A 115,343-nucleotide genomic window follows, 5' to 3' on the forward strand; every position below is an offset into this window, starting at 1 on the left:
CTGATGGGATTGCCGGCCAGACCAACCCGTGATAGGGAGAGCTTAATATCCGTGACCAGTTCCGCCACGCACTGCCGTACATTGGCATGATGGCGGCGATAGTCGCTGAAAAGCGCCTGATCCAGCCTGTCCCCTGTGCCAAGAACAACGGCCTTAACTGTGGTGGAACCGATGTCCAAACCCACACGCAGGAGATCCCGCGGTCCTGTGCCCTTATATCGACCCGCTATGTCGACGCCATCAGACATGAAACAACCTCAATCCGTGAGACCGCCGCATGATGGGGTTGAAAAGCAGACACCACATCATATCCGGCTTGCTTTATTTATGCTACCGCCAGAGCGTGAATAACTTTTGCAATATCGGGGAATCAAGACTGTCACCTTTGACACAGTCGCCAACAAAACTGCTGCCGGTACAGGCAAACCATAGACTAGTGCAGCTGCATCAAAGCGTTGGTTGCAACCTTTGCCCTCCACGCTTTCGCCTCAGTCCCAGCCTCCTTGCGAGTGGGAAAATGCCGCTGTGCCCTCGGCGAAATCGACTCAGGAGCAGCCGGCAGAGGGCCTGTAGAGGACTTGCAGAGTATATGGAATTGTCCCCGTATTGAGAGACCCTGAAAGAACGTTTCCTTCTCCGACCAACCCGAATACCGCCTTGTACAGGCTATGCCAGATGAGTTGGTCGGGCTGGCGGAATCGAAGGTCAGGAGGCATCAGGTGCGAGCATACATGGGTTCGAGCATGCAGGGATCAATGGGCGCACCTGCTGGACCAGCATCGTCAGGACTGGCCCCCAAACCCTTGGATCAGCTGCCCCGTTTGGCACGCGATACCACCGAGGAAGACCCCTGGCCGGTCAGCGTACTCAGCCAGAAGTACCACGACGCAGTGGCCCGCTGGCCCGGAGCCTGGGTGGAGGGACAGATCGTGGAGATCAACACCCGCCGGACTGGTTCCGCCTATCTGACCCTGCGCGACAACTTCGAGGATATCTCCATCAACGTCATGGGCTTTCGAGCATTCGCCGCCCAGGCCCGAGAATTCCGCCAGGGCGACCGGGTGGTGGTCCACGGAAGGCCTGACCTCTGGATCAAACAGACCCGTCTGAGTTTCATGGCCGACCGGATCAAGCGTGTAGGCACCGGCGATCTCAAAGAGCAGATCGACCAGCTTAGGCGCAAGCTCAAGGGCGAGGGCCTCTTTGACACGGAAAACAAGGTTCCCCTGCCCGAGTTCCCCCGACGTATCGGCCTGATCTGCGCACCCAAGGCCAGAGCCGAGGGGGATGTAATCACCAACGCCCGTCTTCGCTGGCCCACCATTGAATTCTCCGTTGTACATGCCCACGTCCAGGGTCCCCAGTGCCCGCCCGAGGCGGTCGAGGCCATCCAAAAGCTGGATGCTGATCCAGCTGTGGATGTGATCATCGTAGCCAGGGGCGGCGGCAGCTTCGAGGATCTGCTCGGATTTTCGGACGAATCGGTAGTCCGGGCCACGGCGGCATGCGTCACCCCAATCGTCTCGGCCATCGGCCACGAGGACGACTGGACCCTTATCGATCTGGCGGCGGATCTGCGCGCCTCCACCCCTACTGATGCAGCCAAGCGGGTGGTGCCCGACCTGGTCGAGCAGGAGGGAATCATCCAGGAGGCCCGAATGCGCATAAACGCGCGTATCGAAAATATGGTCCAAGGCGAGACGCGTTTGATTGAGGGATATGCCAACCGCCCCAGCCTGACCAAACCGCAGACCATGCTGGACAAGCCCCAGCGGTTGGTTGACGAATCCTTGGTTCGCCTGGACATTGCCCTGCGGCGGATCGTGGACGATGCCTCCTTGACCGTGGAGAAGCTCCAGTCCTCGCTGACCGCTCTTTCCCCCCAATCCACGCTGGACCGCGGATACGCAGTCGTGCAGGCCCTGGACGGGAAGGTGATTATCAGCCCCCAGCAGGTTCAGGCCGATCAGGATCTGACTTTGACCGTCAAAGAGGGCCGGATCGAGACCAGGGTCGTCAACGGGCAGTGACCGATTCCACGAGGTCAGTCACATATAATCGTCCGCAATAATCATCCACAGTATTGAGGAATTTGATCAACTCACCAGATAAGAAGAGGAGCAGGCATGAGCGACACCGACGCAGCGCAGACCAAGGAGCAGAGCGAGGAACAGCCGGTACTGGCTTCGGCCCTGAGCCAGAAGGAACGCGATACCATCGCCAAACTGCCTTATGAGCAGGCCCGAGACCAGCTGATCCAGGCGGTTCAAGCTCTGGAGGCCGGCGGCCTGGACCTGGATGCCTCCATGCGTCAATGGGAAATCGGCGAGGCTTTGGCCAAGCGAGCCCAGGAGCTGCTAGGCCAGGTGCGAGCCAAGCTCGATGCCGCCCAGCAGGAGCAGGCCAGCGCCGGAGCCCAGGCTGGCACACAATCCAACTTGGATGCCTGAAGTTCCCTACTCCACCATCACCGTGGCCAGCAGGGCTGCATGATCCGAACCTGCAATAGGTACGGCCTGCAGCTGATTAGCTCTGATGTCACGGTCCACCACAACATGATCGATGGCCGCCAACCTGGGCAATGGGGCCCTGTCAGCCGGCCAGGTCATGCTCATGCCATGCCCGGCCTGACGTGCCCCATCGCTGAACCGCTCCCCCAACATGTCTCGGAAGACCGCATGGTCATAAGTTGCGTTGAAGTCTCCCATCAGCACGTATCGGGTGTGCTCGTGGTTTCGCAGCTTCCCCAGGTCGGACACGCTGCGCCGCCAGGCATTCCAACTGCCAGGTTGGGGCGAGGTGGTATGGACCGAGACGAATCTGATGCTGGTCTTGCCCCTGCCGAAGTCAATACTGGCCGCCGGCATCATGGAGGAGCGAGATCCCACGTCGTCCTTTGAGGGCGACTGCATTGGCGCGGCCGTCCAAAGACCGTTGGCGTATTCCTTCGAAGATGTGGAAAGCTGCTCGTGGGGCAGATAGCGGTCGATGCCGGCCTTGTGAAGACGGTCCACAAAATCCTTGCTGACCTCTTGCAGAGCCAGCACCTCAACCCGGTTGTCGCCGACAGTCTTGACTACCTGATCGGCATCGGCCTGTCCTTTGTAGACGTTCAGCGTCATCACTCGGGCCACATCGTCGTACCGGTCGGGATGCTCAAGAGCTGCGAGCTGATCAGCTTGGCCATTGAGCTCGTGTCCTTCTTGGTAGAAGGGATACTGCCAGTAGACATTCAAGGCCAAGGCGGCGATAAGCACCAAAGCCGTGAACCATCGTGAAGACATCAGAGCCAGGAGCAGGGCCAGCAGACCCAAGAGAATGAACCAGGGCGTCAGAGCGGCCAGATCCGGCAGGTATGGGATCGACGACAGCCATGCCGGACAGGCACGCGCCGCCAGAGCCAGCAAGCTGGCCAACGCCAGCAGCCTGGCCACCCACCCAAAGACGTGCCTCACCAGGAAGGACTGTCTGAATCTCGCCATGGTCTCCTCCAGAAAATCATCGCCGACCCGGTCCCCTTCCAAGGAACACACAGTCAGCTCGACCATTGAGCAATTGTAAACCACGACCATATGGCGGACAGGTATATGAACCTAACTTCTCCAGAAAGGGAACGGTGCTAGCCCGCACAGCAGCGACCTGCCCAAGTCCCACTTCGTGGTAGAGTAGTTTCCGTTGCCCCGGTAGCTCAGGGGATAGAGCACTTCTCTCCTAAAGAAGGTGTCGTGCGTTCGAATCGCATCCGGGGCACCCTAAAGGTTCAGGCATAAAGAAGTACTTGGCCTTGCTCTCCGCAACCATTTCCCAACCCTATGGCTTTCCATACTCTGGCACATCGCCAACGGGTATCCCCCGCTACTAGCTTCCACACATGTACATTGGAGGAGGTTTCGGTACCGTTAGGCGAGCTTATACGCGGTCCGGCTGATACAGCTGCCGGGTATGCTTCGAAGTCAGAGCAGTCGATGAGGTCATGTCTGACTAACACCATGTGCTAATTACTGTGCTCGTTTGACCATTACCAACCCAAGGCGAGAGGACGTTACAGGTCAGGGACGTCCATCTGAGGATGGCATATCATCCCTGTTATCCCAATGCTCAGCCTGCAATACATGCTGCCTGTTCCACTTGGCCAAGTGGCGAATGATCGTCTGATCGCTGTTGAGATAATAAGCGGCCAGCTCCCGGTTGAACCAGGTCCTGTCCTTATCACTGGTGGGCACAGTGAGCGGATGCCGGTCGCCATGCGCGATCAGCAGCCCATTGCCAGCGAGCAGCGCAGTCCTCTTATTGCCGTCGCCAAATGGCTGCATCTTGGCCAGTCCGGCAAAAAGACGCACCGCATCTTCCAGGATGTCTTCTCCAGTTGCTCCCCCAACGGTGCTTTTTATCAGGGATGCAATGGTGGCAGAATCAGGCACGGGTGGCTCGTACCTCCCCAACGGGGTGCTGACCATGACGGGGGTGCGTTCGTCGCGCAGCTTGCCTGGTTCCATGGCAGCAGTCCTTGTCAACTGCGCGTTGATGGACTTCACGTAGACCAGGTCGATCGGCTCGCGAGCATAGTCGTAGTGCAGGGTGTAGTCCGCGGCCTGCCGCAAATCTAGCAGAAGATTGTAGTCGGCCTTGGAATTGACGACCTGGGGATTGCCGGTGCGCAGGAACTCCTCAGTGGCCATGAAAGTCGACTGCAGCCCATCAAAGGTGCGGCCCATGGAGTACAGGAGCCCGGCAAGTTGTTTGGTGCTCAGCGATCCGTACTCGCACATGTGCGTTTCCTTCCGTTCCTGTTCTGCTTAAATTCTCTCATGCCAGCCGTATTCTGCATCAGCTGTTCTCGCCCGGCTTCCGACCGACCAGCCGCAAAGAGCTCAACTCCAGTGGGCATATCCTCAATGCGGCGGCGACACTTACTATGTCCAGGAACCAGTCGCTCGAACATGTTTGCCGGATTCTTGCTCATGGTATTCAAGTGTTCCTCTTTCCTGTTGCGTCGTGCTGCTTATCGAGCATCCCATTTTCAGGTGTCACGTATACAAGACAAGGAAACCGAAAAGTTCATTGTCGAGAGGGCTTACATCCCCCTTCCCGTGCCTGGACTTGTAGCACTCTGTGTCCTGCACAACGCTTTCAAAAGAATCCAGGGGGGGGGGGGGGCTTGCATGGCGTAGTAGCCGATAGGATGTTGGATCCCATAGCTCATGACACAGCACCGATAGGCTTATTGGCACCATGGCAGAACCTGATATTTGGACCATAACGCAATCGATAATCGGAAAAGACTTAACTCAAAGTTAAAAATACGATTTGAGTATGCGAATCGCTCCTAGGCACCCCGTATTTGCCAACACAGCGGATATTGAGGATAATAAAAAAGTTGCATATTCGCGCATGACTAACAAATCTGCACAAATCTGCACTCGAAAACCTGTTTTGAATATCGACCGGCTGGATCATTGTCGATAAGCCTCTTTCGAAAGGAACACCATGTCTCATCAAATGCACCAGAACGAGGATGTAGAGGATAATCTCCTCAACTGGAATGACAGGGCAGTTGTGCATGCCAACGGCGGCTATGGAGACCTTGACGCATTTGCGGATGACCCATCGGCCCTGTCGTCAGTAACCCTGCGAGATCTCGAGGTCTTGAAGCCCCATCTGCCAGAACACGGCATCAAAGGGTTGCACCTTTTGCATCTGCAATGCCATATAGGCTCTGATACCATCTCATGGTGGCGTTTGGGAGCACGAGACGTATATGGACTGGATTTCTCTCCCACCTCGCTGGATTATGCCAGGAAGCTATCTGAACGGGCCGGAGCATCCATAACCTATGTTCAAAGCGATGCTCGATGCGCTGCCGATGCCATGCCTAATCAGAAAGGCTCGTTCGATGTAATCGTCACCAGCTGCGGAACCATCACCTGGCTTCCCGATCTGAAAGACTGGGCTCGTTCAATCGCCTCCCTGCTAACAGACGGAGGAATATTCATGATCCGCGACAACCATCCCCTGCTTTTCGCCTTGAACAACGAGGGCTTGTCGATAGTTCAAGATTATTTTGGCGGAACAGAAACGACTTATGAGACGGATCAAAGCTACACGTCAGCAACCGACTCGCTCGAGGATGGGACAAAACCCCAAATTACCCATACCACCAATCACAATTGGGCTCATGACTTCCAGGAAATAAGCAGTGCTCTTCTGGATGCCGGACTGACTATAGAGGCCATCGGCGAGCATAATGTGGACGACTGGCAGTCACTGCCAATGCTTGAGTACAGCCCAGAACTGCAGGGATGGATCATGCCCCACAATCAGCCTCAAATCCCCCTGACCTTCTCGATGGTAGCCAGAAAGAAAGCCTAACCCAGCAAGTACGAGCGTGGTTTTGCTGAGACATGGCCTTACTTGGCCCGGCGGCCTGCCCGGCAGATTGGCTGCTGTTAATTCCGTTGCAGCATAAATTGCGCAACGGAATTAACAGCAGCATTCCATACCGAATTACGATAACGCATTATCGTTCACTTTCAACCTGCCTATGTCGAGGGACAGATCCGTGGAAGGCCGGGCTGTAAGAATGGGTAAAACGCGCATTTTAGAAATGCGATTATACAGGTAAGCTGCTGGAGCCAACAGCCCAATGACTCCCGTCAGTCACCCGCCCTGCTTGAGTCTGCGATACTTCATGGGCGTCATGCCCGTGCTCTTCTTAAAAGAGGCACACAGTGAGGATTCGGATGTGAAACCGCACTGCTGACCAATCTGTCGTATGGACATTCCGGTGTTTACCAGCAAATACTGCACCGCGTGGATACGGGAATCCACCAGGTAGGCATGCGGCGTGATGCCGGTTTCCTGCTTGAACAATCGAATGAAGTGGTACTCGCTCAGAAAGACTCGTTTGGCCAGCTCGGAGACGGTGAGCGGCTCATACAAGTGGGAGGACACATAGGCGATCGTGTCCTCAACCACCTCCTCCTGTTTTCGTTTGAAGGAGCGCGGCTGCTGATCGGCAAACTCGGTAAGCAGGTCGGTGATGTATTTGGACATCCTCGCTTCCGAATAACCGTTTTCCGACGTCATCAAAGAGGTAATGGTCCGCATTTGTTCCAAGGCGTAGGTCTCGGAGGAGAGCATGAAGACATTGCCCAGCTTCCTGATGATGTAGTCGTAGTAGGGCCGAGCCATGACACCGTCGAAGTGGAGCCATTGAGCGGTCGTTGGGACATCGGTACCATACGCATGGTGCGCATAGCAATTGACCAACGCAAACCGGCCCTCCTCAGCTACGAACGAGCCTTCAGGCAGATCCAGCGTCAGCCTGCCGTTATCGATATGAATGATCAGATAACTGTCAAAGGACCGACGCTCCAGCCTATAACCGGGTTCATAGGAGAATTTGCCCACCCGTAGCGGATAGAAAAAGGTCGTTCGCGCAATAGCCGAAGGGGTATGAATCAAAAAGTCAGAAGCATTGACATCGATGCCGTGTTCAGCAGGCTTCGCCACGATGCACCCTCCTTTCCGCACGAATCACGACAGTTGCTCCTGACGACCTCTAAACGAACTCAGGACTAAGCAAACAACCGTTGGCTTCGACCTTACGCATGAAGCCAGGAGACAATACATACATCAGCCTTGGAGCTTTATCCTTGCCGATACGGCAATGCCGTTGTCTCATACTCAAACAATACAAGGCAATGGCAAAGCTCCCATTTACTTTAAGAAGATCAGTGTACGTTGAAGCCCTGTTGCTGATTACATTCCTTAAGGTGCTTCTGCCAGGCATCCACACCTTGTTTCAGAGTGATCTTCTTGCCGGTGTAGGCAGAACCGATGTCATCAGCGAATACGGTCAGCGCATAGACCTCGAAGGGCACAGTGGCGTGACCAGCGATCACATCGCTTGCCGCCCTGGCACCGGCCCGACGACGGCCGTTGAAATACTGATCATTTGGGTAACGGTGCTGAATGCAGCATGGATCCTACAAGCCTGCCACCGCTCAAATAAGGAGCAACAGCTATCGAGACTTAAAAACTGCAAATGAATTGCACTTGACCTCCGTCCGCAGAAGTTACCACCCGACAGAATTTCGCAAATCTCAGGAACAAACGCAAGGATTCCGAGGGCTACGTCGACAACCTATACACGCTTGTCGATACCCGGGAGATTATTCATTATGTAGCCAACAATCTGACCGAGAAGAACATTTGAGCTCGTTGGCGCCCTGGAGATTCTGCTGATTTTGGCCATTCTGCGCCACTCTCAGAAACCGCAGCGTGCTTGAGGGATGGCGGCCTTCAGTCCACGTCCAGGAAAACCCTCATCTCGTTTTCGCCACGGTTGGACCAGGCGAAATAGGGAATCAGGGTGGCTGTGGTCGGCATACGACGGACCGGTTGCCATTGACGGTAGAGCGGAGCAGTATCAGCTCCCTCTGCAGGCTCCCGCCAGGCGGGCACCTGCAGTCTGACCATGCTGCGGCTGACTGTGTCGACATGGCCTTCGGCCTGAGGATCGTCAAGATATGCCCCAGCCTGGAAGATGAAGGGCTCGACCTTCACACGGCTTGCATCACCCGACAAGGCGCTGCCGTCCAGATGCAACAGGTGCAGGTTGGCCCCATTGTCCCTTTCCTCGGCGCAGTAGACCATAGGTCCCCTGGTCACCGCCACCTTGCCCGCATCCTGACTGACCAGAGGATTGGCGGCAGCGACACGCACTGGCATGTCGAAGTCGATGTCGATCCAATCGCCCTGCTTCCAGGGACCGGAAAGATAGAGGTACCCCTGTTCCACACGTCGACTGATGACAGCCGAGGAACCTTGGCCTGTGTGAACCGTCACCGCATCGGCGGCTGCATCGCCGCCAGCCCAGGAAGGCAGACGGAGAGCCAGGGTGGTCTGGCCATCACCGGAAGCCTCGACCTTTAGGCGGATTCGGCCCTTCCAAGGCAGTTCCGATTGCACCCGTAGTTCGATTGACCCCTCTCCCAGGTCCGCCTGGATCCTACCTCCGATGTAGAGGTGCACAAAGAGCGTGGACCCATCCTCGGCCAAGGTGTATGCGTAATCCTGCACCGATTCGACCAGCCGTGCCAGGTTGGGCGGGCAGCAGGCGCAACCGAACCACCGTTTGCGCACGATGGGCACGTAGCTGTAGCGGGGATTCTTGTTCCGCTTGGTCTGCGGCCTGACCTCGAGGGGATTGCCATAGAAGAAGCTCTTGCCATCCATGGCCATGCCGTCAAGCACTGTGTTATAGAGGGCCAGCTCCATCACGTCGGCATATTCGGACCTGGGATCCAACTGCAGCATTCTCCGCGCAAAGAAGACCATGGCCACAGAGGCGCAGGTCTCACAATATCCGGTGTCGTTGGGCAGGTCATAGGCATAGGAGTGCGATTCGGCATCAGCATCGGCGCCCACCCCTCCCGTGACGTAGAGTTTCTTGTCAACGATGTCACGCCAGAGGGCATGCACCGCCTCATTCAGTGCAGGATCCTCGGTCAGCCGGGCCACATCGGCAGCTCCGGCGTACAGATACCCGGCCCTGACCGCATGACCCACGGCTTGACGTTGCTGAGCCACCGGCTCATGGGCCTGGTAGTAGGCATAGGGTGCTGGCCTGCTGTCGTCGACAGTGAAGTCGGCATGCTCATAGGCTGCCCTCTGCCGATCCTCCTGCTCGAAATAGAGGGGGCTTGTTCCCCGCTGATTAACAAAGTAGGCCGCCAGATCCAAATATCGCTTGATTCCGGTGGTCTCGTACAGGCGGATCAGAGCCATCTCGGCAATCTCATGACCCGGATAGCCATGTAGCTGATTGTCGCCCGGCCCGAAGGTCGCGGCTACATAGTCGGCGAACCGCTCGGCCGCATGCAAAAGCTTGGTCTTGCCCGTGCCCTGGTAATAAGCGATGGCGCCTTCAATCAGATGGCCCAGGCAGTAGAGCTCATGATGATCCTTGAGATTGGTGAAGTGCCGGTTCATCCCGTTGAGGATGTAGTAGGTATCCAGGTATCCGCTGTCCAGCTGGGCCGCACAGACGATGTCGATGGCCCCGTCGGCCAGCCGCTCCAGCTCGGCATCCGGATGATGCGCCAGCGAGTACCCCACGGCCTCCACCCATTTGGAGAAGTCGGTGTCCTGGAAAACGTAACCATAGAACTTGTCCGGATCGGGATGATCCGGGTCTTCCGGCAGGCAGTGGAATCCCTGATTGGTGTAAGTCGGCGGCTGGAAGTCTCCGCTCCCCTCCTGCCCATTCAGCCTCTTGTTGAGCGCGGCGGCGGCGCGGAAGTTGTGCATACAGTAGCTGGGCGAAGCACCAGGCACCTGGTCGTTGAGCGCCCTCCATTGGTAGGGCAGGACCGCTGTTCTAACCAGCTCCTGTTCGGCCGACCAGAAGGGGTCGTCGACACTGGCCTGGCTGATCTCAATAGGCCGGCTCATATTGAATTGCTGACTCATGCTGCCATCTGCCTTTCTATGTGACGGCTGAAGACGGTCAGCACCAGCGCAACGGCCACCAAGGCCACCGCAACGATGGGGAAGAGATAGACCTGCTGGTCGGCCGTCTGGAAGAATTTGAAGAAGATGATGGCAATGGCATTGCCGATGGCTGCAGTCTGGTTCCATGCCGTCTGTAGCTGGGTCTCATAGGATTCAGGAGAAAGTCCCGAGACCAGTGAACTGCCGATCGGACCCACAAGCTGGTCAGACAGGGCCATGAAGGCGTAGTAGATGAGCACCCACCAAAGGGAGTAGCCGGAGGATCCGCTTCCGCCCAGAATCAGAGAGGGTATGGTCAGCGTGAAGAAGGCCAGAGCCGTGACCAGCAACCCCATACCATACTTATAGGTGGTCCGGATTGCTCCGGCACGAGTCTTGGTCCACAGGAAGATGAAGATGGGGCCGGCTATCAGATCCATGACCATGTAGATGACCTGGAGTGAACCCGGGGCGATGGTGATGCCGAAGATCACCCGGTTGACCTTCTTGTCCAGGAAGATGGCAATGGCGCTGGTCAGCAGGGTGGCGCCCAGGGCCATGACAATCTGAGCGAAGAAGAACCAGAGAAAGGCCCGAAGGTGGGTGTGATCACGGACAGTCAGGTCCTTTTTGGTGAACAGGTTGACCAGGAAGCAGATGGGTACTACGAAGGCGAAGGTGGTGACGGCGTTGATGATGGCATTCAGGTTGAAATGCTTGGTCAGCACCAGGGCGGCGATGACCAGAGCCAGCACAACCAACCCGATGACCAGACCCTTGAGTATCCGCTGGCGCTCCCGGGCTGACAGGGGCTTGATGGGAGCCTCACCCAGGGGTCCGAAGAACCGATACTGGGTGAAGAAGATGGCCGCGCCGTATAGCAGTGCGAAGACCCCTGCCACAGCGAAGCCGATATGGTAGTTGCTCAGACCGATCTGGCCAACCACGACCGGGGTGATGATCCCAGCCACCGTGTTGGCGAACTGATGGATGGTGAAGGCCGCGTCGCGCCTGCGAGCGTCCTCCTTGCGGTAGAGCTGCCCGGTCAGGGAGGCGTTGGACATCCCCATGATGGGCATGGACAGCAGCACCAGGGCGATGTAGGCCATGGTCTGCCCGAAGACCTGACTGGTCGGCGGTATGGCCAGGATGAAGAAGGCTATGGCCTTGAGCAGGTTGCCTAGGATCAGTGCCTTACGCATTCCCAGGACCCTGTCGGACAGCCAGCTACCCACGATATTGAGCAGTCCGTTGGCCGCACCCATGGCCGCGATCATCAGAGCCGCATCCCCCTGGGAGAACCCCAGCCCCTTGGAGAAGGGGGTGTAGAGGTAGTAGATCATCAGGGCGTAGAAGGCGCCCCAGGCGGCAGAGTTGCAGAAATTGCCCAGAGCCAGGGTCCCGATGGCACGAGGGTGCCCAAAGAAGCCCTTGTCGTCCCTGACCTCTTCCAAGGTGCTCTCCGTGTGTTTCATGATTGCATCGCTCCCGGAATGGTGGTGAATTTATAGAAAAGGTGGATGATTTTGAGGTATAGATTCTTTACAGCCACCTGGGTCACCAACCCCTGCGCTGGTATGGTCCGGTCTGCCACAGTCGTTCCGTCTCCTTCTGACGTGCCTAGGCCCCACTGCCTATGCTGATTTCAATGGTAACGGCGGTGCATTTCATGACTGGTGGCCTAGAATTCACAATACGTGGAGCATTTTTACCGATTCTTCCCGATGAGAGGTCGACTTTCATGACATTGTTCTATGACCAGGACAGCCAGCCCCAGCCCGAGCTGGTCTCTGCCGGCACCTTCATCGGAGACCCGGGCTGGCAACACAGCAGACGTATCATCAGCACCTTCGAAATCATCTGCAACATCCAAGGCATGTTGCCCCTGCAGATTGGCGATACCCGTTACATGGTCGGGCCCGGCACCTTCCTGATCGTCCCGCCCGACCTGGAGCATAGGGGATTCCGCACCATCACCGAGAGCCTGAAGTTTGATTGGATGCATTTCAGTCTGCCCGGCCTGACCCCGGTCGAGGGCACTGGCGATGACCCCATTGTTGATGAGACTTCGAGCATCCTTCTGCCTGCCTACAGTGAGAACCTGCTCATGGATCGAATCACCGTCATCACCAACCAGTTGCTGGACGTCTGCCAGATGCACGGCGACCAACGCTATCTGAACGCCATCCTGGCCTGCGTGCTCTACGAGGTGACTATGCAGACCAGGCAGCTGCTGCACACCCAATCCATGAATCTGCACGAGCTGCAGCCGGTGCGCGACTGGATCCGCATCCACGCTCTGGGACCCATCAGCCTGGGGCAGATCGCCGACTACTTCAACTACAACAAGAGCTACCTGTCTCGCAAATACCGGCAGAAGTTCGGCATCACCATTTCCCAGGAGATCGAACGCTTCCGCATGGAGGCGGCCAAGTCGCTGCTGGTGGAGACCGACGACACAGTGGAAAGCATCGGGGCCATCGTCGGTTACAAGGACGACAAATACTTCATGAAGGTGTTCAAACGCAGCACCGGCATCAGCCCTACCCGCTACCGCAGAACCTTTCACCAACGCCACTTCAACTCCCACTGAAGCCGACCACAGGGTTGAGCGAAGGGAACAATAGGTGGTTTTTATTGACTCAATCCTCCCCGCCAAAGAGGTTTCGCCCATAAGTCCCATAGGATGAAAACAACAAGGTGATTCCGCAATGAAGGGAGATCCCCAATGCCTCATACCAATCCACCCCGGGTGATTTTCAGCCAGATGATCGATTCTCGACGCATCGAACTCTACTGGGATCAGGAGGTGAAAGGAGCCGCCGATCCCCGGCATTTCCGCCTTTTCCTGAACGGGCATCCTCTGCCGCTGATGGAGAGGACCGACGTGGAGTGGAACCTGCTCAACGTCTATGAACCCATCAAGAAGCGGTCTACGCTGATCACCAGGGAGCCCTTGGATTTCACTGTCCTGGGACGCCTGACCATACGTGCGGACGCGGCCATCGTCAACAGACAAGGCCAGCACGCCGACCCGGAGGTCGAGATCGTGGTCAACAACTGGCACTATCAGTACACCCAGTTCACCAACTGCCGCTGTGGCATCCCCATCGAATCATCGGACGACGTCAAGCACCACACCCGGCTGCTGGCGGCCGACCTGATCGACACCATGCTGTCCGCATCCCCGCAGGTAGCACAGACCATGATCACCGAAGGCGCCAGGGTCGCCATCTACGGGCTGCACGAGGACGTCTATGACATACCCGAACATCGCGGCGGCGCCCAGATCATGGATCGGCCTGTGGAAGGCTACGGAGGCATGATCGGCGACCCGATCACCTCCATCTCCGCCGCCAACATCGAACGCATCACCGAGGGCGTGCACCAGACCCGCTACCCTAATGAGTCCATACTGGCCCATGAATTCGGCCACGCCATCCACCTGCTTGGCATCAACAGGCTGGAGGATCAGAGCCTGGCTCACCGAATCCAAGCCGCTTACAGCCATGCACAGGAGACGGGTCTCTGGCCCCACACCTACTTGATGGGCAACATCGAGGAGTACTTCGCCACCCTGACCTCCATGTGGTTCAACGTCATGGCCGAGAGCGCCGACGACAACTGGGACGGCGTCCGAGGCCCGCTCAACACCAGGAACGAGCTGCGCGAATACGACCCGACCGGCTACGCCCTGCTTGCGGACATCTATCCGCAGACCGCACTGCCCTACCCCTGGAACACCAACCCGGTCAACCATGACTACAGCGGGCATATGGACCAGCTGCCCTGAGAGCACCCGCTGTGACTTCGGGCCTGCTAACAGTGAGGATCGCTCGTGATGTTAACCCGATTAACAGGAAGGAAGAGTGGCGGCTAACCAGGTAAATATGGCCAGCATTCGACCGCGAATGATACAAATCGGCAAATATCGAGTCAGCAAGTATTTTGTATACTTGGAGAAAGAGATAAACTTGCCTCAGCCAATAACCGCTCTTCTGAGTTATGAGACTTAAATCAATCTAATTAACAATGTTGTGAACCCTCCACCACCTACGTAAGGAGAACCGATGAAGGAGACAAAGGCTTTTGGACAGACAGACTTTGATCCGGCAGAGGCGCATGAGCGGGATTCCCGGGTACGCGTGGGACGGATCACGACATTGCCAGCCCAATTCCGCAGCAAAGCAAGAACAGCTGGGGCTATCTGGAAAAAACAAATAATTGCCCTCGTAGCAGTATTGATGAGTGTGGCCCTGTTCTCGGGTTGCCAGGGATCGAATAGGTCAGAGCCATCAGTAAAACAGGTCTCCAATTATCTTTCATCGTTGACAAAGTACAACGTTTCTGGTGACGGCAGTGTCAAAACCATCTCTGCAAACAAATCGGGAACCCTGTATGTACTGGCACAGCGAGCCGACCTCAAGCGGACTGATGCCGCGCAATGCAAGGTGAACGGGCAAGCCATGCAGCGTTCTTCTTCTGACATAAATTACCCAGCAGGTGACGGAAAGAATTTCTTCCCATTCGCACAAATCGAGATCGCGCAAGGCAACCCACACAAGCTCTCTTGCAACCAACCGAGTGGGACCAAATTGATTGCGTTGCTCGACCCGCATATCCGAAACTTATAGAGGCCAGACCAGCGATGCAATCGAGCTGCAGGAAGTTTACCGAAAGCAGCTACGTATAAAACAGCAAACGTGCGTCCCATTCCGCCAGCTGTCCGGAGCCTCCGAGGTCGTGGAACAGTAAGCAACGAAACCTCATATTCAACAACCTTCACAACCCAAACATTGTCGTTAAGAAGCCGCCGTCCAGTCATAACCTGGGTGTTATAAAGCCGGGTGTGATAAAGTTGTTTCAGATTGTCGGGACTGTACCTGGCCTACGGCTGGCCTGAAAGATGGGGGTATCCGATAGCTTGGCCGCTGTTCCTGGGGGAAGGGGATCGTAATTAGCATGCGTCAGCATTCGCACACAATAGGTAGACCAGCTATGGCCGTCAGTATTCTGCTCGCCATAATCCTGCCCGCAGGCCTTATCGCAGGCAGTTTTGCCTCAGCTGACACTGCTGCAAACGAACCTAGTGCGGCCGACACTGCCGCGCCAGCCGCACTAGCAGGCACCGGGGGGGGGGGGTCGTCAGACCCCTCGCGTAGCTAAGCAAAATTCCGGCATTTCCTCCAGCAAGGCAACATCGCTCAGCACACCGACAACACCTGAATCTCCACTAGCTTCACCATCTCCGCTAGCCACATCCTCCCCTCTACCCACTTCTTCTCCTCTTCATTCCACGCCAGGAAAAACAGGCACCGAAGGCAGCTCCCACCATAACCTCCAACAAACGCGCTCAAACACCCAATACACCGTTACTTTCAGCAACCCCCTAGGCACCGATACAACCCAGACAATCACAGACGGCGAGCGCGCAATACGGCCGGCCGACCCGACCAAGGACGGCTACCTTTTCGACGGATGGTTCATCGGCAATACCTCCGTCGCTTATGACTTCAACCAGCCGGTCACCGACAATCTCACCCTCACCGCCAAGTGGACCAAAGGCTCTGAAACCTGGAGCATCAGCCCTGATCACGGGCCCGAAACCGGCAATACCAAGGCCACTATTACGCCGCCTACAAGGCAAGACATCAGATTCAGCCAAATCCAAGCAGGCAACAGCCACTCTCTGGCCATAGGCTCGGACGGGAACCTCTACAGCTGGGGCAGCAACCAGAATGGGCAGCTGGGCCGCAACATCGGATCGGCCACATACGATGCCAAGCCAGGCCTGGTGGCTAAACCCGCAGGAGCATCAGACGACTTTACCTGGGTGCAGGCCAGCGCAGGATACGATCATTCCCTGGCCATAGGCTCGGACGGGAACCTCTACAGCTGGGGCATCAACAGCTTCGGTCAGCTGGGCCGCAGTATTGATTCAGCCTACGATGCCCAGCCAGGTCTTGTCGCCAAACCCGCAGGAACTCCAACAACCTTTACCTGGTCGCAGATCAGCGCCGGCGGTGAATTCTCTCTGGCGATCGGTTCCAACGGCGTTTTGTACAGCTGGGGATGCAACCAATGGGGACAGCTGGGAATCGGCATCCGAGACTCGCAGACCCATATCACGCCAAGCCCAATCAAGAATCCATCAACAGCAACAATCACATGGAGCAAGGTCAGCGCAGGGTACGACCATGCATTGGCCATAGGTTCAGATCGCAGCGTCTACAGCTGGGGTGGCAACAACCATGGACAATTGGGCAACGGCGACTCAAGCTCCTACTGGAGCACTACACTCGTAAAACCTCAACTGCCCGATACCGTCACCATTACCCAGATCAGCGCAAAAAGCGACTCCTCCCTCGCTCTCACCTCTGATGGCACCCTGTACGCCTGGGGATGGAACGACAATGGACAGATAGGACGAGGGGCTACCGGATCCAGCGCCTTCTATGTCAATCCAGACAAGCTCACCGTGAGCGGAGTCAGCTTTACGCAGGCCGGCGCCGGAAGAGGAACCACCCTGGCATTGGGATCCGATGGCAAGCTCTACGGCTGGGGAAAGTATGGGGGAACGCCCATAACCGGCACTCCCAGCCAGGTCAGCTTCACACAGGTCAGCGCTGGCGACGATTATCTTTTGGTCTTAGGCTCGGATGGCAACCTCTACAGCTGGGGCAACAACAAGTACGGCCAATTAGGACTCACTGACAGTGTCGACACATCAACAGGTATCCGAACCCCAAAGCTCACACCCTTCCCTGAAGCAGCCACTCTCAGCTCAGTCGACTTCGGCGGAACGGCGGGAACGAATCTAGCTGCGAACACGGACGGCACTTGGAGCGTCACCACACCCAAGCATGCAAGAGGCAAGACGGATGTCACCGTCTCCTGGAGCATGAACGGCCAGCAGCCCGATGTGCACCTGACCTACCGATACTTTGGTATTTACAATATCGCGTTCTCTTCCGATGGCGGCTCCTGCCCAGCACCCTCAGGCATGCCCAAAGATCAGTCCGCAACTGAGGGCGAGCAGGTCAAGCGCCCGTATCCTGACCCGCAGGCGGCCGGCTGCCTGTTCGACGGCTGGTTCGTCAAGGACGCCAACGGCGATTCCAATGTGGCTTATGATTTTAGCCAACCCGTCACCAAGAATGTCGCACTGGTCGCGCATTGGAGCCTAGCCGACACTCGTGGCTGGTCAATCAACCCGGACAAGGGCAACGTGCTGGGCGGCCAGCAGGTGACCATCACGCATCCCAAAACCAGCCGTGGCATCCGCTTCAACCAGATCAGCGCCGGCGGATCCAAAAACAGGGAAATGCGCGGCTTCTCGGTGGGCGTGGCCAGCGACGGGAACGCCTACGCCTGGGGCAACAACAATTACGGGCAACTGGGAACCGGCGACAACAAGCAGCAGGACAGACCAACCGAGGTCCTCAAGCCAGAGGGTGTACAAGAAGGCTTCACATACACGCAGATTTCGTCAGCGGGAGCGCACACTCTGGCCATCGGTTCCAATGGCATCCTCTACAGCTGGGGGCGCAACGATTTCGGCCAGCTGGGCAACGGCAGCACGGACACGAGCGTCCACGCCAAGCCGGAAGCCGTCATCAACCCCATCACGGGCCAGCCGTTCCAGGCCGTCCAGGTCAGCGCCGGAGCCTGCGACTCGGTCGCCATCGATACCACGGGCAAGGTCTACAGCTGGGGAAGCGAAACCACAACCCTCGGCGATAGCGTCAGTACTGCAAATTCCGTTGCCAAAGCGAAGCCCACCCTAGTGGCCGATCCGGGCGGTACCGATCAGGGTCTGCATGCGGTCCAGGTCAGCGCCAACTGGAGCTTCATCATGGCCTTGAACGCGGATGGCAACATATACGCCTGGGGATACAACAACTGGGGGCAGTTCGGCAACGGGTCCTCGACCAACAGCACTTGGACCACTTACTCCTCCACCCCTACATTGGTGCGCGATCCCACGGATACCAGCAAAGGACTGCAGGCCACCCGGATCAGCGCGGGCGCATGGCATGCCTTGGCCATAGGTCAGGATGGCACGGTATGGGCATGGGGAATGGACAACAACGGCCAGCTTGGTTTCAGCACGGACTATCAAATATTGCCCAAGCAGGTACCCAATCTCAAGGCCCAGCAGGTCAGCGCAAGCACATGGAATTCCTTGGCAATAGGTCTGGACGGCACAGCCTGGGGTTGGGGCAACAACGCCAATGGCCAGCTCGGCGACGGCACCACCAGTAAGCGGACCACGCCACGGCCGGTCTTAGCCCCTGCAAATCAGAGCGGCTCCGGCACTGGGTTCGCATCCGTACGCATCAGTGCAGGATGGGGCCATTCCGTGGCCATCGGCCAGGACGGCAAAGCCTACGCCTGGGGCAACAACGCATCCGGCCAGCTCGGCACCGAGCAGAGCCTGACACAGAGCCGCACCCCTACCCTAGTAGCCTTCAATCCGACGTTGCTAATCACCGGTGTCAAGTTCGACAAGACAGTGGTGAACCCCCTGCAGCAGAATTCTGACGGGTCCGTCTCTTTCGCTACGCCTGTCCATAATCCTGGGCTGGCCGATGTGGTCGTGGACTGGACGCTGGGCGGTGTCAGCCAGCCCCAGACGCATTTGGCCTACACCTATGAAGGCGTCCTGCCCCTGACGGGCGGCAACGGCAGCATGATCCTCCTGCTCGCCGCCGGGCTGCTCGCCGCAGCCGGCGCAGCTGCAGCCGGACGCCACCGGCGTGAATCACACAGCCTGCAGGCCTAGAATCTTCACCCGAGTAAGCGGCTGGACTAAACCCCAAGTTAGCCCAGCCGAAGGGTGGCCCCGCCAATCCCCCAACACAACGGAGCCACCCATCCCCACTTTCATGCAATTTCTTAGAAGGATGCAGGAGTCCCGGAAAGCAGGTCCATAAAGCATCGACAGGTTGATGCTTACACCCATGCTGGCCTGCTGTGGTAGCCTGTCTTACGTGAGTCGGGATTGTGCCCGGCATGCGGCTTTCAGCTAGGACAGAGAGCGTCCTAGACATGTGTCGCGATTCTTGGGGAAAGGGTGTCCCACTTATCATGCGTCGGAATACGAACACGCCAAGCCGTCCAGTAGCGGCCATCAGCCTTCTGCTCGCCCTCATCCTGCCCGCCAGCCTGATTACCGGCGGCCTAGCCGCTGCCGACACGACAACCAGCCAGCCTGTCATAGCTACCGCGCCGACCATGACAGGAAACAACGAGAGAGGTAATCGTCAGACCTCTCGCGTAGCTAAGCAAAATTCTGTTATTTCTCCCAGTAGTGCAATATCAACAACACCCCAGTCGTCCCTACCCGCACCCTCGCCCCTGAACACAGCCTCCCCGCTGACACCCACGCCCTCACCCCTAACCACGTCTTCACCGCCGAAAGCTACAACATCCAAACCTGGTAAAAGCGACAACAATACGCATCAGACGCGATCGACACAACACACCGTCACCTTTAAAGATGACAGCACAACCCTGAGCAAACAGTCCATTGCCGACGGCACCCGGGCCAGCCGACCCCCCAAGGATCCAACCAGGGACAGCTACCTGTTCGATGGCTGGTTCATCAAAAATGACAAAGGCGACTCCAACGTGGCCTACGATTTCAGCCAGCCCGTCACCACAGACTTCACCCTGACCGCCCACTGGACCAGGGGAACCAGCACCTGGAGCATCTCCCCCACCTCAGGGCCAGCCGCGGGAGGCGACAAAACCACCCTGACCCCGCCCCCGGCACGTGGCATCAGGCTCAGCCAGGCCGATGCAGGAGACGTTCACTCCGGAGCCGTGGGATCGGACGGCAATATCTACACCTGGGGAGACAACCAGAAAAACTAGTTGGGCCGCACAGTCACCAGCAACACCCCAGCCAACAGGCCCAACAAGGTAGAGACCCCAGCAAACATCACCTTCACCCAAGACAGCGCAGGCTACGGATTCTCCGTAGCCCTGGGCTCCGACGGCAACCTATACAGCTGGGGAGACAATGGCCTAGGCCAGTTGGGCCGCACAGTCACCAGCAACACCCCAGCCAACAGGCCCAACAAGGTAGAGACCCCGGCAGGCATCACCTTCACAAGCGTCAGTGCAGGCCGCTCATACGCAGTGGCCGTAAGCTCCGAGGGCAACCTATACAGCTGGGGAGATAACAGTGCCGGCAGACTGGGCCGGGACACCACAGGCACATCCGACCCCAAACCCAGCAAGGTGCAGACGACCCCAGCAGGCATCACCTTCACCAGTGTCAGCGCAGGCTGGGGCCACACGGCTGCTTTGGACAGTCAAGGCAACATATACACCTGGGGCGACAACACACACGGTGAGCTTGGCCGCAGCACCGCCGGCAGCACCCAGGGCAACTACCCCGGCAAAGTCGACACCCCTACAGGCATCACCTTCACCCAAGCCAGCGCCGGAGGAAGCCACTCCGTGGCCGTAAGCGACGATGGTAGCCTCTACACATGGGGCAACAGCGACAACGGACGCCTCGGCCGCGACACCAACAACACTCCCGCAGGCAAGCCCGGAAAAGCCGACAACCCTACAGGCATTACCTTCACCCAAGCCAGCGCAGGAGGCTGGCACACCGCCGCAGTAAGCTCGGACGGCAACCTCTACACCTGGGGAGACAGTGACCATGGGCGCCTGGGACGCGACACCAGCAAAACCCCGGCAGACAAGCCCGGAAAAGCCGACAACCCTACAGGCATCACTTTCACCCAAGCCAGCGCAGGAGCATGGTACTGCCTTGCCCAAGGATCGGACGGCAACCTCTATAGCTGGGGAGACAACACCAACGGACAACTGGGACGCGACACTAGCAGCACACAGGACGCCAGCCTGGTCAAAGTCGCTTTCCCGGAGAATCCTAGGCCCGTCAGCGTCAGTTTCGGCGGGGCGGCGGGCACGAGTCTGGTGGGCAACAAGGACGGCACCTGGAGCGTGACCACGCCCCAGCATGCAGCAGGCAAGACTGATGTGACCGTCTCCTGGAGCATGAACGGCCGGCAGCCCGACGCGCACCTGAGCTACACCTACATCAACCCCCACACGGTCACCTTCGACAGCGCCGGCGGCCAGCCGACCCCAGGCCAGCAGCAAATCACCGAGGGCAGGCAGGCCGCACGCCCGACCGCAGACCCGGCCAGGGACGGCTGCCTGTTCGACGGCTGGTTCCTCAAGGACGCTAAGGGCGGTTCCAAGGTGGCGTATGATTTCAGCCAGCCGGTCACCGCGGACATCACCCTGGTCGCGCATTGGAGCCCTGAGAAAGACTCCGGCTGGTCGATCAGCCCGGGCAAGGGCAATGTGCTGGGCGGCCAGCGGGCGACCATCACCCCGCCCAGGCTGGGCCGTGGTATCCGCTTCAACCAGGTCAGCGCCGGCGGCTACCAGATGAGTGATGCGGCAGGCTTCTCCGTGGGCGTGGCCAGCGACGGGAACGCCTACGCCTGGGGCAGCAACCAGCACGGGCAGCTGGGCATCGGCAACAAAGTGCAGCAGAGCAAGCCGGTCAGGGTCCCCCTGCCGGACGGCGTGGCCTCCGGGTTCACCTACACGCAGGCCGCGGCGGGGGGCTTCCATGTGCTGGCCGTCGGCAGCGACGGCATCGTCTACAGGTGGGGCGCCAACGACCACGGCCAGCTGGGCGACGGCACCACCGTCGAGCGTTCCAAGCCGCAGCCCGTGCCGGACCCGAACGACACAAGCCAGCCCTTCAAGGCCGTCCAGGTGAGCGCCGGCGCCTACGACTCGGCGGCCATCAGCCCGGACGGGCGCGTCTACACCTGGGGCAGCGAGGGCAACAGCCGCGACGGCAACTTCAACCCCAGCTTCACCCAGCCGCGGAAGACGCCGACCCCGGCAGCCGCCCCCGACGGATCCGGCCAGGGGCTGCAGGCGGTGCGGGTCAGCCTGGGCTGGAGCTTCATCATGGCCCTGGACGAGGACGGCAACGTATACGCCTGGGGATACAACAACTACGGCCAGCTCGGCAACAACAGCACCAGCAGCGCCTACACAGCCACGCCCGCCAGGGTGCGCGACCCGAACAGCCCCAATGACCCCGGCAAAGGGCTGCAGGCCACGCAGATCAGCGCAGGCACGGACCATGGCCTCGCCATCGACAGGAACGGGACCGTCCTGAGCTGGGGGCACAACAACTCCGGCCAGCTCGGCAACGGCTCCACCTACGACAAGCTCGTCCCCGAACCGGTCAAGAACCCGGGTGGAAGAGGCAGTTTCACCGCCGTCGGCATCAGCACAGGAGTCATATACTCCCTGGCCGTCGACAGCTCCGGCAACACCTGGGCATGGGGATACAACGCCTACGGCCAATTAGGCAACGGCGACGTCTTTGCCCTGCTCACGCCGACAAGCGTGCGAAGCCCCGACCCGTCCGCCGGCGCCAGCGCATCCCTGCAGGCCACGCGGGTCAGCGCGGCGCAATACCATTCCCTGGCCATCGGCCAGGACGGCAACGCCTACGCCTGGGGCGACAACCGCTTAGGCCAGCTCGGCAACGGAAGTCTGACGCAGAGCCGCACCCCGACCCTGGTCGCCTTCAACCCGGCACTGCTGATCACCGGCGTCAAGTTCGACAAGACAGTCGTGGACCCCCTGGTGCAGAACCCCGACGGGTCCGTCACCCTGGCCACCCCCGCCCATAATCCTGGACTGGCCGATGTGGTCGTGGACTGGACCCTGGGCGGCACCAAACAGGAACCCGCACACCTGGCCTACACCTACGAAGGCGTCCTGCCCCTGACGGGCGGCAACGGCAGCATGATCCTCCTGCTCGCCGCCGGGCTGCTCGCCACGGCCGGCGCCGTCGCAGCCGGACGCCACCGGCACGAAACCCGCATCCAGCACGCCTAGAATCTTCACACGAGTAAGCAGCCAGGCCGCATCCCAAGACGGCCCGGCCGACCAGGGTGGCCCCGACAATCCCCCAACACAACGGAGCCACCCACCTTTTTCATACCGTCCCTAGCTCGCTGTTTTCTCCTGCCCAGTTATAGATAAGCAATAAAAGAGCCTTGACGAGTTCATCAGATCATCAAGTCCTTTTTAGGCTTATTACCCGTATGGATAGCTCACAATGGAGTTTTGCAAAGCTGAGAGCTTTCCCTCACAAACACTCGCGCACTCGCGACAACAGTCTTCTACCGAGCTCGCCACTGTCATTGCCTCAACTGGATCCTAAAAGCTGGTGTTCGCCAAATTGTAAGCCCTCAGTGCAGGACCAGAACGACAGCGAACCCGAGGCAGAGTGGAGCGCACAAAATCGTGCCCCGGTGGGCAGAAAGAGTGTCTGGCCCACACTTGAACAACAAGCCCGCTACATTGAAGTTCCCCACCGTCCGCAGAGCAAAGACCGCCCCGGCTATCTAGGGCAGAGCCCTTGACAACCGGAGTCCAGACTTTTAAACGTTTCCGCAAGATAAGGACGATCAGAATCATAAAACCCCGGATTGCCATCAAGACTTCAAGAAATTCAGCTTCTGATTCGTGCGCGAGGATTAATCGAACAACATAGGCCAGTAATTGTGTTTGCATTCAGGCAAGATCCGATTACTAAACAGCTTGCTACCAAGCTTCCAGTACCTGTAAAAGCAGGCGGTGACTGCGAAGAACACGGTGTCAATAGCACCCAACAAGCCGGCACCGGTAGACATAAATCACCTATCATTTCTTCGTCGAAGAGTAGTTATCGGATTCCCAACACTGCCAACGAAAATCATAGTACTCACTGCAATAATGAGGGAAAACACACTCTCCCTAACGTCTATTGGCAAAGTGTCTGCGAGCGCGCCGAGACCGCCCCGACAGAGATCAGAAACACTTTGCCGATAAATGCCGCTGATAATTACTGCAGATAAATCAGCATTGATGGACCATACTGCGCGAGAGAATGCACAGATCCTCAACAGATCCTTATTAAAGGATGCAATCTCTACTCGGTTTCATATTCATAATCACCACCAAGAGCTGATGCCGCAGTCACGATGATGCGAGATTAATTGTTAACGATGTTATTATAGTTTACATTGTTAATTAGCAACAATCATCAGGAGGTATACCTTGCATCCTGCAAGAAACAATTCAGGGGAATACACCCTGTCCTGTCAACAGGTGCGCAAATCATTCGGGACCAGGCAGGTGCTCAAGGGTGTGGATCTTCAGGTCAGACGCGGAAGCATTCTGGGTCTGCTGGGTCGGAACGGAGCAGGCAAATCAACCCTGATCTCGGCCTTGACCGGACTGGGCCAGCCGGACTCGGGCCACATCACAGTCGAGGGGCACAACCCCTATCGAACGCCCTCACGCATCTTCGGCCGAGTCATCGGACTCGCGCCCCAGGACCTGGGCATCTATCCCCACCTCAGCGTCCGAGACAACCTGCGCGGCATGGCCTGCCTGCAAGGGCTGAACACCAAGCAGGGCAGCAGAAGGGCCGACGAGCTGATAGAGCTCATGGGGCTGGGTTCCCAGTCAGGAACATCGGCCGAGAATCTATCGGGAGGGCAGAAACGACGCCTCCACACCGCCATGGCCATGGTCCACAATCCCCCGGTGCTCTTCCTGGACGAGCCCACTGTTGGGGCGGATGTGGAGGCCCGCTCCAGAATACTGGACATGGTCAAGGCCATGAGCCGGCAGGGCACCACCATCATCTACACCACCCACTATCTCAAGGAGTTGGAAGAGATGGGCGCTGACCTCGCCTTCCTGATCGACGGGCGAATCCAGGTCCAGGGCTCCCTGCAGCAGGTGCTCCACAAATATGCCCGGGCATCCCTGCGCATCTCCTTCGTCGGTAAGGCCCCAGGCAAGATCCCCGGATGGCGAATGACAGACGGCTTTCTGGTGCCCGATCACCCGGTTTCCAGCCCAGAGCAGGAGTTGGCCCGCCTCTTGCAGGAGCCGGTCATGAAAAATGCCCGTCTGTCGTCAATCACCATCGTCCAGCCTGACATCGAGTCGGCCTACATGACCGTCATGGGTACATCCTCAAGTGATCCGGCCGGGTCACGAGCATGGGAAGACAGGTGAGCGCCATGCATTTCAACGGATATCTGGCAGCGTTCCGCCTGAATTTCAAAATCGAGTTGCGAAGCATCTGGCTGCAGGCGGTCATCGTGGCCATTCCCCTGATTATCATCCCTTTCATGCTGCCCTCCTACCGGGACTCACTGCGAGCTCAGGGGCATCTGAGCGCGAACGGATCCGAGCAGGCGCTTCCAGGGTTCGCCATCCTTTTCTCCATGTTCTCCCTGCAACTGGTCCTCCAACTTTTCTTCCAGGAGCATGAATGGCACACCTGGGACAGAATGCGGGTGTCAGCGGTCTCCCTCTTCGACCTGGTCATGGCCAAACTGAGCGTGTCCTTCATGGTGCAGGTGGTCCAGGTCTCTCTAGTCATGCTGATCGGGACGGCGCTCTACCACTATCGGCCCAATGGATCAGTCCTGGCCCTGGCCGCGGTCTGCCTGCTCATTTCAATTGTGCTGACCCTCTTCGGCCTGTTGCTCTACATATTCTCGTCCTCCCAGAACATGGCCATGTCCTTCAACAACATTCTTGGCATGCTCCTGGCTGGCATGGGCGGAGCCCTCAGCCCTGTCTCCGGATTCCCGGACTGGGCACAGAAGCTGGCCAAGGGCAGTCCCGTCTACTGGGCCATGGATGCCGTAGGAAAAATCAATTTCGACCATGCTGGAATGGCAGATGTATGGCCTGACCTGCGTATCCTGCTGGCCTTCCTGCTCGCGCTGGCTCTCCTGGCAACGGTACTATTCAAGAGAGGAGTACAGCGGAAGGAGTGAGGAAGCATGGCTGACCCACCCAAGGCACCCGTCAAGACGACGCTCAACCGAGACTATGTTCTGCGCTCCGCCCTCTATTTCGTCGATGAACATGGACTGGACGCCTTGAATATCCGCGCCCTGGGCAAGCAGATGGGGGTGTCCGGGCCAGCCATCTACCGCCATGTGCCCAGCAAGGCCGCCCTGCTCGATGGGATCGTCGAGCTCATATGGCAGTCAGCCACCGACCTCGACTCCATACCCCAAGGCATGGGATGGCGGCAAGCGCTGGAAGAGGTCATGCTCCAGGTTCACCGGACGCTGCTTTCGCATCCCCGGGCCCTCCCGCTCATGGCCACGCATCCCATCAACACGGACCAGTCCTTCCACATGGTCAGCACCTGGCTGAACCAGCTAACCGCGCACGGACTTAAGGTCGATTCCGACACCATCCACCTGCTCAATAGCCTGGCCGGACTGACCTTGGGCAGCGCCATCGCCCAGGCCTCTCCCCCGGTCGGCGGTGCGGGTGGCCAGACCAATACGGAACTGGCAAAAAAGCTGGCCGAGGATGCCCAAGGATTCGATGATCTGAAGAGGCTGTTCGATTCTCCGGGCGACGGAATCAGTGCACTTATGGAGACCAGCTACCGCAAGGGCCTGCACGCCCTGATCGCCGGTTGGTCTGCCTGAATTAGTGGCTAATGGATCAACCCTGGTCACGCATCCATCAACGTCGAAGACCGACTCAGAATTGCTCCCCCGACATTCCATCTGAGAGGACCTTATTGGCAAGTAGTATAGTTGAAAAACGTAAGGCTTCCTGCTCGCACCTTCGCACAGAGGGATGGGGATATGCGTAACGTCAAGAAAGCCTCCAAGGATAGCTCTACCGACAGGTACCGGTGGCGTCAGTCTTTGGGGAAGGGGATTTTGCTTAATATGCGTCAGCGTCAGCACACGTCAATCAGACCGGCTGCGGCCATCAGTCTTCTGCTATCCGTCATCCTGCCTTTAAGCCTGCTTGCCGGCACCAGCGCCGATGCCAGCCCTACGGCCAGCGAGCCTGCTGTGGCCGGCGCGAGCGCGCCTGCCACAGCAGGAGACACCGGGGGGGGGGGGTCGTCAGACCCCTCGCGTAGCTAAGCAAAACCCCGGCACTTTCCCGAGCAAAGCAAAAACATCCACCACACCAATAACGCCTGAGTCCCCGCTGGCTAAATATCCATCTTTAAATTCGGCGAAACTAACTCCCAGAAATCATTTACAGACGCGTTCTTCCGTAGAATATTCTGTTATCTTCACCGACCCTGAAGGCGGAAACTCTACATTTTCGCAAAACGTCAACGACGGCAACCAAGCTATTCGACCCACCAACCCATCAAGAAACGGCTATCTGTTTGACGGCTGGTTTATCTGTGACACCAGCGGTGAATCAAAAGTAGCCTATGATTTCAGCCAGCCCGTGACCGGCAAGACGGTATTGGCCGCACATTGGACCAAACAATCTAACACTTGGAGCCTCAACCCAGATAGCGGACCTATAACTGGCAATACCACCGTGAATATCACTCCTCCTGATCACAGCCGGGGCATCCGTTTCAACCAGGTCAGCGCAGGTGGCGAGCAACCGGATGTCATTGGCTTCTCAGTGGGAGTGGCCAGCGACGGGAATGCCTACGCTTGGGGCAACAACAAATACGGGCAACTGGGTCAAGACCCGGCCGAAACGACTGCACAGAACACTCCTACTAAAGTTCCTTTGCCCAACGGCGTGGCCGCCGGCTTCACCTATACGCAAGTTGCTGCAGGCGGCGCCCACACCCTGGCCATAGGCTCCAACGGAATCCTCTACAGCTGGGGCCGCAACGACCACGGGCAACTGGGTGACGGCACCACCACGGACCGGTACAAGCCCCAGCCCGTCAACGTTGCTAGCAACCAGCCCTTCAAAGCCGTCCAGGTGAGCGCCGGCGCCTACGACTCGGCCGCCATCGACGACCAAGGCCGCGTCTACACCTGGGGATGCGAGCACAACAGCTACTCCACCTATGGCACGGCCAAGCTCGTGCCGACCCTGGCCAAGGATCCCAACGGCTCCAGCCAAGGGCTGCACGCGGTCCAGGTCAGTGCCAAATGGAGCTTCCTGCTGGCCTTGGACGAGGACGGCAGCGTGTACGCCTGGGGATACAACACCAACGGCCAGCTCGGCAACGGAACAGCCACAGGAGACGGAAACGCCGACTACGCCAACGACCCGAAGCCCGTCCAAGACCCCAAGGACGCCAACAAAACCTTCAAAGCCACCCAGATCAGCGCCGGCACCAGGCACGCCCTTGCCATCGGAAGAGAGGACGGCAGCCTGTATACCTGGGGTAAGGTCAACGACACTAACTACACAAGGCCCACGAACGACCCCACCAACACCGGCAAAACCATCAAAGCCACCCAGATCAGCGCTGGCACATGGCACTCCCTGGCCATTGACCAGGACGGCAACGCCTGGGGCTGGGGCTGGAACCAATACGGGCAGACCGGCAACGGCAACACCAATTCGCAGGGCACCCCCACGAAAGTAACCGGTCCGAACAATACAGGCCAAGGATTCAAGGCCGTCTGCGTCAGCGCAGCCCACAACCATTCCCTGGCCATCGGCCAGGACGGCAACACCTACGCCTGGGGCAAGAATGACTACAGCCAGCTCGGCAACACCAGCATCCCCACAACAGGCAACAGCCCTACACCCATCCAGACCATGTTCGACCCCACCCCCCTCAACATCACCAACGTCAAGTTCGACAAGACGGCCGTGGACCACCTTGTACAGAACTCTGACGGATCCGTCACCCTGGCCACCCCCACCCATAATCCGGGACTGGCCGACGTGATCGTGGACTGGACCCTGGGCGGCGTCATTCAGACCCAGGCCCACCTGGCCTACACCTATGAAGGCACCCTGCCCCTGACGGGCGGCAATGGCAGCATGATCCTCCTGCTCGCCGCCGGGATGCTCGCCACGGCCGGCGCAGCCGCAGCCGGACGCCACCGGCGAGAAACCCACGCCCTGCACGTCTAGAATCTTCACCCGAGTAAGCGGCTGGACTAAACCCCAAGTTAGCCCAGCCGAAGGGTGGCCCCGCCAATCCCCCAACACAACGGAGCCACCCACCTCTTTGCTCCCGCCCTCTATATCGCCACTAGGGCGTGAAGCAGTCTTCATATAGTGTTCAGACAAGCAGCCCGGCAGTCTGGCTGACGGGCACTTGGAGCATGCAGACGGACCGTGATAGCCTATTGTATATACGTGGGGATTGTGTCTGCCATCTATCGGGGAGCCGACCAGGGGAGTTCCAAGCACGCGGCAACAGTTCCTGGGAAGGGGATCATGCCGATCATGCGTCAGCATGCAAACACGCACAGCCGCCGTGCCATCCTCATCAGCATGCTGCTCGCCTGCAGCCTGATCGCCGGAGGCCTCGCCGCGGCTGACACTGCTCCCAGCGAATCCAGTGTGCCCGAGCCGACCAGCCTGGAGCAGACGGCGACGGGCCAACCGGCGGACCCATCAGCCAATCCACCAACCCTGCCGGCCACCCCGGCCAGCCCCAAGTCTCCGCTGCCCTCGCCCTCGCCCCTGAACACCGCATCCCCCCTCATCAGCGCCCAGGCCACGCCCAAGAAGCCAAGCGACACCGGCATCCAAAGCAAGACCACCGACAGCCAGCCCCAGACGCGGGCAGCCTACACCGTCACCTTCAACGACCCCGACGGCAGAACCAACACGCCCTCCCAGAGCGTCCCCAGCGGCGGACAGGCCTCCAGGCCCGACAAGGACCCGAGCAGGGACGGCTACCTGTTCGACGGATGGTTCACCGGCAACACCGCCTACGACTTCACCCGCCCCGTCACCGGCAACATCACCCTGACCGCCAAATGGACCAAAGGCGCCAGCTCCTGGAGCCTCTCGCCCGCTTCCGGCCCACCAGCCGGAGGCACCAGGATCACCCTCACCCCGCCCACCACACCCGACATACGCTTTAGCCACGTCGGCACAGGAACATACGCTTCCCAGGCCATAGGCTCCGACGGCAACATTTACAAGTGGGGAGATGCCTCCGATAAAAGGCCAGTGATCGTCACCCCGCCGACAGGCGTCCACTTGACCCAGACCAGCGCAGGAATGAACTTTACTCTGGCCCTGGGAACGGACGGCAACCTCTACAGCTGGGGATTCAACAACCAAGGCCAGCTTGGCAATGGTACCACTACCAATAGCGGGCTGGGCAAAGTGATCATGCCGGCAGACGGCACGAAATTCACCAAGATTAGTGCCGGATTTAACTATTCCTTGGCCATAGGATCGGACGGCAACTTATACGGCTGGGGAGACAACAGCTACGGGCAGCTCGGCATCGGCAATCCCAGTACGAGCCCTAATCAACAGCCGATTAAGGTGATCCTGCCAACAGGGGTCCCAAAATTCACCCAGATCAGCGCAGGAGACAGTCATTCCCTGGCCCTGGGAACGGACGGCAACCTCTACAGCTGGGGATACAACGACCACGCACAGCTCGGCATCGGCGCTAGCGATTCTGATGCTCATGCCGCTCCGAGCAAGGTGAACCTGCCAACAGGGGTCCCAAAATTTACCCAGATCAGCGCAGGATACAAGCATTCCCTGGCCCTGGGAACTGACGGCAACCTCTACAGCTGGGGAACCAACGAGAAAGGCCAGCTGGGACGCAGCATCAATGAGGCGGAGGACGGCACGCCACGCAAAGTGAACCTGCCAACAGGTGTCAGCCGATTCACCCAGGTCATCGCAGGCGGCGAGCATTCCCTGGCCCTGGGATCGGACGGCAACCTCTACAGCTGGGGCGACAACACCAGTGGCCAGCTGGGACGCAACCCCAGCGCAACGAAAGACGGCACGCCACGCAAAGTGGCCATGCCGGCAGGCATCACAATCACCCAAGCCAGCGCGCCCGGCACTTTGGGTGGGGACTTCTCCCTGGCCCTGGGCTCGGACGGCAACATCTATAGCTGGGGATGGAACGGCAACCAGCAGCTGGGACGCGACGCTAGCGGTTACTTCGATGGCCAACCCGGGATAGTCGACTTCCCTGAGAAGCCAAAGCCGACCGGCGTCAGCTTCGGCGATAGGCGGGGTACGAGCCTGGCCGACAACAAGGACGGCACCTGGAGCGTCGTCACACCCCCGCATGCAGGAGGCAAGACGGACGTGACAGTCTTCTGGAGCAGGAACGGCTGGAGGCCCGACGCGCACCTAGACTACACGTACATCATCACCTACACGGTCGCCTTCGACAGCGCCGACGGCAATCCGGTCCCGGACCAGCAGCGAATCACAGGAGGCCAGCAGGCCACACGCCCAATCACAGACCCGGCCAAGGACGGCTTCCTGTTCGACGGCTGGTTCCTCAAGGACGCTGAGGGGGATTCCAAGGTGGCGTATGACTTCAGCCAGCCGGTCACCGGAGACATCACCCTGGTCGCGCATTGGAGCCCCGCCAACACCGGCGGCTGGTCGATCAGCCCAAACAAGGGCACCGCGATGGGCGGCCAGCAGGCGACCATCACCCCGCCCAGGCTGAGCCGCGGCATCCGCTTCAGCCAGATAAGCGCCGGCTCTCTGAGCGGCTTCTCCGTTGGAGTGGCCAGCGACGGGAACGCCTACGCCTGGGGATACAACCAACACGGGCAGCTGGGCCAGGGCAGCGCCAGCAGCACTCCGCAGAAAACACCGGTCAGGGTTCCCCTGCCCGATGGCGTGGATTCCAGTTTCACCTACAAACAGGCCGTGGCGGGCGGCTACCACGTGCTGGCCATCGGCAGCGACGGCATCGTCTACAGCTGGGGCGCCAACGACCACGGCCAGCTGGGCGACAACACCACCACCGAGCGTTCCAAGCCGTTGCCCGTCAAGGGCGCGGACGGCCAGCCCTTCAAGGCCGTCCAGGTCAGCGCCGGCGCCTACGACTCGGCCGCCATCAGCCTGGATGGGCGCGTCTACACCTGGGGCAGCGAAAACAACAACTTCACCGATTACAGCACATCCAAATTGGCACCGGCCCTGGCCAAGGATCCCAACGGCTCCGGTCAGGGGCTGCACGCGGACCAGGTAAGCCTCGGTTGGAGCTTCGTCATGGCCATGGACGCGGACGGCAACGTATACACGTGGGGGTACGACAACTATGGGCAGCTCGGCAACGGCACAGCCACGGGAGAGCACAGCACCATATACGCCGCCGACCCGGCACGCGTGCCCGACGCCGAGGACACAAGCAAAACCTTCAAAGCCACGCAGATCAGCGCAGGAGCCAACCACGCCATGGCCATCAGCCAGGACGGTATCCTCTGGACGTGGGGGTACAACTACCGCGGGCAGCTGGGCGACAGCACGACAACCAACCGGCCCTCGCCCACGCAGATAGGAAAACCAACAAAAGCCAGAGTCACGCAGATCAGCGCCGGCGCGTACCATTCCCTGGCCGTCGACCAAAGCGGCACAGCCTGGGCCTGGGGATGGAACATCAACAGCCAGCTCGGCACCAACAGCAGCGACTTCTATCAGCCCGCGCCCACGCTCGTGTCGCCGCCTGCAGGCCAGGGCAACGCCGGCACCGGGCTCGCAACAGCACGCATCACCGCAGGATGGAACCACTCCATGGCTGTCGGCCAGGATGGCAATGCCTACGCCTGGGGCGACAACGCATCCGGCCAGCTCGGCACCGGAAGCGACACGACTCCAATCAGCACCCCGACCCAGGTGACCCTAAACTCGTTGCTGATTACTGGTGTCAGTTTCGACAAGACGGCTGTGGAGCACCTTCAGCAGAATTCTGACGGGTCCGTCTCTTTTGCTACGCCTGTGCATAATCCTGGACTGGCCGACGTGATTGTGGACTGGACCCTGGGCGGCGCCGGCCAGACCCAGGTGCACCTGGCCTACACCTACGAAGGCACCCTGCCCCTGACGGGAGGCAACGGCAGCATAATCCTCCTGCTCGCCGCCGGGCTGCTCGCCGCAGCCGGCGCCGCCGCAGCCGGACGCCACCGGCGCGAAACCCGCATCCAGCACGCCTAGAATCTTCACACGAGTAAGCAGCCAGGCCGCATCCCAAGACGACCCGGCCAACCAGGGTGGCCCCGCCAATCCCCCAACACAACGGAGCCACCCACCTTTTTGCTTCCGCCCTCTATATCGCCAATAAGACGTGAAACAGCCTTCATGTCTTGTGCAGGCTGGCTGACAGGTACTTGGAGTATGCGGACGGACCGTGGTAGCATTTTCTACATAGTTGGGATTGTGCCTGGCATCTATCGGGGAGCCGGACCGGGGGAGTTCCGGATACGCGGCAGCAGTTCCTGGGGAGGGGATCATGCCGATCATGCGTCAGCATGCGAACATGCACAGCCGCCGGGCCATCGTCGTCAGCATGCTGCTCGCCATTATCCTGCCAGCCAGCCTGATCATGGGCGGCCTGGCCATGGCCGACACAGCCTCCGGCGGATCCAGTGTGCCCGAGCCGACCAGGCTGGAGCAGACGGCTGCAGGCCAACAGGCCGACCCATCAGCCAATGCACCAATCCTGCCTGCCACCCCGGCCAGCCCCCAGTCGCCGCTGCCCTCACCCTCGCCCCTGAACACCGCATCCCCCCTCACCAGCGCCCAGGCCGCGCCCAAGAAGCCCGGCGACACCGGCATCCAAAGCAAGACGGCCCCCAGCCAGCCCCAGACACGCGCAGCCTACACCGTCGCCTTCAACGACCCCGACGGCAAAACCCGCACACCCTCCCAGAGCGTCCCCAGCGGCGGACAGGCCTCCAGGCCCAAGGACCCGAGCAGGGACGGCTACCTGTTCAACGGATGGTTCACCGGCAACACCGCCGTCGCTTATGACTTCAGCCGGCCCGTCACCGGCAACATCACCCTGACCGCCAAATGGACCAGGAGTTGGAGCCTGTCCCCCGCCTCCGGGCCAGCAGACGGAGGCACCAGGATCACCCTCACCACGCCCACCCAATCCGGCATACGCTTCAGCCACATCAGCACAGGGATCATGAATTCCCTGGCCGTGGGCTCCGACGGCAACCTCTACTACTGGGGAGCCTACGGCGGTAAGACTGTATCCTCCAACCGACCGGTCATCGTCAAGCCGCCTGAAGAAGGCGACCGCTTCACCCAGGCCGGCTCCGGCAATGGGTTCTCCGTGGCCCTGGGCTCGGACGGCAACCTCTACAGCATGGGAGGAGGGAACGAACGCGGCCAGCTGGGCAACGGCACCACCACCACCTCTTATGACAAACTGGGGAAAGCACCCCTGCCGACAGGGGTCAGGCAATTCACCCAGATCAGTGTAGGATTCGGCCATTCCCTGGCACTGGACTCGGACGGCAACCTCTACAGCTGGGGGCGGAACGATTGCGGCCAGCTGGGCTATGGCACTACAGATGATAATTCTCATGCCACGCCGAGCAAAGTGAACCTGCCGGCAGGGGTCACGGAATTCACCCAGATCAGCGCAGGCACTGATTATTCCCTGGCCATGGGATCGGACGGCAACCTCTACAGCTGGGGAGAAACCGTTTTCAATGCACTGGGACGCAGCAGCAGCACCACGCCAGCCAACCAACCAGGCAAAGTAACCATGCCGGCAGGCGTCAGGCAATTCACCCAGATCAGCGCAGGATACACCCACTCCCTGGCCCTGGGATCGGACGGCAACCTGTACAGCTGGGGAAACAACACCAGCAGCCAGCTGGGACGCACCCCCACTAGCACCATGCCAGCCAATCAGCCAGGCAAAGTGACTATGCCGACAGGCGTCAAGCAATTCACCCAGATCAGCGCAGGAAACGGTTATTCCCTGGCCATGGGATCGGACGGCAACCTGTACAGCTGGGGAGACAACACCAACGGCCAGCTGGGACGCAACCCCAGCGCAGCGAAAGACGGCACGCCGGGCAAAGTGGCCATGCCGGCAGGCATCACAATCACCCAAGCCAGCGCGCCAAACATGATTAATGGGTACTTTTCCCTGGCCCTGGGCTCGGACGGCAACCTCTACAGCTGGGGAGACAACAGCGCTAGCCAGCTGGGACGCGACACCAGCGAGAAATTCGACTCCAATCCCGGCATGGTCGACTTCCCTGAGAAGCCGAAGCCGACCGGCGTCAAGTTCGGCGGGACAGCGGGCACGAGCCTGACGGACAACAAGGACGGCACCTGGAGCGTCTCCACGCCCCCGCATGCAGGAGGCAAGACCGACGTAACAATCAACTGGAATATGAACGGCCAGCAGCCCGACGCGCACCTTACCTACACCTATATCAACCCCTACACGGTCACCTTCGACAGCGACGGCGGCAATCCGGCCCCAGGCCAGCAGCGGATCACCGAAGGCCGGCAGGCCACGCGCCCGACCAGCAGCCCGTCCAAGGACGGCTTCCTGTTCGACGGCTGGTTCCTCAAGGATGCCAAGGGCGAATCCAAGGTGGCGTATGATTTCAGCCAGCCGATCACCGGCAACATCACCCTGGTCGCGCATTGGAGCCCCGCGGACACCGGCGGCTGGTCGATCAGCCCAAGCAAGGGCAACGTGCTGGGCGGCCAGCAGGCGACCATCACCCCGCCCAAGCTCAGCCGCGGCATCCGCTTCAACCAGGTCAGCGCCGGCGGCTATGAAATCGGAAGGGCCAGTGGCTTTTCGGTGGGCGTGGCCAGCGACGGGAACGCCTACGCCTGGGGCAGCAACCAGTACGGGCAGCTGGGCCAGGGCAGCACCAGCAGCAGGCGGCAGAAAACACCGGTCAGGGTCCCTCTGCCGGCTGGCGTGGATTCCAATTTCACCTACACGCAGGCCGTGGCGGGCGGCTACCATGTGCTGGCCGTCGGCAGCGACGGCATCGTCTACAGCTGGGGGGCCAACAACCGCGGCCAGCTGGGTGACACCACCACCAGCGGCCATTTCAAGCCGCAGCCCGTCAAGGGCGCGGACGGCCAGCCCTTCAAGGCCGTCCAGATCAGCGCCGGCGCCTACGACTCGGCGGCCATCGACCCGCAGGGGCGCGTCTACACCTGGGGCAGTGAGTGCAACAGCGGCGGCTCATACAGCCTATCTAGATCAACCCCAACCCTGGTTCAGAATCCGAGTGGTTCGAACGAGGGGCTGCAAGCAGTCCAGGTTGCCGTCAAATGGAGCTTCATCATGGCCCTGGACAAGAACGGCACCATTTATGCATGGGGGTACGACGACTACGGGCAGCTCGGCAACGGCACTAGTGACTCCTCCTATACGAACCAACCCACGCCAGTACAATACCAAGGCAAAACAGGTCAGCCGTTCCAAGCCAAACAAATCAGCGCAGGAAGCTGGAGCGCTCTGGCCATTGATACGACCGATACAGTCTGGGCATGGGGATGGAATGATCGCGGTCAGCTCGGCAATGGCTCCACTGCCGATCGTCAGTACAGTCCCGTTCGGGTACAAGATCCCACAGGCACCAATCAAGGATTCCAAGCCAGCCAAATCTGTACTGGAACGAATCACACCCTGGCCATTGACAAGGAAGGCACAGCCTGGGCCTGGGGGGACAACGGCAGCGGTCGGCTCGGCGACGGCACCGTCAAAAACGCTCGGACACCAACACAGATAAATGGCTTTCTGCAACAGAACAATGCCGACGCGGGATTCAAAACTGCACGCATTAGCGCCGGAAGCCAGCATTCCCTTGCGATCGGCCAGGACGGCAACGCCTACAGCTGGGGCGACAACCAGTACGGCCAGCTCGGCACTGGAAACGACACGGCACAGAGCAGCAACCCGACCCCAGTGCCATTCAATTCGCTACTGATTACCGGCGTCAAGTTCGACAAGACGGCGGTCAGCTCCCTGCAGCAGAATTCTGACGGATCCGTCACTTTGGCCACGCCCGCCCACAGTCCGGGTCTGGCTGATGTGATCGTGGACTGGACCCTGGGCGGCATCAGCCAGACCCAGGCGCACCTGGCCTACACCTACGAAGGCACCCTGCCCCTGACGGGAGGCAATGGCAGCATGATCATCCTGCTCGCCGCCGGGCTGCTCGCCGCAGCCGGCGCCGTCGCAGCCGGACGCCACCGGCGCGAAACCCGCAGCCTGCACGCCTAGAATCTTCACCCGAGTAAGCAGCCAGGCCGCATCCCAAGACGGCCCGGCCAACCAGGGTGGCCCCGCAGTCCTCAACACAACGGAGCCACCCGCCTCTTTGCATCCACCCTTTATACCCCTCTCTGGAATGAGTCAATAAGGTGTGAAGCAGTCTTCATATAGTGTTCAGGCAAGCAGCCCGGCAGGCTGGCTGACGGGCGCTTGGAGCATGCGAACGAACCGTGATAGCATTATATATAGGTTGGGATTGTGTCTGCCATCTATCGGGGGAGCCAGACCGGGGGAGTTCCAAGTACGCGGCAACAGTTCCTGGGAAGGGGATCATGCCGATCATGCGTCAGCATACGAACACGCACAGCCGCAGGGCCATTCTCGTCAGCATGCTGCTCGCCATTATCCTGCCAGCCAGCCTGATCGCCGGAGGACTCGCCACAGCCGACACAGCCGACGGCGAATCCGCTACGGGCGCCAGCACGCCCGCCCTACCGGAAAGCACAGACCAGGAAGGCCGTCACACCCCCGGCACGGACCGGCAAAACCCCGGCGCCACCCCCGCAATGCCCACACCAACCCTGCCGGCCGGCCCCAAGTCTCCGCTGCCCTCGCCTTCGCCCCTGAACACCGCATTCCCCCTCACCAGCGCCCAGGCCACGCCCAAGAAGCCAAGCGACACCGGCATCAAAAGCAAGACCACCGACAGCCAGCCCCAGACACGCGCAGCCTACACCGTCACCTTCAACGACCCCGACGGCAAAACCAACACACCCTCCCAGAGCGTCCCCAGCGGCGGACAGGCCTCCAGACCCAAGGACCCGAGCAGGGACGGCTACCTGTTCAACGGATGGTTCACCGGCAACACCGCCGTCGCTTATGACTTCAGCCAGCCCGTCACCGGCAGCATCACCCTGACCGCCAAATGGACCAGGATAACCAGCTCATGGAGCCTCAAACCCACCTCCGGCCCAGCAGAAGGAGGCACCAGGATCACCCTGACCACGCCCACCACATCCGACATACGCTTCAGCCACATCGAAACAGGAAAAGACTTTGCCCTGGCCATGGGCTCCGATGGCAACCTCTACAGCTGGGGAAACACAACCAACGGGGCGCTGGGACGAGAAACCAACCAAACGCCAGAAAACCTACCAGGCGTTGTCACCCCGCCGACAGGCGTCCGCTTCACCCAGTTCAGCGCAGGCAGTGGTTATTCCCTGGCCCTGGGCTCGGACGGCAACCTCTACAGCTGGGGAAACAACGGTACCGGGCAACTGGGCATAGGCGGTGCTGATTCTAATCAACATAACACGCCGAGCAAGGGGTCCATGCCGGCAGACGGCACGAAATTCACCCAGATCAGCGCAGGATACTATCATTCCCTGGCCATGGGAACGGACGGCAACCTCTACAGCTGGGGAGACAACTCCCTAGGTCAGCTGGGACGCGCCCTCACCAGCACCAGCACGTTGAACGACGGTACACCGCACAAAGTGAACCCGCCTGCAGGCGTCACACGATTCATCCAGGTCATCGCAGGTGGCGATAATTCCCTGGCCATGGGATGGGACGGCAACCTCTACAGCTGGGGAGACAACAGCAAAGGCCAGCTGGGACGCAGCGCCAGCAGCACGCAAGACGGTACGCCACGCAGAGTGGCCATGCCGGCCGGCATCACAATCACCCAAGGCAGAATCGAAGGCGGCTATTTAGGGGGCTATGCCCTGGGCTTGGGCTCGGACGGCAACCTCTACAGCTGGGGAGACAACAGCAGCCGCCAGCTGGCACGCACCCCCGCCAGCGCCACGCCAGCCAACCGGCCAGGCATGGTCGCCTTCCCCGAGTCTCCCAGGCCGACCGGCATCAGCTTCGGCGGGACTGCGGGCACAAATCTGGCTGCAAACACGAACGGCACCTGGAGCGTGACCACGCCCCAGCATGCAGGAGGCAAGACCGACGTGACCGTCTCCTGGAGCAGGAACGGCCAGCAGCCCGACGCGCGCCTGGACTACACCTACATCAACCCCCACACGGTCACCTTCGACAGCGCCGGCGGCAATCCGGTCCCAGACCCGCAGCGGATCACCATAGGCAAGCAGGCCACACGCCCGACCAGCAGCCCAGCCAAGGCCGGTTTCCTGTTCGACGGCTGGTTCCTCAAGGACGCCAATGGCAAATCCGATGTGGCTTATGACTTCAGCCAGCCGGTCACCGGAGACATCACCCTTGTCGCACATTGGAGCCCCGCCAACACCGGCGGCTGGTCGATCAACCCAAGCAAGGGCAACGCGATGGGCGGCCAGCAGGCGACCATCACCCCGCCCAAGCTGAGCCGCGGCATCCGCTTCAACCAGGTCAGCGCCGGCATCTTGACAAACAACTTCTCCATAGGGGTGGCCAGCGACGGGAACGCCTACGCCTGGGGCAGCAACCAGTACGGGCAGCTGGGCCAGGGCACCACCAGCAGCACTCCGCAGAAGACGCCGGTCAAGGTCCCCCTGCCGGACGGCGTGGCCTCCGGTTTCACCTACACGCAGGCCGCGGCAGGCGGGCACCACGTGCTGGCCATCGGCAGCGACGGCATCGTCTACAGCTGGGGCACCAACGACCACGGGCAGCTCGGCAACGGCAGCCTGGACGCAAATACCCCTCAGACCAGTCCGATGCCCGTCAAGGGCGCGGACGGCCAGCCCTTCAAGGCCGTCCAGGTGAGCGCCGGCTACGCCGACTCGGCGGCCATCAGCCCGGATGGGCGCGTCTACACCTGGGGCAGCGAATACAACGAGCAAGGCGCCTGGAGCACGTCCAAGCGGGCGCCGACCCTGGCCAAGGATCCCGACGGCTCCGGCCAGGGGCTGTACGCGGTCCAGGTCAGCGTCGGCTGGGGCCTCGTCATGGCCTTGGACGCGGACGGCAACGTATATACCTGGGGGTTCAACAACTACGGGCAGCTCGGCAACGGCACAGCCACGGGAGACAACAGCACCACGTATGCCGCCGACCCGGCACGCGTGCCCGACCCCAAGGACACGAGCAAGGCCTTCAAAGCCGTGCAGATCAGCGCCGGATGCTTCCATGCCCTGGCCATCGGCCAGGACGGCGCCGCCTGGACATGGGGGTACAATAAATTCGGGCAGTTGGGGGACGGGTCGACAACCAACAGGCCCAGGCCCAAACAGATAGGAAACCCCACAGACTCCAGCCAGCCATTCCAAGTCGCGCAAATCAACGCAGGCACGATCCACTCCCTGGCCATTGACCAGAACGGCACAGCCTGGGCATGGGGATGGAATGTCTACGGCCAGCTCGGCGACGGCACAACCAGCAACCGGTCCACGCCCACGCGCGTATTGCCGCCCGCAGGCCAGGGCAGCGCCGGCACCGGGCTCGCAACAGCACGAACCAGCGGAGGATACTTTCATTCCCTGGCCATAGGGCGTGACGGCAACGCCTACGCGTGGGGCGACAACCAGTACGGCGAGCTCGGCAACGGAAGCGCGACGCAGAGCAGCACGCCGACCCCGGTGGCGTTCAACCCGGCACTGCTGATCACCGGCGTCAAGTTCGACCAGGCAGCGGTCGGCTCCCTGCAGCAGAATGCCGACGGGTCCGTCTCTTTTGCCACGCCCGTCCATAATCCGGGGCAGGCCGATGTGATCGTGGACTGGACCCTGGGCGGCACCAAACAGGAACCCAAGCACCTGTCCTATACCTACGAAGGCACCCTGCCCCTGACAGGCGGCAACGGCACCATGATCCTCCTGCTCGCCGCCGGGCTGCTCGCCGCAGCCGGCGCCGTCGCAGCCGGACACCACCGGCGCGAAGCCCACGCCCTGCACGTCTAGAATCCTCACCCGAGTAAGCAGCCGGGCCGCATCCCAAGACGGCCCGGCCAACCAGGGTGGCCCCGCCAATCCCCCAACACAACGGAGCCACCCATTCTTTCTGTCCGCCCGCCTGCCTATGAGGTCCAGCAAGCACAACAGAACCGGCACCCCTCTTGCCGCGCAAGGCCGACCTTCCTGGGCTCGTCTCCCATAGGCTGCGGCTGAGCCGTGCGTGGGCATGGCTGGTGTCGTGATAGAGTTGTTACAGATTGTGGCTGGGATTGCGCCCGGCCTCCGGCGGGGAGCCGGTCTGGGGAGTTCAGGATGCGCAGTTGCGTTTCCTATGGAAGGGGTTCATGTCTATCATGCGTCAGCATCCGTACACGCACAGCCGTCCGGCTATGGCCGTCAGCCTGCTACTGGCCGTCATCCTGCCTGCCAGCCTGATCGCCGGGGGCCTTGCCGCAGCCGACACGGCCGACAGCGAACCTGGCATGGCCGCCGCGCCGGCCATGCCAGTAGGCACCGGGGGGGGGGGGTCGTCAGACCCCTCGCGTAGCTAAGCAAAACCCCGGCACTTCCACCAGTGACGCAACACCTACAGCCACACCGTCCACACCACCAACATTCCAGTCACCCCTGGCCACCCCATCGCCCCTGACTACAACATCCCCCCTTGCGCTCAAACCAGACAACAGCAACGAAGGCAAGACCGCCGACAGCCAACCCCAAACACGCGCAACAACGCAATACACCATCAAGTTCACCGATCCTGAAGGTGGATCCACCACACCGGACCAGCACGTCGCCAAAGGCATCCAAGCCCAAAGGCCAAACGATCCGGCTCGTCCTGGATACGCATTCGACGGCTGGTTCACCGACAACGTGGCCTACGACTTCACCCAGCCCGTCACCAAAGACACCACTCTGACCGCCAAATGGACTAAAGATTGGAGCATAAGCCCAGTCAAGGGGCTTACAGCCGGCGGCACAAGAGTGGTCCTGACCCCTCCTCCTTCACGTGGAATCCGCTTCGGCCATGCCAGCGCAGGAAACTCAAATTCCGCGGCCTTGGGGTCGGATGGCAGCATATATAGCTGGGGAGGCGAGCCGGGGCGAGACACCAGCGGCATATCGGCCAATCAGCCAGGCATCATCACCCCTCCGGCCGGCATCCAAAAATTCACCCAAGTCAGCGCAGGAAACGACTATTCCTTAGCGGTCGGCTCGGACGGCAACATCTACAGCTGGGGAGACAATACGACAGACCAGCTAGGACGAGACACTAGCAAAGCACCGGCAAACCGGCCAGGCATCGTCATTCCGCCGACAACAGGCATCCGCTTCACCCAGGTCAGCGCAGGGGCATGGCATGCCCTGGCCCTGGATGAGAACGGCAACATCTACAGCTGGGGAAGCAATACCAAGGGAGCACTGGGACGAGACACCAGCACCACGCCAGAAAACCGGCCAGGCATCGTGACTTCGCCGACAACAGGCATCCGTTTCACCCAGGTCAGCGCAGGTACTTTCTTTTCACTTGCCATCGATTCGGACGGCAATCTGTACAGCTGGGGAAGCAACGGCGATGGACGGCTGGGACGCACCCCCAGCAGCACTACGCCAGCAGACCGGCCAGGCATCGTTGACCCACCTGACGGAGTCACATCATTCACCCAGGCAAGCGCAGGAAAACTCTTCTCCATAGCCATCGGATCGGACGGCAACCTGTACAGCTGGGGAAACAACGATAGCGGCCAACTGGGACGCGACACCAGCACCACGCCAGAAAACAAACCCGGCAAAGTATCCATACCAGAAAGCAATCAAAACATCATCCAAGCAAGCGCAGGGCTATCTTATTCCCTGGCCGTCGATTCGCACGGCAACCTGTACAGCTGGGGCGACAACACCAGCGGCCAACTGGGACGAGATGCCAGTAGCACACCAGGAAAAAAGCCAGGCAAAGTGCCACCCCCGACTGACAGAGTCAGCTTCACTCAAGCTAGCGCAGGTGTGGCCTCTTCCCTGGCCATGGGATCGGACGGCAACTTGTACAGCTGGGGAAATAACGATAGCGGCCAACTGGGGCGCGACACCACCAAGTCTTCCGCCACCAAGGCGGGCGTGGTCGGCTTCCCTGAGAAGCCCAAGCCGACCCGCGTCAGCTTCGGCGATAAGGCGGGAGCAAACCTGACTGCCAACACTGACGGTACGTGGAACGTGACAACGCCCGCACATCCGGAAGAACAGGTAGACGTAGCCATTTCTTGGACCATGAACGGCCAGCAGCCCGACACGCACCTGGACTACACCTACATCAACTCCTACACGGTCGCCTTCGACAGCGTCGGCGGCAAGCCGACACCAGACCAGCAGCGGATCACCATAGGCAAACAGGCCACACGCCCGACCAGCAGCCCGGCCAAGGACGGCTTCCTGTTTGATGGCTGGTTCCTCAAGGATGCCGATGGCGATTCCAAGGTGGCGTATGATTTCAGCCAGCCGGTCACCGCGGACATCACCCTGGTCGCGCATTGGAGCCCCGCAAACACCGGCGGCTGGTCGATCAGCCCAGACAAGGGCAACGTGCTGGGCGGCCAGCAGACCACCATCACCCCGCCCAGGCTCAGCCGCGGCATCCGCTTCAACCAGATAAGCGCCAGCCTCGATATGGGTGGCTTCTCAGTTGGTGTGGCCAGCGACGGGAACGTCTACGCCTGGGGCGCCAACGAGGACGGCCAGCTGGGCCAGGATCCAGACAAGACGCCTACGCAGAAGACGCCGGTCAGGGTCCCTCTGCCGGATGGCGTGGCCTCGGGTTTCACCTATACGCAGGTCGCGGCAGGCGGCGCCCACGTGGTGGCCATCGGCTCCGACCAGATTGTCTACGCCTGGGGGGCCAACGACCAGGGCCAGCTCGGCAACGGCAGTAAGGACACACAAAACCATTCCAAGCCCCAGCCCGTCAAGGGCGCGGACGGCCAGCCCTTCAAAGCCGTCCAGATCAGCGCCGGCTCCTCCGACTCGGCAGCCATCGACCCGCAGGGACGCGTCTATACTTGGGGCAGCGAGCACTACGCCGCCTACTCATGCGGCACGGCCAGGCCGACACCGACCCTGGCCAAGGACCCCAACGGCTCCGGCCAGGGGCTACATGCGGTACAGGTCAGCGCCAACTACAGCTTCATCATGGCCCTGGATGCGGACGGCAACGTATACACGTGGGGATACAACAACTACGGGCAGCTCGGCAACGGCACAATCGCAGGAGACTACAGCCAAAAATATGCTGCCGACCCAGCACGCGTGCCCGACCCCAAGGATGCCAGCAAGGCCTTCAAAGCAGTCAGGATCAGCGCTGGAGACTGCCATGCACTGGCCATCGGCCAGGACGGCACCCTCTGGGCATGGGGATACGGTGCCGATGCCCAGCTCGGCGATGGCGGGTATGAGAATCAGTCAACTCCCATGCAGGTACGGAACCCCAAGGACTCCAGCCAGGGATTCAAAGTAGCATGGATCAGCGGCGGCGTAAACAAAACCATAGTCGGCGATGAGAACGGCACAGCCTGGGCATGGGGACTGAACAACTGGGGCCAGCTCGGCATCAACAGCACCAACGACCCGCAGAAGACGCCTGTGCAGATGTCACCGCCTGCTGATCAAGACAACCCCGCCAAGGGATTCACACCCGCACGAGTCAGCGTCGGAGGCCTCCATACCCTGGCAATCGGCCAGGACGGCAACGCGTACAGCACGGGATGCAATTGGTTCGGCCAGCTCGGCAACACCAGCATCCCCACAGGGTTATATGTAGACGCTGCCATAAGCCTTGTGCCGGTACCAGTAATGCTCGGACAACTGCAAATCACCGGTGTCAAGTTCGACAAGACGGCTGTGGACCACCTGCAGCAGAATTCTGACGGGTCCGTCACCTTGGCCACTCCCGCTCACAGTCCGGGGCGGGCTGATGTGATCGTGGACTGGACCCTGGGCGGCACCAAACAGGAACCCAAGCACCTGTCCTATACCTACGAAGGCACCCTGCCCCTGACGGGCGGCAACGGCACCATGATCCTCCTGCTCGCCGCCGGGCTGCTCGCCGCAGCCGGCGCAGCCGCAGCCGGACGCCACAGGCGGGAAACCCGCATCCAGCACGCCTAGAATCTTCACTCGAGTAAGCAAGCCGGGCCGTACCCCAAGACGGCCCGGCCAACCAGGGTGGCCCCGCCAATCCCCCAACACAACGGAGCCACCCATCTCTTTTTTACCCCTTCCTAGACAGAAAGCCTTACAATCCGGAATTTGACATAACATTTTTTACTTGATTTATCCGGGTGTTGCTTCCGTTTTGGACCGACCCTGTATGCTAACGTTTGTCTAGCTACCGGGAATGTGCCCGGCACGCAGTCGATGAAAAACTTGGGATTTTCATCATTTGACCGCCTTATCTTGGGAAAGGGGTTTGTAGCGATCATGTGCCATCCGGACGCATCTTCCCGGTCAGCCATTGTTGTAGACCTTTTGAAGGTCATCGTCATTCTTCCAGCCAGCATGATTATCGGCAGCCTCACTGCGGCTGACGCCACCGCGAAAACAATCAGCCCACCCCAACCGACAAAATTGGAAGAAACCGCAACAGAACAGCAAAAAGACGCATCCTTCAGCACAGCAACCCCCGTGGTCACACCCAGGCTGGCGACTGCGACATCCGGCCGCCCGCAAACAGCCTCAACGTCGTACCAGGTCATCTTCGACAGCGCTGACGGCAGCAACGTCGACTCGCAGACCATAGCCGAAGGCACCCAGGCCAGCCGGCCCGCCAAGGACCCAACCAAGGAGGGTTACCTTTTCGACGGCTGGTTCACCAAAGACGCCAACGGCGACTCAAAGGTGGCCTACGACTTCACTCAGCCGGTCACCACAGACCTGACCCTGACCGCCCACTGGACCAAGGGAACCAGCGCCTGGAGCCTCTCCCCCACCTCTGGGAAAACCACAGGAGACGCCAAGATCACCCTGACCCCACCCACCAAACCAGAGATACGCTTCAGCCATATTATTCCCGCAAAAATAGAAGGTTCCCAAGCCATCGCTTCGGACGGCAACCTCTACAGGTGGGGAGACAACAACTACATACTGGGAACCCCTGAAGAAGAAAAGCGCACGCCGAGCCTTATCACTCCGCCAGATGGTGTCCACTTCACCCAGGTCAGCACAGGCTACTACCACTCCCTGGCCATCGGTTCGGACGGCAACCTCTACAGCTGGGGACACAACAGTTACGGCGAACTGGGGCGCGAGACCGTAAGCAAGTCCCCGAAAGACGACCCCGAGATAGACAATCAGCCGGGCCTGGTCACTGCCCCGGCCGGCGTCCGCTTCACCCAAGCCTGCGCAGGAAAATGGCATTCCCTGGCCCTAGGATCAGACGGCAACCTCTACAGCTGGGGAGAAAACAAGCACGGTGAATTGGGACGCGACACGGGTTCGGCCGCATACGACGTCAAGCCAGGCCAGGTGCCCATGCCAGCAGGCATCACGAAAATAACCCAGCTCAGTGCAGGAACCTTCTACTCAATGGCCCTCGACTCGGACGGCGATCTCTACACCTGGGGGGACAACAGTTATGACGAACTGGGACGCGACACCGCTTTGGCGGGAAAAGACGGCCAACCGGTCAAAGTGCCCACCCCGGAAGGCATCACAAAATTCACTTGGATCGCGGCCGGAGAGTGGACATCCCTGGCCACTGGCTCAGACGGCAGCCTATACAGCTGGGGATGGAACGAACACGGCCAGCTAGGACGGGACACCGGCGGTTATCCCTACCGTGACGGCAGACCGGGCAAGGTGACCATGCCGGCAGGCGTCGCAAAATTCACCCAGGTCAGCACAGAACTCAGGCATACCCTGGCCCTGGGATCGGACGGCAACCTCTACAGCTGGGGAGAAAACAATCGGGGCCAGCTGGGACGCGACACCGGATCAGCTTTATACGGTACCAAGCCAGGCAAGGTCACCGTGCCGACAGGCGTCGCAAAATTCACCCAGGTCAGCGCAGGCTATTCCCATTCCCTGGCCATCGGCTCCGACGGCAACCTCTACAGCTGGGGAGAAAACAAGTACGGCCAGCTGGGACGCCGCACCAGCGGCAACTACGACAGCCGTCCCGGCATGGTCGCCTTCCCCGAGGATCCCAAACCCGACAAGGTGAGTTTCGGCGGGACGCCCGGCACCAACCTGACCGCCAACACGGACGGCACCTGGAGCGTCACCACACCCAGACATGAGCATGGCAGGGTGGATGTGGCCGTCACCTGGAAGATGAACGGCAAGCGTCCAGACGCACATCTGCCCTACAGGTACCTGGGCACTTACCTTATTGATTTCGACCCTGCCGGTGGCATTGGGTTCTACCTCCAACTCGTGACCGAGGGCGACCATGTGAAACGCCCCGCCAAGGATCCAACCAAGAGGGGCTACCTGTTCGACGGCTGGTTCACCGGCGATACAGCCTACGATTTCAGCAGGCCGGTCACCGGCAAGGTGAACCTGACCGCCCACTGGAGCAGCGCCGACACCAAGTGGAAGCTCGACAAGGCCAGCGGTCCCGAGTCAGGCGGCCAGACCGTCACACTGACCCCGCCACTGAAACGCGGCATCCGCATCAGCCAAGTCGACGGAGGAGACCTCCATTCCGGGGCTGTGGGCTCCGATGGCAGCCTCTACACCTGGGGAGACAACAGCAGCCATGGGCAGCTGGGCCGCGACACCGCCGACAAGCAGGACAGCCATCCCGGCAGAGCGGAGGCCCCTGCAGGCGTCAACTTCGTACATGCCAGCACAGGCTATGGATTTTCCGTGGCCCTGGGCTCCGATGGCAGCCTCTATACCTGGGGAGACAACAGCCGAGGCCAGCTGGGCCGTGCCGTCACCAGCAGCAAACCAGCCAACAGGCCCAACAAGGTGGAGTCCCCGGCAGGCATCACCTTCACCCAGGCGAGCGCAGGCGAATCGCATGTGGTAGCCGTGGGCTCGGACGGCAACCTCTACACCTGGGGAGACAACAGCGCCGGCCGACTGGGCCGCGACACCAGCAGCATCCCGGCAAACAAGCCTGGAAAAGCCGACACTCCGGCAGACGTCACTTTCAGTAGCGTCAGTGCAGGCTGGTGCCACACAGTGGCTCTCGACACTCAAGGGAATGTGTACACCTGGGGTGGCAACACCCGCGGCGAACTCGGGCGCAGCACCACCAGCACTCCGGCAGACAAGCCCGGCAAGGCCGACACACCTGCAGGCATCGTCTTCACCCAGGCCAGCGCAGGCGGAAGCCACTCCGTGGCCGTAAGCGACGATGGCAGCCTCTACACCTGGGGCAATCCCGACAATGGACGCTTGGGCCGCGACACCAGTAGCACACCTGCTGACAAGCCAGGCAAAGCCAACATCCCGGCAGATCTCGCCTTCACCCAAGCCAGCGCAGGAGACGAACATTCCATCGCCTTAGGTTCCGACGGCAGCCTCTACACCTGGGGAGACAACGCCAATGGACAGCTGGGCCGCGACACCAGCAAAACCCCGGCAGACATGCCAGGCAAAACCGATACGCCGGCAGGCATCACGTTCACCCAAGCCAGCGCAGGAGCATGGCACAGTCTGGCCCTGGGCTCTGACGGCAACCTCTACAGCTGGGGAGACAACACCAACGGGCAACTGGGCCGCGACGCCGGCAACACCCAGGCCGCCAGCCCGGCCATGGACAATTTCCCCGGGCAAGGCACCCCCACGCATGTCCTGTTCGACAATGTGGAAGCCCCTGACCTGACCAAGAACCACGACGGCACCTGGACGGCGACCACGCCGGCACACATGCCCGGCACGTCAACCGTCACCATCGACTGGAGGCTGGATGGAGCAGCCCAAACCCCCGATACCAGCAACACGTATCGGTACACCTCCATCAGCCTGCTGCCTTCGGCAGGAGGAGGCGGCCTGCTTCCCCTGTTAGTCGCCGGGCTGCTCGCCTTCACATGCGCTGCAGCAGCCAGACGCCACCGGCTGGGAACCCTCAGCCGACAACAATAAAGACTTCTCTTGTGTAAGAAGGTCCGGGTTATCACTATCCCCAACACAAAGCCCGGACCACAGGGGTGGCCCCAACTCCCCCGACGCAATGGGGCCACCCATATACTTCCTTCAGACCGGCAATGGCATCGCATGGCAACATCGCCAATATGGACAATGGCTTATACCGCGACATTACCGTATATGTAGCGCTACAATTATCGTCAGCAACGCCGACGACTCAGCCACCACAGGCCTGTCCGAACGGCACCCCGAACACCGCCGGCGAATCGTCGCAAGGAGGAGCCATGACCGACGCACGCCATCAATCCCAATCCGCGCAAAACCATCCTGGACCGGATGTCCGCTTCACACCATCCCAGGTCCGACTGACCCCCGGCAGCATCTACGCCGATGCACAGCAGGCCGGCTCGGACTACCTGCTGAGTCTGGATCCCGATCGCCTCCTGGCCCCCTATCGGCGAGAGGCAGGTCTGCCCGCCAAGGCGGATCCATACCCCAACTGGGAGTCCATGGGTCTGGACGGCCACATCGGCGGCCACTACCTGTCCGGACTGGCGGCCTACTGGCAGAGTATGCAAACCTGGCCCTTCCTGGAGCGCGCCACCCGCATGCTGACCGGCCTGCTCGAATGCCAGGAGGCCTCGGGCGACGGCTTCCTGGGCGGCATGCCTCACAGCGCCGAGCTCTTCCGGAACCTGCGGCAGGGTCACGTGCAGGCCCAGTCCTTCGATCTGCTGGGCTCCTGGGTGCCCCTCTACAACCTGCACAAGCTCTTTGCCGGCCTGCTGGACTGCTGGCAGTCCTTCCAAACCAAGAGCGCCTCCGACATGGCCCGCGTTATGGTCCTGCGCTTGGCCGACTGGTGGTGCGACCTGGTGGACAATATCGACGAACAGAATTTTCAGACCATGCTGACCTGCGAGTACGGGGGCCTGAACGAGGCCTTCGCCCGCCTCTATCAGCTGACCGGAAAGGACCGCTATCTCCGCCAGGCCCGTCGCTTGACCGACCGCCCCTTCTTCGAACCGCTGGCCGCAGGCAAGGACCAGCTGACCGGCCTGCACGCCAATACACAGATACCCAAGGTCCTGGGATACGAGCGTCTGGCCGAGATCACCGGAGACGAGGCCTTCCGCAAAGCCGTGGACACCTTCTGGCATGGGGTGGTGGACAAGCGCACGGTCTCCATCGGGGCCCACTCCATCTCCGAGCATTTCAATCCACCCGATGATTTCTCGGCCATGGTCACCTCCCGCGAGGGCCTGGAGACCTGCAACAGCTACAACATGGCCAAGCTGGCACTGCGCCTTTACGACCGCACCGGACAGGCCCGCTACCTGGATTTCTATGAGCGGGTACTGGTCAACCATCTGGTATCCACGGTGGGCATCCGCGAGCATGGCTTCGTCTACTTCACCCCCATGCGACCCCGGCACTATAGGGTCTATTCCAGCGCACAGCGTTCCTTCTGGTGCTGCGTGGGCACCGGCCTGGAAAACCACGCCCGCTACGGCGCCATGATCTTCGAGCGCCGACCCGGAAATAATCCTGACCAGGAATCCGCGTCTCTGGCAGTCAACCTCTTCATCCCCGCCAGCCTGGACTGGTCCCAGCGCGGGCTGCGGATCAGCCTGGTCTACTCTCCCGGCCCCGGGACCACCAATATTGGATGCCTGGATCTAGAAGCCGAAGACCAAAGCCAGCAGACCCTGGACCTCTACCTGCGTCATCCCTGGTGGCTGGAGGATGCCAACTACCGGATCAGGCAAGGCCAGGCAAACATGACCGTCGAGCCGGCGAAGTCCGATTCGGATGGCAGCCCCCGCTTCGACCACCTGCATCTGACTTGGACCGGCCGAGTGAGCCTGGAGCTGCGCCACCAGGTCCGGGTGACTGCCGAGCCGCTGCCGGACGGTTCGGACTGGGTCAGCCTGCTGCGCGGCGTCAAGGTCATGGCCGCCCGCAGCGACGATGCCGACCTGATAGGTCTGAAGGCTGACGACTCCCGTGCCGGGCACATCGCCTCCGGCCCCCTGCGTCCGCTGGGCGACCTGCCCGTGCTCCAGGGAGCGCCCCAGGACTTCCTGCTGCCCCACCCCCAGGACGACGGCGCCATAGAAGTGGCCGTCTCCAGACCCAAGACCGGAAAACAGGGGTGGACCGATTCACGCCTGCTACTGGTCCCCTTCACTTCCATCGAAGCCTCGCGATACTCGGTCTACCTGCCCTGGGCGAAGGATGGCGATAAGGACCGTGTCCACCGAGCCCTGGAAGAGATCGATGCACAGGAACAGGCCCATGAGCTGCAGGTCTGCGACCGGGTGGACTGCGGGTCCCAGCAGTCCGAAATCGACCACAAGTATCAGGGCAGGAATGACCGGCAGGAGCTGATTGAGGGAATCAACACCCGTCACGCCCTAGCTGGGGGCTGCTTCTCATACCGGCTGCGGGATGCCACCGGCGGCGCGAAAATGCTGGAGGTCACCATGCGGGACCAGGACAGCGCCGCACCCTACTCCCTGCGGACGGAGGGCCTGGAATTGGGCCAGCCCGTAAGAAGCCGCGAAAACGGCAGAATATTGGACCGCTACCCCCTGACCGGTCGTGGATTGGACGCTCTGCCCGACCGGGCTGTCAGGGTACAGGTCCAAGCCGGAGACGAAGGTCCCACCCCTGACCTGCTGACTCTGACACTGATTCGCGGTTGAAGCGCTCAGGACCGGGCTGTACTGCCAGCCTCCACCAGCGTGAAGGGCAGGTCCACCTGCTCGGGCTGATGTCTGCTGGGCGGATCTTTCATCCGAGCCATGAGCAGTCGCAAGCACTCGGCCGCCACCCGGTCAGTGTCTACGCGAATGGTCGAAAGGGCAGGTGTAAGGAAGCGGGACACTTCCAGCCCGTCGAAACCAATCAGTGCAACCTGCTCGGGCACCCGCACCCCATGTGCACCCAGCGCGTGCAGGGCCCCGATGGCCACCACATCCGTCAGGGCAAAGACCCCGTCAAAATCCCTGCGGCGAGTCAGCAGAACGGCCATGGCCTGGTCGGCGCTGCCCTGATCCCAGTCGCAGTCGACAACATCTTCAGATCCTAGGCTGATTCCATGACCTTGTGCTGCCTGCATGGCACCCAAGAGTCGCTGTTCCCGCCCTAGGCTGGTCTGAGCCAGCTGGTCTGGGGCTTTATAGGCGGTGCCAAGAACAAGAATCCGCCGGCAACCATGGTCTATTAGATGCTCCACTGCTGCCTGGGCACCCTGTCGGTTAGGACTGCGAACGGTGTCTACAGACGAGTCCAGCCGCGGACCGTCGAAAACCACCAAGGGATAGCGCCGATTGAGCGCGGCGATAGAGTCAGCGGACAGGACCGGCGCGGACAGGATGGTTCCCTCGCAAAATTGGGTGGCGATGTCTGCCACCATGGATGACTCGTAGCTGGCCATCTGCCGCGTCTGCTGGATTAGCGTCTGATACCCCATGCTGAAGGCCTGATCCGATACCGCCGCCGCCAGGGCCGCCGAGAAGGGCGAACGGTCCAGCTCCACAGTGGAGAAGCCGATGATCCCGGACCTGCCCGAGCTGAGTCGCCGGGCCGCCAGATTGGGCCGGTATCCCAGACGTTGCGCCGCCTCCAACACCCGACGCGCCGTAGCAGGTTTGACTGAGGATTTGCCCCGTAGGGCATTGGATGCAGTCATTCGCGACACCCCGGCCTCACCGGCCACATCGTCCAAAGTCGTCACTATGGTCGTCGCTTCCCTCACGCCCGATTTGTCAGCTCATTCTATCGCCGGGCAGACAAGGACTTAAAGGTGAATATTAATTGACGGTGCGCCGCTTACGCGCCGCTTTCGCTACTACCGCGGTTGGTTAACAATACAGCTATATTTTCTTTCGATGGTATGTTCAATGCTGAAGTGGTGAGGATCTGAGCGCTTTTCGTCATGGCCTTTTCGACTGGTGCAGTGCTGACGCTGACACACCGGGCAGCTTTTCGCCAGACAAGACGTTTATAGGCAAGCGATGATGGCTTCGCTTGCTGTTAGCGGAGGGGCTTTGATTTCATGCGTCTGGCTTCCCGTCTGCGTCGTGCATCGGCGATGATGGCAGGGCAAGCCAGGCAGAATCAATGCCAGCACGGCACCCACCGTGGAGACAGCCAGTATGGACGGCCAGCCACTGGCACTCACCAAAACCAGCGACACCTGGCAGACGAATATACCTGCACACACGTCCGGAAAAGCCGCCATTCTCATCACCGGCAAACAAAACAACCAGTCCTTCACCAGGAGCCTCGAATACATGGTCGACCAGACTCTGACCAGAGACGCCCAGTCTGGCTCCACCTACACGGTAAGCTTCAATGCAACCGGAGGAAGCCAGGCACCCCAACCCCGACAGATTCCCTACCCGTACGGGCGAGTGCAGCGGCCCTACCCAAATCCGACGCGAAGCGACTACCAGTTCGAAGGATGGTTCACCGGCAACACCGCTACGACTTCAGCACACCTGTCACCGAAAACATCACGCTCACCGCCCGCTGGACCAGCAAAAACCCCAGAACCACGTGGACCATCAACCCCAACAAGGGCAACCAGTTCGGCAACGAAACCACCACCATCACCCCGCCAGACAGCCGCAGCGGCGTTAAATTCAACCAAATCAGCAATTCAATTGAATCCGGCAAGATGCACAATAGTGTTTCATTGGCTGTGGGCAGCGACGGATACGTATACGCCTGGGGAGACAACACCAATGGACAGCTCGGCAACAACACCAGCAACGGCTTCGACGGTGCGAATCCTGTTCCTGGGCGCGTGCGCGACCCGAACAATCCCCATGATACAAGCAAAAGTTTGAAAAGCGTTCAAATCAGCGCTGGTTTTGAGCATACTATTGCAATCGATGCCCAAGGGAACACCTGGTCATGGGGATGGAATTATTGGGGCGAACTCGGACAAAATACCAAGACTGACGAAATTTTTATTCCAACGCAGGTATACAATCCCGACAATCCCACTATCCCCTTCAAAGCCAGCCAGGTCAGTGCGGGATACGACACGTCCCTAGCTGTCGACAACAATGGAATTTCATGGTCGTGGGGACGAAACGATTACGGCCAACTTGGTTATACCAACTATGACAGTTCCACTGTTCACAGACAACCAGCAAAAGTGCGAAATCCTGCATCCCCAAACAACACTGATCTAAGTCTGAACAGCACTCTAGTCAGTGCGGGAAATTGGGATTCTCTGGCTATCGGCAAGGATGGATACACGTATGCATGGGGATACAACGGCTATGGTCAGCTCGGCAACAACAGCTACAAAGATGCCTATGCCCCGGTGTTAGTGGAGTTCAACCTGTCTCGGGTGATCAGCGCAGCCAGGTTCGACTCTAGCCCCGGCACGAATCTGACCAATATCAACAACAGCAACAGCGTCACCGTGCTCACGCCTGCGCACGTGCCGGGCACGGTCACGGTCAGCGTGGACTACACGATGGGCGGCTCAGGACAGACTCTGACCGATACCTCCCTCAGATACACGTACACGCCTGCAGGCGTACTCCCCCGGGCGGGCGGTGAGGGCATCATGCTCGCCCTGGCCACCGGCATGACCGGCATGGGCGCAGTGCTGGCATCCCGCCGCCACCGGAGAGAACAACACCGCCTATTGCACGCTTTGCACGAGTAAGAAAGGCCGAGGGCATATATCACCCCCCCCCCACCTCCTGCCAGAATAAGGGGAGTAGGGAAGCAAGCGTCACTAAAGGCTCAAATCCCCAAGTGAGCCGACGCCCCTCCCGCGTCCCCACCACACTTATTGATCAACCACACGACAGCGATAAAGGAAGCAACTGCTCTTGACGTTGGAGGTTATTGTTTCGTGTCAGGAACAAAACCTATGGTTGTTTGCTACTTGTTACCATGCTTGTCTGGGTCGTCTTTTTGCAGACCAAGCAAGAGCAAGCTGCTATAGTCGGCTGCTTTGAGATGCTGAAACCCCCGCCGATTCAGTTGTTTATCAGCGTTCTATGGCCAATCAGTGATGAATATCGTGGCGGTGGCGAGATTCAATAGGGTAATGCTCACGCAGCGCTTTCACCAGTGATGCGATTAATCGAAATTACTGTGCTGCCGTAAAAACCGACGATGACACGGTCTATAAACCAGATAATTCCAAATCACTTACCACAAATTACTTCGTGTGTTGCTTTTTAATTTGGTGGTATGGTGAAAAAAGGGGTGTCGGAAAACAGATGGCTTTCCGCTACGGCTCGTGCAATCTGATGCTGAGTCGGCATTGAAAGACAGAAGGACTTTCCGACAGACAAGACGTTATGTGCAGGCGGCTTTGACACCGCTTGACGTTTGGTGAAGGGGTTTTGGTTTCATGCATATGGTTTTCCGTCTGCGCCGCATCTTGGCAATGACGACCGTCCTGCTGAGCCTACTGACAGGTCTGAGCGTCGCATCCGCCCAGGCGGACGCTCCTGTACTCACCGGGGGGGGGGGGTCGTCAGACCCCTCGCGTAGCTAAACAAACCCCAGGCATTACCCCCAGCAGCACAACCAGCACACCACTGCCCTCACCATCGGTATTACAAGCCACCACACCATTAAGCCCAACAGCGAGTCCAGTCACCCCGTCATCAACGACGGGAACACTTGACAGCACAAACTCCGTTGCGGCTAAATCATCAGAAAAAACGGATGATCAAGATGCACACGAGGTGCACTTCGACCCGGCCGACGGCAGCACACCAACCAAAGCAGCCGTGAAAACCGGGTCTTTAGCCACCTCTCCGGAAAAGAATCCGCAACGTAAGGACTTCCGGTTCGACGGGTGGACGCTTGACGGCCAGCCCTATGACTTCCAAACCCCGGTACTCCGGAATATAACCCTGAAAGCTCAGTGGTCGAAAATCACGGACTGGACGCTGAGCCCGGACCACGGGCCCGCCTCCGGAGCCCGTCTGACCATCAGCCCGCCCGACAAGCAAGAACCACGTTTCAGCAATATCCACGCCGCAGGCGACCAGACTGTCGGACTGACCGGCGATGGCAGAATCTACATATGGATGCAGGAAAGCACACCAAAGCAGGTCCCCTTCCCCACCCATACTGCCGACGGGTTCCATTACCTGCAGGCCGCAGCCGGCAGCCATTGGGATGCCGCTTTAGGATCCGACCACCAGATCTACACCTGGACCAGCGCGCAAGCCACGCCCACCATCCTCAACACTGACCAGAACACCGGGTTCACCAGCATCAGCATGCACGATGATCAGCTGCTAGCGGTGGACCGGCAAGGACAAGTCCACCTCTTCCAAACCGACCCAATAGACAACCAGAGCATAAAACCGACAGAACAAGCCGCAACCAGCCTGCCCGGAAAAGCGCAGGCCATCCTCGCCGCCGCCTCCAACAAGCGGATCCTCATCTTGGACGCGGACGGACAGGCCTGGACCTGGGAGACGAGCAAGATTGGAAAAGCCGAACCAGCACGCGTCAAGCAGGACCAGGGCAGACGCATCATCCAAGCAGCAGCTCTCAACCAAGGGTTCCTCCTGGCCGCGGACGGTCAGGCTTGGTACCTGGCCGACGGCACAACCAACATGAACCTAGTCGGCTTGCCGGACGGCGCGCAGACCAGCTGGATCATCGCCAACGAGGACCAGGCCTTGATCACAGACACAGAGGGACGCGTTTGGACGTGGAAGCCCAGCGAAACGCCGATGCGCGTATACAACGGGAACCAGCAGTACGTACAAGCCGCCAGTGTTGGCAGCAAGATCACCGCCATCGACAAGCATGGCAGCATACTCACGTGGAGTCTGGACGCTCAAGGCCAACTCAGCAAACCGGTCAGGCTCAACACCACTCAGGCGCCCACCCTTGAATCAGCCAGTATGGACAGCCAGCCGCTGAAACTCACCGGAAAGAATCATACCTGGCAGGCAGATGCCCCAGCCCACAAGCCCGGACCAACCACCATCACACTCGTCGGCAGGCAGGATGACCAGACCTTCACCAAAAGTCTCCAATACACCGTAGACCAGCCGCTGACCAGGGACACCGAAACAGAAACCAGCTACACGGTTTACTTCAACACAGGCGAGGGAGACCCGACACCCAGCAACCAGAAGGTCTCCTATCCGTACGGCAGGGTACAGCGGCCCTCCCCCGATCCGGCCCGTCAAGGCTACCTGTTTGACGGGTGGTTCATCAAAAACGTCGCCTACGACTTCAGCAAGCCTGTCACAGACAACCTCACGCTCACCGCCAAATGGACACCCAAGAACCCGGGCAACACTTGGAAGATCAACCCTGACAAGGGTGGCCAGCTTGGCGGGCAACAGACCACCATCACCCCACCCGCCAATATCAGCGGCATCAAATTCAACCAGATCAGCAGCTCAAAAAGCACTTGGTTTGCTTTTTCCTTGGCTGTGGGCAGTGATGGAAACGCCTACGCTTGGGGGAACAATGACTATGGCCAGCTTGGCGATGGGACCACTACTCAACGAGACAAGCCGGTCGTGGTGAAGAAGCCCGATCCCATGATATATACGAATCTACCAAATGATTTCACCTATGTACAGGTTAGCGCCGGAGATGGGCATTCGCTTGCCCTGGGCAGCGACGGATACGTGTACGCCTGGGGAGACAACACATATGGCCAGCTTGGCAACAATACCAACGGCGGTTATTCCACTGCTCCCTTGCGAGTGCGTGACCCCGCTACCAGCTCCAATGCGACCACGGGACTGAAGTCCATACAAGTGAGTGCCGGAGGCGAACATTCGCTGGCAATTGATGCAAATGGAAGCACCTGGGCATGGGGACGTAATCACTATGGCCAGCTCGGCAACGGCACTAGCAGTGCGTCTAATGTCGCGAATTCTATTCCGGTACGCGCAAAATTCCCCATAACTGAGGACAAAGAGGTGAAAGTAATACAAGCAAGTGCCGGGTATGAGCATTCGCTGGCAATCGACAATGAAGGCAACACCTGGGCATGGGGATACAACAGGTATGGCCAACTCGGCAACGGCGATAGTAGTACAAATACCGCTCCCACGCTGGTGCAATACCCCAAGAAAGAGTCAGGCAGCGTTACAGCTGTACAGGTCAGTGCAGGAGGCTGGCACTCGCTCGCAATCGACACTGATGGCCAGGCTTGGGCATGGGGATACAACTATTATGGCCAACTCGGCAACGGGAGCGCCAGCGGCAAAAACGCGAATTCTCTTCCCGCGTCCGTACAATTCCCCACCACCGAAAACAAGGAGGTGAAAGTAATACAAGCAAGCGCCGGATTTAAGCATTCGCTGGCAATCGACGAGGAGGGAAGGGCCTGGGCATGGGGGAGTAACGAGTATGGCCAGCTCGGCAACAACACCACGAATGATCAGCATTCTCCGGTGAAGGTATTCGCCTCCACCCAATCCACAAGCTCACCAGGCCCATGCTTGAACGCTACACAGATCAGTAGTGGAGGCTGGCATTCGTTGGCAATCGACGAGGAGGGGAGCGCCAGAACATGGGGATACAACTACTATGGCCAACTCGGCAATCCTGACGCAGGGAGTCGGAGTTTAGCCCCAGTACCAGTAGTGTTCAACCTGCAGCCGGTGATCACCGGCATCACATTCGACCGCACCGTCGTAAAGGACCTACCCAAAAGCCAAGATGACGGCAGCGTCACAGTGGTCACACCCGCTCATGAGCCGGGCACGGTCACGGTCAGCGTCGACTACACGCTGGGCGGCGCAGCCCAAAAGCCGGACACCACCCTCAGATATACCTACACGCCTTTGGGCGTGCTCCCTCAGGCCGGCGGGGAAGGCATACTGCTCGCCCTGACCACCGGCATGATCGGCATGGGGGGTGTCATAGCAGCTCGTCACTACCGGAGGGAACAGCGACAGCTGTCACACGCTTCGCACGAGTAAGAAAGACCGGGACGGATTAATCCCCCCGCCTCGGCCTCACTGGGGGCGCACGGAGGCGAGTGTCATTCAAGGCTCAATCCCCAAGGGAGCCGACACCCCTCTCGCGCCCCCACCACATCTATCAATCGACCACCGACAGCAATAGTGGAAGCGGCAGCTTTTATCGCGCGCAGTCAGCCGATTATCCTGCATCGGGAACAAACCTGACAACCGGTCTATTATTGGCCGACAAGTTTAAAGCAGATGGTCGTTTTGCCGATCAAGCAAAGACATAGCGGCGTCAATCTGAGGCACGTTAATGCAGTCGAATCCCCCAAGATGTTGGGGCACTCCAGACTAGATCCACCCTTCAGCCTCTATCGCCAGGCACATGTTGAACTTCGTGAAGGAGATAAGAGCCAATAGGAGCGATGCTTGCGTGCAGCTCCATCAGTAATGCAATTAATCGGAATTGCTGTTATGCCATAAAAACCGACGATTACACGGTCCATAGTCCAAATAGTTCCAAATCGCTTACCACCAATTGCTTTGTGTGTTGCTTTTTAACTTGGTGGTATGGTGAAGATAGGGGTGTCGGGAAACGGCTGGCTTTCCGCTATGGCTCGTGCAATCTGATGCTGAGCTGGCATTGGAAGAAAGAATAGTTTTCTGGCAGACAAGACGTTATAGGCGAGCAGTTGGCTTTGCTTGGTGTCGGTAAGGGGTTTATAAGTCATGCATCTGGTTTCCCGTCTGCGTTCCGTTTCGGCGATGATGATCGTCCTACTGAGCCTGCTGGCAGGCTTGGGCGTCGCGTCCGCCAACGCAGCGGACGCTCCTATCCTCACCGGGGGGGGGGGGTCGTCAGACCCCTCGCGTAGCTGAGCAAAATCCCGCCTCTTTCCCCAGCAGTGCATCAAATACTCAACTTCCCTCGCCATCGCCTCTGACAACAGCATCGCCGTTAAGCACCGCAACAGCAAGCCCAAATGCTCCCTCATCGCCGACGGGCAGCACAGGCAGCGGCGAATCGGCTCCGGCCAAATCAACAGAAATAACGGATGCTCAGGCCGCGCACGTGGTGCGCTTCGACCCGACCGACGGAAGCAAACCAACACAGGCGAGCGTGAAGAATGGGATTCTCGCCTCGCCTCCGGAACGGAATCCGCAGCGTGAGGGCTTCCGGTTCGACGGGTGGACATATGACGGTCAGCCTTTCGACTTGCAAACCCCCATCCTCCAGGACACGACCCTGAAAGCCCAGTGGACCAAAGTCACAGACTGGACGCTGAGCCCGGACCACGGGCCCGCCTCCGGAGCCCGCCTGGCCATCAACCCGCCCGACAAGCAAGAACCACGTTTCAGCAATATCCACGCCGCAGGCGAGCAGACTGTCAGCCTGACCGGCGACGGCCGCATCTACACATGGACGAAAGATAGCCCGCCCAAGCAGGTTCCCTTCCCCGCCCAGGCTCCCAGCGGGTTCCATTATCTGCAGGCCGCAGCCGGCAGCCGGTGGCAGGCGGCCCTCGGCTCCGACCAGCGGATCTACATCTGGCACAGCGGACAGACTGAACCCGTAATCCTCGACACCGACCGGAACACCGGGTTCACCAGCATCAGCATGAATGACGACCGCCTCCTGGCGGTGGACCGGCAGGGACACGTCCACGCCTACCAGGCCGGCAGCCAGGACCAGACGGAATTCACCCAGCAGGCCGCAACCGGCCTGCCCGGGCATGCTCAGGCCATGACCGCCGCCGCCTCCGACAAGCGGATCCTCATCCTGGACGCGGACGGGCAAACCTGGACCTGGAAAACGGCCTCGGGAAACGCCAGGCCTTCACGCATCGAACAGGAACCGGGCATGCGCATCATCCAAGCCCAAGCCCTCAACAAGGGGTTCCTCCTCCTGGATGCGGACGGGCAGACCCAGTACCTAAACGACAGCTCGACCAAAATAACAGCCGCCAGCCTGCCGGAAAGCATGAAAGCCCGATCAATCACCACCAACGGCAGCCAGGCCATCATCACCGATATGGACGGCCAAGTCTGGGCCTGGAAGCCCGGCAACAAACCCGAGCGGGCGGACGACGGCAGCCAGACCTACATGCAAGCCTCCGAAGCCGACGGCAGAATCACCGCCATCAGCAGACAAGGCAGCCTATACCAGTGGAAACTTGATGAGCAGGGCCAGCCTGATAAACCAAAAAGAACCATCATCACACAGGCACCCACTCTGGAAACAGCCAGTATGGACGGCCAGACACTCACACTCAGCAAGACCGGCGACGCCTGGCAGACGGACATGCCTGCCCGCAAGCCCGGACCAGCAGCCATCACCATCACCGGCAACCAATACGGCCAGCCCTTCACCAGGAGCCTCAACTACACGGTCGACCAGACCCTGACCAGAGACACCACTACGGACACCACCCACACAGTCACCTTCGACACGGGCGAAGAAGGCACCAAGCCTAAAGACCAGAGTGTCCCCTACCCGTACGGCAGGGCCAAACGGCCCTCCCCCGACCCGGTACGCGACGGCTACCAGTTCGACGGATGGTTCATCGGGCAGGTCGCCTACGACTTCAGCAAACCCGTCACCCAGAACTTCACCCTCACCGCCAAATGGACCCTAAAAGACCCCAACAACACATGGAAAATCAACCCCGACAAAGGCAGCCAGACAGGAGGACAACAGACCACCATCACTCCGCCAGCAGCTGCCAACAGCACCAAATTCAACCAAATCAGCAGCTCAGGCACCAACAACTTCTCCTTGGCTGTGGGCAGCGACGGCAATGCCTACGCCTGGGGATTCAACAACTACGGCCAGCTCGGCAACGGAAATACCAGCAACCGAAATACACCAGTCATAGTGAAGAAGCCTGCAGGCGTGTCGGCTGACTTCACCTACGTGCAGGTCAGCGCCGGAACCGATCATTCACTGGCCGTGGGCAGCGACGGATACGCCTACGCCTGGGGAAACAACAACAACGGCCAGCTCGGCAACAACACAACAAGCTTTTCGTCCGTCCCCGTGCGCGTATGCGATCCTTCCACAGGATCCAACGTTGATAAGGGGCTGAAAGCCATACAGGTGAGCGCCGGAAGGTTGTTTTCGCTGGCAATCGACCAAGATGGGAACACATGGGCATGGGGAAACAACGACAACGGCCAACTCGGCAACGGAAATACCAGGGGCACTAACACCCCTCAGTCAGTTCTGCTCGATCCCAAGCATGCAAGCACGGTACTCAAAGCTGTCCAAGTCAGCGCCGGAGATTTTCATTCGCTGGCAATCGACCAAGATGGGAACACATGGGCATGGGGACGCAACGACTATGGCCAACTCGGCAACGGAAAAACCAGCGGCACTAACGCGAATCCTACTCCCAGCTCGGTGCTGCTCGATCCCAAGCATGCAAGCACGGTACTCAAAGCTGTCCAAGTCAGCGCCGGAGGCTCTCTTTCGCTGGCAATCGACCAAGATGGGAACACATGGGCATGGGGGCACAACGACTATGGCCAACTCGGCAACGGCAGCACAAGCAGCCTAAGGAATCCTGTCCCCAGTTCGGTGCTTCTCAACCCAAAGGATACAAGTACAGTGCTGAAGGCTGTGCAAGTGAGCGCCGGATGGGCTCATTCGCTGGCTGTCGACACGGATGGAAACGCCTGGGCGTGGGGACAAAACAACTATGGAAAGCTTGGCAACAACACCACGAGCGATCAACATTCCCCTGTGAAGGTGTTCGCTTCCGCTAAATCCACGAGCGCTGCTGGATCCTGGCTGAGCACAGCGCAAATTAGCGCCGGAGGGAATCATTCGCTGGCAATCGGCAAAGACGGTAACACAAGTGCATGGGGATTCAACCGGTACGGTCAGCTTGGCAACGGCACCACCAGCGGCAACGACGCGAATCGTGTTCCGGTGCCGGTGACGTTCGACCTATCTCCAGTAATCACCGGTGTCAGCTTCGCCGGCATGGCCATTAAGAATATATCTAAAAGCCAGGACGATGGCAGCGTCACCGTGACCACGCCCCCTCATGAACCGGGCGAGGTCACGGTCAGCGTCGACTACACGCTGGGCGGCACAGGAAGCACCCTGACCTACGACTCCCTCAGATACACGTACACACCCTTGGGTGTGTTGCCTAAAGCCGGCGGTGAAGGCGTCCTGCTCGTCCTCGCCACCGGCATGACCAGCATGGGCGGGGTGCTGGCCTCCCGCCGTCATCTGAGAGAACAGAGACAACTGCTACACACTTTGCGCGAGTAAGAAAGGCCAGGACGGATCAATCCCCCGCCCCGGCTTACAAGGGGCGCACGGAGGAATGTCATACAAGGCTCAACCCCAAGTGAGCCGACACGCCTCCCGCGCCCCCCACCACACTATTGTCAATTACTGCTGACAAAAAATTGAAGGCGGTTATGCGCTCCCCGCTTCTACACTGCAGATAGCGAAACGCGGGCAGGCAGGCCGATGGCACATGAGCACAAGTCAGCCCAGCCACTGTCCATACTCACATCCCAGATAATTGCTGTAAGCAGCCGTCCTCCCTAGCCGAGAGGATCATTGCAGCCGGGCGGCTGACTCTGGCTTATGTGTGCTGTTTGTGTGCTGGGTGGTTGGGCGAAAACAGGGGTGTCGTGGACCGGCTGGCTTTTCATTACTGGTTCCTGCGATGGGATGCAGGGCTGGCGGAGGCAGGAAATACGGCTTTCCGACAGTAATGACGTTAAGATATGGCAAGACAGGCGGTGTTTATACCGCTTGATGTTGGTTGGGGGGTTGGTTTCATGCGTCTGGTTTCCCGTCTGCGTCGCGCGTTGGCGATGACGGCCGTCCTGTTGGGCCTGCTGGCAGGCCTGGGCGTCGCATCCGCCCAAGCGGACGCTCCTGCACCCGCCGGATCAGGCCCCCACGTAGCTGAACAAACCCCCGCCATTCCCCCCAACAGCGCAACCAATACTCCCCTGCCCTCACCTCCGGAAACCGCCTCGCCGTTAAGCTCGGCAACGCCAAATCCGGACATCCCGTCATCGCCGACGGGCACATCAGAAAACACAGACTCCGCTTCAGACAAGCCATCCGAGCAGACGGATGACCAGGCCTCGCATACGGTGCGCTTCGACCCGGCTGACGGCAGCAGGCCAACCCAGGCGAGCGTGAAGACCGGGACTCTCGCCGCCCCTCCGGAACACAATCCTCAGCGTGATGGCTTCCGGTTCGACGGGTGGATGCTTGACGGCCAGCCCTATGACTTCCAGGCCCCCGTCCTCCAGGACACGACCCTGAAAGCCCAGTGGTCGAAAACCACGGACTGGACGCTGAGCCCGGACCACGGGCCCGCCACCGGCACCCGCCTGACCATCAACCCGCCCGACAAGCAAGAACCACGTTTCAGCAGCATCCACGCCGCAGGCGAACAGGCCGTCGGCCTGACCGGCAACGGCCGCATCTACACTTGGTCGCAAGAGGGCACACCCAAACAGGTGCCCTCCCCCGCCCATGCCGCCGAAGGGTTCCACTACCTGCGGGCCGCAGCCGGCAGCCGGTGGCGGGCCGCCCTCGGCTCCGACCAGCAGGTCTACACCTGGACCAGCGCACAGGCCACGCCCACCATCCTCAACACTGACCGGAACACCGGGTTCACCAGCATCAGCACGGACAATGACCTGCTCCTGGCGGTGGACCGGCAGGGACAGGTCCACGCCTACCAGGCCAGCCAGGCCGGCAGCCAGGACCAGACCCCGGAATTCACCCAGAAGGCCACGGCCAGCCTGCCCGGGCAGGCGCAGGCCGTGACCGCCGCCGCCTCCGACAAGCGGATCCTCATCCTGGACGCGGACGGGCAAACCTGGACCTGGGAGACGAGCAACACCGGAAAAACCGAACCCGAACCCGTCAAACAGGAGACGGGCATGCGCATCATCCAAGCCCAAGCCCTCAGCGGAGAATTCCTCCTCCAGGACGCGGACAGGCAGGCCTGGTACCTGTCAGACGGCACGACCGCCATGACCCAGGTCAGCATGCCGGGCGGCGTGCAGGCCAGCAGGATCGCCGGCGACAAGGACCAGGCCATCATCACCGGCAGGGACGGCCAAGTCTGGGCCTGGAAGCCCGGCAGCAAACCCGTCCGGGCGGACAACGGGAGCCAGCCCTACATGCAGGCCGTCGAAGCCGACGGCAGGATCACCGCCACCAGCAGACAAGGCAGCCTATACCAGTGGAGCCTGGACGCTCAAGGCAAGCCCGGCAAGCCATCCAGGCTCGTCTCCAGCACCGCGTCCACACTGGAAACAGCCAGCCTGGACGGCCAGACGCTCACACTCACCAGGACCGGCGACGCCTGGCAGGCGGACATGCCCGCCCGCAAACCCGGACCAGCCGCCATCACCATCGCCGGCAGACAAGACAGCCAGACCTTCACCAGAAGCCTCAAGTACACGGTCGACCAGCCCCTGACCAGGAACGCCGAACGAAGCTCTGCACTGACAATCCACTTCGACGCAGGAGAGGGAAACCCCAAACCCGCAGACCAGAATGTCTCCACCCCGTACGGCAGGGCCAAACGACCCTCCCCCGACCCGACACGCCAAGGCTACCAGTTCGACGGATGGTTCACCGGACAGGTCGCCTACGACTTCAGCACACCCGTCACCCAAAACCTCACCCTCACCGCCAAATGGACAAGCACAAGCGCCAGCAAGACGTGGAGTATCAATCCCGACAGAGGCAGCCGGACAGGAGGGCAGCAGACCACCATCACACCGCCAGCGACTACCAACGGCACCAAATTCAACCAGATTGCCGGGTCAACAGACTATAGTTATGGTTTTTCCTTGGCGGTGGGTAGCGATGGGAACGCCTACGCCTGGGGAAACAACACGTATGGCCAGCTTGGCGACGGGACGACCGTCAATCCCCGGACTACGCCGGTCATAGTGAAGAAGCCTACAGGCACGCCGTCGGCTTTCACCTACGTGCAAGTCAGCGCCGGCGGCTCTCATTCACTGGCCCTCGGCAGCGACGGATACGCCTACGCCTGGGGAAACAATGGCGTTGGCCAACTCGGCAACAACACCACCAGCGGCGACAATGCGAATTCTGTTCCCGTGCGCGTACGCGACCCCAACAGCCCCACTGACACAGGCAAAGGACTGAAAGCCATACAGGTCAGCGCTGGAAGCAATCATTCTCTGGCACTAGGTAGCGATGGGAACGCCTACGCCTGGGGAAGCAACGCGTATGGCCAGCTCGGCAACGGGGCGACCGGCAACCCCCGGACTACGCCGGTCATGGTGAAGAAGCCTACAGGCACGCCGTCGGCTTTCACCTACGTGCAGGTCAGCGCCGGGAACAATTATTCGCTGGCCCTAGGCAGCGACGGATACGCCTACGCCTGGGGAAACAACCCATATGGCCAGCTCGGCAACAACACCAGCAGTGGGTTTTCCTCTGTCCCCGTACGCGTATGCAATCCCTCGACAAGATCCAACGTTAATACGGGGCTGAAAGCCATCCAGATCAGCGCCGGATTTTATCATTCAATGGCCGTGGGCAGCGACGGATACGCCTACGCCTGGGGAAACAACCCGAATGGCCAGCTCGGCAACAACACCAGAACATCTTCCACTGTCCCCGTGCGCGTACGTGACTCTGGCAACCCCTCCGATGCAAGCACAGGGCTGAAAGCCATTCAGATTAGCGCCGGAGGCTGGCATTCACTGGCTATCGACACGGATGGGAACACATTGGCGTGGGGAGCCAACTGGTATGGTGGGCTCGGTAACAACGATTCGGGAGATCGGCTTACCCCTGTAAAGGTGTTCGCTTCCGAGCAGTCTACAAATGCAGTCGGCCCCTGGCTGAACGCTGCGCGAGTGAGCGCCGGATACTATAATTCGCTGGCGATCGACAAAAACGGGAACACCAAAGCATGGGGATGGAACGAATACGGCCACCTCGGTGACGGCACTACCGACGACTCTAAGGTCCCTGTGGCGGTGGCGTTCAATTTGCAGCCGGTGATCACCGGCGTCAAATTCGACCGCGATGCCGCAAAAGGCCTGACGCGCGGCAATGGCAACAGCGTCACCGTGACCACGCCCGCGCACCTGCCTGGCACGGTCACGGTCAGCGTCGACTACACGCTGGGCGGCGCAGGAAGCACCCTGACCTACAACAACCTCCAATACACGTACATGCCTGTAGCGCCTCCAGGCGTGCTCCCCCGGGCCGGAGGGGAAGGCATCCTGCTCGCCCTGGCCACCGGCATGACCGGCATGGGCGGGGTGCTGGCATCCCGCCGCCACCGCAGAGAACAACTACAGCTGCTACACACTTCGTACGAGTAAGACAGGCCGGGGACGGATCACCCCCCCCCCGGCCAGAACAGGGGAGCAGGGAGGCCAGCGTCAATAAAGGCTCAAACCCCAAGTGAGCCGACACTCCTCCCGCGCTCCCACCACACATATCAGTCGACCGCCCAAGCGCAGCACAGGAAGCAACTCCTCTTATAGCGCTCGGACGGTCGACTACAACTGTTCTACTTCTGCTCTGCAGTCGTGGCGTAGATGGTCTTCTTGCAGATCAAATACACAACCAGGCCCAGCAGGGACACAGCGGCCCCGATCAGCAGCAGGTTGCTGTAATTGGCAGCCGGACCAGTGGCGCCCATGATGCTGAAGCCCTCCAGGCTGGGTTTGCCCATCAGACCACCGATGATGGCGATGCCGATGGAGCCGGTCACGTTCATAACCAGATCGTTCATGCCCACGCCGCGGCCCGACTGGTCCTGAGGCAGGGTGTCAAGCACGGTGGAGACGATGGGCGAATACATCAGTCCGACCCCGGCATAGTAGACGCAGGCAGTCAGCGTCAGGGCCAGCAGGCCAGAATTGACCACCAGAGCCGTCCCTGCGAAGCCCAGGATCATCAGGCAGGCGGCGATGATGATGGCGGGCTTGCGGCCGATCCTGTCCACGATGGCGCCCGATGTGGTGCCCAGTACAGCGGCCACCAGGAAGGCCCAGACCACATGCAGGGAGACCGTGGTGGTCGACACCTTGTAGACGTCACGCCCGATGGCGTTGAAGATGGGCGACATGCAGTAGTTCATGAAGTAGAAGATCAGGATCAGCCCGATGCCCATCAGCCAGCGCTTGTTGCGGAAGAAGTCCGGGGTGATGAAGGGGCTCCGGGCCCGGCTGATGTACAGGGCGAAGATCAGGTAGCAGACAGCGGAGGCCGCCAGCAGCCACCATGCCGTGTAAGAGAAGAAGAGGGTCAGCAGGGCCGTGGCCAGTCCGAAGATGACGAAGCCCAGCCAGTCCACCTTCTCACCGTTGCCGCCGCCGGTTGGCAGGCTCTTGAGCAGGATGGGCAGGAAGATGATGGTGACCGCGGGAATCAGGAAGAGGTACTGCCAGGCTATGGAGCTGAGCAGACCGGCTGCGAAGATGCCGATGGCTGCAGACACCTGGTAGCCTGCTGTGAAGATGCCGAAGAAGATCACCTTCAGGGAGGGCTTGAGGTACTTGGTGGCCACGACCAGGTAGGCCGAGCCAGCCACCTGCTCACCCGCAGTCTGCAGCAGCCGGGCCGCAATCACATTCCAGATGTTGGGGGCCATGATCGTGTTGGCCACGTACCCATACACGGACCCGACGAACAGTATGCACAGGCCGAAGGTGACCAGCTTGCGCAGGGATACGAAGTCGCCCAGGGACCCGTAGATGAAGCAGACGATGCCCAGGACGATGCTGGGCAGGGCCGTGATCAGCGAGGCCTGGTCGGGAGCGCCGGCGTCCTTGCCGACCTGCTGGAAGACCAGGTTGAAGCCTTGCAGGCACAGGGTGCCCAGGACGAAGGTAATCAGCAGCAGGATCAGCGATCGTACGGCTGTCGAATCCTCGGTGGATTGCTTTTCGGACATGATGCCTTCAATTCTCTTTCTCTTGCGTGAACTTGCCGGGGACGGCGGACCTCAGTCAGCCTGGGAGGCCAGCTTCGTGATGCGGGTCATGAACTCGTCCAGGAAACGGGGCACGTCCACGCCGACGGCCACGCGCATGGTCTTATTCGGGTCGTTGAGCCGCTGCTCGTCACCGATGGTGCGCCCGCGAGTGGCCCCTTCGGTCTCCACCTTCATGTTCATGGGCAGGGTGGTCACCAGGGTCGGATCCACGGCCACGCCCACGGCCAGTGGATCGTGCAGGCCGCAACCACCCAGGTGGGGCGAGGTGGTCTCGTAGGCCTTGATGTAGAAGTCGGTCATATCCGCCAGGAAGGTGCCTGCAGCAGTACCCAGCTGCCGCCAGCGGGCGGTCTCCTTGTAGGTGAGCAGGGTCTGTAGCGTCACGTCCAGGCCGACCATGGTCACGGGCGCACCGGAGCGGAAAAGCACGTCGGCCGCGTCCGGATCCTGGGAGATATTGGCCTCTTGCCAGGCATCAACATTGCCCGGCACGGTCAGAGCCCCGCCCATGAGCACGATGGAGCCGATGCGCTGGGCAATATCAGGCTCCTTGGCCAGGGCAGCAGCGATGTTGGTCATGGGGCCGGTGGGCACGTAGACCAGATCCTTGCCGTAGGTATTGACCGCTTCGATGATGAAGTCCACGGCCGACTGCGTCTCCGCCTTGCGGTCGGAGTCAGGTATGGCTACGTCGCCGATGCCGTTCTCTCCGTGGATAAAGGCGGAGACAGGCAGCACCTTGAAAGAGTCCGCCTTGGATGCGTGGGACAGACCCGGATAGACCTTGACCTCGGGGTGGCCCAGCAGATCGGTGATGGCCAGATCGTTGCGGATGCCCTGCTCCAGCAGCACGTTGCCATAGGTGCCCGTTATGCCGATCAGCTCAACTTCAGGGCTGCCCAAGGCATAGGAGATGGCCAGAGTGTCGTCGACACCAGTGTCCAGATCGAGAATCAGCTTACGCATACAATGTTTCCTTTCATTGCCATGGCTGTATGGAACCATGGCCACATACATCCACGATGTCCTTGTGGTGGATGCTTGTTTATCATATGCGAAATTGAGTAGTTTCGCTGCCCATGACAGGGGCAAGTCGTGGACAATATCCTCAATGTTCATGCAGCCGTCAACCAGGGCCTGGATAACGGATCCAGAAGCTGGTTTTTCGGGCGATTCCCCGATTGACAATGGCGAGCTGGACCGACAGGCTACTCCCCCAAATGCCTATGATTACGCTGATCTTGCCCGGATGATCTGGCGAAAGGGGAACCTGAAGCCGCAATTCGAGGACGACGACACAATCTGCAACTGATGACCGCCCTGGCCCTGCTGGCCTGCTTCCTGCATGACAGCCCGGCCCATCTGATCCGCCACGGCCAACCGAACCAGGCAGAGGCCCGGGCCCGGGCATGAGACCAGACATAAGAAGAGGGCGGAACCGGATATCGGCCCGCCCTTATGAAATCTGATACTTCTGATTCTGATGCCTCAGATGTTGAAGACCTGCTTGGCCAGCTTGGCGATGGTGTCGCCGCCCAGCTGTGCGACATCATTCTTGCACTGGTTGATCCTGCCGAAGAGCTGGTCCGCGTCGTTGTATGACAGGGGCTGGCCGAGTTCCTTGGACAGGTCAACCAGCTGGTCGATGGTCTCCAGGTTGCTCAGCTTCTCTACCAAGGTCTTCTCGTCCATGAATCACTCCTCTATAAGCGGCTGTGCAGACACCGGGGGCCTTGCGCCATCGATGCCCACCTTTCTCTACCCATCATAGCCAGCGATCGGATGAACCGGGCGCGCAGAAAGGCTCAAATCAGATCGTAGGAGAAATCGCGAATCTGGTCCAGGGTCTGTCGGCTCTCCTCCAGCCAGGTCATGGCCACCGGATAGACGTGTCCTAGGGTCTGCAGACGGTTGGGCCTCGGGTCGTGCAGCTCGAAGTCGCGGCCCTTCCTGCACAGAATCTCGGCCAGCTTCAGAGCATCGCCCTGCAGAAAATCGTCGGCACTGGTGTTCAGGAAGACCGGCGGCAGGTGGACCATGTCGACCATGGTCGTCAGGTCGGCCGCCTGGTCGCCCCCAGCATGCACAAAGCTTCTGAAGAAGGATGGAGCAACCATGGCCAGGTCATCGGTGGGTGAACTGGTTGGTTGGCGGTCTTCCGTATCCACCGATACGTAAGGAGCCAGATCGAAAAGCCCTGAAACGAAGGCAGCGCCCCGAGGCCGCAGACCGACAGGTTTCAGCCCCAGCATCTGCGCGAATTGGTCATCGGACTCCACTGCCAGCGTATAGAGGGCCAGCGTGCCTCCGGCCGAGTCTCCCGTCAGAAAGATCCGATCAGGCGAAACCGGATACTCGTCCAGGTGGTTCTTTATCCAGGTCAGGGCCGTCAGCACGTCACCCAGCTGGCCCATGAAGTCCGTACTGGGAATCAGCCGGTAGTTGACCGAGAAGACCGCAAAGCCGCGCTGGGCCAGGTGAGTACAGAAGTTCCGGTTGAGTTCCTTGTAGCCGTACATGAACCCTCCGCCGTGGATGTCGATGTAGACCGGGGTCACCTTGCCGTAGCGCAGCAGGGCATCATGAGGAAGGTAAAGATCCAGCTTGTGGGCGCGCAGACCATCGTCCACATAGGCGATGTCGTTCAGGCAGTCCACCCCCTCGGGCACCTGCCAGTGACGGGAGCGGGGAGCATCCACGCGCCCGCTGGCCAGCCGGGAGCCCAGAACGACCTGAGCCACATCCGGACTGCAGCCATCAAGATCGCCATCGACCTCGGTCCAGCCCTCTAAAAGTTCGCGTTCCTCATCGGTTACAGTCATCTTTGCATCTTTGCTCATCATTCAGCCCTCATCACTCCAACCCACATATCTTGCGCATGTCTGCAGCTCGTTCAGCTCCCGCATCCGCTCTTCCGGGTTTACAGCTAATATACATTGCCGGCAAACGGACACTCTTGCCTCTGATCGCGCTCCTGCCGGTAGAATAACGGAAACAGCGACAGAAAGGCCAAGGATGACAATCGCAACCTACGAAGGCGTGTCCGCGCTCTCCCTGGGCCTGCCACCCACCACCGCCATTCCAGCAGCCAAGGGTGAACTGCCCATAAGGGCCTTCACCACGCGACCGCCCGTCTCCTCACGACTGCGTCAACACTTCTCCACCAGCGTCGACAAGATCGTCATGCTGGCCCTGCTGCGACCCGGGACCATTCCTGTGAGGGACGGCGCGCACTGCCATGAGGTGCTGATCATGGCCATCGGGTTGAAGACCCCCAATGTGCCGGAGGACGTGCTGGAGCATATCGCCGCCATGCGCTCCTCAGGCATGGTTTTCATCACCATTCACCAGGGTGAAAAGGGTCTCGTCTGCACGCCGGCCGTCCGCCGGGCCCTGCCCACCAAAGCCGGTCATGAGACCAGGCATGCGCTCCACCTGGGCAGACCCCGTCCTGCTGATCAGACTAACTTGACCCTGGCCGGCGACGATATGGACCAGCTCTGGGACAGCCTCTGTGCCCAGGTGACCCTGGACCAGACCGACGGCAGAGATCTGGACAATCGACTCGCAGTCCGCGAGCGTATCGACCTGCTCAAGGCCCAGGAAGCCAAGTTGACCGGAGACCACGGCCGGGCCAAAACCACCCAGAACCGCAACACAGCCTTCGCCAAACTCCAGAAAGTCCGCGCCGAACTAAAGCAACTTTCCGCCGATAATCAGACGGCAGAGGATTAGAACACAGAGTTTAGTCGGGCCTAGTTCGACCTAGTTCATCCACCAAACTGACCAGAGGTCTCAGTATGGCCACTCAACTCGGCGCTTTCGTCGGGAATATCCTTGTAGGCCAGGTATTTGCGAAGTTCGAAGGCCGTGGCCAGAATGGGATAATCGCTCAGGCGACGGGGGTTGTAGCCTGTCTCTCTGGCCAGGGCATCCAACCGGTTCTGCATGGTGTTCTTGTGGATGAAAAGCTCCTGGGCGGCATGGGTGATGCTGCCATTGTGGCGGGTATAGGCGCTGAAAACACTCTCAAACCGATCGACACGATCCGGCGCCAGACCCGCAAAGACCTGATCCACAAAGGCCCGGCACTGCTCGTTGGACAGTGAGGTGATCAGCAGCCCCGCGCCCATCTGCTCGTACCGATAGCGCTGGTCATCGGCAGTGAACCCGGCCCAGCGCGCAGCGACGCAGGCCTGTCGGTAGCTGTGCCAGTACTGGCCCGGATTCGCCTGAATCATTCCCGCACCCAGCACCACCTTGGAGCCTACTGCCTGACCAAGGGCCTTGCGCAGAGCAGTCACGAATTCATCAAGCTCGGCATCCCCCATCTGCGGCGCATAAATGCGAAAGTCTCTGGGACTTACAGCGAAGAGGGGAACGCCGAAGGACAGGCATGTCTGGCAGAGCCTCTCGTAGAGCCGATCCTGGTTGAGCCTTTCCAGCCGGATGCCTGGCGCTCGGCCGACCAGAGCCCGCCGTGGACCCGACAGATCCAGGTCGAGGGCCAGGGCCAGAGCGTTCATCAATTCGTCGTCCTTGTGCTCCAGGGTCAGCAGGTTGACCAGGTTGGTGGTCATGATCCGCCGGTTGAATCGGGCGATCTGCTCCATGTTGGCGCAGAGCATGAGCTCGGTCATGCGCTCGATGATCCCGCCCAGAGCGCCCACCTTGTTCACTGGTCCAGTGATTCCGATGACCGCCACCACCGCATCGTTGAGCACCACCGGCACGTTGACACCGTCACGGGCTCCCTGATAAGGATGTCGACAATCCACGGCAACGGTCTGGCAATCAACGGCCGCCTGACGGGCCGCGTCATGGAAGCTGCCTATGCGCGAAGCATCAGTGCTGGCCACCATAGTTCCTTCGGTGTCGAAAAAGTTGATGTTGTACTCGATTACATCCTTGAGATTGTCGACGATTGTCTGCGCCGTCGCAGGATCTATGGTCATGGCTTGCCTCCCTACGGACATGGTACATGAACCATTTTTGCCAACGCCATCCATCGCTTTTCGAGTATGGGAGCCCTGGCAAAAAGAGCGAAACAGAGCCACAATGGAAGTGCGAAAAATCATGGGACTGTTACTGGTCTGGCAGCTACGACGATGCCAACACTGGTCCCTGGCACAAGTTACGGATCAAAGGAACTGACATGGACATTACCCTGTCATGGTGGGCCGCCCTACTGGGCCTGGCCCTGGCCATTATCCTCATTCTCAAGAAGCTCAACACCACCTACGCACTCATGCTGGGAGCCATCGTAGGATGCCTAATCGGTGGCGCCTCCCTGGGCCAGACCGTCAATATCGTGGTGGCCGGCTCCCAGAGCGTCATGGGCACGGTTATCCGGGTCCTGGCTGCAGGAGTGCTGGCGGGAGTCATGATGGAGTCCGGCGCGGCCAACCGGATAGCTCGAGCCATAGTGGACGGCCTGGGCGAGCGCATGGCCATCCTCTCCCTGGCCCTGGCCACCATGATCATCTGCGCCGTCGGGGTCTTCATTCCTGTTGCCGTTCTGATTGTGGCACCCATCGCCATCGAGGTCGGCAGCCGGCTCAAGATCTCCAAGCTGGCTTTGCTGATCGCCCTGTCTGGCGGAGGCAAGGCCGGCAACATCATCTCCCCCAATCCCAACACCATCGCGGTGGCCTCAGGGTTCCACATACAGCCCTCGGCTGTCATGATCGGCAGCTTCATCCCGGCTCTATGCGGACTGGCCATGGCCGTCCTGCTGGCCACCATCATGCAGCATCGCGGGCGGATCGTCACCATGGACGACCTGGGCGAGGATGCGGCTAAAGCCTCCAAGGACAAGGACCTGCCCTCCTTGGGACGCTCACTGGTGGCCCCTATCACCGCCGTGGTCCTGCTCCTGCTCAACCCCGTGGGTTCCATTCTGCACATCGGCCTGCTGGAGCGGTTCCAAGTGGATGCCATGTACATCCTGCCCCTGGCATCCATCCTAGGCCTGCTGGCCATGGGGCAAGGCGGCAAAATCCTCACATACACCAGCGCCGGTCTGCAGCGCATGGTTGATGTGGTCCTCATCCTGATCGGAGCCGGAGCCCTGGGCGGGCTGATCACCAGCTCCGACCTGCCCAAGCAGATCGTCAACCTCATCCATGCCATGGGCGTGCCCGGATCCATGCTGGCCCCCATCGCCGGTATCCTCATGGCCGCCGCCACGGCCTCCACATCCACGGGCGTCATCCTGGGCAGCAGCTCATTCGGCAAGTCCATCCTGGCCTTTGGCACCTCGGGGGTAGCTGCCGCCGTCACCATGCAGGCGGGCGCCACGGTCATCGACCAGCTGCCCCACGGCAACTACTTCCACGTCACCGCCAAGTCCATCAACATGACCCTGGGCGAGCGGATGAAGGTCGTCCCCTTTGAGTTCCTGGTAGGCCTGACCATGACCCTGGTGGCCATGCTGGTCTATCTGGTCTTCTGAGTCGACGAGTCAGGAAAGGTAACAACCATGAAAATCATCATTGCACCCGACTCCTTCAAGGGCAGCCTGACCGCCAAGGAGGCTGCAAAAGCCATCGAACGCGGATTGCAACGCAGCCCCCTCAAGGCCGAAATGGTCCTGGTGCCCATGGCCGACGGCGGCGAGGGCACGGTCCAGTCCCTGGTCGATGCCACCGGAGGCCATATGATCCAGACCCAAGTCACCGGACCCCTGGGCCAGACCGTGGACGCCAGCTACGGCATCCTGGGCGACGGACGGACGGCCGCCATCGAGATGGCTGCGGCCAGCGGCATCCAGTTCGTCGACGAACAGACCCGAGATCCACTGGTCACCACCACCTATGGTACGGGCGAACTGATCAGCAAAGCCCTGGACCAGGGCGCGCAGGAGATCATCGTAGGCCTCGGCGGTTCGGCCACCAACGACGGCGGTGCCGGCATGGCCCAGGCCCTGGGTGCCCGGCTGCTGGATGCTGACGGACGGGAATTGAGTCAGGGAGGAGCTGCACTGGCTCGACTGGACCGAATCGACGTCTCCGGGTTGGATCCCAGGCTTGCAAGCACCCGCATTCGTCTGGCCTCGGACGTGACCAACCCCCTGACCGGTCCCGAAGGAGCCTCTGCCGTCTTCGGGCCGCAAAAGGGGGCGGACCCATCCATGGTGGCCACCCTGGATGCGGCCCTGGGCCACTATGCAGCCGTCATCCGCAAGGACCTGCACCGGGAGGTGGAGACCAAACCGGGGGCAGGGGCCGCCGGAGGTCTGGGCGCAGGATTCCTGGCCTTCACCCCGGCCGTTATGGCCTCAGGCGTCAATATTGTCGTAGAGACCACACGCCTTAAGGAGCTGGCCCGCGGCGCCGACCTCTGCTTCACCGGCGAGGGCGGCATCGACTTCCAGACCGGTTTCGGCAAGACCCCCATGGGCACAGCCCAGGCCGTCAAGGAGTCCTCCCCCGGCTGCAAGGTCATCGCCCTGGCAGGGAACGTGGGTGCAGGTACCGAAGAGCTCTACAAGGTGGGCATCGATGCCATCTTCAGCATCAGCCCCGGGGCCGTCAGCCTTGAGGAGGCCATGGCCAAAGCCGCCGACAACCTTGCCGCAGTGGCCGAGAACATTGGCAGACTCCTGGCCTGATCCGGCTCTCGGATCAGCAGAACACAAAAGGGGCTCCGGATGCCTTGCGCACCCTGAGCCCCTGGTAATCAGAACCCCTGTCAGAACTCCTGTTCGGCACAATCATCAGCAGTAATGCCGGACAGTTGGAAGGGATCAGTCGAATTCGGTGATGACTGAACGGATGACCTCACCGTTGACCAGCTGCTTGTAGGCCTCGTCAATCTGGCTCAGCTTGATGTGCTGGCTGACGATGTCATGCATATTCAGCCGTCCGTCCACAGCGAAGTCAGCATACATAGGGATGTCGTGCTTGATGTTGGTGGAGCCCATCCAGACACCCTTGAAGCCGCGCTGGTGGACCAGCAGGTCAGCCGGGTTGATCTCCAGGGAGACCGTGGCATCCGGCTTGGTCAGGCCGATCGGGTAGGCGGTGCCGCCCACGCCCAGCATGTCCCAGGCCTGCTTCATGGTGACGGGCAGACCGATGGCCTCGAAGGCCTGGTCCACGCCGCCGTCGGTCAGCTCGCGCACCTTGGCCACAGGATCCTCGTTCTTGGAGTTGATGACGTCGGTGGCGCCGAACTTGCGGGCGAACTCCAGCTTGTTGTCCAGCAGGTCGATGGCGATGATCCGCTTGGCGCCGCAAATCCGGGCTCCCGAGATGATGTTCAGGCCGATGCCACCGGTGCCGATGACGGCCACGGTGTCGCCGGGACGCACATGTGCGGTGTTGATGGCCGCTCCGGCTCCGGTGATGGTGGCGCATCCGATGCAGGCGGCCTCATCCCACTTGACCTGGTTGTTGACCACAGCCAGCTGGTTCTCGTGAATCAGGGCCTTCTCGGCGAAGCCGCCGGTGCCGAAGGCCTGGGTGATGGGCCGACCGTCTGGGAAGGAAAGACGGGGCTTCTCGCCCGCACCGCGCACGCACTCCTGCTGCTGGGTGCAGGATTGGGGCTGGCCCTTGAGGCAGTTGGCGCAGTGTCCGCAGACCTGCTCCAGGGAGGCCACCACGTGGTCGCCCACCTTGATGCCGGACACCTCGGGGCCCACAGCCTCGACGATGCCCGAGATCTCATGGCCTATCACAGCCGGGAAGGGGAAGAACTTGTCGTCATCCTCGACCAGATGCAGATCCGAATGGCACAGACCCGAGGCCTGCACGTCCACCAGGACCTCCGCGCCAATGGGGTCATCAATGATGATCTCCTCGGGCTGGGCAAACCCCTTGCCGATGCCGTAAGCAATCGACGCCTTGATCTTCTGAGGCATAAACCATCTCCTAATCACCATGCCGCCACCGGCCTCATGCCAGGCAGGGCAAAAACAACGTTGAATATTCCGCTGTGACCACGGCCATCCTCAATGTATGCACCGCTGCCGCAGACCACCTTCATGCTAGCAGGAAAGAGAGGCCAATCAGCATTTAGACTGGCCCGGGGAAAGGCCTCCGGCGTTTCCTCGACGGGGACTCCAGGCATCCATAGAATGGGTTTCATGTGTGGACGATTCGCGGCCGACCTGGACTACTCCAGCCTGGCCCAACACTACGGTGCCCGGCAAGCTTCGGGACTGCCCGAGCCCTCCTGGAACATCAGCCCCGGATCGGTCATAGCCCTGGTGGCCCAGGACCGACATGGGCAACGGCACCTGCATCCGGCCCGCTGGAACCTGGTCCCATCCTGGTCCGAAAGCGACCAGATGGCCTACCCCACCCACAACGCGCGGGTGGAGAGCGCCCTGACCAAGCGGACCTACGCGGACTCGGCCAAAAGTCAGAGGGCCATCATTCCGGCAAGCGGCTACTACGAGTGGACACCTGACCACCAGCCCTACTACTTCCAGGCCCCCGACGGCCACACGCTGAATATCGCAGGACTCTACTCCTGGTGGCGTGCCAGACCTGGCCAACCCTGGCTGCTGACGGCCACCATCCTGACGACGCAAGCCACCCCGGAGGCCGCCCGGGTGCACGACCGGATGCCCCTGCTGATCACTGACGAGAGCCTGGACTCATGGCTGGACCCAAGCGTGAACGGCAGGGCGGTTCTGCCCAAGGCTGTGGAACCCGGCCGTCATGCCTCTGAAGGATTGACCATGCACCCGGTGGCGCCCTTGAAAGGTGACGGTCCGGAGCTGACCGAGGAAATGGCCCTGGACCAGAGGGTCAAGAGAATTTAGAGGGTTCGCAGGATTCAGATGGTGAAGCCCAGCTCCCTTGCCGCCTCGGTGGGGACCGGGTCGTAGGCCCAATACTCGCTCAGGTTGTCGTCGGAGGACAGGCTGCGAATCTCGGCCTTGTCGATGTAGACCTCGCCCGACAGATGGTCGGTCTCATGCTGGAAGATGCGGGCCGGCCAGCCGTGCATGCGCTGGCGGTGCTTGCGCCCGGAACGGTCCTCCCAACTGGCCGTGATGTCCAGCCAGCGCCGCCGAACCGCTTGGAATCCTTCCAGGGACAGACACCCCTCGTAGAAGGCCGCGGTCTCCTGCCCGATAGGCTCATAGGAGGGGTTGATGATGACCCTGAAGGGCAGTTCGTCGATCTGACGCGGATCATCCTCGTCGTCGCGGACATGATCCTCTATGACGGCGATTGCCAGGCCCAGGCCCACCTGAGGTGCCGCCAACCCCACGCCCGGTGCCTCAAGCATGGTGGCCCGCATGGCCTTGAGCAGCCTGTTCAGAGTCTTGGCTGCCAGTTGACCCTTGTAGGGCTTGGCCTGCCGGCGAAGTACGGGCTCGCCCATCTGCACAATAGGCAGGAGCTCTTCTTTGCCGGCCTCGGCCAGCATGGATTCCACCCGGTGGTTGAGATCGGCGTCGAAGGCCGCCGTTCTGCCGAACATGGATGATTCCGCCTTTCCTGGGTCGTCGGTTCAGATGGCCAGCTCGTCGGCCACGACTGAGGCCAGCCGCTGGCAGACCTGGTCGGCCTGCTCCTGGGTGGCCGCCTCGACCATGACCCTGACCAGAGGCTCGGTGCCCGAGGGCCGCAGCAGGACCCGGCCCGTGCTGCCCAGCATCCGCTCCTCCGCCTCGACCGCATCCTGGACCTTGGCATTGGTGCGGGCCGCGTTCTTGTCCACACCGGAGACGTTGATCAGCTGCTGGGGCAGCTGCGGGAAGTCGGCGGCCAGCTCCTTGAGGCTCTTGCCCGAGCGCACGACCTCCTTGGCCAGGGTCAAGGCAGTCAGGGTCCCGTCGCCCGTGGTGGCGAACTCGCGGTTGATGACGTGCCCGGACTGCTCGCCGCCCAGGGTATAGCCTCCGCGCAGCATCTCCTCAAGGACGTAGCGGTCGCCCACAGCCGTCTGGACGGTGACGATGCCCATCTGCTTCAGGGCCAACTTGAGTCCCAGGTTGCTCATGACGGTGACCACCAGGGTGTCGTTGGCCAGCTTGCCCTCACGCTGCTTGGCGCGGGCCAGAATGCCCATGATCTGATCGCCGTTGACCATGGTTCCCTCTTCGTCCACGGCCAGGCAGCGGTCGGCATCCCCGTCGAAGGCCACGCCCATGACCGCGTCCGAGGCCTTGACCATGGCCTGCAGCTGCTCGGGATGGGTGGAGCCGGCGTGCTTGTTGATGTTGTATCCGTCAGGCGAGGCGTTGATGACCACCACGTCCGCACCGGCCCGGCGCAGGGCCTCGGGAGCTACCACCGAGGTGGCTCCGTTGGCGCAGTCGGCCACGATCCGCAGACCGTCCAAGGGCTTGGTTTGGGTCTTGTCAGGGGCCACAGGGGCCACGGCCTCCACCAGATGGTCGATATACATGTTGGTGGCGGTCACCGTGTCATGGGAGACGCGGCCTACGCCCTCACCCACCGGGCGTTCCCAGTCCTGGCCCAGGACCGATTCGATGTCGTCCTCCTTGGAATCCTGGAGCTTGAACCCGCCCCGGGCGAAGAACTTGATGCCGTTGTCCGGCATGGGGTTGTGGGAGGCGGAGATGACCGCCCCCATCTCCACGTTCAGCACACTGGTCAGATAGGCGATGCCCGGAGTAGGAATGATGCCCACGTCGATCACGTCGAAACCGCCCGAAGACATGCCGGCAGCCAGGGCCGAGGCCAGGAAGTCCCCGGAGACCCGGGTGTCGCGGCCGATCAGTGCCCGTCGGCGGCCCGCGGACCGATCCGCACCACGGCCCAGGACCCTGACTGCTGCATCGCCCAGATCAAGGGCCAGCTGTGCGGTCAGGTCTCTATTGGCTAAACCGCGTACACCATCGGTACCGAATAATCTGGGCATTTGCTCTCCTCCGAACGTACCATCCTGCGTGCAGACAACAGATTCATTATGGCCCCGCCCCTGACCCGTCGCTACTTGGGCCGGGGCGGGCAGAATACTCAGCGCAGACGCTCGTTGTATTCGCGGACCTTGAGTATGCGTCTGGAGGACTCCGTGTTCTGGATGATCATCCCACGCAGGGCCTTGGGTGCCTCAGCATGGTCGGCCAGCCAGGCATCGCCCGCCTTGACCAGGGCGGCCGGGTCGGCCTTGGTCGGGTAGAGTCCGCCCGCCGACAGGGGGTTGAGCAGGGTCTCCGCGATGTGGAAGGTCTTCTGGGTCCAGACCTCGTCCACGGCTGCGAAGAAGCGGTCCACGTAGGGCGCGAAGAGCTCCTGGTCCCCTGAACCGGAGAAGCCGTCGGCCAGGGCCTCGATCTGCGAATTGGTCAGATCCTCATTGTGCAGAGCCTGATCCCAGGCCCAGGCCTTGGCCTCGGAAGTCGGACGTGCAGCCCGGGCTCCCATGGCGAACTCGCGGTTCTCCGTGGTGTCTTTCGCGGCCAGCTCCCGGTCGATCTCGCCGTCAGCCAGCAGGTCGTGGGCAGACAAGGCGTGGATGATCAGCCAGCGGGTGTTGTTGTCGACGGTCAGCCCCTCCAGCTTCAGGTCGCCGCTCAGCAGACCCCGGGCGTGGTCCTCGAAGTCGGCGTCGTCTCCGTAGCCCAGGTAGGCGCGGACCAGCTGGAACTGCTCGTCCGAACCGGGTTGGGCCTTCATGGCCAGATCCCAGAGCGTGCTGGCCACCAGCTGCAGCATGGGCTGACGGCGACGGGAGGCGGTGAAGTGGTGGGCGGCCGTGGAGATCTGAGACAGGGCGTAGCGGAAGGTGGTGGACTGGTGCTCGGTGGCCAGTGCCTTCAAGCTCAGGCTAATGAAGCGCTCAGCAGGGAACTGCGCATCCCTGGTCATGTCCCAAAGGCTGAGCCAGACCACGGCCCGGGCCAGACGGTCCTCGATCCGGTACAGGTTCTGCGTGGCATACTCCAGAGAATCCTGATCCAGACGCAGCTTGGCGTAGGTCAGGTCGTCGTCGTTGATCAGAATCAGGGCCGGACGCTTCTTGCCGACGACCTGGGGCACTTCGGCTCCCTGGCCGTCCAGATCCAGCTCGAACCGGTCTGTACGCACCACCTTGCCGGACTGGTCCTCGTCATAGAAGCCCACAGCCAGGCGGTGAGGACGCAGGACCGGATGCTCCTCGGGGGCGGTCTGGTCAATCCGCATGGCGGTGATGGTCCCCTGCTCGTCGGTCTGCACCTGGCTGGTCAGCGTGGTGATGCCGGCCTCCTCAAGCCAAAGACGGGACCAGTTGCCAAGGTCGCGGCCGCTGGTCTTCTCCAGCTCGGTCAGCAGATCCTTCAGGGTGGCGTTGCCGTGGGCATGGGCCGTCAGATAGTTGTGGATGCCCTGGAAAAAGCGATCACGGCCCACGTAGGCGACCAGCTGCTTCAGCACGGAACCGCCCTTGGCGTAGGTGATGCCATCGAAGTTGACCTCGGTGTCATGCAGGTCGCGGATGGGGGCCACCACGGGGTGGGTGGTGGGCAGCTGGTCCTCGGTCAGGGCCCAGCTCTTCTCGCCGGAGCAGAAGGTGGCCCAGTCGTCGGTCCACTCAGTGGCCTCGGCGGTGGCCAGGGTCGACATGAACTCGGCGAAGGACTCGTTCAGCCACAGATCGTTCCACCACTTCATGGTCACCAGGTCGCCGAACCACATGTGGGCCAGCTCGTGCAGGACGGTCTCCACGCGGCGGTTGATCTGGGCCCCGGTGGCCTTGGACTCGAAGACGTAGGAATCACGGAAGGTGACCAGGCCGATGTTCTCCATGGCGCCCGCGTTGTATTCGGGCACGAAGATCTGGTCGTACTTAGCCCAGGGGAAGGGCAGGTCCCAGGTCTTGGCGTAGAAGGCGAAGCCCTTCTTGGTCACATCGAAGAGGTATTCGGCATCCCCGTCCAGGGAGTCCTTCAGCGCCTGGCGGCAGTATAGGCCCATGGGGATGGTCCGGCCGTCCTCGTTATGGTACTCGCTGGTCCAACGGGCGTAGGGTCCGGCGGCGAAAGCGGTCAGGTAGGAGCTCATGACCGGGGTGGTTTGGAAGACCCAACGGGTCACGCCCTCGGTACGGCCGTTCTCCAGGGTTCCCTCGGCGGTGCGGCTGTCCAGGGCCTGATGGGAGGCGGGAGGCATGTTGGACAGAACCGTCCAGGATGCGGGGGCATCCACGGTGAAGTCGAAGACGGCCTTGATGTCCGGCTGGTCGAAGACCGCATAGACCCGGCGGGCGTCGGGTACCTCGAACTGGGAGTATAGGTAAACGTTGCCATCCGAGGGATCCACGCTGCGATGCAGACCCTCGCCTGTGCGCGAATACCGGCAGAGGGCCTCCACCCGCAGCTGGTTGTGCTCGCTCAGGTCGGTAAGCTCAATCCGGTCGTCCCTGAAGGCCAGGGCCGGGTCCAGACGCCGGCCGTTCAGCTCGATCAGGCTGACCTGGTCGGCAATCAGATCCACAAAGGTGGACTCCCCCGGCCGGGCATCAAAGTCGATCAGGGCGGTAGAGGGGAAGGTTGCAGGCCCCTTGGTCAGGTCCAGATTGACCTTGTAGCTGACATTGGATACGACGACGGCTCGCTCTTCGGCTTCCACACGAGTCAGATTGGCTCCGGGCATGAATTTCCTTTCGCGCATGGATGTCGGTGCCCCCACCGGCATCGGCATAGGTCCTGTATGGATATGGCATGTCAAGTCTAATGCGGACACCAGTCGACGGGCCAGCGGGACGGTTTCCCTCTTTTCTCACGGCGCAGTCCGGACGGGAATAGTCAGGCCTCCAGGCGGTTGTTCATGGTCCATGCTTTATGAGTCTGGCGGAAAGGGAGCGTCATGCAGGTCCGGACCGGGTTTACCACACAGCAGCTCAACATGCTCTGCCAGTACTCCTACGGGATCGGTCGAGGGGACGTCAAGACCCGGCCGGGCCTGCACTGGTTCGAGGATCCGACCCTGGGCAGCTACTGGGTGCTGCGCTCACGCTACTGCCCCGAAAACGGCTTCGAGGGGATGATTGCCGCCCAGAACATGGAGAACGGTCCGGACTATGCCCATTTGGTCGTGGTCTATGCAGGCACCAACCTGCGCGACGACCCTCGCCACGACATCCATGCCGCGCTGACCTGCTTCCTGCCACCGCTGAATGGGGAGCCGGGACAGACACAGCAGGCAGGCATCCTGGCCAGGCAAGCGCTTGACCTGGCCCGACACAAGGCGGGAACCGACCGCGGGGTGCTTTTTACCGGACATAGTCTGGGCGGAGGCCTGGCTCTGATCCAGGCGGCCGAGCAGGACCTGCCCGCCCGGGTCTTCTGCGCCGCCGACCCCTGGCGGGTGCTGGGCCAGGAGCAGCGTAAGCGGGTGGCCCGCCATTACGGGGACGGCAAGTTCCTGGACTACCGTCTGGGCAACGACAGGGTGACCGGGACTGCCAACCGTCTGCTGAGCGGACAGGCTGACCGCAGCGCCTGTGTGGTTTGGTGCGGCAAGGGACCCAGCAGGTTCGGACATTGGCTGGGCGACTTCGACTTCGACCAGGGCGGCGAGGTCCTGGTCGAAACTCCCATCACTTTGGCCGAATACCCGCGGTAACGTGGGAATTGGGCAGTCTCCAACGAGAGAGCGTCACCCGCCCGCAGGGATATCATGTTGGGTATTCAACTTCGTTCGTGCAGGGTCTTACACGCATATCAGAGAGGATATGCGATCTGAAAGCAATGATGTACTACGGCAAGGAAGTTGTACGTCTAAAGGACGTGCCCGAGCCTGAGCGCAAGCCGGGAACCATCAAGATTCATCCCGCCTTCACCGGCATCTGCGGTTCCAATGTTCATCTTTACTATGGCGGAGCCGTAAACGGGAGCGGGAATTCGCCCGACCATCCCCATCCGCTGACGTGAGAGACCCTACCGGTGGTCTTCGGCCGCGAGATCTCGGGTACCGTCGAGGACATCGTGGATAAGGGCTTCCGCCAGCTGCGTGAGGACACGGGAACCACGTCAAGGTCATCGTGAGCATGTAAGCGCTGCTGTCTACTGATAAAACTGAAGGCTCCGGTCGCCCAGATGGACGGCCGGAGCCTTCGGTATCAGTTGCAGGAAACGATGGTCAGTCCTGTGACTGCACGTCGGTGGCGATGTCGGCCACCACAGGCACGATCATGGGCCGACGGTGCAGCTTGCGTGAGATCCAGCCGCCCAGGGTGCGGCGCATCATCTGCTGGAGCTGGTAGGTGCCGGTGGTTCCCTTGGACATGGCATCCTCAAGCTGATCAATTATCTGGGCGTTGATGGACTTGAACTCGCTCTCATCCTCGGCCACGGCGTTCAGATAGAGCTTGGGGCCCGAGACGACCTTGCTGGTCTCGGTGTCGACCACGGCGAAGGCGGAGACGAAGCCCTCGGTGCCCAGAATCCGGCGCTGCTCAAGCTCGTCGTCGGTCAGCTGACCAACGGAGTCGCCGTCCACATAGACGTAACCGCAGGGCACGGACCCGACCACGGCGGCCTGGCCATGGTAGAGGTCCACCACATCGCCATCCTCGGCCAGGACCACGTTCTGCGGATCTACACCGGTCTTGACGGCGATCAGGCCGTTGGCCACCAGGTGCCGGTTCTCGCCGTGGATGGGCATGGCGCACTTGGGCTGCACGATGTTGTAGAAGTGCAACAGTTCGCCCTCGTCGGAGTGGCCGGAGACGTGGATGGCCGCGTTGTCGCGGTTGACCACCTTGGCACCCAGACGCACCAGCTTGTTGATGACCTTGTAGACCTCGTGCTCGTTGCCGGGGATCAGCGAGCTGGCCAGGATGACCGTGTCGAACTCGTTGATGGTGATGTCGCGGTGGGTCCCGTCGGCGATGCGGCCCAGAGCCGCCATGGGCTCGCCCTGGGATCCGGTGCACATGTAGACGATCTTCTCATCGGGGATGCTGTGGGCGTCCTTGAGGTCGACCACGGTGTCCTCGGGCAGGTGCAGGTAGCCCAGGTCGGAGGCAATGGACATGTTGCGGACCATGGACCGGCCGGCGAAGACCACCTTTCGGCCGAACTTGTGAGCGGCATCGACCACCTGCTGCACCCGGTGGACGTGGCTGGAGAAAGAGGCCACGATGATCTTGCGCTGGGCCTCGGCGAAGGCCTTGTCCAGGGCGGGGGCAATGGAGATCTCGGGCTTGACGAAGCCGGGGACCTCGGCGTTGGTGGAATCGACCATGAGCAGGTCCACGCCGGACTCGCCAAGCTTGGCGAACTCGCGCAGATCGGTCAGACGGTGATCCAGAGGCAGCGGGTCGATCTTCATGTCGCCGGTGTCGATGATGTGGCCTGCCGGGGTGCGCACGGAGACGGCCAAAGCATCGGGAATGGAGTGGGTGACAGCCACGAACTCCAGGTTGAAGGGGCCTACCTTGAGCTTGTCGCGGCCCTTGACTTCAACCTTGGTGGGCTTGAGATGGTGTTCCTCGCACTTGGCGTCGACGAATCCCAGGGTCAGCCTGGATCCGATCAGGGGGATGTCCGGACGCAACTTGAGCAAGTAGGGCACACCGCCGATATGGTCCTCATGCCCGTGGGTCAGCACCAAGGCGTCCACCTGGTCCAGCTTGTCCTTGATGTAGCTGAAGTCAGGCAGAATCAGGTCTACGCCCGGCTGCTCCTCCTCGGGGAAGAGCACGCCGCAGTCGATCAGCAGGATGTGACCGTTGTACTCGATCACATTCATGTTGCGGCCGATTTCGCCCAGGCCACCCAGGGGAACGATGCGCATGGAGCCCTTGCGATACTTGGGGGGTGCTACCAGATGCTGCTCGGTCTGGGTGCCCTTGCCACGGGCGATGGCGCCGTTGCGACGGTTGCGGGATTCGCCCCGGAACCTGCTTGACCCCTGCTTGCCATTCTTGGAGGAGGACCGACGACTTCTGCTCTTGCCGGTCGTGTTTGATTCTTCTTGTTTTCTTGCCATAGTCACTTGTGTTTCTATCATCTGTGCCCCTGCCTATACAGGGGCGACGTCGCTTTGAGGACTGATTCAGATCAGCCCGGCAGCCTTCATGCCCTTGCGGGCAAGAGCCACCTGGTCCTCATCGGGACCCAGATTGGGCAGCCTCATGGCCGTCTGGTCCAGTCTGCCGGCCGCTTTCAGAGCGGCCTTGGCCATGACGGCCTGCTGCCCTTGGCCGTTCAGAGCCTGGACCAGCGGGTCCAGACGCACGGCCAGATCCCTTGCGCCATCCAAGTCGCCAGCATCGAAGTCGTCAGCCAGACGCTTCATGGGTCCGGATGCCACATGAGCAATGACCGAGATGATGCCGACCGCGCCCAGGGCCAGGAAGGGCAGATAGAGCCCGTCGTCGCCTGAATACCAGGTCAGGCCGGTCTCCTCGCGCTTGCGGGTCATGGAGGCCAGGTCGCCCGTGGCATCCTTGACGGCTGTGATCCCATCCAGCTCTGCCAGCCGCCGGTAGGTGTCCAGCTCGATGTGTAGCCCGGTCCGTCCGGGCACATCGTAAAGAATGATCGGTCGCTGAGCCGACTGGCATACCGAACGGAAGTGGGCCACCACCCCATCCTGGGAGGGCCGCGAGTAGTAGGGCATGACCACCAGCAGGGCATCGGCCCCGGCCTCCTGGGTCATCTCCACCATGCGTACCGTGTGCGCCGTGTCGTTGGATCCCGCTCCGGAGATGACGGGCACATCGACGGCATCCTTGACGGCCCTGACCAGGTTGACCTTCTCCTCCATGTGGGTGACGGGAGACTCGCCTGTTGTGCCGTTGACCAGGATGCCGTCGGCCCCATCGGCCACCAGGGTGCGGGCCAGATTGGCGGCAGCCTCATAATCCACGGATCCGTCCTTATTCATAGGCGTGATCATGGCGGGGATCACCCGTCCGAAGGGTGCAGGAGGAAGCAGATGGGTAACGGTCTCGGTCATATCTTCACGCTACTTGCAGATGGGGACGCTCTTGCGGATATCAGAACAGGTAGTGGTCCAGGCCCACGGTCAGTCCTGGAATGCTTCCAGCACGGCGCACGGCCAGGAGGACTCCGGGCATGAAGGAGACACGCTCGAAGCTGTCTGCGCGAATGGTCAGCTGCTCGCCGGGGTTGCCCATGAGCACCTCTTCATGCGCGTTGAGTCCCCGCAGCCGGACGGCATGGACGTGGACACCGTCAACCACCCGACCCCTAGATGCATCAGGCTGCTGGGTTGCGTCGGGCATGGGACCCATACCAGCCTTGCGACGGGCTTCGGCAATGGCGGAAGCGGTCCCCAGGGCAGTGCCGGAGGGGGCGTCGACCTTATCGGGATGGTGCATCTCGATCACCTCTGCCGACTCGAAGTAGCGGGCCGCCATGGCTGCGAACCGGTCGGCCAGCACTGCAGAGATGGCGAAGTTGGGAGCGATGAAGACGCTGAGCCCGGGATGCTCGTCCAAGGCCTGCTCGACCTGGTCCAGGCGCTCCTTGGTCCAGCCGGTGGTGCCGATGACGGAGTGGACCCCCTGCCCTATCAAGGTCAGGGTGTTGCCCAGGACTGCATCGGGGCTGGTGAAGTCGACCGCCACATCCGTGTTGCTCGGATTGATCGCCGCCGGATCGTCATCCGGGCCCAGCAGCAGGGCCGTCTGCATATCCTGCGCGTCATTCAGAGCACGCACCACCTCGGTTCCCATGCGTCCGCCTGCACCCAGCACCGATACGCGAATCATCGGCTGCCTCCTTCTTCACTGTTCATTTCACTCAGCATTTTCGGTCTTTTCCACGACCATACCCCTCCCGCGGCTCCTGGCCCAGCCCAGCAGTGCCAGGGGGACAGCGCAGCACGTGACCACCGCCGGGATGGTCATGCCGCCGTGGGGTCCGAACTGATCCAGGGCGACTCCGGCCAGGGTGGATCCCAGAGAGGTGCCGATGGATCCACCGGTGGACAGCCAGGAGAGCCCCTCGGTCAGGGCCCGGGCATCCACGTTCTCGCGCACGATCAGGTTGCCGGTGGCGAAGATGGGCGAAACGCACAAGCCAGTCAGCACCTCGGCCAGACCCAGCAGGACCAGGTTGTCCATGACCAGGCGGAAGACCACATAGCCCAGGGTCAGCAGCACCAGGAAGGTCGCCAGATAGCGCCAGCGGGATCCTTTGAGCCTGACCGAGCCGAAGATCAGCGCCCCGCACAGGGAGCCCAGGGCGAACAGGGCCAGCTGCAGGCCCACCGCCCCCTCGCGGCCCATGGACTTGGTCAGGGCGGTCACCGAGACGTCCACCGCAGAAAAGCTCATGTTGAAGACAACGAAGATCACCACCAGCAGGAGGATGCCCGGGTAGACCAGAGCCGAGCGCGAGCCCTGATGGCCTTCAGTATCATTTGGCAGGACATCTCCATGGGCATCCACCGGGGAGTGATCCGCTGCCGACTGGTCGACGGCCTCCATGCGAACGACAGCCGGAGGCTCGGTGGAACGCATGGCGAAGAAGGTCAGCCCGCCGACCAGCAGGGCCAGGGCAGGCAGGTAGAGCTGGGAGACCGGGCTGACCGAGGTGGCCAGGTAGGCGGAGAGGATGGGTCCCAGGATGAAGACGCACTCGTCCAGCCCCGACTCCAGGGCGTAGGCGGTGTTGAGCAGATTGGTCTTGTCGTCGCGCAACACCCAGGCCCAGCGGGTGCGCACCAGGGCTCCGAAGGCGAACTGGGTCAAGCCCATCAGAGCCGCCAGCACAAAGAGCACTCCCAGGGGAACCCGGCGCATGGCACCCAGGGCGAATCCCAGAATGGCCAGAGCCTGCACGATCAGGGCGGTCACCCCGACCCGACGCTGACCGAACCTATCGAACAGACGGGCGTAGAAGGGGGTGACCAGGGCCGCACAGAGCGTGTAGACGGCACTCATCAGCCCGGCCGAAGTCCAGTTGTCATAGATGTGGTTCAAGGCCAGCACGATGCCCAGACCCATCATGCCCAGGGGCAGACGGGCCAGAACGGCCGACAGGCAGAAACCGGCGGCGCCCGGGTAGGTGAACAGGCGCAGGAAGGGTGATTTAGCGGCCGCCATGATCACCATCCTTGCCCAGCTGGTCGCTCACACGGCCTCCGTAGATGAAGATGTCGTCAATACCCTCAAAGAACTGCGGATCGTCGGAGGGGTCACGCCCGGCGAAGGCGGCATGGTCCCGGCCCTTGAGCTCGGCCAGCCGCTCCATGCCCTTGTGGTCGTAGAAGCCCACGTCGCAGGAGGAGTCCGTGTGCAGGTAGAAGCGCTCGATGCCCGCCTGGTCCAGATGCTCCAGGGTGTCCCGCCACAGGGCGCCGCCCACGCCGCGTCCCCGAGCGCGGCTGGCGACCAGGAAGAGTCTCAGCTCAGCCTGGGGCGGGACGGCCAGACCGCACTGCTCCTCCAGCTTGACTTCGGTCAGCTGCCATTGGCGGGCCCGGTCCAGGGTCTGGGCGCCCAATGTCGTGGCAGACAGCTGCTGGTCCACCTGCTCCAGCTCCTCTTCGGCCTTGGGGAAGCAGGGTTCGCCATGCCCTTCGGCCAACAGGGTCACCCCCAGAAAGTCCTGCCCATCGACAGCTATCCGAGCCCTGGTGGTACCCACCAAATAATGCAGGATGAAATGCGCGGCGCTCAGCCGGGACACAGTTCCCTCGGGATCCTCCTGCACCTTCCAGGTGGCATCAAAGGTCCCCACCAGGTCGGGCATGTCCGCCCAGACCATGGGTCTTATTGCCACGCTCCCCCTCCGCCAGGAGGCCTGGTCGTGATTACTGGACGTTGTCATCTGTCTCATTGCTCCATTCGGGCGTGCCCGGCCCCACGACGACATTTGGCCGTCTGCCGATCGCCTGCTGTTCATGATTGCTGATGCGCGGCACCCATCGCCCTTGTCTGGCGGGGTCTGCCGCAGACTCAGTCCTCGTCCGACTGCTCGGGTATGCCCTCGGCCAGGGTTGCGAGAATTTCTTCTTCGGTCCTGGCACGGGCCCTGATGAGTCGGTCCTGGGGCTGGTCTTCGCTTACATAATAAAGGCAGGCGTCGATGGTCGACAGGCCGATACCCTCCAAGCGTGACAGGAGCAGCCGGTAGAAGTCCAGCTGGACCAGACGGCGGTTGGTCGACTCCTCTCCGTGAGGTCGGGCTCCGGTCTTCCAATCCACGATGGTGTAGCGCAGATCCGGGCGATCAGGGTCCAGTCCACCTGCGAAGACCGCATCCAACTTGCCTTTGACGATGCGACCGGCCAGCACCGCCACGATGGGCCGTTCCACCCAGACAGGAGTGCGCTGGGCCCAGTCGGAATCGGCCAGTCGCTGCTCCCAGGTCAGCAGACGGGCCTGTACGGGATCGGCCTTGGAATCCAGGGACTCTCGCTCCTGGTCAAGCCCGGCCAGCATCCGGGCTCGCTCAGCCATGGCCCCGGGACCCAGCGGACCATCGAGCAGGTTCGGTGCTTCCGCCTGGTCAGGCAGGTCCACCAGTCCTTGAGGGGCAGAGATCTCGGGCAGAATGAAACGCCTGGCCCAGTCGTGGAAGCGGGTGCCCGCCTCGGCCTGCGGGGAGGCCACCTGGGGTATGGGTCTGACCAGCCCCTGCCAGTAATCCCTCTCCATCTTGGGATCGCCCCCTGCCGAGCTGGCCTGGATGGCGGTGACGCTGCTAGCCCCATGTCCCAGGATTCGGCGGCCGGTGCGCCGCAGCAGATCCAGATCCGTGAGCAGCTGGTCGTCGGCCACTCCTAGGCGGCCTGTGCTGACCTGCAGGACGCGGACCGCATTGGCGTAGAGCCCGTCATCGCCCTCATCAGGGATTTTGTGGTCGTCTGGTTCCCCGGCGCGCACCCAGGCGGCCGAGCGATCCAAGGCTTCACGGGTCCGCGCACTCAGAACAGGAGGCCAAAGCGCCTGCTCACGCTCACCGTCTCGGGCGGCGACCTGGTCCACCTCCTCCAGGGCACGGTCGACGATCGTTTGACGGTAAAACTGGGCGTTCTCACCGACAAAAAGCCCCAAGGGCGGCGTTGGCTCGCCCCCCTGTGCATCCTCTGCGTGCTCCAGCTTGACCGCATCGGGCTCTTCCTGGAAGAGCTCCACCAGTTCAGTCCAGAAGTTGGAAGCCTTGTCCGGGTCCGGTGCCGGCGTGTTCAGGGCCGCAGACTCCGCTTGGGAATCCTGGCTGAAGGTCAGCAGCAGGTCATGCCGGGCCCTGGTCGCCGCCACGTAGATCAGCCGCCGCTCGTCATCCAGCAGCCGTCGGCCATACTGCTCTCGCTGAGAGGGAGCAATGGCATCGGCACGCACCTGACGGGCCTGATCGTCCAGCCCGCTCTCACGAGACAGGCCCATGGCCTCCTCCTCCAAGTCCGCCAGGTCCATCCGACCCAGCAGATCCTCAGGGTCAGCTCCCAGGGGGGCGTCGTGTGGAAAACGGGGCAGGATCATGGCATCAGCCCGCACCGGCACCGGCACAGACTGGGGATCGACCAGCCAGGTACGGGCCGTGCAGTTGTACTGGTAGACCGGACCGTCCGGGGATTGGACCACCGGCTGGTCCAAGGCGGGCTTGACCGTGAGCCGGTCGCCCTGGCTGCTGGGGAAGGCTCCACGCTTGAGCCCGACCACCGCCACGGCATCCCACTCCAGGCCCTTGGCCTGGTGGACGGTCATCAGGGCCACGTCGGCCTGTCGTGCATCCCCGTCAGTGGGCATTTCGGGACTCTGATCCAGTGAGGACAGCCAGGAGACGAACCCACGCAGGCTGGGCCCTAGGCCCTGGGGCAGCTCGGACAGGTAGACATCCACCTGATCCAGCAGGGCCTGGATGCCAGCCTTGGCCTGGCTGGGCTCCAGAGGACGCTCTGGATTGGCCAGGGTACGGGCCAGCACCAGGTCCACGTCCAGATCCAGGGCACGGATGGCAGCGATAACTACCTGGCGCAGGGGGGCCGAGGACTCGGCCTGGACCTGGCATATGACCCGGGCAGCCTCAGCGGCCTGGACCTGCCCCTTGGCGGAGAGCCCTGAGCTCTTCAAGAGGTCTGGCAGGTCGTCGCGCAGAAGCAGATCCACCAGGAAGACATCATTGGGGACCTGGTCACGGTAACGATGCAAATCCTCGCGACGGCGGCGCGGCTCGGGGTCGGGCTCGACCAGACCGGCCCGGACAAGAGCCCGGTACTGGCTGTCCTCATTGACCTTGGCTGCCAGGGAGGCCAGAGCGCTCAGATCGGCCGCGTCCATGCCGAACCGGGCCGAGGCCAACAGACGCATCAGGGAATCGCTGTCGGTGTGGTCGCAGACTATAGAGAGCAAAGCCCGCAGATCCATGACCTCGGGCCGGTCGAAGAGGGAGGAGTACCCGACGACCTGGCAGCTCAGCCCTGCAGCCTCCATGGCCTCGCGGTACCTGGGCAGGGCAGCCTTGGAGCGGAAGAGAACGGCCACGTGCGGCGCATCACCCTGATTGCCATAGAGCTCGCGTGCTCTGAGGGCGAACCTGACCACGCCATCGATCTCCTGGCCGCCGGTACTGTAACCCAAGAGGCCCACGGTGCCTTGGTCGGCGTCCTCACGGGGACGGAGCCTGGCCACGTCCACCTCGCGCAGTTCCGCTTCCGACCGGCTCCCCTGGCCCCGATGGCGCAGGGGGACGGTCAGCTGGTTGGCGGCCTTGAGCACCCAGCTGGAGTTGCGGAAGGTGCGCGACAGGGTCAGCGGATCCTGGTCCTGCGAGCGCCCAAAGGCGGTCACACCAGAGAGGGGACCGCTGCCGGAGGCGGGTCGGTCGGCCAACATGCCGAACTGGGCCTGGAAGGTGCAGAAGGCCCCAGGACTGGCTCCGCGCCAAGCATAGATGGACTGGAAGGGGTCGCCCACGGCAGTCACGGCCGATCTGCCAGGTGCCTGATCCTTGCTCCCCTGATCCTCCTGCCGATTCTGCGGATGGAAGATGGCCGCCAGAAGCAGGGCCTGGGTGGTGGAGGTATCCTGGTATTCGTCCAGAAAAACGTGACTGTAGCGGCGTCGCAGCTGGGCACTGATGGAGGGAAAACGCTCGACCAGCTGGAAGGCGGCCAGGGTGAAGTCGCCGAACTCGGCCATGTTGGCCTGGCGCTTGGCCCTCTGGTAGTCCTGGACCAGGGTCAGCAGCTTCTCGCGTGTCAGAACCGCCCGTCGCATGGCATTTACCCGATAGAGGCGAATGCTCTGCCGCTTATCTTGGAAGTCCTTGATTTTGCCCTGATAGTGCTCGTCGGTTTCCTTTTTGGTTCGCTTGGGCGGCACCTGGCTGACCCTGGGCTCGTCATCCGGCACAGGCTGGTCGCCGATCAACTGGTCCGCACGATCCACAAAGGCGCGGTCCCAGGCGCGGATCCGCTCCACAGCCTGGTCGAAATCCGGGCAGTCGCTGCTGATCATGGAGGTGGTCACCGCCCCGGTCAGCCCCAGGACCCGGTTGACGGTGGTCGAGAAGGTCGCGGAGCCCAGGTCGTCGGAGTCTCCATCCTGTGCCAATGAACTGGCAGGAAAAATTAGGTCCAGATGGTCGGCGACCACCTGAGAGGCCAGCTGGTAGGCCCCTGCCGAACTCAGGGGACGGGTATCCTGGTCCATGCCCACCAATAGGCCGTACTGGCGCACGATGGACTGGAAGAAGGCGTCATAGGTAGACACAGTCGGCTTGAGGAAGTTGCGTTCGGGGTCCACGCCCGAGGTGCCTCTGCCTTGGTCGCGTCGGATGACCGCCGCCCCAACCCTGGACTGGAGCTCGGAGGCGGCCTTGCGGGTGAAGGTCAACCCCAGAATCTGCTCTGAGGGCACTCCCCGACGGATCAGGGCGATGATTCGGCTGGTCATGGTCATGGTCTTGCCCGAGCCGGCACCGGCCACCACCAGAAGATCCTCGTTGACATCCGCATCGACGATGGCGGACTGTTCGGCAGTCTGCTTCATTCCTGATCCTCCAGTAGATTGGGCGCCACCAGTTGCCATGCTTGACATTCCTGGCCATTGCTGGCCCGATGGCAACGCGCAGGGTCGAAGACCGCGTCATCCTGGCCAGCCGTCAGCTTGACCCCGGCAGCAAAGAAGACCCTGGCTATCATGGTCAGCCCCCATACAGCCTGGGAGGAGACCCGGGCTGCTCGGACCATGGCCCACAGGTCCGCATCCACCCCAGGGGGAACCTGATCAAGCAGGTCCGCAGGCTCGGCCTTGGACTTGAGCGGGGAAGGCATGCCGGTTCTGGGCTGAGCGATAGTGACCAGCCTGTCGCGCTCGAACAGTGGCGGCTGGTAGGCCATCTCCTCCCGGCGCAGCCCCGTTTGCGCATCCTTGGGCGGGGCCTGCAGCTGCAAGAGCAGGGACTGGCTCAGCTTCATCCCCTCGGTCCTCTCCAGGTCGGGGGCCTGCGGGAGGCTCCATGCGGCAGCCGCCTCCGGACTGCTGCCGGGCGTGGGCGGGAAGGCCAGTCCCAGTTGATAGCAAACCAACTGCAGGTCGTTGAAGAGCTGTCCTTGGGTGTAGGGGACTCTGCCGGTCTTGTAGTCCACCAGCCGCAAACGGATGCCCTCGGGCAGAGACCTGACCTCCAGACGGTCGATACGGCCGGTCAGCCTGACCGTCGTCCTGGCATCCAGGGCTGCGGGGAAGCCGTCAACCAGGCCTGACATCAAGGCAAAGAGCCCGTCGGCATCCAGAGGACTTTCAGGGAAGGTGGCCTTCCAAAGAGGAACCAAATCCTCCACGGACAGGCTGACATCGAAGGAACGCTCGCTCTGTACACCCAGCAGGTCGCCGACCGGAACCGGGCTCTTGCCCCCCAGGCCGTATTCGGAATCCGAGGAGCGAACGAAATAAGAGGCCAGGTTGTCCAGGATGGACTCCACCCGGCTGCTGCGGCCGCGTTGGTCATAGAGTTCGTCGGGGTCCCGCAGGCGCTGTTCCTGGGGAGCCAGCTCCTGGTAGATATCCAGAAGCGCATCCCGCACCTGCTGCTGGCGAGCGTCCGAATCACCCTGGCCGGGACGATCCAGACCCTGGGCTGTGCCCTCGCTGGCCACCTTGTGGATCAGGGAGCCGAACTCGGTGGGCACCCTGGAGGGAGATGGGCCGGAGAACTGGTCTCCCAAAGCCCACTCCAGGGGGCAGTTCCAGATTGCGTCGACCGCCGACGGCGAAAGGAGAACCACCTGGCGGCCGGACTGGTGCTTATGGCGATGGTTACGGCGGTTGTCACGGTCGTGGGTTCGGCCCGCCTGTGTAGCTTGATTGAAAGAAGCAGACGAGGACCGGGAAGCAGGATCCCATTCAACAACCGATGCAACACCTGAGGCTGCTGTCACGGCCCTTGACTCAGCGGCCTGCTCAACCGAAATCCCTCTATCCGGGACATGCTCATCCAGAGCTTGTCCAAGCGTAGATTGCTCGTCTGGGGCATGCCGGTCCGAAGCCGGCCCAACCGTGGACTGTCTGTCTGGAACATGCTGATTCAATGCCGACTGGTCATAGAGGAAGGGCCAATGCCTGGGATCGGCCGAATCCTGGCCCTGGTCGGCCAGCAACCGCAGGGTCTGCACGGCATCGTCCGCTCGGTCACGGTCGACCTGGTCCTGCGGAAGCAACGCCTGGACAGCCAGGATGGACCGGGCGGCCGCAGTCAGGCCCCTGGGAGACACCTCCAGCCCTCCGTAGCGCTCACTGCCGCCTGAGCCAGCGCCGACCATGCTGAACTCCGCCTGGTTCATATCGGCGGTGCGTGGATAGCGTTCGGGCAGATAGCCGTAAAGGAAGTCCGATGGAACCAAATCATCGTTCCAGACCGCGCTGATGCGCACCTGGGTCCGGGCCCGGGTCAGCGCCTCCAGAAAACCCTTTTTCTCGGCATAGAGGATGGATCGCAAGGCCGGATCGTGGCTGAGCGTGTCTGCCAAGGGGTCGCCGATGCGGTCATGCAGAACCAGGTCTGCCAGCTCTTCGGCCCCGAACATGGTGTCGCGGGGAATCAGGTTGGGCCAGACCCCGTCCTGAACGGCGGGCAGCCAGACCAAGGGCCAGTCAGTGGCCAAGGCGGCAGCGCCGGCGGGCGTCGTCAGAGTGACGGCATGCTCGATGGGCCCGATCCGCGCCAAGGAATCGGCCTCGATTTGCATGGTGCGCACCTGGTCCATGAAGGCCTCAACCGTGGGGAAACGACGAGAGCCAGCAGCGTACTGGAAGAGCCGCATGAGCGCGTCTAGACGGTCGTTGGCCTCCTCCCCCTCCTGGGTGGCCATCAGGGCTCTTCGCTGCCAGTCATCGGCCAGGTCCAGGCTCCGCCAGGCCTCCCAGAGCACATATTGGGGCTGACGGTCCTCCAGGGCGTTGATGCGGTTGGCGGTCAGTCGCAGAACCTGCAGGGCCTTGTCCAGGACTTGAACGTCAGAATCCTCCCGGCGACCTCCGGCGATGGCGGTCATGACCTCCAGGATGATTCCCGAGGATCGGCCATCCGGATCCAGAACCAGCAGGGTCTCCAGGGCCTGAACAGACAAAATGGCTGGCCGTTGGGCATCCCGGTCGCCCAGATCCACTGGCTGGTCGGGGGCCGAAGCAGTCGAAAAGAGATCTGACCCGCCCCTTTCCTGGGAGGAATCATGCCTGGTCAGCAGGGAATCGTCGACGCTGATGCCGGATGAACGGTCCCGCTCAGCACGCCGCTGGGCCAGGTCCTCGACCCAATTCCGCCAGGCCTGTCCCAGGAGAGGCAGGTCGCCCAAGGAGCCCGATGAGTCCGCCCCGCTCCCCTGCTGACCGGACAAGGGGGCCAGGGCGACCATGGTCTCCATGATGGACTCCAGGCGCTCCATCCTGACGGGACGCTCTGCACGAGCGGCAGTAGCAGGAACACGGAAGAGCGGTCCGGCCATCAGGGTGCGCAGGCGCGAACGGATCCAGGCGGCTACCTGGGCAGGATCGTCCGGGGCGCTGCCGATGGTGTCAGGGTCCAGTACCGACTGGGCCAGCTCGACCAGGGCAAAGAGACCTTGGATGGCAGGCTCCTGGCTGAGCGGACGGGTCACGGAGGAGAAGCGCACCGGCACACCTTGGACGCGCAGCTTGCGGCCCAGGGTGCGCAAGGTTGTGTTGTCGTGAGCGATGACGGCCATGTCGTTCCAGTCACGCTTGTTGGCCAGGAACTCATGCTTAATCTGCCAAACAAGATCGTCGTCCTCCTGGTCGGGGGTGTGGAAGAGCCTGGTCTGCACGCTGTCGTCACTGATAAGACTGTTGTCGGCAGTCAGGGGTGCCACCGGTCCGGCGCCGGGCCAGGCGGGCAGCTTGCCCGGTCTGTCAGGCAGGGGGGTGTCGCTCTCCTCAACCCCGGCGATGCCCAGGCTGACCCTGGCAGCCACCAGATCGGCGTAGGAACCTGGAGCCGCCGAATCCGGATCTTGGACGTTTTCGGTATGCTCTGCGGCCGCTTCAGGAACCACCATCCTTCGGAGTTTCAGGGTCACTTCGGCGGCATCCAGGCAGGCGAAGTCCTGAGCCAGAAGGGGGGCAGCGGCGCCTGGCATGGGCTTGGACAGGGCGGTCAGGCGAGTGGCCAGAAATTCCGGATAGGAGCCGCGGAAGGACTGGACCGACTGGTCGGGATTGCCCACCAGAAGAAGTCGGCAGCCGGCCTGATTCAATCCCTGCAGCAGACCCATCCCGGCCAGGGTGATGTCCTGCCAGTCGTCCACGACCAGCAGGTCTGGCAGGTCGTCATCAGCCAGCCCATCCAGGCTTCGAGAGGCTTCGACCATAAGCATGGAGGGGTCCAGACGGAACTCGTCCGGATAGCTCTCGGTAATGCTCTGGCGGTATTCATCTTCCAGGGCGAAGGCCAGCCTCCACTGCAGGCCCAGCCGGTCGCGGCGATCAGGGTCCATGGGCTGGACGGCCAGAGCATCCAGAAGCTGGTCCCGGTCCCCTTTGTCAAGGCCCAATTCCGTCATGCGGGCGAACATGTCCCGCAGCTGGGCGATGAACCTGTCGGCGACCCCTACGACTCGTCCCTGTCCGTCGCCGACCAGGACGGAGGACCAGCCCGCCCCGTTGCGAAAGTAGCGCTCCAGAAGTCGGCAGACCGCGCAGTCGTCACCGGCCTGGACATGCTCCAGATGGACGGTCATGACCTGCCTGAGCAGGGCATCCTCTTCAGCGCCGTTGAGCAGTCTGGGCAAGAGCGGATCGTGACCCCCTCGGGCCAGCCGAGACCTCGTCAGCAGACGAAAAGCCAGGGCCTGCAGTGTGCCCACAGGTCGGGTGCGGTCGGACCTGCCCCGCTCCAGAATGACCTGGCGGCTGACCTGGTCGGCCGCGGTACGACCTGATACAGCCATGCTGGCGCCGTCGCCGAAGCGTTCCATGCCTGTCAGGAGGGCACGAGTAGCCAACCTGGTCTTGCCGCTGCGGGGAGGACCAGCCACCACCAGGGCCCGGGTGGACCGATCCTCTTCGTTCTGGAGCCGATCGCCGATAAGGGCGCGGACCGGTTCCATGGCCTCTTGCGGATCCACCGGTGGCTGCTTGCTCATAGCTACAAGAATAGGGTCCGGCATGGTCCATCTGCAGGCCCTGGAACCCGCTGGTCCGGGACCGCCTGCAGGAGGCTCAAAGGAAGCCTGATCAGGAACGGCGTGCTGTTATCGTGGATAGCAGTCCTAGGAGGTGATGGCCCTTGCAGCAGAATGGTTCCCAGACCCAGCGCCCGGGTGCGGTTCCAGCCATGGACCAGGCTCCGGCGCTGCCCGGATTGCGGCCCCTTCGCCCCCTGGATCTTGGAGGCACCGCTGCCGTCTACCTGTATGAGCAGGAGGGGCTCAACCGACCTGTGGCAGTCAAGGTAGCCCTCCAAGGCAGCGTGGACCAGCAGACCCATCTGCTCTTTCTGCGGGAAGCCAAGGCACTGGCCAAGCTCTCCACCCACCCCTGCATCCTGAGCATCCACCAGGCCCTGATCAGCGATGACGGACGGGATTGCCTGGTGCTCGAATACGCTCCGGGCGGCAGCTGCAAGACCATCATGCTCAAGGGGGGCATGGACCAGGAAGGCGTGCTGGACCTGGGAGTGCGCATGGCCTCGGCCCTCTGCTGCGCTCATGAACGGGGAATCCTGCACCGGGACGTCAAACCCAGCAACTTCCTGATCACCGACCAGGGCCTGCCCGTCCTGGCCGACTTCGGCATCTCCTCAGGCATCTATGGAAGCGAACGGGCCGGCGGACTTTCCGTACCCTGGGCGGCCCCAGAGGTTCTGGCAAGCCGCTCGGGAGGATCTGAGGCCAGCGACATCTACTCCCTGGGTGCCTCGCTCTTCGGCATGCTGGCCGGCCGCTCCCCCTACGAGTACGCCTACCGGGCCCGGGATGAGAATCACCTGACGCAGCTGATCCTTACAGCGGAAACCCCAGTTCTGCATATGGGCGAGGCCTCCCCGATGCTGGCCGCCGTCCTGGAGAAGGCCATGGCCCATGACCGGGACGATCGCTACTACTCAGCACTGGAATTCGGTCGTGCCCTTCAGGAGGTCCAGCAGCAGCTCTACGGCCATGCGACACCCTTCATCGGCGAGGGAATCGACCCCTACCCCACGACGGATACACGCTCGCACGCCCAGACCGGAGCCATTGCAGGCCGAAGAGAAAATCGAACAGAAACCGGGGACTCCGGCCACTCTCGGACCGCAGCAGAGGCCGGTTCCCAACCGCGACTGCGCCCAGGCAGGGAGGCGTCAGCTAACCATGAAGGCAGACAGGCCAAGCGGTTTTTCGGCGGCCGCCGCCGTGTGATCCTGATGACACTGATTCTTGCTGCCGTCCTAGCCCTAGTTCTGGCCTGCGCCCTGGTTGTCGGCCTGCCGAACGGTTTCAGACGAGATCCACAACAAACTACAGGTTCCTCCCAGGCACAATCCCCGCAGGTACAGTCCCCGGACCCGACGGATTCGAGCGACCCCCAGGATCTGCAGGAGGGACCGGTTCCCTCGCCCACCCAGGGTCAGGGCCGCTATCAGGGCACAACGGCCGTGTTCACTTGGGTCAATCCCGACCCCAAACCGGCAGACAGCTATGTTTGGCATCCCCTGAACCAGGGCGGCACCGGAGAGCATGGACGCAGCGTGCAAACCCGACAGCCGACCGCCCGCATCGACAACCCACAGGGGAGCCAGACCTGCATCAGCGTCGCCCTGGTTCGAGCCGATCGGAGCATGTCCCAGGAACCGACCATCATCTGCGCTGTTCAGTAAACCCCCTGTGGATGAATTTGCACACTTGACCACCCCGACTTTCACAGAGCGCCAAGACCCTGCAAACCGGTTAAAATCAGTCGTCAGAGAAAGCAATGACGGCGGTCCGGGACAAGTTAAAACGCAAAAACATAGGTCAGGCATCCTGGCCTATGCGGCAGGACAGGAAAGGAACCCAGGGGATTATGGACTTGCAGGGACGATTCCTGCGGATGCGCCGGGCCGGGCTGCATCTGCGGCATGCTCTGGCCGTCCGCGCCAAGAGCCCTGCCGCCATCCTGGCCGTCACACTGACGGCGCTGGTCCTGCTCATCCTGGGCGCCTTGTTCATGCATGGGGTGGACCGCCGTGCCGTTCAGGTGGACGACGGCAGCATCTGGATCACCTCCCAGAACGAGCGCAAGGTCGCCAGGTTCAAGCCCGACATAGGAGAAGCAGACGTGGCCCTGTCGACGGGCACCGACCACTTCGACCTAGCCCAGAGCGGATACGCGGTCATCCTAGGCCATGAGGGAGGCATGGCTCCCATAGCGGCCTCCACCGCCACCCTGGGGGACACTACCCGGTCGGATGCCAAGGTCCAGCGGATGATCAACGGGCCCACACTGGTCCTCTTCCAGGCTCGGACCGGCAAGGTCTGGGTGGGTCAGGCCACTTCGCCTGGGGATTTGGATCCGCAGCGCCGAGACCCTGTGCTGACCCTGGGCTCTGGGGCCGCCGTCACAGTGGATGCCTCCGGAGCTGTTTACGCCTACCGGCCCTCGGACGGGGTTGTGCTAAGGATCGACGGACCGGACTCCCGGGCCCACCGTGAACTGGACTCCCTGACGGACCACGCTCCCGTCCGGGCCACTGCATTCAGCGTCATTGACGGAAGACCCGTCCTCCTGGCGGGCAATCGGCTTTACTGGCCCCAGGGAACCACCCGGATACCGCACCGGGGAGACCTGCAGCTTCAGTCCACTCCAGTGGATATGGACCGCCAGGGACCTTGGGTAGGCCTGACCGATCAGGAAAGCGTCCACCTGGTTCAACTGGATCACCCACGCAATCAGATCGAGACCCTACGTACCGGCGGCAGTGGCCAACCAGCCCAGCCGGTCTCCTCGGGCGGATGCCTTTGGACGGCCTGGGCCTCCTCAGGGCGTAATTTCCTGCGACTATGCGCAACAGGGTCAGCCGCGCCCAAGGTCCAACCGCAGCCGAGTCCCACCACCCTGGAGGCCATCAGCCCCACCTCGGACCTAGTCTTCCGGGCCAACCACCGGAGGGTCATCCTCAACGACGTGCTGACTGGCGATGTCTGGAATCCCAAATCCTCTACCAAGGTGATCCGGCCGCAGTGGCAGACCATGGAGGTCAAACACACGGACAGCAACGATCAGCGTCAGGTCTCGGCCGACAACCGCCAGCGATTCGCGGCCACCTGTCGATCAGGATCCCAACCCATCCAGGCCGAGGACGACAGTCTGGGCATTCGGGCCGGATCCAGGGCCCTGTTGGATCCCTTGCGCAACGATCGCCAGACCGACTGCTCGGTTCTGCGAATCGAGGATGCCCGCAGCTCGCAGGGGAATCTGCGTCTGACTCCGGTCATGAACGGCCGCTACCTGCAGGTGGATGCCAGCGACGCACCTGTCGGCCGGACCCGAATCAACTACTCGATCACCGACGGACGCGGCCAGGTCTCCTCGGCTGGCATCGACCTCAACATCGCCCCAGCCAAGATGGACCGAGGCAACCAGGCGCCGGTCCAGAACGATACCCCGCCTGAGTACGAGGTGGAGCGGGGCGCTACGACCACCGTCAACGCCCTGGTCGGCTTCGAAGATCCAGACGGGGACCCGCTGACCCTGGTCGGCGCCGAATCAGTCAACTCCGATCGGATATCCTTGTCCACCAGGGCTGACGGACAGCTGACCATGAGTGCTGGGTCAGCCACCTCCGGACGAGTGGCGGTCAAAGTCACTGTCTCGGACGGAGTCATGAGCGGTCAGGGACTCATATACTTCACCGTCAAGCCCGTCAACACCCTGGCCCCACTGGTCGATCCGGTCATTCGCCAGGCCACTCCCGGCCGAGAGGTCACCGTTGACCTCAACAGGAGTGTACATGCCAATGCCGTTCAGCCCCTCCGCCTGGTCCAGGTCGACAAGCCCGATGGAATCCGGGTGGAGGTCAACGCTGAGAGCTTTTCCTTCAACGCCACCGCAGCTAACCCGGGCACTTATTATGTGCCCTACCGGGTGGCCCAGGGTGACCAGGAGACCCAAGGTCTGGTCAGGCTGGAGGTGGAACACGATCATGGCGGATCCGCACCGCCGGTACCCGTCAACGACGTGGCCCTGCTGGGGGCCGACCAGACCGCCATCGTCGATCCGCTGGACAACGACCTGGATCCCATGGGCGGTGTACTGGCACTGACGGATGTACGCGTGGATCCGAACTCCGGCATCAAGGTCGGCATCGTGGACCACCGACGGGTCTACCTATCCGCCAGGAAAATCCCCACACGTCCACTGAGTATTGCCTATACGGTCACCAACGCCGAAGGCAGCGCTAAGGGGACCATCGTCCTTCAGCCCCCTTCCTTGAGCAGGGCAGCCTCGGCACCCAAGGCTCCGAATCTGACGGTTGGGGTCCGCTCATCGGGCCTGGTCACGGTTTCAGTCATGGACAAGGTCGCCCATGCTGACGGGACCAGCGTCACCCTGGACCAGCAGCTGACTACGGATCAGCAGACTTTTACGGGCCTGGCCTTCGTGTCCGGGGATACGGTCAGGTATCAGGCCAGCGAGCGCACCGGGGACTTCCCGGCAACCTATACGGTCAGGGACGATCTGGGCAATACGGCCTCTGGCACCATCACCTTCAGGGTCCATGCCTCCGACCCCGCCAGCAAGCCCGCACCCACCCCCAAGGATCTACGGGCCCAGGTGGCTGCCGGGACCAAGGTACGTATTCCCGTCCCGCTGACCGGCATCGACCCCGATGGAGACTGCGACACCTTGTCAGGCTTGGGCAACCAGGCGCCAAAGCTGGGCAGGATTGTCAAAGCCGGAGCCGACTACCTGATCTACGAGGCCTATCCTGATTCGCACGGCACCGACGAGTTCACCTACGCTGTGGAAGACTGGGTTGGGCAGCGCGCCCAGGCGCGTGTCCGCATCGGCGTCTTCACCGACTCGTCGGTGACCGGGGTCTTCGCCCGGGACGACAGGGTCAGGCTACGGCCTGGAACCGTTGCCGATGTGCCGGTCCTGCTCAACGACATCGCCGGGGATGACGATCCCCTGAGCCTGGATCCCCACCTGGAACTCCAGGGCTTGGACCGGGCCAGCGTAGAGGACGGCATGATCCAGCTGACTGCCCCTTCGCAACCAGGCACCTCCTTTCTGGTCTACCGGACACACAACCGGGCAGGACTGAGTGACCAGGCCACCCTGACCGTGGTCTCGGATCCCCAAGCCCCTATACAGCCGCCCATAGCGCAGGATTACCAGGTGGCTCCGGAGGACACGGTGGACAAGCGCAGCGTGGAAGTCAATCTGGCCGACTCCATCAGCAATCCATCCGGCACCCTCGATGACCTGCACCTTGGGATACATCCCAGCGCCCGTGCCCAAGCCAGGATCGTAGGCGAGACCGGCTCCACCAAGCTGGTCATCGACCTGACCGACCAGGCCAGAGCCGTGCCCTACACCGTGACCAACACCCGATACAAGATCACTTCTATGGCCTTTGTGAAGGTCCCCGCCTATGGGGTGTTCCCACCGGTGCTAAGACCCCGGGCTCCGGCCCTCAAAGTGCGGGCTGGGCAGAGCATCACCATCGACATCGCCGACCAGGTCAGAGTGGGTGCAGGCAAGACCGCGCAGATCGCCTCGCGGCAGTCTGTCTCGGCCACCAAGTCCGACGGATCCGATCCCTATGTGGACGAACACACCCTGAGGTTCACCGCAGCCAAGGATTATGCCGGTCCTGCCTCACTGACCTTTGCCGTCCGCGACGGGGATCCAAGCGGCCGGGCCATCGTCAACGAGTCGGTGCTCACCCTGCCCATCACCGTGGTAGGCGGCAAAGCATCACCGCCGATCCTTACGGCACCGGTCATCGATCTGGTGGCCGGGGAACCGGCGCAGGCCATCTCCCTGCCCGCCATGACCCGCTGGCCACAGGGAAGCGATCCGGCCGACAGCACCTTCTCCTCTGGGGACCCTCAGGGGCCGATTCATGCCAAGCTGAGTCCTCGGGGCCAGCTAAAAGTGGCCGCCGACAAGACCGCAACACCGGGCACCAAGGCCAGCCTGCCGGTGGCCATCACCAGTCCATCCGGCGATGTGCATACGGTCCTGGCCTTCCGCATCATCGCCACCACCCGACCTCTGGCTTCGGTCCCCTCGCGCCAGGTGGGGCTCAAGGCTGGACAGAGCCTGGAGCTGAACCTGTTCGACGGTGCCCTCAACCCCTTCCCTGACACTCCGCTGCGCCTGGTCGGTCTGGTCAGCGATGACACCTCACGTCTGACAGCCACCAACCTGGGCGACGGGAAGATCACCATCAAAGCCGATCGCGACATCGGCGCCTCCACCAACACCATTATGGCCACGGTAGAGGATGGCAGCCAGGATCCGGGACGCCGGGTCAGCGCCACCATCACTGTGGGCATCATCGACCGCCCGCAGGCCCCCAGAATGCTGTCGGGCGCCGCTCAAGCAGGCGACGGAACAGTTCTACTGGCCTGGGAGCCAGGCGCAGCCAACGGCAGCCCGGTAGACGAGTACCGGGTCTCCTACACCTCATCGGCAGGCTCGGGGCAACACTCCTGCGGCACTGCTGTCACCTGCCGAATCGACGGGTTGGCCAACGGTCATGACTATTCCTTCACCGTCCAAGCCCACAACCAGGTAGGATGGTCCCCCGCCTCCTCGCCGGCCGCAGCCAGACCGGACGCGCTTCCCGGAGGCGTGCAGGCACTGACCGTGGATGGCGGCAGCAAGGAAACCTTGACCGTCACCTGGCGCCCGCCGGAGAATCACGGCTCGCCCATCCAGGGATATATGGTCCACGGCGAAGGTTCCGGCTGCGGTTCGCCACGATGGCGCGCACCCACCTCCACCAAGGCGGTCTTCGACGTAGGCCATGACGAAGCAGGAGGCATCTGTACAGTGAGCGTGACCCCAATTGATATGACCGGCTCGGGGCCCGAGGTCTCAGCCTCGGGCTCTACCTGGTCGCATCCGGATCCTCCCGCGTTCCTAGCCATTGAGTATCTGAGAAACAGTCGAGCCAAGCTGGTCCTGGCCCCCGGGGTCGAACACGGTCGACCTTGCGCAGATATCCAAGTGGGCATCGATGGCCTTGATCCTGACAAGGCCTCCTGGACACTGCCCTGCAATCAGCCGGAAGTGAGTGAAGTCATCACCCTTCCCGCACAATATGCCAAGCCGGGCACCACCCTGAACTTCTGGGCGGTCTCTCGCATCCAAGGATTAGGTTCCGAAGGCCATTCGCCCGCCGCCACCAAGAATTTGACCCTGCCCAAAGAGGCCGATAAGCCGCGCGATAAGACTCTCGCTCGTCAGGGGTCCTCTCAGCAGAAAAGGATGAACGACCATGGATGAACGAAACGCGCAGGAACCCCTCAAGCGGGACGGCACCATCCCGGATGACGCTACCAGAAGGAACAATCCCAAGTCCGCGCATAAGCCGAACAGCGAAGTCCGCCAGACCCCTGCCGACCGATTGGATGTACTGAAGCGACAGCGCCAGGCCCTCATGGCAGGTCTGAGCCAGAAAGAATCCGCTTCGGCGGCGAGTGATGACCGGACCCTGCCCGGCCGCATCCCCGTGGCTGCCAGGCAAGGAACGAACCAGGAGTCCGGGGCGGAATCCGCCCCATCGGACAGCACCATGGTGGAAGACGGGACCGTCCCCGGCCGCCAGATGGTCCATGACCGGTTCGCCCGGTCCTCATCAGATACTGCAAGGACTGACATCGTCAACCTCAACAATCAGTCCCGTCACCCCCGGCTGGAGCAAACCTCGGCCACCACTTACGAAGTCGGGACTAACGAACCTGGGGATGAGGAAAAGACCGGGCAGGACCGATACTCTGCCGTCGAATCAGGAGACCAAGCAGCAGAGACCAAGCAGCAGAGACAATCAAACCAGTCCGGAAGCAGCAGACAGGCCGCCGTGGATGTATCTACCTTCGCCAGCCTCTTCCGCTCAATCGTCGACAACGTCGGCCAGGCGGTACTGGGCAAGGAGGAAACCATCACCCTGTGTGTTACCGCCCTGATTGCAGGGGGCCATGTGCTCCTGGAAGACAATCCGGGCACCGGCAAGACCCAGCTGTCACGCGCTCTGGCTGCCTCCATTGCCGTGGACTGCAAGCGGATCCAGTTCACCCCCGACCTGCTGCCCTCCGATCTGCTGGGCGTGACCTTCTATGACCAGTCCCAAGGACGATTCTCCTTCCGGCCCGGTCCAGTCTTCGCATCCCTGGTTCTGGCCGATGAAATCAACAGAGCATCCCCCAAAACCCAATCGGCCCTGCTGGAGGTCATGGAGGAAGGCCAGGTAACTGTAGATGGCCGCACCTATCGTCTCCCCCTGCCATTCATGGTTATAGCCACCCAGAATCCCATCGAGCAGCTGGGCACCTATGCCCTGCCCGAGGCGCAGATGGATCGCTTTCTAATCCGCACCTCTCTAGGGGCACCGGGGCACGATGCCAGCATGCGCATCCTTGAAGAGGCCGACATCCGCGACCGGGCCGGCCTGGTCGAACCGGTGGTCGACGCCGCCCAGGTGGGGGCCATGGCCGCCTGTGCCTCCAAGGTCTTCTGTGATCCATCCATCATGGAGTATGTCATCCACATCATCGAAGCCACACGGCACAGCCCCGCCATCCGGGTCGGCTCGTCCATCAGAGGCGGACTGGCCCTGGTCCGTTGCGCCAGAATCCGGGCCTGCGCCCAGGGTCGCGACTACGTGATCCCCGACGATGTCAAACAACTGGTCGATCCCATCCTGGCCCACCGACTGATCCTGACGGCCCAGAGCAGGCTGGCGGACATGGATGAACACCAGGCGCTGGCCGAAGCCCTGGCCAAGGTCCCCGTCCCCACAGGAGAGCAGTGAGCCATGACCGCCTTCGCCCGCCGACCTGCCCCGGAGGCAAGACCGGCATCCTCGGCCAAATCCAGACAAGGCATACGAGCCCAGACCGCTGACCTTTGGCAGTCGGTCACTGCCCTGGGCCGGGCTATGGCCTTGGCCGCACTCGTTTGTGCTCTGGCCTTCGTCCCGACTGGCTGGCGTGAACTGCTTGCGGGTGTTCTGCTGGGCGTAGGCATGCTGCTGCTGGGGCTACTGATGAGCCTGGGCAATCTGTCCTGTAGCGCTGAAACGAGTCTGAACCAAGGACATCTGGAGGTGGGTGGCCAGGCCGAGCTGGTCCTGGTTCTGACCAACCCGGGCAACCGCTCCACCCGCCGCGGCCGAATCGGTCTGACTCTAGGCCAGGCAGCCGTCATGGCGCCTTTGCCTGCCCTGGCTCCCGGCCAGAATCATCAGATTCGCTTGAAGCTGGAAGCCAGGTCCCGTGGCGTGATTGACCTGGGCCCGGTGACCATGGAGGCCGGGGATCCGCTGGGACTCATCCGCCGCCGTCGAATCCTAGCAGGCGCCCGAAAACTCTATATCCATCCCCGCACGGTTGCCTTGCCACCCCTTGAAGCCGGACTGGAACGCGACCTGGAGGGCGATCCTGGTCCCGGCATTGTCGACGACGACCTGGAATTCCATGCCCTGCGCCCCTATGCTCCGGGCGATGACATGAAGCGGGTCCACTGGCTGTCCACTGCCCGGGCCGGCACCCTGATGGTTCGCCAGTATGAGCCCACCCTGCGTACTAGGACCGAACTGATCCTGGACGGCCAGGCCGCCTCCTACCGGAACGCGGATGAGTTCGAGCTTGCAGTTGAAATCTATGCCTCCTTGGGCTGCCAATGCCTGCTTGATGGCCGTCGGTTACAAGCGCTGGCCCCGGAACCTGATGATTCCGATGCCCATGGAACCACCCTGCCCACAGAGGATCCCCGTAGCTTTCTGGACGCCTGCAGTGCCATCCACCCCCGCCAAGACGGCTATGACTTACTTGACCGGATTGATGCTTCCAAACAGATCAGTCTGACTATTCTGGTAACCGGTTCGCTGGGCGACCACCAATCCTCAACGCTGATGGGCGAATCGGCTCAGAGCGCCTCCCCGGTCATGCTGCTGGCTGCTGACCTGGATGCTCATCCAAGCCTGCAGGCACAACCGGGCCTGGTCAACGCCGTTTTGGGTAGTATTCGGGACCTCCCCATCCTCTTGGAGAACCAGCCATGAGCACATCATCTGCATCATGGATGGAGCAAGCCCAGAGGGAGCCGATTCGTCTAATCGACCGGACTGGTCTGCAATCCACAGTCGACCCCACCTGGCGCCGCTCCCCCATCATTCTGGTCGCCGCACTGGCTCCGCTCGATCTGATGGCCGGGCTGCAGCTGTTGCCGGTCTACGGCAGCCTGTCCCTCTGGCTGACAGTGGGAGCCGCGGCTTGTCTGACCGGACTACTGATCGCCATGCTCCCCCACCGCAGTATTGCCACAGCCCTCCTCCAACCTCTGCTGCAAATTGCGGGCCAGTTCCTGCTGGGCCCCATCTTCGCTCTGAACGGCACAACACTGGCCCACGTCCTGCCCACCTGGGCAACCCTGGCACAAGGGTGGTCCGCTACCTTCGGTGCTTTCAAGACCCTGGCAGCCATCGACCCACCCCTTGGCCAGGAAGCCGGCGGATTGATGGCCCTGTGGACGCTGATGCTCTGGACCTGCTATCTGGCGGTGCTGCTGGCCCGCCATGGCCTGGGCCGCAATCTGGGACGGCCGGCACACCCAGCGGCCGTCCTGGCAGCCACCTTGCCCATCCTGGCCACCATGATTGTGTCAGCAGCCCTAGGCACCAGCAGAGGCCTCTATCCGGCATTAACGGGCGGCATCCTCTGGCTGCTTCTGCTGGTTTGGAGCGCAAGTGGACTGGGTCTGCTGCGTCTACAAGGACTCCCATCCACTCTTCTGACCCTGACCCTAGCAGCCGGAATGATTTTCTCCGCTGGAATCTTGCCTGCTCCGACCCGACAGGTCATCCGCGACCATTATCAGCCGCCCATGGACCCCTACCAGTTCACCAGCCCCTTGAGCGACTACCGCGCCTATATCAAACGACACCGCGACGATACCCTGGTCACGGTACGCAACCTGCCCGCCGGCACGCCGGTCCGGATGGCAGTCATGGACCGCTATGACGGCAAGGTCTGGAATCTGTCCGACTCCTCAGGCGCAGGAGCCGCCGACTACCGGCGCATCGGCGCCCAGATCCGCACAGAAAGGCAGCAGGAGAAGACCAAGGACGGCGAACAAAACGGACAGCCCTTTACCGCGACCTTTCTAATTCGGGAAGGATTCGACCACGCCTGGCTGCCCTCTGCCGGACAGGTCGGCGGCATCGATCCGGACCAGGACCTGCAACGGAAAGACCTCTACTTCAACAAGGCTACGGACACTGCTCTGACCGATCAGGCCCTGCAGGCAGGAGCCAGCTATACGGTGCACGGCGTGGCCCAAAACCGACCCGCAACCCGTCGCATAGCCGACAGCGATCCGGGAGATGCGCAGGTGCCTCCCCTGTCGGATGCCCCTGAAAGCCTGCCCAAAGCGGCTGCCTCCATGACCTCCATGCAGGTGCGCGGCGGCGCCAGGGCACTGGCCATCGAGGAACGGCTACACAAGGAGGGATGGTTCTCCCATGGTCTGGCCGGCGACTATCCCTCGCCCTCCGGCCATGGTGACTATCGAATCAATCAGCTCCTGCAGGGCCAGGCCATGGTGGGCGACAGTGAACAATACGCCTCGGCCATGGCACTTCTGGCCAGGCAGATGGGTCTGCCATCCCGGGTGGTCTTGGGATTTTTGCCGAAGAACCATGACGGTTCCATCAGCCGAGCACGGACCAGGACCCAGGCGGACGGGAGCACTCGAATCGACTTCACGGGACGTGATGCCCAGGCCTGGGTGGAGGTCAATCTGAAGGGACTCGGATGGGTTCCCTTCTACCCCACACCGCCAGAGACCAGGACCCCGGACAAATCCCTGGACTCCACACCGCCCGATCCGCGCACCCTGGTCCGCCAGCCACCACCCCCGCTGGCCGACCCTCCCCACGACAACCGCACCACCCAGGGCAGGACCACCGTCGGCGGCCAGGAAGCATCCCCGCAGTCTTCACCCTCCTTCTGGAAACGGCACGGACCCTTGATAGCCAAGATGACGCTCTGGACCATGCCGGTTTGGCTGCCGACTCTCCTGATCCTGCTCCTACTAGGCATCAAAACCCGGCTACGCAGGCGGGCACGGTCTACGGGCGACCCGAAGACACGTATCCGCGCCGGCTGGCGACAGATCGGCAACCTGGGCAGGCAGACCGGCCTGTCCCTGGACGGCACCCGTAGCGAGCAAGCGGCTCTGATTGCCCAGACCCTTCTGACCGACCCCCCAGGGTCCTCGTCGGCCGGACTGCGCGGGGATCTGGATCGACTGCGCAGCATGGCCGATCAGGCCTCTTTCGACCGGCACCCCTCCGAAGAACAGGAAGCCGAAGACTGCTGGCAGCTGGTGGACAAGCTCCGATCCGCCATCCTGACATCCCTGCCACGAACCCGACGCTGGCGCACCCTGCTTTCCCCCAGACACCTGCACTGACCCGCTCCTCATGACTGGACCCGCCATGACATCTCCTTCCTGCCCAGACAGTGATATCGCATGGAAGAGAGCGTGTTCTACGATCGAGCTTCAAGAATCAAGACCCTACCAACCCACTGAGGTAGGGCTTACACGCAAAGTTATGGCCAACCAGCTGCGCCCATGGACAACAGGTGTAGACACGGTCGCCGGACAGTCGTTGTTTGCCACTGTCCTCCGATAACCTGGACCGCAGAGGAAAACAAAACAAGGGCCTTTACGATCGCTGGGATCGTAAAGGCCCTCATCTTTTATCGCATGTCCTGCAACCGAATCCACGACAACCAGTTGCTCAGTTATTCAGACGCTCACTGATTGGGATGCTGATCCTCCGAGGAGGAGAAAGTGGCATCGCCGGACTGCTGCGGTGGCTACTGGGCTGAGTCGTTGCCATCGGGTTCCAGAACCCGAAGATGCAGCGCTGGCGCCATCACCCCCGGGATGGTCCGGGATCTGCCCGCCGAGAGAATCGATACCAGCATGGCATGGTAGATCCACATTGAACTCCTTGCTTGTTTGCACGAACGCCTCAACCGACCGAGATCACTCCGGATGCCCAAAAGCACCTTATCGACCTTGCTGAGTCTGAAAAGCGGGGATCTGTATCATTCGTGGAACCGTGTCATCACCGGCAAAGTACGGATAATCCTGTTGCCAGAGCACCTCTGTAGAACCGCGCGCTCCTCTGCGCGCACCAGCACTGCATCCCCTATGGCCTGCAAGACCCTGGCATACCGGTCAGCGGCCATGCCAGGCATTTCGCACCAGTTGGGGGTTTACGCCAGCGTGCATGCTCCGGAAGCACGGTCACGCCTGACCCTGCACTTCGTCCTAGGCAATCCTTATCTTCGACAGCTGCTCTTGGGCAAAACGAAGGAAACCGTCCGAACCCGCCATGGCATACTTCAGCAGGCGATCGAACTGGTCATCATCCATCCCGCCCTGGCAATTCACCACGAACAACGTGTGGAAGACCAGGCCTTTTTCGGAACTCTGCAAATAGGCAGCCGGCCCCTCATAGTACCGATTCCAGGCATTGCAGCAATCCTCAAGCAAATCATGCTGGCCATTCGGATGACTGCCCTGCTCAGTCCCATGAACCACGAGATACTCATCATGCTCGCCACGTACACTGAAATCGAGCACAATATTCCCCCATAAACCGATCCAGGCCTGCTCATGATACTCGACACGGTATCCTTGGGCATCCAGCCACTGCTGTATTCTCTTCCCGTCAACCACGGTTTTCATCGGCTGTTCCATTTGTTCATGCCCCTCTTCCGTACGGTGCGTTCGGTATGCGTATGGGATCCGGGCACTGATCATTCACCCAAGCATAAAGATTCTGTATCAGATAGATGGAATCATCGAGACGCTGTCCCAGTACCTCATCCCGCTCGTCGCACATAATCTGCCCGACTCCCGCTATCCTGACGGCCTGGTTCTGCTCTAAGGAAGGTTCGGTGGCATAGGCCTTGAGATATCCAACTGATCGGTTCCATTCAGTACAGACATTCACCGCATCCCGATACCTGGCGGAGCTGAATCCCCGGCTCCACAGACTTGTGAAACCAACCGAATCCAGACTTTTGCTCATTTCAAAAGTAATGCCGCAGTCGACCAACGGCACCAGTACAGGACCGCCGCTGGCATTGACGTACGAGGGTATCCCCCGCTGAGCGAGCAGTCGTATTATGCGGGCAATGGGAGTTGGAAGGCCTTGCAACAATTGCTCATCCACACTCATCCCAGCGGTTCCCTGTCCTCCCACATCCGCAGCAGTATCAGTCATCCCAGTCTCCTTATATAAATCCACCCGTGCAGGCTAGTCAGTCAAGGTCGGGTCGTACCCGACTGGTTCATTCCCGCCCCTATTGTCACGTTGTCGATTACTCCGTTGTCAATTGCCCCGTTGTCAAAGGACAGACGGCGATGACGGGAAGGCGTGCACATGATGACCAGCTGAATCACTATCGCCACGAGCAGCGGGACGACAGCCAAAAGCAAAGGACCGCCACCTATGGTCAACATTCGAGATTTCACCAGACCAATCGTGGCTATAACCATAAGACCGTACGGAATCAAAGTCAGCCATCCCGGCAGCAATAAATCATGCAGACGCCGCACCTCCAGAGCGTACTCTGGCACCACCATGATCAGGTCAAAGACCAGGGGGATGAGAGCCCAGGATCCCCCTCCGCATACCTTACTCAGGCCCTGCTCTACAATTGATAGAACGATGAAGAACACCCATATCTCCTTGCGGCACGATCTCCCCCGCCCCCGGGCAAACAGGTAGAACGGCCGCTGCAGACATTCTCGAAATGTGGCGTCATACATGGGTTCGAAACCCTTCATCTCTGCCACACGAGGCGGTCTATTTTCAAACAAGGCAACAGCCATGGTCCCTTTCCTTCCATGCAACTCGAGCGGCCAACCAGAACAGATTCCGCTGCAACCAACTTCATTGTCGACAACCAGCGTGGATTGCATTACGGCTGTAGATATCGTTTACGTAAGGCCTGAAGCCCAGTAAAAGCCTGGACGATTCCATACCAGCAACCCCCTCATTGATCCTGTGCGGCGGTGCTGCCGCGTGCCAGGGCGGCCACCAGGGTCATCAGGTCGAAGATCAGCGCCCAAGCCGCCAGCCACTCGAAGGAGGCGTCACGGTCGTCGCCCGCACAATAGTCGATCGCCCACAGGTCCTGCAGAAACCACAAGGCACCCGTTGCTCCCACCGCCACGCACCAGGGCAGGCACGACAAAGGGGAACCCCCGAACAACAGGCACACCATCCACGACGGCACCACGCACGACGCAGCAGAAGCAGCCCACGCCGCCACACGGCCACGCACCAGATCCGACACAAACCGCAGCCAGGTTATCCCGGCCACCACCAGCACAGCCACCG

64 protein-coding genes, 1 tRNA gene and 3 pseudogenes (2 of these 68 cut by a window edge) are annotated in these 115,343 nt (G+C 61.3%); 40 read left to right on the forward strand and 28 right to left on the reverse strand.

All coding sequences use genetic code 11. The features are described from left to right. A pseudogene (locus H3T90_RS09085) lies at window positions 1–248 on the reverse strand (acyl-CoA dehydratase activase-related protein) (its annotated part extends 3,409 nt beyond the left edge of the window); the annotation flags it as partial. Between the two features lie 507 nt (window positions 249–755). On the opposite strand from H3T90_RS09085, the gene xseA reads away from it, so the two are divergent. Next, entirely contained in the window at window positions 756–2,030 is a 1,275-nt protein-coding gene (gene xseA / locus H3T90_RS02785) for an exodeoxyribonuclease VII large subunit (protein WP_198229508.1), read from the forward strand. A 96-nt stretch (window positions 2,031–2,126) separates the two neighbouring features. Further along, on the forward strand, window positions 2,127–2,450 hold the full coding sequence (locus H3T90_RS02790) for an exodeoxyribonuclease VII small subunit (protein ID WP_198229509.1): 324 nt from the start codon (window positions 2,127–2,129) through the stop codon (window positions 2,448–2,450). Between the two features lie 6 nt (window positions 2,451–2,456). On the opposite strand, the gene H3T90_RS02795 is transcribed toward H3T90_RS02790, so the two are convergent. Beyond that, a complete protein-coding gene (locus tag H3T90_RS02795) occupies window positions 2,457–3,482 on the reverse strand; it encodes an endonuclease/exonuclease/phosphatase family protein (RefSeq protein ID WP_198229510.1) in 1,026 nt (341 codons plus the stop codon). A gap of 195 nt (window positions 3,483–3,677) precedes the next feature. Here H3T90_RS02795 and H3T90_RS02800 point away from each other — a divergent pair. Beyond that, window positions 3,678–3,750, forward strand: a tRNA-Arg gene (locus H3T90_RS02800). 299 nt (window positions 3,751–4,049) lie between these two features. On the opposite strand, the gene H3T90_RS02805 is transcribed toward H3T90_RS02800, so the two are convergent. Continuing rightward, window positions 4,050–4,769, reverse strand: a complete 720-nt coding sequence (locus H3T90_RS02805) for a Fic family protein (RefSeq protein ID WP_232350492.1) — start codon at window positions 4,767–4,769, stop codon at window positions 4,050–4,052. Between the two features lie 718 nt (window positions 4,770–5,487). Here H3T90_RS02805 and H3T90_RS02810 point away from each other — a divergent pair. After that, window positions 5,488–6,369, forward strand: a complete 882-nt coding sequence (locus tag H3T90_RS02810; protein WP_198229511.1) for a class I SAM-dependent methyltransferase — start codon at window positions 5,488–5,490, stop codon at window positions 6,367–6,369. Window positions 6,370–6,657: 288 nt separating this feature from the next. On the opposite strand, the gene H3T90_RS02815 is transcribed toward H3T90_RS02810, so the two are convergent. The 4 genes from H3T90_RS02815 to H3T90_RS02830 form a co-directional block, all read right to left on the reverse strand. After that, on the reverse strand, window positions 6,658–7,512 hold the full coding sequence (locus H3T90_RS02815) for a helix-turn-helix domain-containing protein (protein WP_198207285.1): 855 nt from the start codon (window positions 7,510–7,512) through the stop codon (window positions 6,658–6,660). A gap of 221 nt (window positions 7,513–7,733) precedes the next feature. Continuing rightward, window positions 7,734–7,904, reverse strand: coding sequence for a hypothetical protein (locus tag H3T90_RS02820; protein WP_198207287.1), 171 nt, complete (start codon window positions 7,902–7,904; stop codon window positions 7,734–7,736). 400 nt (window positions 7,905–8,304) lie between these two features. Next, entirely contained in the window at window positions 8,305–10,476 is a 2,172-nt protein-coding gene (locus H3T90_RS02825) for a glycoside hydrolase family 127 protein (protein ID WP_198229512.1), read from the reverse strand. Continuing rightward, complete coding sequence (locus H3T90_RS02830; RefSeq protein WP_110424991.1) at window positions 10,473–11,972, reverse strand: oligopeptide:H+ symporter; 1,500 nt, start codon at window positions 11,970–11,972, stop codon at window positions 10,473–10,475. Before H3T90_RS02830 ends, H3T90_RS02825 begins: the two co-directional genes overlap by 4 nt. Window positions 11,973–12,238: 266 nt before the next feature. On the opposite strand from H3T90_RS02830, the gene H3T90_RS02835 reads away from it, so the two are divergent. The 19 genes and pseudogenes from H3T90_RS02835 (at window position 12,239) to H3T90_RS02920 (ending at window position 52,145) form a co-directional block, all read left to right on the forward strand. Further along, on the forward strand, window positions 12,239–13,090 hold the full coding sequence (locus tag H3T90_RS02835) for a helix-turn-helix domain-containing protein (protein WP_046322600.1): 852 nt from the start codon (window positions 12,239–12,241) through the stop codon (window positions 13,088–13,090). Window positions 13,091–13,225: 135 nt separating this feature from the next. Next, entirely contained in the window at window positions 13,226–14,290 is a 1,065-nt protein-coding gene (locus H3T90_RS02840) for a hypothetical protein (RefSeq protein WP_198229513.1), read from the forward strand. Window positions 14,291–14,567: 277 nt separating this feature from the next. Further along, window positions 14,568–15,131, forward strand: coding sequence for a hypothetical protein (locus H3T90_RS02845; protein ID WP_198229514.1), 564 nt, complete (start codon window positions 14,568–14,570; stop codon window positions 15,129–15,131). A gap of 545 nt (window positions 15,132–15,676) precedes the next feature. Continuing rightward, on the forward strand, window positions 15,677–19,282 hold the full coding sequence (locus H3T90_RS09025; protein WP_408610686.1) for an RCC1 domain-containing protein: 3,606 nt from the start codon (window positions 15,677–15,679) through the stop codon (window positions 19,280–19,282). A 305-nt stretch (window positions 19,283–19,587) separates the two neighbouring features. Continuing rightward, window positions 19,588–20,376, forward strand: coding sequence for an InlB B-repeat-containing protein (locus H3T90_RS02860; protein WP_198229516.1), 789 nt, complete (start codon window positions 19,588–19,590; stop codon window positions 20,374–20,376). Further along, on the forward strand, window positions 20,377–23,415 hold the full coding sequence (locus tag H3T90_RS02865; protein WP_198229517.1) for an RCC1 domain-containing protein: 3,039 nt from the start codon (window positions 20,377–20,379) through the stop codon (window positions 23,413–23,415). A gap of 1,206 nt (window positions 23,416–24,621) precedes the next feature. Continuing rightward, window positions 24,622–25,593, forward strand: a complete 972-nt coding sequence (locus tag H3T90_RS02870) for an ABC transporter ATP-binding protein (RefSeq protein ID WP_232350493.1) — start codon at window positions 24,622–24,624, stop codon at window positions 25,591–25,593. 5 nt (window positions 25,594–25,598) lie between these two features. Further along, a complete protein-coding gene (locus H3T90_RS02875; protein WP_198229518.1) occupies window positions 25,599–26,366 on the forward strand; it encodes an ABC transporter permease in 768 nt (255 codons plus the stop codon). A gap of 6 nt (window positions 26,367–26,372) precedes the next feature. Next, window positions 26,373–27,038: a TetR/AcrR family transcriptional regulator gene (locus H3T90_RS02880; RefSeq protein ID WP_198229519.1), complete on the forward strand. Its 666-nt coding sequence runs from the start codon at window positions 26,373–26,375 to the stop codon at window positions 27,036–27,038. 249 nt (window positions 27,039–27,287) lie between these two features. Continuing rightward, window positions 27,288–27,491 carry a hypothetical protein gene (locus H3T90_RS08860; protein WP_232350494.1) on the forward strand — a complete coding sequence of 68 codons (204 nt, stop codon included), beginning with the start codon at window positions 27,288–27,290 and terminating at the stop codon, window positions 27,489–27,491. A 151-nt stretch (window positions 27,492–27,642) separates the two neighbouring features. After that, window positions 27,643–27,837: pseudogene (locus H3T90_RS09090) on the forward strand (InlB B-repeat-containing protein); the annotation flags it as partial. 69 nt (window positions 27,838–27,906) lie between these two features. Continuing rightward, window positions 27,907–29,421, forward strand: coding sequence for an RCC1 domain-containing protein (locus H3T90_RS02885; protein ID WP_332468224.1), 1,515 nt, complete (start codon window positions 27,907–27,909; stop codon window positions 29,419–29,421). A 318-nt stretch (window positions 29,422–29,739) separates the two neighbouring features. Then, window positions 29,740–33,453 (forward strand): RCC1 domain-containing protein, encoded by a 3,714-nt coding sequence (locus tag H3T90_RS02890; protein WP_198229521.1) that lies wholly within the window; start codon window positions 29,740–29,742, stop codon window positions 33,451–33,453. 304 nt (window positions 33,454–33,757) lie between these two features. Beyond that, window positions 33,758–37,519, forward strand: coding sequence for an RCC1 domain-containing protein (locus H3T90_RS02895; protein ID WP_198229522.1), 3,762 nt, complete (start codon window positions 33,758–33,760; stop codon window positions 37,517–37,519). A 332-nt stretch (window positions 37,520–37,851) separates the two neighbouring features. Next, window positions 37,852–41,358 carry an RCC1 domain-containing protein gene (locus H3T90_RS02900; RefSeq protein WP_198229523.1) on the forward strand — a complete coding sequence of 1,169 codons (3,507 nt, stop codon included), beginning with the start codon at window positions 37,852–37,854 and terminating at the stop codon, window positions 41,356–41,358. Window positions 41,359–41,696: 338 nt separating this feature from the next. Further along, complete coding sequence (locus tag H3T90_RS02905) at window positions 41,697–41,903, forward strand: hypothetical protein (protein WP_198229524.1); 207 nt, start codon at window positions 41,697–41,699, stop codon at window positions 41,901–41,903. A gap of 193 nt (window positions 41,904–42,096) precedes the next feature. Further along, window positions 42,097–45,507, forward strand: coding sequence for an RCC1 domain-containing protein (locus H3T90_RS02910; protein WP_332468231.1), 3,411 nt, complete (start codon window positions 42,097–42,099; stop codon window positions 45,505–45,507). 516 nt (window positions 45,508–46,023) lie between these two features. Further along, a complete protein-coding gene (locus tag H3T90_RS02915; protein ID WP_198229526.1) occupies window positions 46,024–49,434 on the forward strand; it encodes an RCC1 domain-containing protein in 3,411 nt (1,136 codons plus the stop codon). Window positions 49,435–49,721: 287 nt separating this feature from the next. Further along, window positions 49,722–52,145, forward strand: a complete 2,424-nt coding sequence (locus tag H3T90_RS02920; protein ID WP_198229527.1) for a beta-L-arabinofuranosidase domain-containing protein — start codon at window positions 49,722–49,724, stop codon at window positions 52,143–52,145. 5 nt (window positions 52,146–52,150) lie between these two features. On the opposite strand, the gene H3T90_RS02925 is transcribed toward H3T90_RS02920, so the two are convergent. Then, window positions 52,151–53,200, reverse strand: coding sequence for a LacI family DNA-binding transcriptional regulator (locus H3T90_RS02925; RefSeq protein ID WP_198229528.1), 1,050 nt, complete (start codon window positions 53,198–53,200; stop codon window positions 52,151–52,153). 538 nt (window positions 53,201–53,738) lie between these two features. On the opposite strand from H3T90_RS02925, the pseudogene H3T90_RS08865 reads away from it, so the two are divergent. The 5 genes and pseudogenes from H3T90_RS08865 to H3T90_RS02945 all read left to right on the forward strand — a co-directional run. Continuing rightward, window positions 53,739–53,885: pseudogene (locus H3T90_RS08865) on the forward strand (hypothetical protein); the annotation flags it as partial. Window positions 53,886–53,908: 23 nt separating this feature from the next. Next, the gene (locus tag H3T90_RS02930) at window positions 53,909–55,132 is read left to right on the forward strand and encodes an RCC1 domain-containing protein (protein ID WP_232350495.1); all 1,224 of its coding nucleotides are present in this window, start codon (window positions 53,909–53,911) and stop codon (window positions 55,130–55,132) included. Window positions 55,133–56,216: 1,084 nt separating this feature from the next. Continuing rightward, window positions 56,217–59,396, forward strand: coding sequence for an RCC1 domain-containing protein (locus H3T90_RS02935; protein ID WP_332468225.1), 3,180 nt, complete (start codon window positions 56,217–56,219; stop codon window positions 59,394–59,396). A 1,105-nt stretch (window positions 59,397–60,501) separates the two neighbouring features. After that, complete coding sequence (locus H3T90_RS02940) at window positions 60,502–63,663, forward strand: RCC1 domain-containing protein (RefSeq protein ID WP_332468226.1); 3,162 nt, start codon at window positions 60,502–60,504, stop codon at window positions 63,661–63,663. 521 nt (window positions 63,664–64,184) lie between these two features. Further along, on the forward strand, window positions 64,185–67,745 hold the full coding sequence (locus tag H3T90_RS02945) for an RCC1 domain-containing protein (protein WP_198229529.1): 3,561 nt from the start codon (window positions 64,185–64,187) through the stop codon (window positions 67,743–67,745). A 191-nt stretch (window positions 67,746–67,936) separates the two neighbouring features. Here the strand turns inward: H3T90_RS02945 and H3T90_RS02950 are convergent, their stop codons facing one another. Together H3T90_RS02950 and H3T90_RS02955 are read right to left on the reverse strand one after the other, a co-directional pair. Further along, window positions 67,937–69,325 (reverse strand): MFS transporter, encoded by a 1,389-nt coding sequence (locus tag H3T90_RS02950; RefSeq protein ID WP_198229530.1) that lies wholly within the window; start codon window positions 69,323–69,325, stop codon window positions 67,937–67,939. A 51-nt stretch (window positions 69,326–69,376) separates the two neighbouring features. Beyond that, window positions 69,377–70,333, reverse strand: coding sequence for a nucleoside hydrolase (locus H3T90_RS02955; protein ID WP_198229531.1), 957 nt, complete (start codon window positions 70,331–70,333; stop codon window positions 69,377–69,379). A gap of 37 nt (window positions 70,334–70,370) precedes the next feature. Between H3T90_RS02955 and H3T90_RS02960 the strand changes: the two genes are divergently transcribed. Next, complete coding sequence (locus H3T90_RS02960; RefSeq protein ID WP_198229532.1) at window positions 70,371–70,679, forward strand: hypothetical protein; 309 nt, start codon at window positions 70,371–70,373, stop codon at window positions 70,677–70,679. A gap of 176 nt (window positions 70,680–70,855) precedes the next feature. On the opposite strand, the gene H3T90_RS02965 is transcribed toward H3T90_RS02960, so the two are convergent. After that, window positions 70,856–71,059 carry a hypothetical protein gene (locus tag H3T90_RS02965; RefSeq protein WP_198229533.1) on the reverse strand — a complete coding sequence of 68 codons (204 nt, stop codon included), beginning with the start codon at window positions 71,057–71,059 and terminating at the stop codon, window positions 70,856–70,858. Window positions 71,060–71,172: 113 nt separating this feature from the next. Continuing rightward, window positions 71,173–72,189: an alpha/beta hydrolase gene (locus tag H3T90_RS02970; RefSeq protein ID WP_232350496.1), complete on the reverse strand. Its 1,017-nt coding sequence runs from the start codon at window positions 72,187–72,189 to the stop codon at window positions 71,173–71,175. A gap of 193 nt (window positions 72,190–72,382) precedes the next feature. On the opposite strand from H3T90_RS02970, the gene H3T90_RS02975 reads away from it, so the two are divergent. Continuing rightward, window positions 72,383–73,102: a DUF4391 domain-containing protein gene (locus H3T90_RS02975; protein WP_198229535.1), complete on the forward strand. Its 720-nt coding sequence runs from the start codon at window positions 72,383–72,385 to the stop codon at window positions 73,100–73,102. 35 nt (window positions 73,103–73,137) lie between these two features. Here the strand turns inward: H3T90_RS02975 and H3T90_RS02980 are convergent, their stop codons facing one another. Next, window positions 73,138–74,322 carry a CdaR family transcriptional regulator gene (locus H3T90_RS02980; RefSeq protein WP_198229536.1) on the reverse strand — a complete coding sequence of 395 codons (1,185 nt, stop codon included), beginning with the start codon at window positions 74,320–74,322 and terminating at the stop codon, window positions 73,138–73,140. A 200-nt stretch (window positions 74,323–74,522) separates the two neighbouring features. On the opposite strand from H3T90_RS02980, the gene H3T90_RS02985 reads away from it, so the two are divergent. Continuing rightward, window positions 74,523–75,821: a GntP family permease gene (locus H3T90_RS02985; RefSeq protein WP_110424965.1), complete on the forward strand. Its 1,299-nt coding sequence runs from the start codon at window positions 74,523–74,525 to the stop codon at window positions 75,819–75,821. 27 nt (window positions 75,822–75,848) lie between these two features. Further along, a complete protein-coding gene (locus H3T90_RS02990) occupies window positions 75,849–76,979 on the forward strand; it encodes a glycerate kinase (RefSeq protein ID WP_198229537.1) in 1,131 nt (376 codons plus the stop codon). 135 nt (window positions 76,980–77,114) lie between these two features. Here the strand turns inward: H3T90_RS02990 and H3T90_RS02995 are convergent, their stop codons facing one another. Then, complete coding sequence (locus tag H3T90_RS02995; protein ID WP_052323105.1) at window positions 77,115–78,233, reverse strand: zinc-binding dehydrogenase; 1,119 nt, start codon at window positions 78,231–78,233, stop codon at window positions 77,115–77,117. Between the two features lie 225 nt (window positions 78,234–78,458). On the opposite strand from H3T90_RS02995, the gene H3T90_RS03000 reads away from it, so the two are divergent. Continuing rightward, window positions 78,459–79,142, forward strand: coding sequence for an SOS response-associated peptidase (locus H3T90_RS03000; RefSeq protein ID WP_198229538.1), 684 nt, complete (start codon window positions 78,459–78,461; stop codon window positions 79,140–79,142). A 14-nt stretch (window positions 79,143–79,156) separates the two neighbouring features. Here the strand turns inward: H3T90_RS03000 and H3T90_RS03005 are convergent, their stop codons facing one another. The 3 genes from H3T90_RS03005 to pepN form a co-directional block, all read right to left on the reverse strand. After that, the gene (locus H3T90_RS03005) at window positions 79,157–79,810 is read right to left on the reverse strand and encodes a peptide deformylase (protein WP_198229539.1); all 654 of its coding nucleotides are present in this window, start codon (window positions 79,808–79,810) and stop codon (window positions 79,157–79,159) included. 30 nt (window positions 79,811–79,840) lie between these two features. Continuing rightward, window positions 79,841–81,217 (reverse strand): phosphoglucosamine mutase, encoded by a 1,377-nt coding sequence (gene glmM, locus H3T90_RS03010; protein WP_110424962.1) that lies wholly within the window; start codon window positions 81,215–81,217, stop codon window positions 79,841–79,843. Window positions 81,218–81,315: 98 nt separating this feature from the next. After that, on the reverse strand, window positions 81,316–83,931 hold the full coding sequence (pepN, locus tag H3T90_RS03015; RefSeq protein ID WP_198229540.1) for an aminopeptidase N: 2,616 nt from the start codon (window positions 83,929–83,931) through the stop codon (window positions 81,316–81,318). Between the two features lie 213 nt (window positions 83,932–84,144). Between pepN and H3T90_RS03020 the strand changes: the two genes are divergently transcribed. Both H3T90_RS03020 and H3T90_RS03025 read left to right on the forward strand, forming a co-directional pair. Continuing rightward, on the forward strand, window positions 84,145–84,903 hold the full coding sequence (locus H3T90_RS03020) for a Tle-like phospholipase domain-containing protein (RefSeq protein WP_198229541.1): 759 nt from the start codon (window positions 84,145–84,147) through the stop codon (window positions 84,901–84,903). Window positions 84,904–85,028: 125 nt separating this feature from the next. Then, the gene (locus H3T90_RS03025) at window positions 85,029–85,211 is read left to right on the forward strand and encodes a hypothetical protein (protein WP_176694628.1); all 183 of its coding nucleotides are present in this window, start codon (window positions 85,029–85,031) and stop codon (window positions 85,209–85,211) included. A gap of 208 nt (window positions 85,212–85,419) precedes the next feature. On the opposite strand, the gene H3T90_RS03030 is transcribed toward H3T90_RS03025, so the two are convergent. The 7 genes from H3T90_RS03030 to H3T90_RS03060 form a co-directional block, all read right to left on the reverse strand. After that, entirely contained in the window at window positions 85,420–87,273 is a 1,854-nt protein-coding gene (locus tag H3T90_RS03030) for a ribonuclease J (protein WP_198229594.1), read from the reverse strand. Window positions 87,274–87,339: 66 nt separating this feature from the next. Next, entirely contained in the window at window positions 87,340–88,245 is a 906-nt protein-coding gene (gene dapA / locus H3T90_RS03035; RefSeq protein WP_198229542.1) for a 4-hydroxy-tetrahydrodipicolinate synthase, read from the reverse strand. 40 nt (window positions 88,246–88,285) lie between these two features. Further along, window positions 88,286–89,023 (reverse strand): 4-hydroxy-tetrahydrodipicolinate reductase, encoded by a 738-nt coding sequence (dapB, locus tag H3T90_RS03040; protein WP_198229543.1) that lies wholly within the window; start codon window positions 89,021–89,023, stop codon window positions 88,286–88,288. A gap of 27 nt (window positions 89,024–89,050) precedes the next feature. Continuing rightward, window positions 89,051–90,361 carry an MFS transporter gene (locus H3T90_RS03045; RefSeq protein WP_198229544.1) on the reverse strand — a complete coding sequence of 437 codons (1,311 nt, stop codon included), beginning with the start codon at window positions 90,359–90,361 and terminating at the stop codon, window positions 89,051–89,053. Then, window positions 90,348–91,088: a GNAT family N-acetyltransferase gene (locus H3T90_RS03050; RefSeq protein WP_198229545.1), complete on the reverse strand. Its 741-nt coding sequence runs from the start codon at window positions 91,086–91,088 to the stop codon at window positions 90,348–90,350. The genes H3T90_RS03045 and H3T90_RS03050 overlap by 14 nt, the downstream gene beginning before the upstream one ends. 128 nt (window positions 91,089–91,216) lie before the next feature. Then, window positions 91,217–95,257, reverse strand: a complete 4,041-nt coding sequence (locus tag H3T90_RS03055) for an ATP-dependent DNA helicase (RefSeq protein WP_232350497.1) — start codon at window positions 95,255–95,257, stop codon at window positions 91,217–91,219. Continuing rightward, the gene (locus H3T90_RS03060; protein ID WP_198229547.1) at window positions 95,254–99,867 is read right to left on the reverse strand and encodes a PD-(D/E)XK nuclease family protein; all 4,614 of its coding nucleotides are present in this window, start codon (window positions 99,865–99,867) and stop codon (window positions 95,254–95,256) included. The genes H3T90_RS03055 and H3T90_RS03060 overlap by 4 nt, the downstream gene beginning before the upstream one ends. A 143-nt stretch (window positions 99,868–100,010) precedes the next feature. On the opposite strand from H3T90_RS03060, the gene H3T90_RS03065 reads away from it, so the two are divergent. From H3T90_RS03065 to H3T90_RS03085, 5 genes are all read left to right on the forward strand, one after another. Then, window positions 100,011–101,579: a serine/threonine protein kinase gene (locus H3T90_RS03065; protein ID WP_198229548.1), complete on the forward strand. Its 1,569-nt coding sequence runs from the start codon at window positions 100,011–100,013 to the stop codon at window positions 101,577–101,579. 185 nt (window positions 101,580–101,764) lie between these two features. Next, on the forward strand, window positions 101,765–107,203 hold the full coding sequence (locus H3T90_RS03070) for an Ig-like domain-containing protein (RefSeq protein WP_198229549.1): 5,439 nt from the start codon (window positions 101,765–101,767) through the stop codon (window positions 107,201–107,203). Continuing rightward, on the forward strand, window positions 107,196–108,728 hold the full coding sequence (locus H3T90_RS03075; protein WP_232350498.1) for an AAA family ATPase: 1,533 nt from the start codon (window positions 107,196–107,198) through the stop codon (window positions 108,726–108,728). Before H3T90_RS03070 ends, H3T90_RS03075 begins: the two co-directional genes overlap by 8 nt. A gap of 3 nt (window positions 108,729–108,731) precedes the next feature. Continuing rightward, window positions 108,732–109,979: a DUF58 domain-containing protein gene (locus H3T90_RS03080; RefSeq protein ID WP_198229550.1), complete on the forward strand. Its 1,248-nt coding sequence runs from the start codon at window positions 108,732–108,734 to the stop codon at window positions 109,977–109,979. Further along, window positions 109,976–112,390 (forward strand): transglutaminase TgpA family protein, encoded by a 2,415-nt coding sequence (locus tag H3T90_RS03085; RefSeq protein ID WP_198229551.1) that lies wholly within the window; start codon window positions 109,976–109,978, stop codon window positions 112,388–112,390. The genes H3T90_RS03080 and H3T90_RS03085 overlap by 4 nt, the downstream gene beginning before the upstream one ends. Window positions 112,391–113,260: 870 nt before the next feature. Here H3T90_RS03085 and H3T90_RS03090 read toward each other — a convergent pair. The 4 genes from H3T90_RS03090 to H3T90_RS03105 all read right to left on the reverse strand — a co-directional run. After that, window positions 113,261–113,680 carry a type III secretion system chaperone family protein gene (locus H3T90_RS03090; protein WP_198229552.1) on the reverse strand — a complete coding sequence of 140 codons (420 nt, stop codon included), beginning with the start codon at window positions 113,678–113,680 and terminating at the stop codon, window positions 113,261–113,263. Between the two features lie 16 nt (window positions 113,681–113,696). Next, entirely contained in the window at window positions 113,697–114,221 is a 525-nt protein-coding gene (locus H3T90_RS03095; RefSeq protein ID WP_198229553.1) for a hypothetical protein, read from the reverse strand. A gap of 41 nt (window positions 114,222–114,262) precedes the next feature. Further along, complete coding sequence (locus H3T90_RS03100; protein WP_198229554.1) at window positions 114,263–114,832, reverse strand: DUF805 domain-containing protein; 570 nt, start codon at window positions 114,830–114,832, stop codon at window positions 114,263–114,265. A 164-nt stretch (window positions 114,833–114,996) separates the two neighbouring features. Next, a protein-coding gene (locus tag H3T90_RS03105; RefSeq protein WP_198229555.1) for a hypothetical protein crosses the window boundary here: on the reverse strand, window positions 114,997–115,343 show its 3' portion. Its footprint extends 433 nt past the window's final position; the window shows 347 of its 780 coding nt (coding positions 434–780); its start codon lies beyond the right edge, outside the window; the stop codon is at window positions 114,997–114,999.

It is taken from the genome of Bifidobacterium polysaccharolyticum, assembly GCF_016101585.1.
In the GTDB taxonomy this organism is placed as follows: domain Bacteria; phylum Actinomycetota; class Actinomycetes; order Actinomycetales; family Bifidobacteriaceae; genus Bombiscardovia; species Bombiscardovia polysaccharolytica.

What these genes read in the sequence shown, in the direction of transcription:
- xseA (WP_198229508.1), top strand. Translation starts at nt 756, where the DNA reads ATGGGCGCACCTGCTGGACCAGCATCGTCAGGACTGGCCCCCAAACCC.
- H3T90_RS02790 (WP_198229509.1), top strand. Translation starts at nt 2,127, where the DNA reads ATGAGCGACACCGACGCAGCGCAGACCAAGGAGCAGAGCGAGGAACAG.
- H3T90_RS02795 (WP_198229510.1), bottom strand. Translation starts at nt 3,482, where the DNA reads ATGGCGAGATTCAGACAGTCCTTCCTGGTGAGGCACGTCTTTGGGTGG.
- H3T90_RS02805 (WP_232350492.1), bottom strand. Translation starts at nt 4,769, where the DNA reads ATGTGCGAGTACGGATCGCTGAGCACCAAACAACTTGCCGGGCTCCTG.
- H3T90_RS02810 (WP_198229511.1), top strand. Translation starts at nt 5,488, where the DNA reads ATGTCTCATCAAATGCACCAGAACGAGGATGTAGAGGATAATCTCCTC.
- H3T90_RS02825 (WP_198229512.1), bottom strand. Translation starts at nt 10,476, where the DNA reads ATGAGTCAGCAATTCAATATGAGCCGGCCTATTGAGATCAGCCAGGCC.
- H3T90_RS02830 (WP_110424991.1), bottom strand. Translation starts at nt 11,972, where the DNA reads ATGAAACACACGGAGAGCACCTTGGAAGAGGTCAGGGACGACAAGGGC.
- H3T90_RS02835 (WP_046322600.1), top strand. Translation starts at nt 12,239, where the DNA reads ATGACATTGTTCTATGACCAGGACAGCCAGCCCCAGCCCGAGCTGGTC.
- H3T90_RS02840 (WP_198229513.1), top strand. Translation starts at nt 13,226, where the DNA reads ATGCCTCATACCAATCCACCCCGGGTGATTTTCAGCCAGATGATCGAT.
- H3T90_RS02845 (WP_198229514.1), top strand. Translation starts at nt 14,568, where the DNA reads ATGAAGGAGACAAAGGCTTTTGGACAGACAGACTTTGATCCGGCAGAG.
- H3T90_RS02860 (WP_198229516.1), top strand. Translation starts at nt 19,588, where the DNA reads ATGCGTCGGAATACGAACACGCCAAGCCGTCCAGTAGCGGCCATCAGC.
- H3T90_RS02875 (WP_198229518.1), top strand. Translation starts at nt 25,599, where the DNA reads ATGCATTTCAACGGATATCTGGCAGCGTTCCGCCTGAATTTCAAAATC.
- H3T90_RS02880 (WP_198229519.1), top strand. Translation starts at nt 26,373, where the DNA reads ATGGCTGACCCACCCAAGGCACCCGTCAAGACGACGCTCAACCGAGAC.
- H3T90_RS08860 (WP_232350494.1), top strand. Translation starts at nt 27,288, where the DNA reads ATGCGTCAGCGTCAGCACACGTCAATCAGACCGGCTGCGGCCATCAGT.
- H3T90_RS02890 (WP_198229521.1), top strand. Translation starts at nt 29,740, where the DNA reads ATGCGTCAGCATGCAAACACGCACAGCCGCCGTGCCATCCTCATCAGC.
- H3T90_RS02895 (WP_198229522.1), top strand. Translation starts at nt 33,758, where the DNA reads ATGCGTCAGCATGCGAACATGCACAGCCGCCGGGCCATCGTCGTCAGC.
- H3T90_RS02900 (WP_198229523.1), top strand. Translation starts at nt 37,852, where the DNA reads ATGCGTCAGCATACGAACACGCACAGCCGCAGGGCCATTCTCGTCAGC.
- H3T90_RS02905 (WP_198229524.1), top strand. Translation starts at nt 41,697, where the DNA reads ATGTCTATCATGCGTCAGCATCCGTACACGCACAGCCGTCCGGCTATG.
- H3T90_RS02920 (WP_198229527.1), top strand. Translation starts at nt 49,722, where the DNA reads ATGACCGACGCACGCCATCAATCCCAATCCGCGCAAAACCATCCTGGA.
- H3T90_RS02930 (WP_232350495.1), top strand. Translation starts at nt 53,909, where the DNA reads ATGGTTCACCGGCAACACCGCTACGACTTCAGCACACCTGTCACCGAA.
- H3T90_RS02945 (WP_198229529.1), top strand. Translation starts at nt 64,185, where the DNA reads ATGCGTCTGGTTTCCCGTCTGCGTCGCGCGTTGGCGATGACGGCCGTC.
- H3T90_RS02950 (WP_198229530.1), bottom strand. Translation starts at nt 69,325, where the DNA reads ATGTCCGAAAAGCAATCCACCGAGGATTCGACAGCCGTACGATCGCTG.
- H3T90_RS02955 (WP_198229531.1), bottom strand. Translation starts at nt 70,333, where the DNA reads ATGCGTAAGCTGATTCTCGATCTGGACACTGGTGTCGACGACACTCTG.
- H3T90_RS02960 (WP_198229532.1), top strand. Translation starts at nt 70,371, where the DNA reads ATGGCCACATACATCCACGATGTCCTTGTGGTGGATGCTTGTTTATCA.
- H3T90_RS02965 (WP_198229533.1), bottom strand. Translation starts at nt 71,059, where the DNA reads ATGGACGAGAAGACCTTGGTAGAGAAGCTGAGCAACCTGGAGACCATC.
- H3T90_RS02970 (WP_232350496.1), bottom strand. Translation starts at nt 72,189, where the DNA reads ATGACTGTAACCGATGAGGAACGCGAACTTTTAGAGGGCTGGACCGAG.
- H3T90_RS02975 (WP_198229535.1), top strand. Translation starts at nt 72,383, where the DNA reads ATGACAATCGCAACCTACGAAGGCGTGTCCGCGCTCTCCCTGGGCCTG.
- H3T90_RS02980 (WP_198229536.1), bottom strand. Translation starts at nt 74,322, where the DNA reads ATGACCATAGATCCTGCGACGGCGCAGACAATCGTCGACAATCTCAAG.
- H3T90_RS02985 (WP_110424965.1), top strand. Translation starts at nt 74,523, where the DNA reads ATGGACATTACCCTGTCATGGTGGGCCGCCCTACTGGGCCTGGCCCTG.
- H3T90_RS02990 (WP_198229537.1), top strand. Translation starts at nt 75,849, where the DNA reads ATGAAAATCATCATTGCACCCGACTCCTTCAAGGGCAGCCTGACCGCC.
- H3T90_RS02995 (WP_052323105.1), bottom strand. Translation starts at nt 78,233, where the DNA reads ATGCCTCAGAAGATCAAGGCGTCGATTGCTTACGGCATCGGCAAGGGG.
- H3T90_RS03000 (WP_198229538.1), top strand. Translation starts at nt 78,459, where the DNA reads ATGTGTGGACGATTCGCGGCCGACCTGGACTACTCCAGCCTGGCCCAA.
- H3T90_RS03005 (WP_198229539.1), bottom strand. Translation starts at nt 79,810, where the DNA reads ATGTTCGGCAGAACGGCGGCCTTCGACGCCGATCTCAACCACCGGGTG.
- glmM (WP_110424962.1), bottom strand. Translation starts at nt 81,217, where the DNA reads ATGCCCAGATTATTCGGTACCGATGGTGTACGCGGTTTAGCCAATAGA.
- pepN (WP_198229540.1), bottom strand. Translation starts at nt 83,931, where the DNA reads ATGCCCGGAGCCAATCTGACTCGTGTGGAAGCCGAAGAGCGAGCCGTC.
- H3T90_RS03020 (WP_198229541.1), top strand. Translation starts at nt 84,145, where the DNA reads ATGCAGGTCCGGACCGGGTTTACCACACAGCAGCTCAACATGCTCTGC.
- H3T90_RS03025 (WP_176694628.1), top strand. Translation starts at nt 85,029, where the DNA reads ATGATGTACTACGGCAAGGAAGTTGTACGTCTAAAGGACGTGCCCGAG.
- H3T90_RS03030 (WP_198229594.1), bottom strand. Translation starts at nt 87,273, where the DNA reads ATGGCAAGAAAACAAGAAGAATCAAACACGACCGGCAAGAGCAGAAGT.
- dapA (WP_198229542.1), bottom strand. Translation starts at nt 88,245, where the DNA reads ATGACCGAGACCGTTACCCATCTGCTTCCTCCTGCACCCTTCGGACGG.
- dapB (WP_198229543.1), bottom strand. Translation starts at nt 89,023, where the DNA reads ATGATTCGCGTATCGGTGCTGGGTGCAGGCGGACGCATGGGAACCGAG.
- H3T90_RS03045 (WP_198229544.1), bottom strand. Translation starts at nt 90,361, where the DNA reads ATGGCGGCCGCTAAATCACCCTTCCTGCGCCTGTTCACCTACCCGGGC.
- H3T90_RS03050 (WP_198229545.1), bottom strand. Translation starts at nt 91,088, where the DNA reads ATGACAACGTCCAGTAATCACGACCAGGCCTCCTGGCGGAGGGGGAGC.
- H3T90_RS03055 (WP_232350497.1), bottom strand. Translation starts at nt 95,257, where the DNA reads ATGAAGCAGACTGCCGAACAGTCCGCCATCGTCGATGCGGATGTCAAC.
- H3T90_RS03060 (WP_198229547.1), bottom strand. Translation starts at nt 99,867, where the DNA reads ATGAGCAAGCAGCCACCGGTGGATCCGCAAGAGGCCATGGAACCGGTC.
- H3T90_RS03070 (WP_198229549.1), top strand. Translation starts at nt 101,765, where the DNA reads ATGGACTTGCAGGGACGATTCCTGCGGATGCGCCGGGCCGGGCTGCAT.
- H3T90_RS03075 (WP_232350498.1), top strand. Translation starts at nt 107,196, where the DNA reads ATGGATGAACGAAACGCGCAGGAACCCCTCAAGCGGGACGGCACCATC.
- H3T90_RS03080 (WP_198229550.1), top strand. Translation starts at nt 108,732, where the DNA reads ATGACCGCCTTCGCCCGCCGACCTGCCCCGGAGGCAAGACCGGCATCC.
- H3T90_RS03085 (WP_198229551.1), top strand. Translation starts at nt 109,976, where the DNA reads ATGAGCACATCATCTGCATCATGGATGGAGCAAGCCCAGAGGGAGCCG.
- H3T90_RS03090 (WP_198229552.1), bottom strand. Translation starts at nt 113,680, where the DNA reads ATGAAAACCGTGGTTGACGGGAAGAGAATACAGCAGTGGCTGGATGCC.
- H3T90_RS03095 (WP_198229553.1), bottom strand. Translation starts at nt 114,221, where the DNA reads ATGACTGATACTGCTGCGGATGTGGGAGGACAGGGAACCGCTGGGATG.
- H3T90_RS03100 (WP_198229554.1), bottom strand. Translation starts at nt 114,832, where the DNA reads ATGGCTGTTGCCTTGTTTGAAAATAGACCGCCTCGTGTGGCAGAGATG.